A 113507-nucleotide genomic window follows, 5' to 3' on the forward strand; every position below is an offset into this window, starting at 1 on the left:
CCCGGAAGACGTAAAACCCTTCCACTACCAACTCGACCACCTCGGTACCCCGCAGGAACTCACCGCGCCCGACGGCGAAATCGTCTGGTCCGCCCACTACCGCGCCTACGGCCAAATCGCAAAGCTGGACGTCAACACCGTTACCAACCCACTGCGCTTCCAGGGCCAATACTTCGACCCGGAAAGCGGGCTGCACTACAACCGCCATCGCTACTACAATCCGGACATTGGCCGCTATCTGACGCCCGATCCGGTGAAACTGGCGGGTGGGCTGAACGGCTACCAATACGTGCCCAACCCGACGGGGTGGGTGGATCCGTTGGGGTTGAGTACCTGTCCGGGAGGAGATGGATGTAAGCCGACACATCGTGCTGAAGACCCAGCGAGCAAAGCCAAGGTAAACGAGGGCGACGTAGAGCCGCCTAAAGGCTTCGATAGTAAGCTCTCAAGAAATGCAGCGCTGAGAAGAGCTAAAGAGATTGGTGGTATTCCACGAAGCACGCAGCCTATAGCGGTTGAAAGAGATAAGATCCGTGATCAAGATAAATACATATCGGGCAGGACATATGTTTTTAGCCTTAAAGAAGGCCATATGACCAAAATTTATGAGCACTCGCTAGGTCATGTAGAGGGCAATCACGGCCCACACTTCAACACAAAAAACACAGTTGACGAAATAAAAGTACCTTTGAAGATAGGCGATGACTCACATACGTATTTCAAGGAAAAACCATGAAAACAGCATACATAAATGAAGTTGGAGTAAAACCTTGGAATGAAATAGAGCAGATAGATGATGCTCGATTTTCCACATTAACGTTAATCGATCATGACTTCCATGGAGTCTGGAGCTCCTGGTGCAATGTAGCTGAATATTTACTTGAAGAGTGGCCGATCAAACGAGAATGGCGGTCGATAGGATGGGGCGAGTTCTTCTCAAAGACAGAGGAGTACCTACTAAAAAAGAGATTATCTGACCAAATAAAAAATGGAGACGTATTCGAAAAAAACATAAACACAAACATATACTCTATAATAAAAAACCTTCCAACCAATCCAAAAAAAATAATAAATTCCGCTCTGGAAGGCTCAAGCGAAACTATTTTAGTGATGCAAAAATCCGGTGCTGCAATAGAACAGCTTTGGATCGACATGACTATTTTCGAGAAAAGAGCCACTACCGAAAGCACAAGCACCTTCCTTAAAAATCAAACACATACGATACTTTGCAGGTTTTTTGATTCAGAAACACATGCCGCCGCTCAATTTATAAGCATGATTGATGCTCAAGAAAACTTAGTAAGCGCAATCAAAAAAAATGAAATCCGAGAAATCACCCAACAAGATGTCTACAGGTACATACACACCAAATCATAAACGAACACCTGAATCCGCTACAACTACAACAACACTGGCGCGCACATATATTTTTGCATCAAAAAATCCACACCATACTCCCCAAGAACTCATCACATTTTAAAACCAACAAGGCAATCAAATAAACATGAACCACTTCGATACCGAACTTGAAAAATCCCTAAAAACAGACAACATTCATTACGAGCGACTTCCTAAAAAAGATGAGGAAAACCTTATAAATAAAATACAACAAAAAATCACCTTTTCTGGAAGTCAAATCAACTGGAAGATCCTGCAGAACGCAACCGACCTGAGCCATATAGATAAATCCTTAGCATTCAGTGAAATCTCAGAAAAGCTGAATAGTCTTGGGGTTCAGAGGGTGATTTTCCTAGGCGATTCAGCTATTGAATATGCTTACTCAATAGCGATAGCCGACCTAAGGAGAGCACTTGATATCTTTGCAGAGTTCCCTCAGCACACCTACATTTTTCCTGAACAGCTACATTGGATCGCCTGCCTAGCATTTGAAGGTCACATAGATTACGCCGACCTGCCGTACGACGAGGCTTGAAGTCGGCAGCTTCCCATAGGGGGGTAATGGATAACGCGATAGATGTGATCAGATATACCTACGAAAATTTCCAAACTTCAAATAGATCAGTCCATTTTTTCCGAATCGAAAACCACGAAACGGCAAAATTCTCGGAGCGAAAGAACACTATTTATTTAAGGAAAAAAAATGAAATTCTGGAACGACTTTGACGGAAGCATTTTGTTCAACAAGGTGTTCACAACCCCCATACCCATCGGAGAAATCACTTTATTCTCAGTAGACATCAATAACGATCATTCACACATCCACATAGCATTTGACATCTCTGAAATCCCTGACAACCCACCTATTAAATGGGTTACAGCAGGATTCAACACTTGCAGATTAGGGTTGAGCTGCGGTGGCCTTAGCGACGTACTAATAAAAAATATACCCAACACTCAAAAAATGAAGCTTACCATCGAAAAACATGAAAGCTATTTTTTGGTTCGTGCTCAATCATCTAAATCTTTGATCGAACTTAAAACCAAATATTCATCGCTTTGCGGCCCATCGGTCTATACAAATGCCCCTGACTCAGCGTGCTATTAGTAACGATCTGGCTAGCAATCGAAACGAGAGCTGTGTCACACCATTGATCAAATACAAAACAACAAAACACTTATATAAACACGCAGCGCCCTATCACAAAGTTAACAACATGAAAAGTCAAAATCTAGATAACCTAATTCGTGAGTACCAAACTCAAGTAAACAAGGCGACTAATTTACTTGAACAAACATTCGGAACAAAAAACATCCTCCGGCTATGGCGCAGCAAAGAAATCCCGCAACGCGGGAGGATCACTGACAACATCTCCTACGAACTACACGGAATTGGCTGCAGAGTCGATTTTTCCGGAGTATGTATCGATTTCGACTACGGCCCAAACGAAAGGGTGGACGGCTTCGACCCGTGGCGGCTTTATATATACGCATGCGAAGTACCACACCGGTACAAAAAGTACACTAACCAGAACACACTCAAACTTGAATTCAATAATTATGTAGCACAAGGAAAAGCACAAAAAATCACTGATTCAATGTCCAACCTATACTTCCTGAATCCTTGACCCTGCTCGCCCCCTGACCAGCTGTCACCAGGCGAGCATTCGAGTTTACCCAGCGCAAAACTCACTCTTTCGCGGTAAACACTCGCCCTCAACTCCACGCCACCACCAACAACCCCGCCCCCAACACCAAACACAACGGCGAGTAAAAAAACGTATCAAGCCGCGCAAACCGCGACCCGCCGACCTTCTTGAAAAACCCCACCAGCTCCGAATCCCCAATCGCCCGGGCAAACATCACCAGTGCCACCGCACTGATCCCCCATTGCAACGCGTGGTTGGACACCGGCTCGAAATACAGCCCGGCCCGCAAACACACCAACACCGCAATCGCCACCAACCCCACGCCCACCAGCAACGTACCCAGCGCCGACGGCTTGAACGCCGGGCGTGGCCCGCTGGCGAATTCACCCGGCAGCTGCGGAATGGCGGCGGTAACGCCCAATTTGCCACCGGCGGCCCAGTACAAATGCACCAGGCTGATACAGCCAAAAACCCCGACAATCCATCGCGCGACTAAAAAGCTCATGGCTGGATATCCTTGGAAAAGTCCGAAAGAGGATAGACCTCTTGAGATTTTTTGCAGGCAATTCGTCGGCGGCTGATGGTAAAGTGCCGCCCCATGAAACTCGCCCGTACCGACCGCTCGCTCATTGCCTGGATGCTCTATTGCTGCGTCCTGTTCAATGTGTTCGCCTGCAGCATTGGTCATGGGCAAATGGTCGGGATGCAGCTCAACGGTATCGGCGGCCAGTTCTGTACGGTGGACCCGCGCACCCAGGCGCCGGCGCCTTACAAGTCCACCGATGAATCCCTGCCCACGCTCTCGAAAGCCTTCGGTTGCCCGCTGTGCTCCACCGGCGGCATGGGCCCGGCGCTCAACTCCAGCCTCAATGTGGCGGTGCTGCCGCAACCCCATGCGCCGCCGCCAGCCATCGTTGCCAGCGCTGACATTCCTGCCCGCTTCACCTGGCCTGCGGCTAATCCGCGCGCCCCACCCGCCTTCGCCTGATACCTGCGCTTTTTTGATTTGCCCATGCGGCTGCCTCCTTCGGAGTGCGGACGGCTGTGGGTTGTTTTCAAGCCATGTTTTTCAGGATTCAACCATGAAACATTTACCCCTTTTGGCGGGCCTGTTCGGCTGCCTGCCTGTCAGCACCTGGGCGATTGAGCTGGCACCGACCACCATTGATGGCGAGCAAACCGGCGATGCCGGCCTGGCCCTGGATCAGTCCAGCGGCATGGCTTCGCGCCTGGGGCTGAGCGTGCGGGAAACTCCGGCGTCCATCGCCATTGCCAATCGCAACGACATCGAGCGCCGAGGCGCCAAGACGTTTCAGGACGCGGCCAATACCCTGCCCGGGGTCAACGCCAGCGCGCCGCCGGGGTTTGGCGGTTTTATCTCTTATCGGGGTTTTACCAGCAGCCAGATTACCCAGATGTTCAATGGCGTCGCGGTGTCCGGCGGCCTGGCTCGCCCGGTGGATGCGTGGATTTATGATCGGGTCGAATTGGTCGGCGGCCCCTCCTCGCTGATCAACGGCGCCGGTTCCGTCGGTGGTTCGCTGAACTATGTGACCAAGCTGGCCACCCGTGAGGAACAGGCTGCCGAAGGGCAACTGACGTATGGCAGCTACGATACCGCCGGGATGGCCTTCGGTCTGAACCACGCGCTGACCGAGCCGGGCGCTGAGGTCCAGCACTACGCGCGCCTGGACGTGAGCCGCAACACCAACCACACCTATATCAATCGCCAACAGCGCGATGCCTGGAGCGTGGCGTTTTCCCTGCTGAGTGATTTCACCCCGAACCTGTCCCACACCCTGGCCCTGGAATACCAGGACGAACACGAAGACAGCCCCTACTGGGGCACGCCGGTGCTCAACCCGAAGTCGGGCGAGTTGAAGATCGACAAGCACAACCGCTTCAACAACTACAACGTCGCCGACGGTCGTTATGAGCAACGCACAATCTGGGTGCGCTCGATCATCGACTACCGGATCAACGACAGCACCACCCTGAAAAACACGCTCTATCACCTCGACAGCCAGCGCGACTATCGCAACCTGGAAACCTACCAGTACAACGCCGATAACAGCGCGGTGAATCGCTCGACGGCCTATCAGGTGCGGCATCAGGGTGAGCAGAACGGCAACCAGTTCGAGCTGCGCCATGACGACACGTTCTTCGGCTTGAGCACCACCTGGTCGGGCGGCTTTGAGTACAAGGTCAACAGCACCACCAGCAACCCGTTGAACGTATCCGCCAAAAACACAGTGGATCCGAACAATTACGATCCGGGGCATTTCTATGACCTTCCCGGCACCAAACCCGGCTTCGATCCGGACAAGACCAACGCCGTCACCACCAAGGCGCTGTTCGTGGAAAACCGCTTGGGGCTGACCGATAAATTGTCGCTGCTCACCGGCCTGCGCTATGACGCGATTGACCTTGAGGTCACCAACCACCGCGCCATCACCGCCAGCAATCCCCGGCACGTCAAGCGCAGTTGGGAGCCGGTGACCGGACGCATCGGCCTGACGTATCAGTTCATTCCACAAGCCAATGTCTACGTGCAATACAGCACCGCCGCCGAACAGCCGAGCAGCACCACCCAGGTGTTCGACGTGTCCACCGGCAAGCAGTGGGAAGTGGGCAGCAAGTTCGACTACCTGGACGGTCGCGGCTCGGCCACCGTCGCCGCCTACAAGATCGAGCGCAAGGACTTCGCCGTGACCGACCCGCAGGACCCGACCAACAGCATTCCGGTGGGTGCGCAGTCGTCCAAGGGGATCGAGCTGGCCAGTTCGTTGCGGGTCACGCCCAAGCTATTGGTGGAGGGCAACTATGCCTGGGTCGATGCCGAGTATGAGGACTTCAACGAGAAAACCGCCAGCGGTGCGGTGGTGTCGCGCAAGGGCAATACGCCGACCAATGTGCCCAAGCAGGTGGGCAATTTGTGGCTGACCTATGATTTTGCGGAGGATTGGCAAGGGGGTGTGGATGCACGGTATGTGGCGTCGGTGTATGCCGATAACGCCAACACCCTGACGGTGCCGGCGTATACCTTGTTCGGGACGTTTTTGACTTACAAGGTCGATCAACACACCTCCGTGACGGGCCGGGTGCGTAACCTGACGAATGAGGTGTATGCCGAGTTTGCCCATGTGTCGCCGGCGTATTACCTCGGGTCGCCGAGGACGTTCGAGCTGGCGGTGCAGACCAAGTTCTAAGTCCCTGCAAGTTTCAAGGTAAAAATGAGGTCAGTGTGGGAGCGGGCTTGCTCGCGAAAGCGGCGAGTCAGTCAATACAAATGTTGCCTGCAAAACCGCTTTCGCGAGCAAGCCCGCTCCCACATTTTTGATCTCAATCGGGCTGTTATATCGGTGCTATTTCAGGCTGGTCTCGACCTTCTGCGCCACATCCTCAGTCAGCCACGCCTTCCAGATCTCCGGATGATCCTTGAGGAACGCCTGGGCAACTTCACGCGGCTGGCTGTGCTTCTCGCTCATCTCGGCCAGCGCCTTGTTCAACGGTTCGATCGGAAAGTCGACCTTGGTAAAGAACTCGGCAATCTGCGGATGCTCTTTCTGGAACGGTGTAGACACACCAATGCTCAGCTTGGAAGCCAGCGAACGGGTGGGTTTCGGATCGGGATTGTCCGCATCCGTCAGTGTCTTCCACGCCTCGGCATCAAATGGCGGCTCTTCCAGCTGGATCAGCTTGTAGCGCCCCATCAGCGGAGTAGGTGACCAGTAATAGAACAGCACCGGTTTGCCCCGGCGGATCGACGAGGCAATCTCGGCGTCCAGCGCGGCACCCGAACCACTGCGGAAATTCACGTAGCTATCATCAAGCCCATAGGCCTTGAGCTTTTGCTTGTTGACCACTTCCGAGGTCCAGCCAATCGGGCTGTTGAGGAAACGGCCCTTGGCCGGCGCTTCGGGGTCCTTGAACACGTCCTTGTAGCGCGCCAGGTCCTTCACGCTGCGCAGTTCCGGCGCCAGGGGCTTGATGCCCTTGGCGGGGTCGCCCTTGACCACGTACTCCGGCACCCACCAGCCTTCGGTGGCGCCCTTGACGATATCCCCGAGCCCCACCACTTTGCCTTCGGCCTCGGCCTTGACCCACACCGGGCTACGGCCGGCCCATTCTTCGCCGATCACCTGGATGTCGTTTTTCGCCAGGGCCGTTTCCAGGGTAATGGTGGTGCCGGGCAAGGTGTCGGTGGGCAGGTCATAGCCCTTTTCGACAATCACCCGCAGCACCTCGGTGATCAGGCTGCCGCTTTCCCAGTTCAGGTCTGCAAAATGAATCGGCGCCTGGGCGGCCGATACGGGCAGCGACGCCGCCGACAAACTCAGGGTCGTCAGCGAGGCCGCCAACAGCGCTCGAATTCCTTTCATGCTTTGCACCTCATGCCTACAGCAATAGCGAACGGCTTTGCTGTAACACCGCGAAGCCTCTGAATACTTAAGTCAACTCAACTGTAGTAGAGGTTCCGGCGAACATGGCATGTCGCATGCTTTTACGGCGGATTGGTCAACCGCTGCAACTCGCGGCGCACCATGCTGGCGAATTCGGCGGGCTTGAGTTCATACAACTGGCCGGCGACCCAGTTTAACCAGGCGCCCTGCAACTCGGATTTGCGGGCAAACAATTTCGCCGCCCTGGCTTGGGCATCGAGCAGGTACTGCTCGTGGAACTGCGCCCTACCCTGGCTCATTACTCGCTGGCCTTGAAGGTCACGAGCTCACCCTTGCGCCATTTGGCGGCCTTGCCGGTGACGGCCTTCAGGGTTTTGGTCAAGCCTTCTACCAATTGCTCATTGGCAGCAAACACCAACATCACACTGTGGCCTTCCTTGAACACAATGCCCTGGCCGACAGTCGTGGACACAAAGGCGTAATCGCCCAAGCCATACACCGTCAACTTGATATCGCGAAACTTCAGCTCGAACTTGCCGCCTTCGCGACTGGGCAATACAGCCGCCCGGAAATGATCACCGACCTTGAGCTCCAGGCGCGGCTTATCGTCCACCACCAGCGCCGCTTCGGTGTCGATCTCGGCGATGTAGATACCTTCAGGTGTCTGTTCAGTGACGTAGACGAAACGGGATTGAAACTGCTTGACCAACTTTGCGCGCAAATCACCCAGCACGAATAACGCGTGCATATCCAGATTACTGACTGCCAAGGAAACGCCCCCACATCAAAAGGGTGCTGTCCGCCCAAGCGGGCAGCACAAAAAAACGGCCGAAACGGCACGATCACACAACAAATTCATTGATAAAAACTGAAGAAGATCACTCTGCCAAGCCGCAAGACTAGTACAGACGTGCCCGACGCACCTTACGCAGGTCGCCAGGCGTTGCAGGAGATCACAGGTTTAACGACCAGAGAACACTGGCCGACCCACTTCAGATAATAACCCTTTAAAAAATGCAGTTTCCGACATCAAACACAGAAATTAATGCTTCGGATGGAACCGAACGCCAGATGCTGACGACAATACTAAAACAGCACCACGGGTTAAAACCACCCGAAATACTGCAAACGGGTCCGCAAGTTCGATCGACAGGAGCTGATTATGCAACGACCTCAACCGATTGCCACACCCTCGAACACGGGTTCATCTTTTATGGATGACCGCCAATTCTACTCCCTATACACCCACGACGGTGGCCTGCATTCGGCGCTCTACCGTGTGTTGCCTGCCGGAAGAAACTTCTTTCATATCCTTGAAGTGCCCAGCGGACGCATCAAGGGCTTTCGCAGTGGCCATAGCGAGGCGTGCGAACTGGCCAGGCAACTGGAAGCGATCCTCTGCGCCACCCAAGGTTGAATACCTGGGTTGGCGTTTCGTCATCTGGTTGACTTTACTGCGCCGCCAGCGCGTAACAACTGCCATACTGGTCCGTCCATTGAGATTTGTCCCCTTGCGGTTCAGGTTTCATCAGCGCAATTACCTCCAAGGGAAGGCTATACGTGACGGAATTTGATATTGGCGAATTTTTCATCCATGGCGAAGCCAGAGAAGTAGACGGTGAGTTCCAAGCCGTGATTGTGATGCGGGCCAAGGCTCCCCTGACCACCGTGACGACCCACCAGGTAGAAAAGGACCGCTGGTTCAAAACCGTAGACGCCGCCAACACGGCTGCCAAGGATGCTGCCAAAGCCCTTAAGGCCGCCGTCGATTCAGGCGCGCTGACTTCCTGATTACCCGGCGCAAAAATCCGATCGAACTCTGCCCCGCCTCAAACCTCCCATGCATACGATGATCAGCCTGCATGGAGAACGATATGGAAGCGCCGACTTACACCCTCGAAGCCTTGTTTGAACAACTTGGACTGGAATCGTCCCCCGAGGCGATTGACGCCTTTATCGGCGAACACACCCTGCCCAACGATGTAAAGCTGATTGACGCGGATTTCTGGTCACCGCAACAAGCCCAATTCCTTAAGGATGAACTGCGTGAAGACGCCGTTTGGGCGATTGCGGTCGATGAGCTGAACCAGCGCCTGCACCAGCCACGCTAACCTTTCAATGCAGGCTGTCTGACTGCTCCAGGTGCAACAACGCCTCCCAGGCAGCCCTGCACTCTTCGGCTTCATCGCGGCTGGCAAACGCCGTGCCGCGCTGCTCGCCGTTAAGCAACACCACCCAACAGGCCTTTTGCCCCAGCGCGCGCAGGGTGGGTGGTACGCCACTGCCAATCATCACGGCGACATCGACTTTGGTTTGCATGGAACGCCTCCAGAGAATTAGTTAGCTGGCTAACAATGTTCGCCATGCTACGGTTTTCCTCCAGTTGGAAAAAGCTATCCCCGGAATAGCTCCCTTGCATAACCTGCAACAATCCCCCGCTGAATCAGCGCCCCTCGGGTTTGTAGCCCAGGCGCAAGCCACCCCAATGTCGGCCATTGACCGTGATCGGCACCGACAGGTCGTGCATCAATTCACCGGTATCGCGAGTGTAGGTCTGCAACAACACCGCCTGCTGGTGGCTGCCGCAGCGGATTCCGGTACGGTCTTCAAACTTGCGCTTGGTGCGGTTTTGTACCGCGTCTACCTGGGCATCACCGGTCAACGTCTGGGAAAACACCTTGTTGTGGGTCGGCACGTAACCCTGTGGCGTGCAGGCAATCGCGAACACCAGTCCCTCGTGCCGAGGTAATAAGGCTTCCTGGATCGCTGGCAGCACCTGATCGGTATAGCCATCAAAACGCGTGTGGTATTTGCTCGGCCGGGTGTTGGGAATGGGGGTGTAGCTGCGGTCGAACAGGTCATCGAGGCTGATGCGGTTTTGCAGTACGTCGGCTTCAAACTGCGCGGCGATCCGGCTCGCCCCTTCGCGGGCCAGGTCATAGATGCGCTGGTGATAGTCGTCCAGGCCGACCTCGGCCAGGCGCTCGCTGATGGTTTCAGCCTGCCCTTCCATTTGCACGGCGGCGGCAGCCAGCTGTTGGGTCTGCTGATCACTGACGGTCAAATCGCTGCGCATCTGCTCCACTGCATGGAACAGGCTGTCGAGTTGGGCGCGATTGGTGTCTGTGCCTTGGGCGATTACGTTGACCTGCCCTTCCACATTCGCTGCAAGGGTGGCGATGCTCTCCAGTTGCTCCCCGGCGTGCTCTACCTGCTCTACACCGGATTGCAAATCCGCTGACAATTGCCGGATCTGCTCCACCACCTGGGCGGTCCTTTGCTGGATATCCGCCACCATCACCCCGACTTCATCGGTAGCCGTGGCGGTTCGTCCGGCCAGGCCACGCACTTCGTCGGCGACGACCGCAAACCCACGACCATGCTCACCGGCCCGAGCCGCTTCGATCGCCGCGTTCAAGGCCAACAGGTTGGTCTGGCTGGCGATCGACTGAATCACCAGGGTGACGCGCTGGATTTCTTCGCTGCGCTGGCTTAACGCCTCAATCAATTGGCGACTGTCGCTGGCGCGCTGGCTGAGCTGGTGCATGCGGGTGATGGATTGCGCCAGCACTTCACGACCTTCGGTACTGCGTTGATGGGCCTGGCTGGCAGCGCCGAGGGCTTGGCGGCTCAGTTCCGAAGTGACTTTCTCGGTGCCGATCATCACTTCGGCACTGCTGACGATCTGCTGCGCCGCGCCTAATTGTGATTGCAGCCTGGCCGCCAGTTGCTTGACCGAATAGGCCACGCCGGCAGCAGACAATGCGTTATGACTGGTGGTGTAGGACAGGTCGCGGGTCAGCTCGCCGATAGCATCGGTGGCTTCGGACGCGGTAACGCTGGGGGTGCGATGTGTCAGGCGAGGCAGCCAGATCAGCAGCAGGGCGACCGGCAGGCACAGGTAAATCGAGAGTTGGGCGAACGCCAGGCCCAGCAGCAACAGCACCAAGGCGGTACTTTGCAGGAGCGGCGTCAACCAGCCGGGCAACTGACGCGCCACCACTGGTGGTGACACTGCTGCGCCCATGAGAGATCCGTCTCCAGCCATGTTCGTTACCCCGCTGCTCGTCGTTATTGTGACTGCATTAGACGCCACTATGTAGCCATTATCCATGGGCCTTTAGTGGGGGGCTTGCAGCAGATCAATAAACGGGGGTAACACGGGCGAAATCTATGCAGGAGCGAACGTGCTCGCGAAGAACCTGAGAGCACCGTTGGGTATCAGGTTTCCCGCGTTATCGTTAACGACCTTCGCGAGCAAGCTCGCTCCTACACGGGCGGCATCAGGCTTGGCGCTGGTGCTTGTCGATTTGCTCGTGGCGCTCTTGGGCTTCGATGCAGTACTTGGTGGTAGGGCTGATCAGCAGGCGCTTGAGGCCGATAGGCTCGCCGCTGTCATCGCACCAGCCGAAGGAGTCTTCCTTGATACGGCCCAGGGCCTGCTCAAGTTGCGGCAGCATGCGCTGGTCGCGGTCGATGGCATTCACCAGCCAGGTGCGCTCTTCTTCGACAGAAGCGGCGTCAGCCGGGTCAGCCGGGGTGTCCAGGCTTTCGATGGCGATGCGGTTCTGCTCGATGCGCTCGTGGTGTTCCACTTTCATGTCTTGCAACAACTGCTCGAAAAAAGCGTGCTGCTCGGCATTCATGTAGTCATCCGCCGGCATGGCCAGCAACTTTTCCTTTGTCATTGATTTCTCTATAAAAAATACGTGCATTAAGGCGAATAAGGGAGCGTTCCGGCCGACCTCAGCAGGTCTCGGAAAGGCGCCGTCCATTTCAAGCGCCACCCGGCACTCAATTTACGAGGGGCGGCAGTCTAAGGCCGACTTGAGGGCTCAGCAACTGAAATGACAGGCATTTTTTCCAAGATAACCCGCAAAGGCACCAGGACGGGCTCGGCGAACGGTCATCGGAGTGCGTTTATAGCAAGAAATTCAGTGTTGTGGAGCTATATAGAAGACAAACGGTTAACCGTTGGTGGCAAAACGCCTATGTGGGAGCCGGGCTTGCCCGCGATGCAGGCGACTCGGTCTGGAAGATTGACCGAGTTGATGCTATCGCAGGCAAGCCAGCTCCCACATTTGATCTGTGTAAGTTTCAGGACCGTGTTAGCGCTTGAGTTTGCGCTTGTTGCGATACTGGTCGATCACCACCGCCACCACGATGATCAGGCCCTTGATGATGTCCTGGATGTACGCATCCACGCCGACGAAGGTAAACCCGCTGGCCATCACCCCGAGGATCAGCGCGCCGATCACGGTTCCGGTGATGCGCCCTACTCCGCCTGCCAGGCTGGTGCCGCCGATCACCGCTGCGGCAATCGCGTCCAGCTCATAGGACATGCCCATGCCCGCCTGCCCGGTGGCAGCCCGTGCCGAGGCCACTACACCGGCCAGGCCGGCCAGCAAGCCGGCGATGCTGTAGACGATGATCAGGTGGCGCTTGACGTTGATCCCCGAGGTGCGCGCCGCCTGCATGTTGCCGCCGATGGCGTAGGTGTATTTGCCGTATTTGGTGTAGCGCAGGGCAATATGGAAGATCACCGCCACCACCAGGAAGATCACCACCGGCATCGCGCCGTGGCCGATCGCCGTGTAGGAATCCGAGAGCATGCTCACCGGCTGGCCTTCGGTGTAGTAACGCGCCAGGCCACGGGCCGAGACCATCATGCCGAGGGTCGCAATAAACGGTGGAATCCCGGTGACCGCAATAATGCTGCCGTTGATTGCCCCCGCCAGCAGCCCCACACCCAGCCCCATCGCCACCGGTATCCACACCGGCAGGTCAGTCAATGACGGAAACACCGCACGGGAAAAGTCGGAAGTCTGCGCCAGACTGGCGGCGATCATCGCCGACAGGGCCAGTACCGAGCCCGAGGACAAGTCAATCCCGGTGGTGATGATTACCTGGGTCACGCCAATTGCCAGCAGGCCGATGATCGACACTTGCAGGATCATCAAAACCAGGCGCTGGGAGTTCATCAGGAAGCTCTGGTCGCGCACGATCCAGCCGAACAACTCAAACACCAGGCCGATGCCAATCAGCACCAGCAGGATGCTCAGCTCGGTGGGCATGCGTCGACGGTGCTTGACCGGCGCCGCGGCGGGCTTCTTTTCCTCGGGTTTGCTTTCCAGTATCGCGTTCATAACCACTCACCTTTTTTTATCGCATTGCGCCGGCCGCAACGGGCCGGCGCCGTCTGTTCGTTAGTGGACCGCCGTCATACCGGAAGCCAGTTGCATGACTTTTTCCTGGGTCGCGTCGGCGCGGTCCAGGGTGCCCATCAGTTCGCCTTCGTGCATCACCATCACCCGGTCGCTCATGCCCAACACCTCCGGCAGCTCCGAGGAAATCATGATCACGGCCATGCCTTCGCTGGCCAGGTAGGAAATCAGCCGGTAGATCTCGGCCTTGGCCCCCACGTCGATACCGCGGGTGGGTTCGTCGAGGATCAGCAGTCGCGGGTTGGTCATCAGCCAGCGGGCCAACAGGGCTTTTTGCTGGTTGCCACCGGACAAGGTGTCGATGCACTGCTCCAGCGACGGGGTTTTCACCCGCAGCTTGGTGCACATGTCTTCACACAGGGCCCGCAGGGCTTTTTGCTGGATGAAGCCGTTGCCGGAGTAAAGCGGCAGCACGGCCATCTCCATGTTTTCCAGGACCGACAGGCACGGGAACAGACCACTGAGCTTGCGGTCTTCGGTCAGCAGCGCGAAGCCCTTCTCAATGGCCATGTGTGGGTCGGTGATGCGCACGGTCTTGCCGTCCAGCTGGATCTCGCCACCGGAGCTTGGAGTGATGCCAAAAATGGTTTCGGCCACATTGGTACGACCGGAGCCCATCAAACCGGCGATGCCGAGAATCTCCCCGGCGTGCAGGTCAAACGACACGCCCTGGAATACTCCGTCCAGGCGCAGGTCGCGCACCGACAGCAGCAGATCACCGATGGGTTTGTCGCGCACCGGGAACAGCTGGCTCAGCTCACGCCCCACCATCATCGAGATCAGGCTGTCGCTGTCCATGCTGTCGGCCCGTTGCAGGCCGATGTACGCACCATCGCGGAACACCGCCACCTCATCGGCGATGGCGAACACTTCGTTCATTTTATGGGTGATGTAGATGATGCCTTTGCCCTGGGACTTAAGGTCGGCAATGATCGAAAACAGGTGGGCCACTTCCTTGTCGGTAATCGCCGAGGTGGGCTCATCCATGATCAGGATGTCTGAGTCATAGGACACGGCCTTGGCAATCTCGACCATCTGCCGCTCGGCGATGCTCAGGTTGCCGACGTGTTCTTCCGGGTCGAGGTTGATCCGCAGCCGCGCCAGCAGTTCGGCGGTGCAGCGGTGCATTTCCCGGTGGTTGACCATGTGCAGGCCGTTGAGCTGTTCGCGGCCGATCCAGATGTTCTCGGCGATGCTCATGTGCGGCATCAGGTTGAGTTCCTGGTGGATCATCGCGATGCCGGCTTTCTGCGCCGCCAGCGGTGTCTCAAACACAATCGGCTTGCCCCGCAGGCGGATTTCACCAGCGTCGGGCTGATAGATGCCGGCGATGATCTTCATCAGCGTCGACTTGCCCGCGCCGTTCTCTCCCATCAGCGCCAGCACCGAACCGGGGCGCACCCGCAGTTGCACATCGGCCAAGGCCACGACGCCGGGAAAGCCTTTGCTGATGTTGGAGATCTCCAGCAGATAGGGTTCTTCCAGTACCAGGGGCTGGATACCGGGAGGCTGGGAAGCAGTCGCTTGAGCAAACATATCGGGTACTCCGTCAGCAGGGCCGCCGTGGCTGCCCTGCCGGTTTATTGTTGTTATTAAGGGCTACTTGAAGTCTTTGACGTTGTCCGGGGTGATCAGCTTGAACGGGATCACCACGTTCTGCTCGACCGGCTCGTGCCTGGCCATCTTGCGTGCCGCTTCCACCGAGCCCACGGCCTGGCCGTTGGCATCCTGGAACGCCGAGGCGGCCATGTCACCCTTGGTAATCGCGTTCAGGCCGTCCGGCGTGCCATCCACCCCCGCGATCAACACGGTGCCCGGCTTGGTCCCCGCCGATTTCAACGCCATGGACGCACCAATCGCCATCTCATCGTTGTTGGCCAGTACTGCGTTGAATTCGCGGCCCTGGGTCAGCCAGTCGTTGACCAGGGTCATGCCCTTGTCACGCAGCCAGATGCCGGTCTGTTCCTGCTCGATCTTGATGTCCGGGTATTTGGCCAGAACTTCCTTAACACCCTTGGTGCGGTTGGTGGTGGAGTTGTTCGCCAGGTCACCCAACAGGATCACGATCTTGCCCTTGCCGCCGAGCTTTTCGGCGATGTACTGCATTTGCAGGCGACCCGCCTCGACGTCATTGGAGGTCACGGCCACGATGCCTTTGGGCAGATCCGTCTGGTCGGGACGACGGTTGACGTACACCAGCGGAATGCCCGCTGCGAGGGCCGCTTTACTGATATTGGCGGTAGACGCCGTGTCGACCGGGTTGACGATGATGGCGTCGACTTTCTGGCTGATAAAGTTCTCGACCTGGCTCAGTTGCTTGACCACGTCGGCGCGGGCGTCTTCGAACTGCAGCTGCACGCCGTCACCCTTGGGGTAGGACTTGGCTTGCTTGTCCATGTCCTCGCGCAGGTAAGTCAGGAAGGTGTCATCGAACGCCGACATGCTCACGCCCACCTTGATATCGGCCGCCGTGGCGAAACCACTGGCGAGCATCATGGAAAGGGCCAGCGCGGTAAAACGGATCGGGGTCTTCATGAACGGTCTGTCTCCAATTTCTTGTTGGTTTTGTGGACGTTGCGTTTTTCAGAGCGAAGCGGTCGGCAGTCGAACGATCGGCGCCCCGGGAATGCAGCACACCAGGGAACCCTTGCTTTCGACGCACAGGACATTCAGGAGGGAGAAGTAAAACGGCCGGGCGCGGGGCAGACCGCGAGGCTTGAGGGCAGGACGTAAAACTCGCAGTACAGCGTTGAAGATTTTCATCTGACGGTACCTGGTTGTTTTGATCTTGTTTTTGTCGAGTCGCTCGAATCGAGTCCGAACGTACTTTATGCAACCTGGAATGACTTTATTGGAAAATAATTTCCATATCAACCTGTTTTAGAATTTTATTCTATTTTTCATCTGTGCGACTCCACAGCCGCCATTTCCACCACCTGCTGACGCTCGGCGCTCAGGCGCGCCGCGTCCAGTACACGGGTGGTTGCCAAGGCATCCAGGACGTTCACCGGCAACTCGCCCTGACCTTCCACGGCGCTTTGCAACTGACTGTAGAACTGATTCCAGCGGCCCTTTTCCGACGGCACCCGCTCACGATCCGGACCTTGCTCAAACCAGCCCCAGCGTCGGTGTTCTTCGGCGCCCCAGTGCTCGCCTTCGGTTTTCGGGGTCTTGCCGGCCAGCAGCGCGTCTTCCTGACCGTCCAGCCCTTCGACGGTATAACAACCGGCGGTGCCGTTCACCCGAAAACGCGGGGCCTGGCTGTTTTGCAGGGCACTGCCCCACAGGTGCGAAATAACCCCGTTGGTGTGGGTCAGCGATACAAAGAAGCCGTGATCCACGTTGGGCTCATCGGCGGTGTAGTGCAACTGCGCGAACACCCGGTCCACCGGGCCGAACAGCTGCATGGCCTGGTCTACCAGATGGCTGCCCAGGTCCCGCAGGAATCCGCCGCCGCTGGCGTTGCCCACGGAGCCCGGGTTGTAGCGCTCCACGCGGGATTCAAAGCGGGTGACGGTACCCAGGGCACCGGCGTCGATCAGTTTGCGCAGGGTCAGGAAGTCCGAATCCCAGCGGCGATTCTGATAGACGCTAAGCAGCACGCCCTGACGCTCGGCGGCGGTAATCAAGGCCTGGGCCTGTTCGGCATTGCTGGCGAAGGGTTTGTCGCTGACCACGGCCACACCGTGTTCAATGGCCTCCAGCACCAAGGCCGGGCGACCCTTGAGGGTGGTTGAGATCACCAGCACGTCGACACCGGCCTCAACGATCTGCCCAATACTGTCGAAGGCCTTCACTCCGGGGTGATCCGTCGCCAGTTGCTGGCGACGTTCGGGTGACCGTGTCACCACGCCGACAAAGGTCGCCCCCGGCAGGCTGGCTATCAGGGGTGCATGAAATACACGGCCACCTTTGCCGTATCCAACCAGTCCGATTCGCATAAAAATACTCCTTGGTTAATTGTGGCGAGGGAGCTTGCTCCCGCTCGACTGCGTAGCAGTCGCAAGCTTTTGGGGGCGCTTCGCCCCCCAGCGGGAGCAAGCTCCCTCGCCACAGAGCAAGCCACCACGATCTAACAGCAGAGTTCGCGGGTAACCCGCTCCAGCATCATCCGGTTGGATTCATCCGGCCGGTCTTCCCAGGCAAACACCGACACCGTGGCGATGCCGTCGAACTTGATTTCCCGCAGGGTGCCGAAAAACGCCTCCCAGTTCACCTCGCCCTGGCCGATGTCCAGGTGCTGGTGCACGGTGGCGGTGACGCCCGGCGGGTTGACGATGTAGCGCAGGTTGGACGAAGCGCGGTGGTTGTAGGTGTCGGCGATGATCAAGTGGCTGAGTTTGGAGCCTGCGTACTTGAGCATCGAGGCGATATCGCCCTTGCCGTCGTCATAGAAGAACGTGTGCGGCGCGGCGTAGAGGTAGTTGATCCAGTCGCGATCGAGGCCGCGAATGATGTCCACCGACTCGTTGTTACGCTCGCAGAAGTCATACGGATGGGCCTGGATATCCAGCTTGACGCCTTCGCGTTCGAACTCCGGCATCAGCTCGTCCATGGAGCGCATGAACTGGTTTTCGCACACCAGCGGGTTGTCGGACTGGCCGGTGAATTCGGTATTGACCAGCTCGCAGTCCATTTCCACGGCGATCTGGATCGCGCGTTTCCAGTTGCGTACGGCGGCAACCCGCAGGCCTTCGTCGGCGGCGGCCCAGTGGTACATGGGCAGCAGGGATGAGAGTTGCACGCCGGCATCGCTCAAGGCCTTGCGAAACTCCTTGATGCGCGCCCGGTCGACCCGGGCGGCCTTGTAGAACGGCAGGAAGTCTTCCCGGGGTGAGAGTTCGATGTGCTGGTAGCCGAGCTCGGCGGCCTTGTCGACCATTTGGCCGAGAGGCAGATGGCGGTACATGTAGGGGTCTAGGGCGATGCGCATGCTTGAGATCTCCCGAATTTGAGGTAGGAACTCGGTCAAATGTGGGAGCGGGCTTGCTCGCGAAGGCGGTTTTTCAGTCGACATTTGCATTGACTGACCCACCGCATTCGCGAGCAAGCCCGCTCCCACACTGACTGCGTTCCATCAGTGAGGGTTGTGGTTAGCCGTAGAAATGCGGACGCTCTGGCAGCCCCACCTTCACAATCTGCCCACTGTTCTGCGCCTCAATGCACGCATCCGCCGCCACCGCCGCCGCAAAACCATCCCACGCCGACGGCCCACCCACTTGCCCTGCCGTTACGCCATCGATAAACGCCTGCAACTCAACGTCATACGCCGCGATAAACCGGTCTTTCCAATCCATCAGGATCGCGTTGGACAGCTTGGCCCCGCTGCGCATCTGCACCTGGGACGGCTCCGGCAATTTCGCAATACCGGTCTCCCCCACCACTTCGCACTGAATGTCGTAGCCGTACTGGCAGTTCACAAACACTTCCACATCGATGCGCGTGCCCTTGGCGGTTTCCAGCAGCACGATCTGCGGGTCACGCAGATGGGCCAATGCCTTGCTCGATTTACGCGGGAACACCACTTGCACCGACACATAGTCATCGGCCAGCAACCAGCGCAACACATCCAGCTCATGGATCAAGGTGTCGGTGATCGCCATGTCGGTCTTGTAGTTCTCACCCACCGTCGGGTTGCGGTGAGCGCAGTGCAGCATCAACGGCTCGCCGATCTGGCCGCTGTCGATCACGGCTTTCAAGGCGCGATAGCCCTGGTCGTACGGGCGCATGAAACCCACCTGCACCAGGCGCTTGCCGTGGGCCACTTCGGCCTCGACGATCTTGCGGCAGCCTTCGGCAGTCACCGCCAGCGGCTTCTCGCAGAACACCGGTTTGCCGGCGGCAATCGCCGCCAAAACAAATTCTTCGTGGCTCGGGCCCCAGGAGGTCACCAGCACCGCCTCGACTTGCGGCGAGTTGATCAGTGCGTGGCCGTCCGGATACACCTCGGCGGTGAGCTTCAGGTCGGAGACGACCTTGGCAGCCTGCTCAAGGTTGATGTCGGTGACGGCCACCACCTGGCTGTTGAGCAAGGTCTGGCTGCAACGACGAATGTGATCCTGGCCAATGGCGCCAGTACCGATAACACCCAACTTCAAAGACATGAAAACACTCCTCTTGTTATTAGTACTGCCGGGCCTTTGCCAGGCGTTCATTGAGTTGTTTGGCCACCGCGTCGGTGCGCTCGCTGGTGGACACCTGCGCCACACCGACTCGCCACCACGACAGGTATTTGTGGATCATGGTTTTCGGCAGGACCTTGATATCAATCAGCGTCGACACCGTTTGCGTGCGCGCATCGGCCAGCGCCGCCTGCAGCTGCTCCACGGTGTTGACCTTGTAGGTCTTGCAGCCATAGGCCGCCGCGCTCATGGCAAAGTCCACCGGTACAAAACCACCGTCGAGCTTGCCGGTCTCGGGATTGCGGAAGCGAAACTCGGTGCCGAAGCTGTCCATGCCGTGTTCCATCTGCAAATTGTTGATGCAGCCAAAGGTCATGTTGTCCAGCAGCACCACGTTGATCTTGCGCCGCTCCTGGATCGAGGTGGCCAGCTCCGAGTGCAGCATCATGTAGGAGCCGTCGCCCACCAGTGCGTACACCTCGCGCTCCGGCTCGGCCAGCTTGACGCCTAACGCGGCGTTGACCTCGTAACCCATGCACGAATAGCCATATTCGACGTGGTAAGTGTTGACGCCCTTGCTGCGCCAGCTGCGCTGCAAGTCACCGGGCAAGCTACCGGCGGCGGCGACGATGATTGCGTCGTCGGCCAGGGTGTCGTTGAGCACACCGAGTACGCGGCTTTGGGTCAGGCAGGAACCGGTCAGCTCGATAAATTCACGCAGCACCGCCGGGTCCATGTGGTCATTGATTTCCGGGACGAAGTTTTCAGTCTGGTATTCGGCCTGGTAGATGCGATCGACCTCGACGTCCAATTGCGCCTTGGCATCCCGTGGTTGATCGCCCCAGTTGGAACGGTAGTCGCCCAAGGCTTCAGCCAGAGCTTCCAGGCCGACCTTGGCATCCGCCAACAACTGCACGCCATCGAGTTTCAGTGCGTCGCGCGGGCTGATATTGAGGTTGAGAAACTGCACCTCGGGATGCTTGAACAGTGACTTCGACGAGGTGGTGAAATCGGTATAGCGCGTGCCGATACCAATGATCAGGTCGGCCTCCGGTGCCAGCAGGTTCGCCGCCAGGCAGCCGGTTTCACCGAGGCCGCCGAGGTTCAGCGGATGGCTTGAAACCACCGCACTCTTGCCCGCCTGGGTTTCCGCGAAAGGAATGTCGAAGCGCTCGGCAAAGGCTTGCAGCGCGGCATTCGCGCCGGAGTATTTGACCCCGCCGCCACACACGATCAGCGGCTTGCGCTTGCCCTTGAACGCCGCCACGGCATCCCCCAGCATCGCTTCGGTCGCCGGGCGACGGTCGATACGGTGCACGCGTTTTTGCAGGAAGTAATCCGGGTAATCCCAGGCTTCACCCTGCACGTCCTGCGGCAACGCCAGGGTCACGGCGCCGGTTTCCGCCGGGTCGGTGAGCACGCGCATAGCGTGAATCGCCGCCGTCATCAGCTGTTCCGGGCGGTTGATGCGGTCCCAGTATTTGCTGACCGCACGAAACGCGTCGTTGGTGCTGATGCTCAAGTCGTGGAACTGCTCGATCTGTTGCAGTACCGGATCGGGCTGGCGACTGGCGTAGACATCACCGGGCAACAGCAGCAGCGGAATCCGGTTGGCCGTCGCGGTCGCCGCAGCGGTCAACATATTCGCCGCGCCCGGCCCTACCGAAGAGCTGCACGCGTAGATCTTGCGGCGCAGGTGCTGCTTGGCAAAACCAATCGCCGCGTGGGCCATGCCTTGCTCGTTGCGGCCCTGATGCACCACCAGGTCGCCGCTGTCCTGCTCCAGGGCCTGGCCCAGGCCCAGCACATTACCGTGACCGAAAATCGTGAAAATACCGGCGACAAACTTGCTCTGCACACCGTCGACTTCGATGTACTGGTTATCCAGAAACTTCACCAGGGCCTGGGCCATGGTCAATCGGGTTGTGGTCATGGAGTGCCCCTTATCGTTTCTGCAGGTGGGCGATACTCGCCCCCAATGCCTGCTTGATATCTGCCAGGCCGTGCACGCTTTCGGCGAACGGTTCGAACGACAGGTAACCGCTGTAGCCGGTGCTGAGCAGAGTGTCGATCTGCGCGGCATTGCCGAGGATATCGCCCTCGCCCACCAGCACACGGTGACCGTCGCGAATCGAATTCAGCGGTGCGTCGGCATCTTCCACACCGGAGATGTGCACCAGCCCGGTCAGTTCGGGAAAGAACTCATGTTCGCTGGCCAGGTGGTGGTGGAACGTGTCATGCACCACGCGGAACACATCCAGGCCACCGATGGCCTTGATCGCATCCACCGCCACGCGCTTGCGGCGCAGGGAGCATTCTTCGAACCCCAGAGGTTCGACAAAACCGAGAATCCCGTATTCCCGCAGGATCGGCGCCAGTTCGGTCAATGCAGTGCGCAAACCGGCTGCACGCTGGGCTTCGTTGCGCGGGTCGGCACGGTCGTTCAACGGGCACATCACCAACGCCTGCGCACCGCATTCGCGGGCATAGGCGGCCAGCTTGATCGCCTGGGCGCGGCGCTCGTCATTCCATACATCAAACGGGTACAACGCGTTGATCGACAGCACGGTGATGCCGTGTACCGCGCACAGCTCGCGCACGCGGCTGGCGGGGGTGCCGTCTTCAATCTCGATGCCTTTGAGGTCGTTACGGATCTCGATGGCGTCGCATTTCAGGGTCACCGCCAGCTGGATAAAGTCCGGCAGGGAAAGGCTGGGGGCGACCATGCGGTTCAGGGCAAAACGTAGAGGCGACTTCATTATTGTTGTGCTCCACACTCGAAAAAGTTACTTGGCGGTTGGCATGCTGAATTCAGGGCCCTTGGCGATGCTGTCAGGCCAGCGTTGCATCACGCTTTTGTAGCGGCTGTAGAAACGAATGCCTTCTTCACCGTAGGCGTGGTGGTCGCCGAACAGCGAGCGCTTCCAGCCACCAAACGAATGCCAGGCCATCGGCACCGGAATCGGCACGTTGATGCCGACCATGCCGACCTTGATGGTGCGGGCAAAGGCGCGGGCGATGCCGCCGTCGCTGGTGAAACACGACACGCCGTTGCCGAACTCATGGGCGTTGATCAAGGCCACGGCGCTGGCAAAATCCGCCACCCGCACAATGCCCAGCACCGGCCCGAAGATCTCTTGCTGGTAGATGCTCATCTCGGTGGTGACGTTATCGAACAAGGTCGCGCCGACGAAGAAGCCGCCCTCCGCGCCCGGTACCTTGAAGCCACGACCGTCGACGATCAGCTTCGCGCCCTGGGCCACGCCTTGGTCGATAAAACCTTCAACCTTGGCCTTGTGCTCGGCGGTGACCAACGGCCCCATTTCGCTGTCTTTCTGCATGCCGTTGCCGACCTTCAACTGGTCGATACGCGGCAGCAGTTTTTCGATCAACTTGTCACCGACATCACCCACCACCACGGCAATCGAGATTGCCATGCAGCGCTCGCCGGCCGAGCCGTAAGCCGCGCCGATCAAGGCGTCTGCCGCCTGATCCAGGTCGGCGTCCGGCATCACGATCATATGGTTCTTCGCCCCGCCCAGCGCCTGCACACGCTTGCCGCGCTGAGTGGCCTGCTGGTGGATGTACTCGGCAATTGGCGTGGAGCCAACAAACGAAATCGCCTCGATGTCCGGGTGCTGCAACAGGCCGTCGACCGCGCTCTTGTCGCCCTGCACCACGTTGAACACACCGTCGGGCAGCCCGGCTTCGGTCAACAGTCGGGCCATCAGCAAACTGGCGGACGGGTCGCGCTCGGACGGCTTGAGGATGAAGCAGTTACCGGTGGCCAGTGCGATCGGGATCATCCACAGCGGCACCATCACCGGGAAGTTGAACGGGGTAATGCCGGCGCACACGCCCAGTGGCTGGCGCAGGTTCCAGTTGTCGATGCCGCCGCCGATGTTGTCACTGAAATCGGTTTTCAGCAGGTTAGGCGCGCCACAGGCGTACTCGACGATCTCGATGCCGCGAGTGACTTCGCCCTTGGCGTCGGAGAACACTTTGCCGTGTTCCCGACTGATGATTTCCGCCAATTCGTCATGGTGCTGGTCGAGCAATTCCTTGAACTTGAACAGCACCCGCGAACGGCGCAGGGACGATTGCTCGGACCACGCGGGGAAGGCTTTCAGTGCCGACGCGACGGCTTCATCGACGGTCTTCTGGCTGGCCAACCCGACGCGGGCCTGGACTTCGCCGGTGGCCGGGTTGAACACATTGCTGAAGCGCTCACTGGCGCTGTCCTGCACCTGGCCGTTGATGTAATGGCCGATTACCGGGGCGTTGCTCATTGTTCTTGTTCTCCGTCGAAAGTGCTTAAAGATCCAGCAGCCAACTGTGCTGCGGGTCGTTATGGAAGTGCCAGGCGCGCTTGGGGCCGGCCATCACGTTCAGGTAGTAAGACTCGTAGCCATACGGGACGCTGACCGGGTGATACCCCTTGGGCACCACCACCAGATCGCTGTTTTCCACGGCCATGGCCTGGTCGATGCTGCGGTCGTCGGTGTAGACCCGCTGGAACACAAAGCCCTGGGGCGGGTTGATCTGGTGGTAATAGGTTTCTTCGAGAAAGCTCTGGTGCGGCAAGTCGTCGGTGTCGTGCTTGTGGGGCGGGTAGCTCGACGAGTGACCGGAGGGCGTGCGCACTTCCACTACCAGCAGCGAATGAGCGGGCTCGCTGTCGGGCAGGATGTCGCACACATAGCGGGTGTTGGCGCCCTTGCCGCGTACGCTGCGCTTGCATTGTTCGGGGCGAATCAGACGGGGTGCCAGGCCTGCATCGGTGGAGCCGGGAGCGGCGCAGACCGCAATTTGTACGTCGCTCAACGCGGTGACCTGGGCGTCGGTGCCCGGTGGCAAGTAGGCGGCGAAGGGGGATTTGTCTTCGAAGACCGAGTGGCGATCACCGAGGTTTTCCCAGTTGAAGCCTTCGCCCTGGATATTCACCCGGCCGCTGAGCAGTACCAGGCACAGCTCTTTATCACCGGCCGTCACCGGCAGGGTTTCGCCCAGGCTCAGGCGGTAGGCGGAGAAGCCCACATATTCCAGGCGCCCTTCTTCCAGGGCGACCATGGTTTGCCCGCGTTTGCTGCTTTTGACCAACAGGCTCATTGTCCAACCCTCTCATTGAGAAGCGCGCGCAGCGTGTCGTAGCCCTTCTTCGCATAGATGTAGCTCGGCGCCACGGCAGGGTCCTGTTCCGCTTCCACCACCAGCCAGCCTTGGTAGTTGGCGGCGAGCAGCACGTCCAGCAGTGCGGCGAAGTCGATATCACCGTCACCGGGCACGGTGAAGGTGCCGTTGACGATGCAGTCCGGGAAGCTCCACATCTGGTTGCGCGCCAGTTGCACTACCGGTTTGCGCACGTCCTTGAAGTGCACATGGCAGATGCGGTCGATGTGTTTGCGCAGCACCTCGATGGGTTCGCCGCCGCCCATGTAGCAATGGCCCGAGTCGAACAGCAGGCCGACTTCCGGGCCGGTGCGGCGCATCAGTTGGTCGATGTCTTCCGGGGATTCGACGTAGGCGCCCATATGGTGGTGGTACGCCAGGCGCACGCCCTGGGACAGGGTGAAGCGCGCCAGTTCGGTGAGTTTGTCGGCGTACTCCTGCCAGGCCTGTTCGCTGTGGAAACGCGGGCGTTCCATCAGGCGTACCGGCGAACCCTGGATCGAGTCGGCGACTTCGCCGTACACCAACACGTTGGCGCCGTTTTCGCGAAGCAGTTCGACGTGGCTGGCGATGGCCTCGATTTCTTCCGCCACCGAGCGCCGGGCCAGGCGGCTGGAGTACCAGCCGGAGACCAGTGCCAGGTCATACGGGCGCAACACATCGCCAACGCCCTTGGCGTCCTTGGGGAACTTGCCGTTGAGTTCGAAACCTTCGTAGCCGATGTCCTTGCCTTCGCTGAGGGCTGTGCTCAACGGCGTTTCGCCGCCCAGGGCCGGCAGGTCGTCGTTGCTCCAGGAGATCGGGTTGATGCCAATTCGGATAGCGGGCATGGCTGCACCTATTATTGTTTTTCAGATAACGTGAAATCGGGCTTTCTGTAGGAGCGAGCTTGCTCGCGAAAAACCTGAGGACGCCGCGTTCATCCAGAATGCCAGCGTCATCGTTAACGACCTTCGCGAGCAAGCTCGCTCCTACAGTGGAATCAATTAACCGCGGGCGCTGCGCCAGGCATTGATCAGCTGTTCGAATATGCCCTGGGCTTGTTGAATCAACCCCTCATCGTCAATCTCCCCCGCCAGCCAGGCACGGCTTGGCTCCTGGAAGATCGTGCGGCCCACGGCGAAACCGCGGCAGGTCTGGCTCTGGCTGGCTTGCTGGAAGCCATCGGCCAGGCATTCGGCGGAAGCGTTCAGGCCCAGCAGTACCACGCCCCGGCAGTAGGGATCGCGTTCCTGGATCAGTTCGTCGAGCTTTTTCCAGTCTGCGGCCGACTGCGCCTCGATCTTCCACCACGCCGGGTAGATACCCAGGTTGTACAGGCGCTTGAGGCTGCGGTAGAGCACGTCGGGATAGGTGGACGGATGATCCTTGGGCGGCACGATTTCCAGCAGCAACTCATGCCCGCTGACCAGGGACGCTTGATACAGGGCCTTGAGTTGAGCTTCCTGTTCCAGGCGCAGCAGCGGCTCGTCGTCGGGGTGGAATTGCACCAGGCACTTGATGATTTGCTCTTGGGGCCAGGCAATCAGGTTGCTGCCCACCGAGCGGCCGTGTTCAAAGGCCAGCGGTCGTGAGTTCTGGACTTCAACGGGACGGGCGATCCACCAGCCGCGACCGCTGGCGGCGTTCAGCGCGTCCTGGCCGAAGCGTTGATCGGCCAGAATCCCGACGTCAGCCTCGATGCCCTGCTCCGCCAGTTTGCTTTCAACCCGTTCCACGGCCTGGATAAACAGTTGCTTGAGGGCGCTGATGCGCACCGGGTCCTGGCCGCCTTTTTGGGCCAGTTCCACCAACTGCCAGCGATGATCGAAGGCAAACACAAACAGCTGCTTCCAGGCTTTGCGCGGCACGCTGACCCGGTGCAGGCGTTGCAGCACCGCGTCCTGGTCCGGACGGGTAATCGGCACCGGGCTGTTGAACAGGTAATCGAGCTCGGCGCGGGTCGGCATCGCCGGTGCGCAGGCATGGCGCGACACCACCAGGCCGCCGCAGGCATTGGCCAGCTGGGAGCAGCGCTCGTCGCTGGCGTCTTCAAGCCAGCCACTGAGGAAGCCGGACATAAAGGCATCACCGGCGCCCAGGACGTTGAGCACTTCCACCCGTACGCCAGGGTAGATCGCGCCATCTTCGAGGCGGGCCGGGATGTCGCCGTGGATCACCGTGCAGCCCTGCGGGCCAAGCTTGACCACCAGGGTTGCGCAAGTCAGGCCGCGCACCGTGCGCAGTGCAGTGAGCAAATCTTCACTGCCACCGGCAATCAGGAATTCTTCTTCGGTGCCGACGATCAGGTCAAAACGCGGGAGGATTTTCTGCACATGCTGGCTGACATTCTGGTCGGCGACAAAACGGGTTTCACCGTCGGCCTTACCGGCCAGGCCCCAGAGTACCGGGCGGTAGTCGATGTCGAGCACGCGTTTGACGTTGTGTTTCTCGGCGTAGTCCAGGGCCTGGACGCTGGCCTTGTACACGCCGTCGGTGGAGAAGTGAGTGCCGGTGATCAGCAGCGCCTTGCTGGAAGCGATGAACGCTTCGCTGATGTCTTCGGCGCGCAGGGCCATGTCGGCGCAGTTCTCGCGATAGAACACCAGGGGGAAGGTTTCGCGGTCCTTGAGGCCCAGCAGCACCAGGGCGGTGAGGCGTTCCGGGTCGACCTTGATGCCGCTGACATCGCAACCTTCACGGGCCAGGGACTCCAGCAGAAAACGCCCCATATGGTCGTCTCCTACCCGGCTCAACATCGCCGACTTGAGCCCCAGCCGCGCGGTGCCGAACGCGATGTTGGCGGAGGAACCGCCGAGGTACTTGGCGAAGCTTGAGACATCCTCCAGCCGTGCACCCACTTGTTGTGCGTAAAGGTCGACGCCCAGGCGTCCCAGGCAAATCAGATCCAATTGACGCCCACTGGCAAAACGAGTCTGGCCCATGCTGGCTCCTGTTATTTTTATCAGCCTGCGTGTGCCGTCGTGGTGGCGGCATACGCTCTTGGTGCAAGCAGACTAGAACGTCTGGCGACGCCAATCAATATTTATTCTATAAATATTTTTTGTGGAATATATTTTCCAATAAGCCACCATTGGCGTGTTCCAGCCACGGTGCATCGTTTCAGCTGCACCGAGGGCCAGGATGCCGAGGTATTTTTTTGCGCCTACCCTGTAGACTTGCGCACATCGACTTATTGTCTGGGGCGACTCAACGCGCCCTATAAGAACAAGCCAGAAGGATTCCCTATGTCCCAGAGCGCCCCGGAAGACGCACTCGCCAGCCCGCCGCTGAACGCCGAGCGGTTGTTGCAGCTGATCACAGATGAGTACGAGAGCCTGCCGCGCCAGCTCAAGCGCATCGCCAGCTACATGAGCCAGCAGAGCGACCGGATCATGGTCGACCGCATCAGCGACATCGCCCGTGAATGCGAAGTGCACCCGTCGGCCATCGTGCGGTTTTCCCAGCGTTTCGGGTTCAGTGGCTTCAGTGAGATGCAGGCGTTGTTCCGCGAGGCCTACACCCACAAGACCACGCCGGTGCAGAACTACCAGCAGCGCATCCGCAGCATGATCGCCAACAAGTCACAGAAAGCCAGCGGCGGCGACCTGGCGCGTGAGTGCGTGAATGCCACGCTGTCGGGGATCGAACGCCTGGGGCTGGAACTGGATGACGTGGCCTTCGACAAGGCCGTGGACCTGGTGGTGAATGCCGACAATATCTACGTGGTGGGCGTGCGCCGCTCGTTCGCCGTGGCGGATTACCTGGTGTACAACCTGCAGCACACCAACAAGCGGATTCATTTGGTGTCGGGGTTGGGCGGCAGTTACCGCGAGCAGATGCGCAGCGTACGGGCGAATGACCTGGTGATTGCCATCAGCTTTACGCCCTATGGCAAGGAAACCCAGCACTGCCTGCGGATTGCCCAGCACCATCAGGCCAAGACGCTGATTATCACCGACAGCAACCTGTCGCCCCTGGCCAAGCGGGCGAGCACGGTGTTGCTGGTGAATGAAGGCTCGTCGTTTGCGTTCAGGTCACTGAGCGCGACGCTGTGCCTGTGCCAGGCATTGTTTATTGCCGTGGCGTATCGGCTGGAATTGAAGGTCGATGAGATACATGAGCAGGTGGGATTCGACGACTGATGGCGTCCTTTCAGCCACCAAAGATCAAATGTGGGAGCGGGCTTGCTCGCGAATGCGGTGGATCAGTCGATGGAGATGTTGACTGACAGACCGCATTCGCGAGCAAGCTCGCTCCCACATTTTTGACGGCGTTCACTCGGGATTAGCGCAGTGCCCGGCGCAACACCTTGCCCACCGTCGTCTTGGGCAATTCTTGCGTACGAAACTCCACAAACCGCGGCACCTTGTACCCCGTCAGGTATTCCCGGCAATGCGCCAGAATCTGCTCCTGGGTCAAGCTTTGGTCCTTGCGCACCACGATGATTTTCACCCGTTCGCCGGTCACGCCATCCTCAACCCCGATCGCCGCCACTTCCGCCACGCCGGGATGCAGCGCCACTACGTCTTCGATCTCGTTGGGGTACACGTTAAACCCGGACACCAGGATCATGTCCTTCTTGCGATCCACCAGGCGGATGAAGCCCAGCTCATTCATTACCCCGATGTCGCCGGTGGACAACCACCCTTCGGCATCCAGCACCTCGGCGGTTTCCGCCGGGCGCTTCCAGTAACCCTGCATCACCTGCGGCCCGCGTACTTGCAGTTCGCCCTGCTCGCCCAGCTCCGCCAGTTCACCGTCCTCACGAACAAACCGCACCCAAGTCGACGGCAGCGGCACGCCGATGCTGCCGGTGAACTCCATCTCGCGCATGCGTGAGATGTCGATGGGGCTGATGCTCACTACCGGCGAGCACTCGGTGAGGCCGTAGCCTTCGATGATCGGCAAGCCGGTGACTTCCTTCCAGCGCTTGGCCACGGCAGTGTGGGTGGCCATGCCGCCGGCAATCACCATGCGCAAATCGGAAAAGTCCCGGGCGCAGAACTCCTTGTTTTCCAGCAGGCCATTGAACAGCGTGTTCACCCCGGCAATCCCGTTGAAACGCTCCTTGCGCAGGATCATCTGCACCCGTTTCACGTCCCGCGGGTTGGCGATCAGGATGTTGCGCCCGCCCAGGCACATGAACATCAAGCAGTTCACCGTCAGGGAAAAGATGTGGTAGAGCGGCAGCAGCGTGACGTTGGTTTCCTGCTGGTTCTGGTCGAGTTGATCACCGACCCACGCCTTGGCCTGCAACAGGTTGGCGATAATATTGCGATGGCTGAGCATCACGCCCTTGGCATCGCCGGTGGTGCCGCCGGTGTATTGCAGGAAGGCCAGGTCTTCACGATTCATCGGCACCGCGAGATGGGTCTGCCCGCGTCCCTGCTTCAGCACCTGGTTGAAGCGCACCGCCCCCGGCAGGTTGAAGCGCGGAACCTGCTTCTGCACGCTGCGCAGGATGAAGTTCATCGCCGCGCCCTTGAAGGTGCCGAGCAGATCGCCGATGGCGGCAATCACCACACGCTTGACGGTACTGGCCGCGACCACTTTCTCTAAGGTGTGGGCGAAGTTTTCGAAGATCACAAGGGTCTCCGCTCCGCTGTCCTTGAGCAAATGCTGCAGCTCTCGGGCGGTGTAGAGCGGGTTGACGTTGACCACCACGGCGCCCGCGAGGATCGTGCCCAGCAGGCAGATCGGGTATTGCAAGCAGTTGGGCATCATCAGCGCCACCCGATCGCCCTTCTTCACGCCCTGGGCTTGCAGCCACGCGGCAAAGGCGATGCCCTGTACTTCCCAGTCGGCGTAGGTCATCTCGGTGCCGATGCTGACGTAGGCCACGCGCTCGCGAAATTTGTGCAGGTGCTCCAGGAACACCTCGCGCAACGACGGGTATTCCTCGATGCCTGCATCAATGTCTGCCGGTACGCCGGGCAGGTAAGCGTTCAACCAGAGGCGTTCGGTCTGTTCCAGGCTTACAGCGTTCATGGCAGTCTCCTTGTTGTTTTTATGGTGGGAACTACTTTTCGACGATAGCGGTAATGCCCAGCCCGCCCGCCGCGCAGATCGAAATCAAGCCTCGGCCGCCGCCCCGCTGGTGAATAGCCTTGGCCAGTGCCGCGAGCTGCCGGCCACCAGTGGCAGCGAACGGGTGACCGCAGCCGAGGGAGCCGCCGTTGACGTTCATTTTGGCGCGGTCGATGCTGCCCAGCGGCGCGTCGAAGCCCAGGCGGTTGCGGCAGTAATCCGGGTCTTCCCAGGCCTTGAGGGTGCACAGCACCTGGGCGGCGAAGGCTTCATGGATCTCGAACAGGTCGAAGTCGGCAAACGTCAGGCCTTCGCGCTTGAGCATGCGTGGCACGGCGTAGGCCGGGGCCATCAGCAGGCCTTCGGTACCGTCGACGAAATTCACTGCTGCGGTTTCGCCGGTTCTTAAATAGGCCAAAACCGGCAAGCCGCGTTCGGCGGCCCATTCCTCGCTGGCCAGCAACACCACTGAGGCGCCATCGGTCAGGGGCGTGGAGTTACCGGCGGTGAGTGTGCCGTTCTGGCGGTCGTAGGCTGGGGACAGGCCGGCGAGTTTCTCCAGGCTGGTGTCGGCCCGCAGGTTGTTGTCCCGGGCCAGGCCGCGATACGGGCTGATCAAATCATCGAAGAAACCCTGCTTGTACGCCGCGTCCAACCGCTGGTGGCTGGTGAGGGTCAGTTCGTCCTGGGCCAGGCGCTTGATCTGCCAACGCTTGGCCATTTCTTCACAGTGTTCACCCATGGACAGGCCAGTACGCGGCTCGCCATTGCGTGGCAACAGCGGCTTGAAGAACATCGACGGGCGCACGCTCATCAGTGCCTTCAACTTGGCGCCGGTACCCTTGGCGCGGTTGGCTGAAAGCAAGGTCCGGCGCAGGGACTCGTTGATGCCGATGGGCGCATCGGACGTCGTGTCGGAACCACCGGCAATGCCCACTTCGATCTGCCCAAGGGCGATCTTGTTCGCCACCAGTAACGCGGCCTCCAGGCCGGTGCCACAGGCTTGTTGCAGGTCGTACGCCGGGGTTTCCGGAGACAGCGTGGTGGACAGCAGGCTTTCCCGGGCCAGGTTGAAATCCCGGGAATGCTTGATCACCGCACCGGCGGCAAACTCGCCCAGGCGCAGGCCTTGAAGGTTGTAGCGATCCACCAGGCCTTGCAGGGCAGCGACCAGCAAATCCTGGTTGCTGTCATGGGCATACACGGTATTGGAACGAGCGAACGGAATACGGTTGCCGCCGATAATCGCCACGCGGCGGGTCGGGGCCGGGTTGAAGCTGTAGTCACTCATCGAGGGTTCTCATTCCAGATAAACAGCCCACGCATATGGGGTTTGTCACCGGCGAAATTGCGCACTTCAAACTCACGACGCGCGCCGGTTGGCGGGACGTTCCACAAGGCGACCTGGCCGGGCAGGAAGATCGGCAACTTGAAGTCGCAGTGGGCTTCGGCCTGCTCCAACCCACCCGGCGGTTGCTGGGCGGCCAGTGCGCGGCCAAGGGTCCACATGCCGTGGGCGATGGCCCGGCGAAAGCCGAAGAGTTTGGCGCCGATCACCGAGGTATGAATCGGATTGAAATCCCCCGAGACCTTGGCGAAACGCCGCCCGAGGTCGGCCGGCAGCACCCAGCGTTGGGTGCGTAGCAAACCTTCCTCCTGCAACGACAGCACATCGCCCCACGGTTCGCCGACCGGGGCTTTTACGTCACGGCGCAGGTACAGGCTGTCGCTCTCCCACACCAGGGTACCCGCACTGTAGGCGCGGGTGGCGATGCTAAGGGCCTGGCCCTTGGGATGGGCGACCCAGCGCTCGCAATACACCTCCAGCCGCAGGGCCTGGCCCGCGTCCAGGCGTTGATGCTGACGGATGCGATTGGCCAAATGCACCATGCCGCTGGCCGGGTACGGGAAGCTCGGCCGGGTCAGCAGCATCAGGTGCAGCGGGAACGCCAGCACATGGGGATAGGACAGCGGCACGCCTTGCTCACGGCGGAAACCGCAGGCGCGACCGTAGGCCGCAATCCCCTGGGCAGACAGCTCAACGGCCGACCGTACCAAGCGGTCTTTCGGTAACGTCGGCGTACCTTCCACCTTGGGTTTGCGCAGGGCCAATACCCCGTCCAGCAACAGCCGCGAGCGTGATGGCGGCGGGTCAATAATCTGCGTTACATAGTCCATAGGTCAGGCTCCCAACAGGCTTTGGCCGCAGACCCGCACCACCTGGCCATTGACCCCGCCGGAAGCCGGATGCGCCAGCCAGGCAATGGTTTCTGCCACGTCGATGGGTTGCCCGCCCTGAGACATGGAATTCATCCGCCGCCCCGCTTCGCGAATCATCAGCGGGATCTTCGCGGTCATCTGGGTTTCGATAAAACCGGGAGCCACCGCATTCACGGTCACTTGCTGCGCCGCCGCCTGAGGTGCCAGACCTTGCACCAGACCGATCACACCGGCTTTGGACGTGGCGTAGTTGCTTTGCCCGAGGTTGCCCGCAATGCCGGAAATCGACGAGACACACACGATCCGCCCACCGGGGTTCAGGCCCTGGTTTTCCAGCAATGCGGTACTCAGGTGCAGCGGCGCTTCCAGGTTCACCGCCAGTACGCTGCGCCACGCCGCTTCGGTCATCTTGGCGATGGTCTTGTCGCGGGTGATCCCGGCGTTGTGCACCACCACGTCGAATGCGCCGTGTTGGCTTATATGGGCTTGCAGTTGCTGCGCGGCGTCGGTGGCGGTGATGTCCAGCGCCAGTGCGCTGCCACCGACACTGCTGGCCGCCTGTTGCAGGGATTCCTGGGCCTGGGGCACATCCACGCAGACCACCTGCGCGCCGTCACGGGCCAGCACCTGGGCGATTGCCAGGCCAATGCCACGGGACGCGCCGGTGACCAAGGCACGGCGGCCGCTGAGAGGTTTGTCCCAGTTGATGTCGGCTTGGGTGTCGACTGGTTTCTCAAGGCGCACCACCTGCCCCGAGACATAGGCCGAGCGCCGCGACAGGAAGAACCGCAGGCTGCTTTCAAGCGCGCCTTCGGCACCTGGGGCGACGTAGATCAACTGCACGGTGATTGCCCGGCGCAGCTCCTTGGCCAGTGAGCGCACCAGGCCTTCGAGGGCGCGTTGGGCGATGGCCTGGGGCAAGTCCTTGCACAACTCCGGCGCGGTGCCGAGCACCACCACCCGGGCGTGTTGGCCCAGGCGTTTGGCGTTGGCATGGAAGAATGCGTAGAGCTCGTCCAGTTGCTTGAGGTCGGCGATGTCGCTGGCGTCGAACACCGCGCCCTGGACTTTGACTGTAGAAGGCGCCTTGAGGGTCGCTGCGGTGGCGGGCACCGTGTCGGTGGCGCTGAAGATGCGCTGGATCTCAGCAGTCAGGCGCCCTGCCCCGGCGACGATCACCGGGTTGGCCAGGCCTTGTTGGCCGCTGCGATGACGTTGCAGCGCCAGGGGTTGCGGCAGGCCCGCGGTTCGGGCCAGCCAGCGGCCCCAAGGCGAATTGACGAATGAGAGGTAGCTGTCACTCATAAAAGGATCCTGTCGTAATTCTCTGTAGGAGCGAGCTTGCTCGCGAAAAACCGGAGAGCGCCGTTGGGTGTCAGGTTTCCCGCGTTATCGTTAACGACCTTCGCGAGCAAGCTCGCTCCTACAGTGGGTCAGTTGACCGGCGCGTTTTCGCTTTGGTTGGCGCGGCGTTTGGCGGTCGGTTTGGCGGCCTGTTCCAGTGCCTGTTGGCGCTGTTGCAAGGCTTCCAGCAAGCCGAAGTCTTGCGGGAAGTCGTCCACCTGGATCGCGTGATCGCCGTATTCCACATAACGCGCCAGCAAGCTGTCTTCGTCGTCGCTGATCAGGTCCAGCGCCCGTGCCTTGACCCGCCACGGGGTAAACGCAGTACCGGAAATCGGCATCGGTTCGATCAGGCCTTGCTTGATCGCACCCTTAAGCCGCGCCTCAATCAGTTCCACTTGTGGCAACAGACGGAAGCCCAGTTCGCCATACGCAAGCTTGTCGATTTCCGGACGCGGAATGTAGGAATTGCCCAGCAAGCGGTCGCGGGTTTCCCCCGGCACTTGCACCAATTCCGCCACTTGCGCCAGCAGGCGATCCGACGGTTTGCGCAGTGGAATACCAAACGGGAAGGTCAAGCCACGCACCACCACCGCTGCGGCTTTCGACGGATAGTTGTCGAGCACTTCAGCCAGGGCTTCATGGGCCCGCAGCAACGCGTCCTGGGCCGCCCAATGCACCAGCGGCAAATCTGCCTGGGGCCGGCCATCATCTTCAAAGCGCTTGAGCACGCAGGACAGGATGTACAGCTGGGACAGAATGTCTCCCAGCCGCCCGGTGATACTTTCCTTGCGCTTGAGGGCACCGCCCAGCACGCCCATGGAAATGTCCGAGATCAACGCCAGTACCACCGACAACCGATTGGCCTGGCGGTAGTAGGACGCCAGCGCGGGATCGGTTTTGCCGGGCACGGAAATCAACCGCCCGCCCGTCAGCGAATGCACCGCAGCACGTACGGTATTGGCCAGCACAAAGCTCAGATGGCCGAACATCGCGCTGTCGAAATCCACCAGGGCCTTGCGCCGGTCGGTGTTGCGCGCCGCTTCCATCTCACGGAACACATAGGGATGGCAACGAATCAGGCCCTGGCCGTAGATGATCAGGCAGCGGGTCATTATGTTCGCGCCTTCCACCGTTATGGCGATGGGGCTTTGCTGGTAAGCCCGGGCGAGAAAGTTGTTGGGCCCCATGCAGATGCCCTTGCCGGCCACAATGTCCATGCCGTCGTTGACGATGATCCGCGCCCGCTCGGTAACGTGGTATTTGGCGATGGCCGAGATCACCGACGGCTTTTCACCGGCATCCAGCGACGCCACCGAGACCTTGCGCACAGCGTCGCAGGCATACAGATGCCCGGCCATGCGTGCCAGGGGCGCTTGCACGCCTTCGAACTTGCCGATGGGCAGGCCGAATTGTTTGCGCATCGCCGCATAAGCGGTGGTGCCGCGTACGGCCACCTTGCCCAGGCCGACGTTGGCCGACGGCAGCGAAATCGCCCGGCCAGCCGCCAGGCATTCCATCAACATGCGCCAGCCATTGCCGACTTGTTCGCGGCCACCGATTACCCATTCCAGCGGAATAAATACATCCTTGCCGGTGGTTGGGCCGTTCTGGAACACGGCGTTGAGTGGCCAGTGACGCCGGCCGCTGTTCACGCCCGGATGGGAAGTCGGGATCAGCGCACAGGTGATGCCCAGGGAGCCGGGCTGGCCGAGCAAACCGTCTGGGTCTTCGGCACGGAATGCCAGGCCGAGCACGGTGGCGATTGGGCCGAGGGTGATGTAGCGCTTATCCCAGGTCACGCGGAAACCCAGCACTTCCTCACCTTCGTGCAGGCCTTTGCAGACGATGCCCAGGTCTGGAATTGCCCCGGCGTCAGAGCCGGCATACGGGCTGGTCAGGGCGAAACACGGGATGTCTTCGCCACGGGCCAGGCGTGGCAGGTAATAGTTGCGCTGGGCGTCAGTGCCATAGTGCAGCAGCAGTTCTGCCGGGCCCAGGGAGTTGGGCACCATCACCGAAATCGCCGCCGCCGAGCAACGGGTCGAGAGCTTCATCACCACTTGCGAATGCGCATAGTGGGAGAAGCCTTTGCCGCCATATTGCTTGGGAATGATTATGCCGAGGAAGCCGGCATCCTTGGTGTACTGCCAGCCTTCGGGGGACATGTCTTGCCAGACCTGGGTGGTTTCCCAGTCGTTGGACATGTCGCACAGGGTCTCCACTTCGTTGTCGAGGAAGGCCTGTTCTTCAGCGCTGAGGCTCGCCGGTGCGGCTTGCAGCAGGCGCTCCCAGCGCGGTTTGCCGCTGAACAGCTCGGCGTCCCACCACACGGTGCCGGATTCGATGGCAGCGCGCTCGGTGTCGGACATCGCCGGCATGATGCTGCGGAAAAGGCCCAGGGCCTTGCTGGTCAACAGCGCACGGCGCAGGGGTTTGATCGTCAGCAGCAACGCGGGCAATACCACCAGCAACGCCACCACGCTGGCGCCGAAACCGGCCACCACGCTGAACAGGTAACCGACCGCCAGCCAGACCAGGCCGGCACCCAGCCAGAAGGTGGCAGCGGCTTGTCGATACGCCAGGGCAATCGCTGCTGCGAGTCCCGCCAATAACCAGATAACCATGGGGATACCTCTACTCAATTCAGGGTACGGCAAACGCCCGGGCAGATCGGAATGACCTGTGACGTAAAGCCACACTACAAACTTGAAAAGATAAATTCAAATTTTGTTTTGAAATTTTTATTTAATGTTTTAACGAAAAAATAGCGGCTGAACAAAGTCAGCCTTGCAGGTTAAGCGCAAGGAATCGAAATCGGACGACAGCGTGGAGCCGGGCAGCAAGATGCGCTGGCTGCCCTTCTCCACGACTGCCCTCGACAACCTTAGAACTTATAGGTTGCCGACAAGCTGACCACATCCCCTGAGGATTCAGCCTCGCCATCCAACTGCGCCCCACCGAGACGATCAACGTTCTTGGTCTTCAGGTTGACCTTCTGCACGAATTGGTGCGAGTACGCGGCATCCACCGACAGGCCAGGAACCGCCTTGATGTCATAACCGGCACCAAAGGCCAGGAAGTAACGGTCACCGTCCGGGATTCGCGGGTCACGGGTGGAGTTGCGGGTAGGTGTCTGGTCGTAAGCCACACCAGCGCGCAGGGTGAGTTCGTCGGTGGCTTTGTAGTCGCCGCCAATCGAGGTCATCCAGGCGTTTTTGTAGTTGTAGGGAATGGCAACAATGGTGGTGCCTTGGGACTTGAGCGTCAGGTCCTGGAAGGAAGACCATTCAGTCCAGGTGGCACTCACCCCCAACGTCCAGCGGTCGTTGAACTGGTGAACCCAGTCAATCGACGCGGTCGCCGGGATATCCAGTTGGGTACTGGCGTGGGCACCGTCCGGGAACAGCTTGAGACCCGGGTAGGCGATTTCAACCAGGGTTTCGCCGTTTGGACCGATCGGATTGGTCATCGCGTTACGGCCGATGGCATCGGTGTAGATATTGTATTTGCCGGTCATCTTGTTTTTGATCTTGGCGTGATAGTTCAAGCCAAGTGTGTCTTGCAGCGTCGGCTTCCAAACCACGCCACCAAACCAGCCCACAGAGATGTTATCGACTTTCACACGCATCAGGGAATGCCCCAGCCCCGTGGGGAAACCCGAGCCTCCCAGCCCAGGAGAAACATCCGCAGCGGCCAGCAAATCAATGTTCTGGCTAACAAACCCTTGACTGCGCTGGACGATGGCACCACCACCGACCGAGAACTGATCATTCACCTTGAACGACAGGGAGCCGGTCAGACCAATGGTCTCGATTTTGGTATCGACCGCGAAATCCCGCAGTTTTGAATCTTCGTTCCAGGTGGTTTTCATACCCTGCGGTACGACTTGGCTGAGACCAAAGGCGAAACGGTCGCCCATGGGAATCACCAGAAAGCCGGTTGGCAGCCAAGCAGTGAAGCCGCCTTGCCCGCCATTATTATTGTTAAGGGCCGGGTCGCCTGTATTGCCCAGGTCATCCAGTACGGGCGTATTGGTCACCGGGTTGCCCGCGTAGTCATAGGCCTGGCCGCTGTATTTGATCTTGACCCGAGCGTAGTCAACGGTCTGTTGCGCGATGGTTGAATCGATAAAGGCCATGGCTGCCGGGTTGTTGTACGCGGCACTGGGGTCATTTTTGAACAGTGAACCGCCACCAAACGCACGACCCCATCCAGGCGCGCCGTAGGTCGGTGTGGAGAACCCACCCGCCTGGACTTGCCCCGCGGTCATCAAGCCCCCCAACAGGGCCAGTCCCAGTAACGTGTGAGCGTGTTGTTTCTTATTGTTCATGCGGCACTCCTTATTATTATTTACACCCGGCCCCTGCCGGTGGGTCGTATAACCACAGAACGTCTTTCAAAGAACGCCTGTCCTGGAACGGTGTATCGGTATTCAGGGATTGCGGGTGAGCGAACCGGTCAGCGTGGCGTTCAACGACACCAGGGTGCAGTGGCCATTCATGGCTTGACGGGTTGCGCTCAACACGTGGGTCCTGTTCTCCCCGACGGACTCAGACCACAGGTCATCGGGGCTTGAAAGTATCCAACCGGCTCCACCGGTGGTTTCCCCAACCGGTGCCTCACACAAGGCACCGGTCTTTGAACGGGGTGATCAGCCCTTTACGGAGTCGCGCTTACGGGTTAACGGTCAGCGTTGGGGCAACAACACTCAGCGAAACCACGGTGCAGTTGCCGGTCAGCGCCTGATTGGCTGCCGAAAGCGTTTTGGTGCCTGGCGTCCAGGTCACAGCGATGGTGGTTGGGCCGCAGTTGGTGGCCGGGATCGAGGTGATCTTGTAGCCGACGTTGGTGACGCTACCGGTGGTACCCGTTGCAGCCGTCAGTACCCAAGGCAGGTTGGTCAGTGTTGGCAGGCCACACAGACCGCCACCGGTCAGGGATGCACCGTTGATCGAGGCCACGCCACCGCTAACGTTGCCGGTAAAGGTGATGCCGCAGGTCACGGCTGCACCGAAGGACGAAGGCGACTTCACGACGATGGTGCCGGCGCTGGTCGAGAACGGACCATCCGGTGAGATGGAGGCCGCACTTGCCATGGAAGCTGCGCCGAAGCACATTGCGAAAGAAGTTGCACAAACGAGGGTTTTCAAGCTTTTCATTGTTTTTCCTCACATGTTATGGCGAGTCGTTTCGCCAGGGGTAATGGCCATGATCGAGAGGTCACGGTGAATCTGCAGAACTTCCCTTTCCAGCCAAATTTCAATTCAATTACCGCTACAACGCCTAACTGTTACTCAACAACTTTGAAAGTCGGCGGCATCTTGATCGACACCGTTTTAATCGTGCAGTCTTCGCCGATAGGCACATTGGCAGCCTCTAACTTGCCGGTGGCGTTATCCCACGTGCCATCGGCGGTAGAAGGTCCGCATTTACCGCCCAAACCAAAGGCGTGCACATCGACGGCGATCTTCGACATCGAGCCGCTCTTGGTATCTTTCGCCACCAATACCCACGGCAAGTTGATCGCTTCCACCCGGCTGCACTTGAGGCCGCCGTCGAACTCGACTTTATCGACGTTGACCGACGAGCCATCCGCCGCCACCTTGCCGGCGACCTTGATGGTGCAGTCCGCGCTGATCAGCGCGCCCTTGGAAAAGCTGATGGGGCCCTGAGCAGTAAACGCGCTGCCGGCGGGTTCGATACGGGCGGCCTGGGCCTGGTGGTAAACGATCAGGCCCAGGGCGGCCAATACAATGTGCGTGGTGAACTTGGCAGGATTTTGCATGGTGTACGTCCTTCCCTTAATTTTATTTTTGTTCGGGTCAAACAACTTTCTTGCAACTAAGCCGTACTCGAAACCGGTAAAGCCTGGGCGATGAAAACCTGCGCGATACACAGATCCCGAGTACGTCCTACGACTGACCGCTTACGTTAGAAGGGTTTGGTGGTGTTGCTGTACTTCTCCATGTACTTCAAACGTTGTGAAGGTTGAAGATTGGTCAGGGTAATATCCCCGGCATAATGATTAAGGACTCGGTGGTCCATGCGTCGTCGCCACAAGTACGGCACGTAAGCCCAGACAATCATGCTGGCATAGCCGTATGGCAGTTGCGGCGATTCATCAAAGTGACGCAGGGATTGATAACTTCTGGTTGGATTGGCGTGATGGTCGGAGTGCCGCTGCAGTTGGAACAGAAAGATATTGGTCACAATCCGATTGCTGTTCCACGAATGCCGGGGCGAGCAGCGTTCATAACGCCCGTTCGGCAACTTCTGGCGCTTCAGGCCGTAGTGTTCAACGTAGTTCACCACTTCCAGCAGCGAGAAGCCGTAGATGCCCTGGATGATCAGGAACGGAATCACTGCCGCACCGAGCCAGGCGATCATCGCGCCCCACAACACCACGCTGTACATCCAGGCGCTGAGCACGGCGTTCTTCCAGTGCCAGGCCGGCAGGCCGAGTTTGCGCAGGCGTTCACGTTCCAGGTTCCATGCCGAGCGGGCGCTGAACCAGACCGAGCGCGGCAGGAAGGCCCAGAAGCTCTCCCCCAACCGCGAACTGGCCGGATCTTCCGGGGTGGCAACGCGTACGTGGTGGCCACGGTTGTGTTCGGTATAGAAGTGCCCGTAGAAAGTCGGTGCCAGGGTGATCTTGGCCAGGATGACTTCCAGCAGGCGCGGTTTGTGCCCCAGCTCATGGGCGGTGTTGATGGCGATGCCGGTGGCGGCGCCAGTGGACATCGCCATGCCCAGGTAGGTGAACCAGCTGATTTCGCCGTGCAGTTGGGTGCGGGCCGTGATGTATGCGGCAGTTTTAGCCAGCCAGCTCGACGGGTCCAGCGCAGCGGTGGCGTGCAGCAGACCGCCGCTGATGATCCAGTCGATCCCGCCTGCCGCCAGCCACCCGGTGACCAGCACCGAGGCGATGACAAACAGCACGCCGGTGTAGACGATCCAGCGGTAGTAGCTTTGGGATTCGAGGTTGCTGACGGCGGATTCCGGCGGGTTGCTGACATCTTCACCCAGCAGGCCGTCGATCAATGGGATCAGGCCGAAGATCACCAGAACGCCAACCCACCACAGTTGTTGCACACCGGTGGTGATGGCCAGGGTGCCTGAGAGCAAGGGGGTTGCCAGGGGCATGATGCCGAGCCACCACAGGTGGCGCTTGGCGTCGGTCCAGACGTTCGGGGCGGCCAGGGTCTGATTCATGGCAACCTCCGTACGAGGCAGGTAGGCAGGGAGCAAAAATCAACACTGAACAGGTACACGGAGCGATGACTGCTCCGAGAATTCAACCATGCGATAAAAGGCGTTTTTTTCATTATTTTATTCGCTCTTAGGCATTTCAAAAATTATTTCAAATTAGACATTGAAATATTTTTTTAAATAAATAGCGCGGAATCGTTAGGTCGTCAACTAAATTCTTGAACCCTTATGAACGTGACCGGGCAGTCTCTTTTTCAGCCGATTGGTCAGGTGTCTAGGGCAAGCATTGACGGGGTCGAACCGCGAGTTCAGTCGCACAATTATTTACTCACCACGGCAAACGACGGATGCACCACCGTGGCGCTTTCCGGGGGCCGGACACGCTTGGCCACCTGCTCGACCACGGCCGCCACACGCTCTGTAGCGGTAATCGGCAGCATATGCCCACGCCCTTCCACCAACTGCAGCTTCAGGCCCGGCACCAGGCTGGCCAGGGCCTGGCCGTGCTTGCGGAAGTTCAACACCTTGTCTTGCGCGCCATAGATCAGCCCGATGGGCAGCGTCAGTCGCGGGTAGCGCTTGACCATGTCCGGCAGGAACTCGTTGACCAGGTTGATCTCGGTGGAGGCGGCATAGAAGTTGTCGGGGCGCATGCCCAGCAAGCCACCGCCGCGAGTGGCGAAGTCTTCCGGGGCGGGGTCGGGGGCGAACACGCCTTTGACCACCGAGCCTTTGGTCAGCAGGCCGATGGGCAGGGTCAGGGTGTGCGACATAAAGCGTCGCAGCCATCCCGGACGTATCGCCAACGACATAAACACCAGCGGCAGCAAGCGCTGGGGATGGGTGAGCGGCGCCACCAGGATCAATCCGGACACCGCGTGGGGATGGTCCAGCGCCAGGGCCAGGGAAATCGCCCCGCCAAGGGAATGCCCCAGCACCAGCGGTTTATCCAGGTCCAGGGTCTTGATAAAGCTGGCGACTTGCCGGGCCTGGCCAGGCAGGTCGGCGGCCGTCCCGGCACGCCGGGTGGAATAGCCCGAACCCGGACGATCCAGGGTGATCACCCGAAAGTGCTCACGTAACTGGGCAGACAAGGCATACGTCAGGTTGCGACTGCTGCCCATCAGCCCGTGGATCATCACCAACGGCGGGCCCTTGCCCTCGTCTACATAATGAAAGCGCTCGCCGTTGATCTCCAGAAAGCGCCCGTTGATCGGAACAGCGGCTTCTATTCGCCGTGTCATCCGGGCACTGAAGCCCCACAACACTACGCTTAACCCTACAAACACACCCGCAGCGACAACCCACTCGACAGCCATAGCTCGGTCCTCTGCATCCCTGCGTTGCTGGCGGCCCGACCGGTATTGGTCAAGACCTCAGCCATCGTCCACACCCTGGACCTAACTGCGTGCGTAAAAGCCCTCGTCCGTCGGATAAGTCGCACTTGAGGAACTGGGTCGTAGCCTAGACGAAATTTTCAGGTAGATTATTTAAAATCTTTTTTAAAATAATAAATTCAATTTTTCTTTGCAATGGTGTTCTATCTAAAAGCCAAAACAAAAACAAGGAGCACATCCGATGTCGAAACCCGTAAGGCGCCACTGGCCCACGAGGGACAGCCTATGAATGCCCATGACACCGTCGACATCGCCGTCATCGGTTCCGGATTTGCCGGGCTGTGCATGGCGATCAAACTCAAGGAAGCCGGGTTCAACGACTTCTTTATTGCCGAGCAGGCCGATGCCCTCGGCGGCACCTGGCGGGACAACCACTACCCTGGCTGCGCCTGCGACGTGCAATCCCATGTCTATTCGTTTTCCTTTGCACCCAACCCGGACTGGACGCGGCAATTCGCGCCCCAGCCGGAGATCCGCGCCTACCTGGAACAGTGCGCCCAACGCTTCGAGCTGGCGCCGTTCCTGCGCTTTGGCATGGGGCTGGAGAAGGCGGTGTTTGATGAGGCGCAACAGCGCTGGAGCTTGAGTTTCAGCAATGGCCGCCAGGTCAGCGCGCGGGTGCTGGTGTCCGGGATGGGTGGCTTGTCGCGCCCGGCGCTGCCGGACATTCCCGGCCTGGACAGCTTCAAGGGCAAGCGCTTCCACTCCCAGCAGTGGGACCACGACTATTCGTTGAAGGGCAAACGCGTGGCGGTGATCGGCACCGGCGCCAGTGCCATTCAGTTCGTGCCGCAGATCGCGCCGCAGGTGGCCCATCTGGACCTGTTCCAGCGCACCCCGCCGTGGATCATGCCCAAACCCGACCGGCCGATTTCACGCGTCGAGCGCTGGGCCTTCAAGCATCTGCCCTTCACTCAGCGCCTGGTGCGCGGTGCGTACTATTGGGCGCTGGAAGGCCGCGTCGTGGGCTTCGCCCTGCACCCGCGCCTGATGAAAATGGTGCAGAAAATCGCCGTGCGCCACCTGCACAAACAAGTGGCCCGCCCTTCCCTGCGCAAGACCCTGACCCCGGACTACACCATCGGCTGCAAGCGCGTGCTGATCTCCAACGACTACTACCCGGCACTGTCGCGCAGCAATGTGCAGGTGGTGACCGACAACGTGCTGCGCATAGAGGCCGATGGGGTGATCACCGCCGACGGCATCAAGCATCCGGCCGATTGCATCATCTTCGGCACCGGCTTCCAGGCCACCGATCCCCTGCCCCGGGACTGCATCATCGGCCGCCACGGCATCGACCTGATGGACACCTGGCAAGACGGCGCCCACGCGTACCTGGGTACCACAGTGCCGGGCTACCCGAACCTGTTCCTGATTGTCGGCCCCAACACCGGGCTGGGGCATAACTCGATGATTTTGATGATCGAGGCCCAGGTCACCTACATCCTCGATGCCTTGCGCCAAATGCAGCGCCATCGCATCGCCACGGTGGACGTCAAGCCCGTGGTCGAACTCGCCTACAACGCCAGGCTGCAGGACCGACTCAAAGGCACCATCTGGACCACCGGCGGCTGCAAGAGCTGGTACCTGGACCCGCGCACCGGCAAGAACACCACGCTGTGGCCCGGTTCCACCTGGCGTTTCAAGCAGGTCACCCGGCATTTCGCCCTCAAGGACTACGTCGCCAGCCTGGTGCCGGTGCCGTCCACCTCGCGCCCGGCCGCAAATCCCCACCCCACCGCAGAAGGGAGCCTGTCATGAAGTCATTCAACGGCCGCGTGGCGGCCATCACCGGCGCGGCGTCAGGCATGGGCCGCGCGTTGGCCCTGACGCTGGCGCGTGAAGGCTGCCACCTGGCGCTGGCGGATAAAAACAGCCAGGGCCTGGAGCAGACCGTCGCGCTGATCAAGGCCCAGGTGCTTGCGCCAGTGCTGGTGACCTCGCAGGTGCTGGACGTTTCCGACCGCCAGGCGGTGGAGGACTGGGCGGCCCGCTGCGCCGCGGAACATGGCCAGATCAATATGATCTTCAACAACGCGGGCGTCGCGCTGTCCAGCACTGTCGAAGGCGTGGATTACACCGACCTGGAGTGGATCGTCGGGATCAACTTCTGGGGCGTGGTCTACGGCACCAAGGCCTTCTTGCCTTACCTCAAGGCCAGCGGCGACGGCCATGTGATCAACACCTCCAGCGTGTTCGGCCTGTTCGCCCAGCCGGGCATGAGCGGCTACAACGCCACCAAGTTCGCCGTGCGCGGCTTTACCGAATCCTTGCGCCAGGAACTCGACCTGCAAAAAAGCGGGGTCTCGGCCACCTGCGTGCACCCCGGCGGGATCCGCACCGACATCTGCCGCAGTAGCCGAATCGACGCCAACATGACCGGCTTTCTGATCCACAGCGAACAGCAGGCCCGAGCCGACTTTGAAAAGCTGTTCATCACCGACGCCGACCAGGCCGCCAAAGTGATCCTGAACGGCGTACGCAAAAACAAACGCCGCGTGCTGATCGGCCGCGACGCCTACTTCCTGGACCTGCTCGCCCGCTGCCTGCCGGCCGCCTATCAAGCGCTGGTGGTGTTCGCCAGCAAACGCATGGCGCCCAAACATCGCAGTGCGCCCTCGCCCGTCCTTGAAACCAACGAAGAGCACCGTCTCTGAACTGGAGTACCGACCATGCTGCCGATTCGCCGCGACCTCCGTTTTGCCCTGCCGGCCGAACGCATCAAGAACTGGCATGAACAAGGCCCGTTCATCACGCACTTTTTCAACGCGCTGTCGTTGCTGTTTCCACAGGGCGAACTGTTCTTCATGGACAGCGTGCGCCACTATCGCCAGCGCATCGAAGACCCGGAACTGAAGAAGGAAATCCAGGGGTTCATCGGCCAGGAAGCCATGCACAGCCGCGAGCACGTGGCCTATAACGACCTGCTGCAAGCCGCCGGGCTGCCCGCGCATACTCTGGATCGCCGGCTGAAGATGATCCTCGACGCGCAAAAGAAGTACATGCCCGCCTCGTTCAATCTGGCGGTGACCATTGCCCTGGAGCATTACACCGCGATGCTCGCGGAAATCCTCCTCAGCGACCCGTCGCGGTTCGGTGATTCGGTCAAGGGTTATCAGCAGATGTGGTACTGGCATGCCCTGGAAGAAACCGAGCACAAGGCGGTGGCCTTTGATGTGTGGAACAGCGTGATCAAGCCAGGGCCCCTGCGTTATTTACTGCGCACCGGCACCATGCTGACCACCACGCTGCTGTTCTGGGTGGTGATCTTTGATTTCCACCTGCGCCTGCTGTTTGCCGACCGGCGTTCAGGCGGGCATTTGAAGGGCTTCTGGCGGATGCTCAAGTTTCTCTATGGGCCCAAGGGTGTGTTTCCGCGTATGGCGTTGCCCTGGTTGCATTACTTCAAGCCCGGGTTTCATCCCTGGGACCACGACAACCGGGCGCGCCTGGCGGGCATTGACCAATTGGTGGAAGAGATCGAGCAGACCCATAAAAGTTATGGGCCCGCCTGAGTCCGCTTAACGCTGGGTCGGGATACGAATGTCGCCATCCCGGCACTGGCTTTTGACGCTGCGCGGGCAGCCGGCGAATGCCAGGTCCTTGGTCAGGCACACCCGCACTTCGGTCAGCACTGCGCCCTTGCAGATCACTGCAAGGCCGTGGTTGCCCATGGCCGGGTTGCTCTCGCGAAACAGCGCTTCAATGTCCCGCGCAGCGAGGCCGCTGGGGACATTGAAGGGTTCCAGCTGCTGCGGGATCTTGACCACGCCCAGCGCCGCGTCGGTCTTGTCCAGATAGGCTGATGCCTCAAGCCCGCTGCAGGTGCCGTGCTTGGCCCATTCGTGCTTGAGCAGCTTGGGCGACGGGAACAACGTCTTGCCCCGAGCATAGTCGGCATCCGACAAGCGCGACTGCGGCGCACAGGACGCCGGCCAGCCACCCTTCGCGTATTGCGGCCACAGCCCATGCAGCACAAACCCGTAGCCCTTGCCCGAACATTGCTGGTCGTCGGGGTGCGTCAGGCAGAAGGTCGGCGACCAGGACAACGACAGCACGTAAAGATCAAACTCCCCGGCCTGCCCCTGGGCCCGCGGCGCTGCCGTCGCGGCACTTGCCAGTACCCACCACAACACAATCCAGGCTGCTTTGATTTTCATCCGTTCATTCCTTAAAAACAGAAAATTGAAGCACTGCTAGACCGCCAGGTTGGGGTTACGTTGTAGCACCCGGTCCATGACCCGATCGGTCTTCAACGCCTCGATCGCCAGCGCCGGGTGTTTGCTCTCGCCGCGAATATGCGCGTTCATCCCGAGTACGTGATGCCACTGGATATGCGCATGATTGGGCACCTCCAGCGCTTCGCTGGTCTCGCCCTCAAGCCGCAACGGCGCCTCATCGAACACCGAGAACGTGATGCGGCCCTTGCTGCCGATCATCTCCACCAAGTCCTCGCGACGGTCCGCGACAAAGTTCCAGCAGCCCATGCCCAACGCGCCCGAGGCGAACGTCCAGCAGGCGGTGACGGCATCTTCGGCGGCGTAACGCCCGGCCTGGCGCGCGGTAAACCCGGCCACATCGACGATATCCCCGACCAGGTACTGGAACAGGTCAAAACCGTGGCTGGCCAAGTCGGCAAAATACCCGCCGCCGGCAATCAGCGGGTCGGTGCGCCAGTTGGCACTGCTGGCATCGTCTTCAGACGGCGGCTTGCACAAGGTCCAGGTCAGATGGCGCAACTCGCCGATGCGCCCGTCCTGCAGCCAGTCCCGCACCTGCTGGAAGCGCGGCAGGGAACGCCGGTAATAGGAGACAAACAGGTGCAGTCCGGCCTGCTCGAAGGTGCGTTGCATCAACGCGCTTTGCTCGGCATTCAGCGACATCGGTTTTTCGACGCAGCAATGCTTGCCCGCAGCGGCCACCATCAGGCTGTATTCGAGGTGGCTGTCGGGCGGCGTGGCGATGTAGACCGCGTCCACTTCCGGGTCGTCAATCAGCGCCTGGGCGTCGGTGTAGAACCGGGCAATGCCATGGCGTGCCGCATAATCGCGCACGGCTTCCTCGCGGCGCCCCATCACGGCAACCAGCGCCGAACCTGGCGCTTTGTAGAAGGCGGGTCCACTCTTGAGTTCAGTGACACTGCCACAGCCGATCATGCCCCAGCGTACGGTGTTCATCTGCATCTCCTTCAGGTGAGGTTTTTTCGATGGGGCAGTATCGGTGTTTTCCGGCCCCCTCTCCAGCCTGCCGGATAAAGACTGAGCATGACAATTGCATTACACTTTTATGACAATCATCTCACTGCGGGGGCACAGACGATGAAAATAAGGGCTACGGTGATTTGCGAGCACGACGGGCACATCCTGTTCGTGCGTAAAGCCCGATCGAAATGGGCACTGCCCGGCGGCAAGGTCGAGCGCGACGAGCGGCCAGTGGGCGCGGCCGCGCGGGAACTGGAAGAGGAAACCGGGCTGAACGTCGACGGTTTGCTGTTGTTGCAGGAACTGAAGGCCAGCGACACGCTGCACCACGTGTTCGAGGCGTCGGTGGTGAATATCGACGAAGCCCGGCCGCTGAGTGAAATCAAGGAATGCCAGTGGCATCCCTTCACCCAGATGAAAGACCTGGACACCACCCAGGCCACCCAGAAAATCGTCAAATCTTTCCTGCGCCGTCTCTAAGGAGCCGCCAGCTCCGGGCTTTGCCTACTGCGCGACAACGCCTGTTTTACCAAGCCATTGGCTTTCTGCCGTTCGACAAAGGATTTGACGAACGCGGCAGCGGCTGCGTGCGCCACCGGTACCGCGACGGCCTGGCTGATGCTCATGAAGTCATCGTCCAGCAGGCGCCAACGCCCGTCGACCCGGGTTCGCAGGTAATCCCGAACCCCGGCCGCCGCATTCAACCCTTGCTCGATAAACAGGTCCACCGCCCCCGCCGAGGTGGGCGCGCGTACCAGTTCGGCGTGTTGCACCGTGCGGCTCAGGTACAGGTCATACGCGGCGCCCTGGCCGACGGCAATGCGCTGGCCGGGAGCATCGAGTTGCGCAACGCTGCTTAAAGGAGAATTAACCGCCACCAGGTACGTGCCCTTGATGATGACGTAGGGCGCGCTGAAGGCGATTTCCTGCTCGCGCACCGGCTCGATGGCCAGGAACGCCACGCGCCAGATGTCGTCAGCCAGCGCGGCGAAGACCTTGCCTGCGGCTTCAAACGTGACTAATTCAAGCCGCACACCCAACTCATCGGCCAGGGCCGTGGCCAATGCCACCGACACGCCCTGGGGCTCGCCGCCTTCACCGCGCTGGGCCAGCACCGGGTTGCCGAAGTTGATGGCCGCCCTGAGCACGCCCTCGGGGGCCAGTTGTTGCAGTACCTGCGGGTCAATCATTACGCGCTCCTTGAACAGTTCTTTGCACGGTCTTGCGAATCACAAAGGGCAAGACGCCGCCGTGTTCAAGGTAACCAAGCTCTTGCTGCGAGTCGAGGCGCAAGGTCAGCGCGGTGCGCGCTGTTTCACCAGCGGCACGCTCAATCAGCAAAGTAATCGGGTTCTCGCCGACCCGCAGGTGATCCAGGCCAAGGAAGTTCAGGGATTCACTGCCATCAAGGTTCAAGTCCTGCACCGATGCGCCCTCATCGAACACCAGCGGCAACACGCCCATGCCGATCAGGTTGCTGCGATGAATCCGTTCGATACTGCGGGCCACCACCACCTTGATCCCCAGCAGGGTCAGGACCTTCGCCGCCCAGTCGCGGCTGGAGCCGGCGCCGTAATTGATCCCCGCAAACAACACCGTCGGCGTGCCGGCATAGCTCTGCGCGGCGAGGTACAGCGGCAGGTAGTCGCTGTGGTCGGCATTCCAGGCCCAGACGCCCTGGCGCGGGGGCTGATCGCTGGACAGCAGGTTACTCAGGCGCGGGTTGGTAAACGCGCCGCGCACCATCACTTCGTGGTTACTGCGGCGGGTCGAATACTGGTTGAAGTCCGCCAGCGCTTCACCGCGCTCACGCAGCCAGTGCCCGGCCAGGCTGTCGGCGGGAATGCTGCCCGCCGGGGAGATATGGTCAGTGGTGACATTATCCCCCAGCACCACCAAGGCCCGGGCGTTGCTGATGGACAACGACGAAGCCGGCGCCGGCGTTACCCCGGCGAGGTAGTGCGGGCGGCGCAGGTAAGTGGAGTCCGGGTGCCAGGCAAACTGCACACTGCCGTCGGCTTCCAGCGCCTGCCAATGGTGAGTGCCTTGCCACAGCAATTCCTGGCGCTGCCGGAACAGCGCCGGGCGCACCACCTGCGCCACTTGCGCAGCCACCTCGGCTTCGCTGGGCATCAGCTCATGGAGGAACACCGGTTGGCCCTGGGCATCCCTCGCCAGGGGCTGGGCCGACAGGTCAATGTCGATGCTGCCGGCAATCGCATAGGCCACGCACAACGCGGGCGATGCGAGGTAACCGGCGGGGACTTTAGGATTGACCCGGCCTTCGAAATTGCGATTGCCGGAGAGCACCACCACCCCCTTCAAGCCTTGCTGGGCGAAGGTTTCCACATGGCTTTCAAGGCTGCCGGAATTGCCGATGCAGGTCATGCAGCCAAAACCCGCCAGGTCGAAACCCAGCGCGGCAAAATCCTCCAGCAAACCGGCGGCCTCAAGGTAGTCGGCCACCACCCGCGAGCCCGGGGACAGCGACGTCTTGACCCACGGCTTGCGTGTCAGCCCACGGGCGCGGGCGTTGCGGGCGAAGAGCCCGGCCTGCACCATCTGCGCCGGGTTGGCGGTGTTGGTGCAACTGGTAATCGCGGACATGACCACCGCGCCATGGGTGATGGGCACCTGGAACGACGGCTCGAAGAAATCCTGTGGGTCAGCGCTCACGTGTTGATGAAACGAGGCGCCAGCGTCTGCCAGCGACTGGCGCTGATGTGGCTGATGTGGCCCGGCGACGCTTGGTTCCACCTGCGCCAGATCCAGCTCGATCAACTCATCGAACATCGGCTCGGGAACGTCTTCCCGGCGCCATAGCGATTGCGCCGACATGTAGGCCGACACCTTGTTGATCAAGGCTTGCGGGCGCGCACTCAGGTTCAGGTACGCCAGCGTCTCGTCATCAAACGGGAAAAACACCACGGTGGCGCCGTATTCCGGGGCCATGTTCGCCACCGTGCCCCGCGCTGCCCAACTCAGGGACGGCAAGCCCGGCCCGGTGAACTCGACAAACTTGCCGACCATGCTGCGCCGACGCAGCAACTCGGTCACCGTCAACGCCAGGTCAGTGGCCGTCACCCCGTCGCGCAACGCGTTGGTGACACGAATGCCCACCACCTGCGGATAAGGAATCGGCACCGGCTCACCGAGCATCGCCGCCTGCCCTTCCAGCCCGCCGACGCCCCAGCCCAGCACACCGATGGCATTGATCATCGGTGTGTGGCTGTCGGTGGCAACCATGCAGTCCGGATGCAACAGCACGTGGCCGTCACGCGGCGCGCTTTCCCACACCACCTGGGCGATGGACTCCATGTTCATCTGGTGAATGATGCCGGTGCCCGGCGGGATCACCTTGAAGTTGTCGAGGCTGGCCTGGGCCCACTTGATAAAGCGGTAGCGCTCGCTGTTGCGGCGAAAGTCGATGTCCAGGTTGGCGTCTACCGCGCCGGCCTCGGCGTAGTGCTCGACGATCACCGAATGGTCGATGGTCAGCACCGCCGGGATCGACGGGTTCACCGCCCGTGGATCACCGCCCAGCTCGGCCACTACGTCGCGCATCCCGGCGAAATCCGCCAGGGCCGGCAAGCAGGTGGTGTCGTGGAACATCAGCCGATTGGGCTGGAATGGCACCTCGCAATCCGGCCCGTCGCCGATGGCCCTTGCTAACACCTGGGGCAGTGATAACGGGGCACAACGGGCGATGTTTTCCAGGAGGATGCGCAGGGAATACGGCAGCCGCTGCAGTTGTGTCGGGCTTAGCATCTGGTGCAGGTCGATCCAGGCGAAGCGCTGACCGTCGATGTCGAGGTGGTTGAGAAACTCGCTCATAGCTGTTTGAACACCCGCTCGATACGCTCGAGGCCCCAGTCCAGCTCTTGGCGGGTAATGGACAACGGCGGCGCAATGCGCAGCACGTTTTCGTGGGTTTCCTTGGTCAGCAGACCTCCGGCAAGCAGGGCTTCGCAGATCGGCCGGGCATCGCGGTCCAGCTCCACACCCACCCACAAGCCACGCCCGCGTATCTCGCGAATAGCCGGCGAGTTCATTGCCTTCAGGCGCTCCACCAGGTACTGGCCCAGTTGCGCGCTGTTATCGATCAAACCCTCCTCTTCCAGCACCTTCAACGCTTCAAGGCCGATAGCCGCTGCCAACGGGTTGCCGCCGAAGGTCGAGCCGTGGCTGCCGGCGTCAAACAGATCCATGATCGAGTGATCAGCCACGAACGCCGACACCGGCATGATCCCGCCGCCCAGGGCTTTGCCAAGGATCAACGCGTCGGGGCGAATGCCTTCGTGCTGGAAGGCAAACCATTTGCCGGTGCGGCCCAGGCCAGACTGGATCTCATCGAGGATCAACAAGGTGTTGGTCTCGTCGCACAGCTGGCGCAGTTCCCGCAGAAAGCCGGCGGGTGGCACGCGAATGCCGGCCTCGCCCTGGATCGGCTCGATCAGCACCGCGCAGGTGTCGGTGGTAATGGCCTGGCGAAAGCTCTCGATGTCACCGAAGCGGGCCTCGGTGAAGCCGTTGCAGAATGGGCCGAAGTCAGCTTTGTAGTCAGCCTCCGAGGAGAAGCCGACGATGGTCGAAGTGCGGCCGTGGAAGTTGTTGTCGGCCACCACGATGTTTGCCTGATTGGCCGGGACGCCCTTGATTCGGTAGCCCCAGCGTCGGGCCGCCTTGATCGCGGTTTCCACGGCTTCGGCGCCGCTGTTCATCGGCAGGGCCGAGTCGAAGCCAGTGATGCGGCACAGGGTCTTGAGAAAGTTACCCAAGGGCTCGCTGTAGAACGCCCGCGACACCACGCTGATCTTGTCGATCTGCGCCACGGCGGCGGCGCGGATGCGTGGGTGGACGTGGCCGTGACTGACGGCGGAATAGGCCGACATCATGTCCAGGTAACGCTTGCCATCATCACCAATGGCCCATACGCCCTCGCCCTTGACGATCACCACCGGCAAGGGGGAATAGTTGTGGGCGCAGAATTGGTTTTCGAGGGTGATTGCCGGGTTGGGGTGCATGAGGGATGTCCTGCCAAATAAATAGTAAATGAACAACAAAGATCCAATGTGGGAGCGGGCTTGCTCGCGAATACGGTGGGTCAGTCAGCACATGCATTGACTGGCACACCGCATTCGCGAGCAAGCCCGCTCCCACATTTTGCCCCTATTCCATAGCGGGCAAATCAGGCGCTGAGTAGCTTGCCGCTGCGAATCGGTGTGGCACCGGATACGCGCCCCAGCGGATCGCCGGGTTTGACGAAGCGCACGTCGCGGCGCATGTACAGCACGCCCGTGTTATGGCTGACAACAGTCGTGGTCTGCCCACTGTGGGGATCAACAATATCGAACAACGCCTGCCCCGCCTCGATCCGGCTGCCCACCGCCGCGCGGTGCACCAGCACCCCGGCACTCGGCGCGTAGAACTGTTCGCTGCCGGCCAGCGGCGTCGCGGGGTTACGCAGGGCCGGCAATGGCCGTGGCGTACCTTCAATGGCGCCCAAATGCGTCAGGTAATCAATAATTGCCGTGGCGTCATGTTCAGCCAATTCATAAGACACATCGCGCTGGCCGCGATGCTCGACGGTCACCGCCACGCTGCTGTCCGGAATCGGAAACCGATCACCAAACCGCTCGCGCAGGTTGACCCACAGCAGGTACAGCGCCTCATCGAACGAATTGGCCTGGGAATCGGTGGCCAGCAACGAGGCTTCAGAGCCGATGTAACGCGCCAGCGGCTCCACGGTCGCCCACACCGCTTCGCCGGTGTACACATGCATCGCCGCTTCGCGGGAGCAGTGCAGGTCCAGCACGATATCGGCGTCGTGGGCCAGCAGCATCAGGGTGCGTTGCAGCGACTGGAATTCGTCCAGCGGCCGGGAGTCCTGCAGGCACTCGCCCCAGGCCTGGCGGATCAGTTGGCGGTTGGCGTCGATGTCCGGCCCCAGCAGGTGCTCGATCTTGTCGGCGATCGCCTGGTACGGCACCGGGAAGCCCCGATTGTAGTTGCGCCCGCTGGCCAGTTCGAAACGCCCGCTTGGCGCGCCCATGATGTATTGGCTGAGCCCAGCCGGGTTGGCCACGGCCACCAGCACGATTTCTGCATTCAGGCGGTTGGCATTTTCCAGTTCCGCCAGTTGCCGACGCAGTTGCGCGGCAACCAGCAGTGCCGGGGTTTCGTCGGCATGCAGCGCCGCCTGGATATAGATTTTTCGCCCTGCACCCACTGCACCGTAATGCTCACTGTCCACGTGCCTGTGGGTACCTTGTGTCGCTTGCAGCAAGGGGTGTGATTTAAGTTTCATAAACCGGGAATCTCGATATTCGAGTGATGAACGCTGAAGAAATATTAACGAGCCGGCGTGATCGTCTGTAAGGGCGGCCCACACTATCTTGATCTGGTAATCCGATCAGTGCGGGAGCGGGCTTGCTCGCGAAAACGGAGTGCCAGTCGCCGAATGCATTGACTGATCCACCACCTTCGCGAGCAAGCCCACTCCCACAAGAGCCTGTTACCAGAGCGCCAGGGTGTAACCCAACATCACGCGGTTTTCGTTAACGTCGTTGAAGTAGTTACCTTTGCTCATTGCGTTGCGCCAGCGCATCGACACGCCCTTGAACGGCCCGTTCTGCACCACGTAGCCCAGGTCCAGGTCGCGCTCCCACTCGCGGCCTTCGCGGTTGAAGCCGAGCACCTCGGCCGAATCACCCTTGGCGTACTTGATGCCAAACAGCAGGCCCGGCAGGCCGAGGTCGGCGAAGTTGTAGTCGTAGCGGGCGTGCCAGGCGCGCTCCTTGGTCTGGGTGAAGTTGCTGAACTGGTACTCGGTGAACAGGTAGCTGATGGAGCCATCCAGGTAGGTAAACGGCGTGGTGCCGTATTGCTGCTGGAAGCCGCCGCCGATGCTGTGGCCGCCGTACTGATAGGTCAGGCGGCTACTCAAGGCGCTGTTGTCGACCTTGCCTGCCAGGCCCGCACCGTCCTTGTCGGACTTGAAGTAGCGCACGTCGGTTTTCAGAGTGCCCGGCCCCAGGCCGAAGTTGTTCTTGAAGCCCACGTATTGCTGCTGGTAGATGCTGTCCAGCGCCGCGAAGTGGTAGCTGAGCAAGGTGTTTGGGGTCAGCGAATAGTCGCCACCGGCAAAGCGAAACTGGTCGCTCAGCGCGGTGCTCTTGTAGACCTTGCTCACCGTGGTCAGCTTCATGTCTTCGTAGTTGGTGGAGTCACGGTCCTTGGCCTGGTCGATCTGCCCGAGGGTGATTTTCAGGTTGCTGATGTCGTTGGACACCAGCTGGGTGCCGCTGAAGGACTGCGGGAACAAACGGCTGGTGTTGGGTTGCAGGATCGGAAGGTCCGGTACCAGGTAGCCCACACGCAGCTCGCTTTTGGCGAAGCGGGCCTTGGCGGTCACCCCAAGCTTGGAGTACTCGTCGGAGACGTTTTTGTCGCTGTCACGCTGCAGCAAACCGGTGCCGGACAGCCCCGGGCTGGAGTCGAGTTTCACCCCCAGCATGCCGGTCAGGTCCAGGCCAAAGCCCACGGTGCCTTCGGTGAAACCGGACTTGATGCCGAGAATAAAACCTTGGGCCCACTCGGCGCGCATCGACTGGGAGGCCGCTTCCCGGTAGTCACGGTTGAAGTAGTAGTTCTTCAGTTCCAGCGTACCGCTGCTGTCCTTGATGAAGTCCGCATGGGCCAGTGACGGGACCAGCCCGCTGCTGACGACGCCGACGCCGGTGATCAGTTGAGTCAGGGATTTTTTCATTTTTTTAGCTCCTGGCAGTGTGGTGGGGGTTGGTGTTTTTATTGTTCTTCGGGCATGGCTTCGCCGTTCGCGCAAATCAGCGATATGCGCGGCGGGTGATGCCTGTCCTGGGTTACAGCGCTAGCGGTACGGGGCCCTGGCGGATGCGGTAGCCACCGTTTTCAAGTTTCTCCAAAGGGCTGGCAGCGGCCAGCAGCTTGCGGGTGTAAGGGTGTTGCGGGCTGTCGAAGATCTGGTCGCGGGCGCCCATTTCCACCACCCGGCCCTCGCTCATCACGGCTACCCGGTGGGCGATGCGTTCCACCGCTGCCAGGTCGTGGGAGATAAACAGGCAGGCAAAGCCGTACTGCGCCTGCAGGCGTTCGAACAGCTCAAGAATCTGCTTCTGGATGGTCATGTCCAACGCCGAGATCGGCTCATCGGCAATCACCAGTCGCGGGTGCCGCACCAGCGCCCGGCCGATGGCCACGCGTTGACGCTGGCCACCGGACAACTGGTGCGGAAAGCGCTCGACAAACTGCTCCGCCAAGCCGATGTCCACCAGGGTTTTCGCCACCCGCTCACGACGCTGCGCGGGCGTCATACCGGGCACATGGCGCAGGGGTTCGGCGAGGATGTCACCGATCTTCATCCGCGGGTCGAGGGACGAATACGGGTCCTGGAAAATCATTTGGCATTGCAGGCGATGGTCGCGGTTGCCGGCCTTGAGAATGTCCACACCCTCAAACTCGATGGCGCCGGAACACGGGCTGTTCAGCCCGACAATCGCCCGGCCCAGAGTGGTCTTACCCGAGCCGCTGCCGCCCACCAACGCCAGGGTTTCCCCCGGTGCGATGGACAGGTTGGCCGAATGCACCACGCGCTTGAACTGGCTGCGGCCCCAGAGTCTGCGGGGCCCCGGGTGCTCAATGCACACGTCCTTGACCGTCAGCAACGGCCGGTCGGCCTTGGGCAATGGCGCCAGGGTGCCGCGCCGAGGCAGGGCTTCCAGCAGTTGCCGGGTGTACTCGGCCTTGGGCGCCAGCAGGATCTGTTCGATAGTGCCCTGCTCCACCGCGCGGCCTTCGCGCATCACCACCACTTTGTCGGCGTAGCGAGCCACCAGTGACAGGTCGTGGCTGATAAACAGGATCGCCGTGCCCTGCTCGCGGGTCAGGTCGAGCATCAGCTTCAACACGTCCAGTTGCGCCAGGCAATCCAGGGCCGTGGTGGGCTCGTCGGCAATCAGCAAGGCCGGGCGCAGCAGCATCACCGAGGCGAGCATGATGCGTTGGCGCATGCCGCCGGAGAACTCGTGGGGAAACGCCGCCAGGCATCGTTCGGCGTCCTTGATGCCGATATGCCCGAGCATTTCCAAGCTGCGCTCACGGATCTGCGCGTCCGTCAGCTTGGTGTGCAGGCGCAACCCTTCGGCCATTTGCTCGCCGATGCTCATGGACGGGTTGAGGGACACCATGGGTTCCTGGAACACCATGCCGATCTTCGCCCCACGCAACTGGCGCAGTTGCTCAGGCGCAAGGCTGCCAAGGTCATGGCCCTGGAAGCGCACCTGGCCGCTGCATTGCTCAAGCGGCGGTGGCAGCAGGCCGATGGCGGCGCGGGCGGCCATGGTCTTGCCGCTGCCGGACTCGCCCACCAGCGCCACGATTTCGCCGGGGGCGATGGTGAAGCTCAGGTCGTTGACCGCCAGCGGGCCGTTGGCCCCCACGCGGATTTTCAGCCGGTCGACTGCCAGAAGGATGTCAGTCATGGTCATTTACTCATCCGTGGGTCGAGACGATCGCGCAAGGCATCGCCACACAGGTTGAACGCCAGCAACGCCATGGCGATGCAGACACCGGGAAACAGCCCCAGCCAACTGGCCGTGGCGATATACGGCCGGCTGGCGGCGAGCATGTTGCCCCAGGTGGCAGCCGGCGGCGGTACGCCCAGGCCGAGGAAACTCAGGGAGCTTTCCGCCAGGATCGCCCAGCCGAACATGCTGGTAGCCAGCACGCACACCGGCGCCACGCAGTTCGGCGCGATGTGCCGCAGCATGGTGTACAGCTCGGAGTTGCCGATCACCCGCGAGGCTTCGACAAACTCCTTCTCCCGCAATGACAGCACCGTGCCGCGCACCACCCGCACCACCGATGGCGTGTAGGCCAGGCTCAAGGCGAAGACGATGCCGTACAGGCTCGGGCCGATGATTGCCATCAAGCCCAAGGCCAGCAGGATTCCGGGAAACGCCAGCAAGGCATCGTTGACCATCATCAGGCCACGGTCGACCCAACCCCGCAGGAACCCGGCCAGCAGGCCAAGCACCGTGCCGGCAGTAATCGCCAGCGTCACCGTCAACACACTCACCCACAGGCTGGTGTGCGCGCCAATCATCAAGCGGCTCAGCACGTCGCGGCCGTATTCGTCGGTGCCCAGCCAGTGCGCGGCGGTGGGCGCCTGCAAGCGCGCCAACAGGTTCAGGGCCAATGGGTCATGGGGCGTCCAGACCAGGCCCAGCAAGGCCATGATCAACAACAAGGCCAGCAGCAGCGCGCCGATCAACGCGTTCAGCGGCGGAACACGCCAGGCCCTGGGGACACGCGCCGGTGCCGGCAACAGCACCTCGGGTGCGGCAGGTAGAGGCTTATTCATAACTTAACCCTGGGGTCGAAGAGCGGGTACAGCAGGTCCACCAACAGGTTGACCAGCACATAGACAAAGGTCACCAGCAGCAGGCAGCCTTGCAGCACCGGGTAGTCCCGGGCGTAGATAGCGTCGACCATCAGCCGGCCGATGCCTGGCAGGGTGAACACCGTTTCGAGCACCGCGATACCGCTGAGCAGGTTGCCGAGGATCAGGCCGATCAGGGTCAGGGTCGGCGCAAACGAGTTGCGCAGTGCATGGCGCCATAACACCGCCCGCTCCGACAACCCCTTGGCCCGGGCGTGGGTGATGTATTCCAGGCGCAGCACTTCAATTGCACTGGCGCGGGCCATGCGTGTGATCGCACCGAGTTCCACCAACGTCAGAGTGACGATCGGCAGCACGATAAAACTCAAGGCTTGCCACGGCGATTGGCCGAACGACACGTAACCCACCACCGGCAGCCAGCCGAGCTTGATGCCGAACGCGTAGAGCAACAGCAATCCCAGCCAGAAGCTCGGGATCGACAGCAACAAAGTGGCGGTAGATACCACGCCAAAGTCCAGGGAACTGTTCTGTTTCCACGCCGAGAGCAAGCCCGCCGGGACCGCAATCAACGCCGCGAGCAACACCGATACCAGTACGATCCCGGCACTCACCTGGAAGCGGTCAAGAATCAGCGGCAACACCGCTTCGTTGGTGGTGATGGAATGCCCGAGGTCACCGCTGAGCACTGCCTTGAGCCAGATCACAAACTGCAGCGGCAGCGGCTGGTCCAGGCCCAGGGACGCGCGGGCGACCTCCAGGCTGTGGGCATCGGCCATGTCGCCGAGCATCAGCAGCGCCGGGTCACCGGGCACCAGGCGGATGATCGCGAACACCATCAGCGAGATCAGCAGCAAGGTCGGGATCGACATCGCCAGCCGTTGGAAGATGAAACGCAACATCCTCAGTTACTCCCGGTCGCAGGCACGCTGACGGTCCACAAGCGCGGCTTGGACACCGGCCAGGTGCGCAGGCCTTTCACGTAATCACGGCTGGCTGCAATCGCATTGCCGTTGTACATCGGGATCATCGGCACGTCCTTGAGCATCTGCTGATGCAGTTGGTCGAACAAGGCCTGGCGCTTGGTGATATCGCCTTCACGCTGGGCTTCACGCAGCCATTCCTGAGCTTGGGGGTTGTCCCAGACCTTGCGCGCTTCCTTGTCCTTGTTGCCGGTCATCGAGTCGAAACTCAGGGCCGGGTCGAGGCGTTCGGAGTACGGGAAAGCCATCATCTGGTAGTTACCGGTCTGGTAGCGCTCCAACTGAGTGCCCCACTCCAGGGTTTCCAGTTCCAGGTTGAGGCCGCTGGCCTTGGCCATGGCTTGCACGAACACGCCCATGTCGAAGATCGCGGCGTAACGTTTGTTGACGATCAGCTTGATCGGCTGGCCTTTATAGCCGGCTTCCCGCAGCAGCTGTGCGGTCTTGGCCGGGTCGAAATCGAAGCCCTGATTCTCGACGGCCTGATGGTAGTGGCTACCGCTGGCGACCATCGAGTTGTTGGCCTGGGAACGGCCACCGGTCAGGGCGGCGACGATTTGTGCGGAGTCCAGCGAGTGGGCGATGGCCTGGCGCAGGCGCACATCTTTCAGTAAGGGGTCGCGGGTCTGGAACAGCAATGCGTTGACCGACATGGTGCCGCTGGAGGTGACCTTGATGCCCGGGTTGGCGGCCAGTTCGGTAGCGTCCAGGGGCGTAACGTCAATCAGCAGGTCGACGTTCTTCGACAGCAACGCCGCCTTGGCCGCCGCCGGGTCGGGGATCACCAGCAGGCGTACACGGTCGAGGGTCGTGGTTTTATTGCCGGTGTAGCCATCCGGTTCTTTCTCGTCACGCGGGGTGTAGTCGGCGTTGCGCAGCAGGTCGATGTATTGACCGGGTTTCCATTCGCCCAAGCGGAACGGGCCGGTGCCGATGGGCGCTTTCCATTGGCCATCGACCACCGAGTCGGGGTGCAGTATGCCGCTGCCACCGCACTCCGGCAACGCGGTGCTGGTGAGGAACAGGCCGTTAGGCTTGTCCAGAGTGAACACCACGGTGAGTGGATCCGGGGCGCTCATGTCGACAATCTTGGCGCCGCCATGGCCGTCGAATTCCGGGGCGCAGCGCCATTGGGTTTTCGGGTCCAGGTAGTGCTTCCAGGTCCATAACACTTCGGCAGAGGTCAACGGCGCACCGTTCTGGAACTTGACTCCGCTGCGCAGATGGAAGGTGTAGCGCAGGCCATCGTCGGACACCTGCACGTCCTTGGCCAGCAGCGGGCCGACGGTGGCATCCTCACGGAAGGCCACCAGTCCTTCGGTAATGTGCAGGATGACGGCGTCGGAGTTGGTGTCACGGTTGACGCCTGGCTCGGTGCTGCGAATGTCAGCGTTCAACGCGACTCTCAACAGATTCTCGGCGTGGGCAGTGCCCATCAGCGCGGCGGACAAGGCGCCAGCCAGGATTAAAGTCTTGTTCATGATAAATGCACCTTGAATGATCCTTACGCTTGGGTTCGGACGCTGGCAGGACCCAAAAAGAGGCACGGCCGAACACCTGAATAGTTGTTGTTGTTTTAGTCGCTGATAACGGTGTGCGAATGTTCCTGGACCGATCTTATTCGCCACCCAATGAGCTTGAGAAGAACGCTCCGAGTGATCGGGCTCGGTTTATCCGATCATCAACCGTCCATGTGCCGCCCTGGGCTTACCGTACCGAGAAACCAGGGCCTGTAGCGGGAAAAAATGCGATTTCAATGATCAGAAATAATGATCGCGATCGCTCATACCGATCTGTGCGCACCTATAGTCATCAGATAAGCTGGCTGGCATTCAATGGTTTAAATGCAGCACTGACTGAGCCGACTGTCATGACCCTCACCCATCTTCGTGCGTTCTGCTCCGTGGTTGAAAAAGGCAGCTTCCGTTCTGCCGCACGCCAGCTGGATGTGGCGCAAAGCACCCTGACCCAATCGATCCAGACCCTGGAAAAGGAACTCGGGGTGGTGCTGCTGCAACGCTCCAACCAGGGCATCAACCTGACCCCCGCCGGCGAGGTGTTCCTGGCCCGTGCCCGCTCCATCACCCTCGACTGCGAACGCGCCCTGCTCGACCTGCAACCCTGGAAAGGCGAACCCGAAGGCCATATTGCCCTGGGCGTGACCTCCGAACCCTTGGCCGAATTGCTGCTGCCCGTGCTGAGCAACTTCACCCAGCGCTTCCCGCGCATGCAGGTACACGTAGCCAGCGGAACCACCAAGGGCCTGGTGGAAAAAGTCCGCGATGGCCGCCTGGATTTCGTGCTGTGCCCGCTGGCGCCGAACGTTGCTGATATCGACCTGGCCATCGACCGACTCTACAGCTCCAACGCCGGCATTATTGCGCGCAAGGGCCACCCGCAAGCCCAGGCAAAATCCGTGCAAGCCCTTACCGACTGCCAGTGGATCAGCGTGCGGCCGGCCGGCGTGGTGGGCGGTGCGGAAAACCGCTTGATCGAACTGTTCCGCACCCAAGGCCTGGCGCCGCCGAAGATCGCGATCACCACCGATTCGTTGCTGGAAACCCTGCACATCGTCTCGGAAACCGATTACCTGACCATCGAGCCGCGCATGCTGCCGGGGATGAAGCTGTTTTCCAGCGCCCTGACCACTATCGCCATCGAAGAACCGCTGGCGACGCGCGATGTGTGCCTGATCAGCCGCCGTTCATCACCGCTCACCAGCGTCAGCCAGGAGCTGACCAGCATGCTGATTTCCTATTCGCGGCTGGTGCACCGCAGCCGTTGACTCCCCTCTCCCCCACGAGCCTGTTTATGCCCATGTCCTACGATGGTTTGTCCCGCGCCAGCGCCAGCAGCGTCGGCGTTGACCCCGAGCACCTGATTGCCTTTCTCGATGAAGTGAAAGCCGCCGGCCTCGACCTGCAAGGCCTGATGCTGCACCGCCATGGCCACGTGGTCGCCGAAGGCTGGAGCTGGCCGGTGGACCCGAACGAGCCGCGGGTACTGCACTCGGTGGCCAAAAGCTTCACGGCGTGTGCCATTGGCCTGGCGCTGGATGAAGGCTTGTTGAAGCTGGATGACCGGCTGGTGGAGTTCTTTCCCGAGTTTCTGCCGGCGGATGCCGACCCGCGCCTGGCAGACATGACCGTGGAGCACCTGCTGAGCATGCGCACCGGCCACGCCGCCAACACCTCGGGCGCAGTATGGCGCGGCATCGAGACCAGCTGGATTGCCGAGTTCTTCAAAATCCCGCTGGCCTATGCGCCGGGTACCACCTACGTCTATACGAGTGCGGCCAGCTACATGCTGTCGGCGCTGATCAACAAGGTCACCGGGCAAACCTTGCACGCGTACCTCAAGCCCCGGCTGTTTGTGCCGCTGGACATCCACAATGAAAGCTGGGACATCGGCCCCGATGGCGTGAACCCCGGCGGCAATGGCTTGAAGGCACCGACCTCGGCGATGCTCAAGCTCGGTGTGCTGCATGCACAAGGTGGCGTGTGGCATGGCAAGCAGGTTCTACCGGCGGCCTGGGTTGCAGCGGCCACCCAACCACAAGGCGGGCCGAACAGCCGCTACGGTTATCACTGGATGATGAAACCGGCACACGCCTTCAGCGCGGTCGGGGTGTTTGTGCAGATGGCGATGGTGTTCCGCGAGTACGGTGCAACGCTGGTGGTGATCGGCGGGATGAAGAATTCGGCGGAGCTGATTCCGTTTGTCGAGCGGCATTTTCCGGCGGCGTTTGGCGATGATTGCACGATCAAAGCCGAAGCGGATGCACGGTTGGAGCAACGTCTGGCGAGCATGGCACAGCGGCCTGAGTTGCTTTCAGCGTGTGCAGGGCCGAGAGATTTCACGGGCGTGTATCAGGTAGAGCCCAACGGGCTGGATGTGCAGCAATTGGCGTTCGCCGTCGAAGGCAATGTACTGCGCTTCCAACTGACTGACAGCAAGGCGACTCATGCCCTAGAGGTGGGGATTGATCACTGGATCGCCGGCACCACCAACATGCCGGGCCGGGCGTTGCACCACGGTTATGAATTCAAGGATGCGCAGATCGTTGCCGGCGCGCGCTGGCTGGATACCAGGACGCTGGAGATGACCTGGATCTACCCGCAGACGGCGTTTCGCGACCGGGTAGTGTGCGAGTTTGACGGTGACCGCGTGAGTGTGGCGCGTACGGTCAACGTCAACAGTGCCGGGAAGGAACAGGAAGTCTTAGTCGGGAACAGCCGGTAATGCACGCTTGTGAGCGGTCTTGAGGTAAGCGTTCTCCACAATCGTCCTCACCCGCTCACTCACCGCCTCACCCATCAGATAGCTGTCAATCTCGTCATAGCTGCAGCCATAGGCCAGCTCATCCAGCTTGCCCGGGGCCAGCTCTTCCAGGTCGGCGGTCGGCGCTTTCGTCACCAAGTGCGGTGGCCCGCCGAGGGCGCCGGCCAGCAGGCGCACCTGGGTCTTGGTCAGGGCGGACAGCGGTGCCAGGTCGCAGGCGCCGTCACCGAACTTGGTAAAAAAACCCATCAACGCCTCTGCGCCGTGGTCGGTGCCCACCACCAGGCCGTTATACAAATTCGCCACGGCGTACTGCGCCATCATCCGCGCCCGGGCCTTGACGTTGCCCTTGATAAAGTCGATGCGTTCGGCGCTGGCTTGCGCGGCAGACAGGCTGCCCATCAGCCCGTCGACGCAGGCGGCGATGTTCAGCGTCTCGATCTGGTCCGGCGCGATAAAGTCCAGGGAGGCCTGGGCGTCGCGTTCGTCCGTCTGGGTTTTATAGGGCAGGCGCATGGCGATAAACCGCGCCTCGTAGTCCTCGTTGCGCAGTTGCTCCGCCGCCAGTTGGCACAGGCGCCCGGCGGTCAGTGAGTCGACGCCGCCGCTGATGCCCAGCACCAACGCGTGGCAGCCGGACCGGCGCAACGTGCGCTTGATGAAGTCGATACGCCGTTGCAGCTCAGCGCCCTCGCCACCCTTGCCGAGCAGCCGGTTGATATTCAGTGCGTGTGCGATACGTGCCTGTGTGTGCATGTCACACCCCCAATTGCGGATTGACGTTGCTGACGTTGAACACCTGCGCCGCGTACTGCAGGAACGAGGCGTCTTCGCAGACGTTCTTGATCGGGTCATCGGAGAACTTCACCACCGGCTCGCCATGCACCCGCACCAGTTTCATCACGATGCTCAGCGGTTCTACGCCGTCCACATCGCAGGCCAGGCTGGTGCCCATGCCGAAGCCGAATTTGGCCTTGCCCCGCACGTGCCGCAGGATCGGCAGGCATTTTTCGAAGTTCAGGCCGTCGGAGAACATCAGGTCCTTGGTCATCGGGTCGATGCCCAGCTCCTTGTAGCGGGCCAGCACCTTGTCGGCCCACACGATCGGGTCACCGGAGTCCTGGCGCAAACCGTCGTACAGCTTGGCGAAGTACAGGTCGAAATCCTTGAGGAAAAAGTCGGTGCTGATGCAGTCGGTCAGGGCGATGCCCAACCGGCCACGGTATTCGCGCACCCAGTTTTCCAGCGCCGCGTTCTGGCTTTCCCGCAGCCGGCCCAGTTGCTGGTGCACCATCAGCCATTGGTGAGCCATGGTGCCGATCAGCGGCAAGTCGAATTCGTAGGCCAGGTGCGCGTTGCTGGTGCCGATGAACTGGCCGGGAAAGTCACGGCGCATGATGTCGACCACTTCGCGCTGGGCCTTGAACGACAGCCGGCGGCGGGTGGAAAAGTCCGAGACGCGCAGGTCGGCCAGTTCGTCGCGGGTGAGGTTTTTCTCCAGCCAGTCGAACTTCTGATAAAGCTTGCGGGTGACGTCTTCGAGGGTCACGTCGGGGTATTTGTCGCGGTTGCGCAGCTCGCTGACCAGGGCCAATACCGGCTGTTCGAACATGATGCAGTGCAGCATCGGGCCAACCACGCGAATGTTCAGTTGGCCGTCGATTTCACTGACGTGGATATACCGCAGGTTGAAGCGGAACAGGCCCAGGAAACGCTCGAAATCCGGGGTCAGGTACTCACGGCGCTGGTTGAACAGAAAGCGCAGCTCGCCTTCGCGCATGCTGAGGCCGGCGAGTTTTTCCAGCTCGACCCGCAGCTCGGGAATCAGGTGCCCGAGTTTCTCTTTGGAGCGGACGATGAACTGGTATTCCACATCGACATTCGGGTGCTGGTGCAGCACGGCCTGCATCATGGTGAAGGTGTAGTAGTCGGTGTCCAGCAAACCCTGGATCACACTGTTTTCGTAGTCGTATGCACTTTCCATGAGGTACTCCTTAACGCGCGGCCATCGCGGCCAGTTCTTCCCGATTGCGGGTAATCACAACACCGACTTGTTGCAGATGGTTGACCGCCTGCACGCCGCCGTCCTCGCTGATGCCACGGCACGCCGGCAGGTGCAGGATCACTTCGAAGCCGGCCTTGAGCAGTTGCAAGGCGGTGGTCTTGACGCAGTAATCCAGGGCCAGGCCGCCGACGATCACCCGCTGGACGCCTTGGGCATTGAGGTATTCGATGACGCCGGTGGAGAGTTTATCGTGGAGGTCGTGGTAGCAGGCGCCGTAGGGGTGCAGGTCGGGCTCGACGCCTTTCCAGATGAAGTAGTCGTAGTCATAGGGCGGGGGCAGTTCGTCCAGCAAGGTGAAGCCCTCGGTGCCCGGTACGCAGTGGGCGACCCAGGTGACGTCGGCATGCGCCAGCCCGGTGGGTTGCAGCATCTCGCTGTGGTGTTGCACCACCCAGGGCGCGTGCGGGGTGTGGGCGTCCTTGCTGCCGACACGGCGCCCGGCGAGGCTGGCCATGTAATTGAGCTCGGCGCCAATCTCGTCACCGCCGGCGACCGGCAATTCATTGGGGCACAGTGGCGTGAAGCTCTTCTGGGCGTCGACGTCGAATGAGGCGATAGCGTTCTTAGAGACGGTCATGTGCGTGTTCTCCTGTGGCCTGGATACAAAAGTACACGTCATGTACTTTCATGGCAAGAAACATTTAATTACCTATGCTGGATCGAGTACACGACATCGCCGTTTGATCCGTTAGACTGTGCCCTACCGCTGCCAACAGGACCCGACATGCCAGACCACGCCCCCACCCTTAGCGCTTACCTGCACACCGTCGACTTGTGCGTGCTGTTCTATTGCCGTGCCTCCGGGGAGTTGAAGATCTTGCTCAACCAGCGCGAAGCCGAGCCCTTCGCCGGGCACTGGGCGTTACCGGGCGTGGTAGTGAATGGCGGCGTGCAAGATCTGAGCCTTCAGGATGCCGTGGAGCGGTTGCGGGCCAGTGACAAAGTCGGACTGGCGCTGGCCTGGTATGAGCAAGTGGGGACGGTGGGCGATGCGTTTCGCGATCCGCGGTGCTGGTCGTCGTCAACCTATTACCTGGCGATTGTGGCTGACGAGGTGACGCTGGCTGGGCATCAGCGGTGGTTCTCGCTGGATGCGGTGGCGGCAGGCGCGGTCAAGTTGCCGTTCGATCACAACGCGATTGTGGCGGCGGTACAGGAAAGGCTGTTTTCCAAGTCGCTGTACAGCAGCTTGCCGTTGATGTTTTTAGGCAATGAGTTCAGTGCACCGGAGGCGACCACGATCTTTTCGCTGGTGCTGGCGCGGCCGGTGCTGAAGACCAGTATTCGCCAGCGGTTGCTGAAGTTGACTGACGCCGGCTTTTTGCGGGAGACGGGGCGCAAGAAGCATGGCGAGGGCGGACGGCCGCAGGCGACAGTGGAGAACCTGAAGCCTGGGGCGGTGTACTTCTTTGATCGCAGTTTTGCCGAATAAGACCAAGCACCCTTCCCTGGGCAATGCAGATCAAACTGTGGGAGCGGGCTTGCTCGCGAATGCGGAGTGTCAGTCGCCGGATAGGTTGACTGATACACCGCTTTCGCGAGCAAGCCCGCTCCCACATTTTTTGATCTGCGGTGGTTCAAGGAGATGCGTCCGACTCAATTCATCCAGTTGCCGCCGTCGACGTTGTAGGTCTGGGCAACCACGTAGTCGGCCTCTTTGGACGCGAGGAAAACCGCCATCCCGGTCAAATCCTCCGCCGTGCCCATCCGCCCAAACGGCACCTCTGCCCCCACGCGCTTTTTCTTCTCGCCCAGCGGCAGCCCTTCGTGTTTGGCAAACATCGCGTCCACCCCGTCCCAATGCTCACCGTCCACCACGCCCGGTGCGATGGCGTTCACATTGATCCCTTGCTTGATCAGATTCAGCCCCGCCGACTGCGTGAGGCTGATCACCGCCGCCTTGGTCGCGCAGTACACCGCCACCAGCGCTTCACCCCGGCGCCCGGCCTGGCTGGCCATGTTGATGATCTTGCCGCCATGCCCCTGTTTGATCATCTGCCTGGCCGCCGCCTGCAAGGTGAACAACGTACCGGCGACGTTGATTGAGAACAGCCGGTCGAAGCTGTCGCGGGTGATCTCAGTGATGGGTGCCAGGTCGAACAAGGCGGCGTTGTTGATCAGGATGTCGAGCTTGCCGGCCTGCGCTACCACGGCGGCGATCGCGGCGTCGATGGACGCCTGGTCGGTGACGTCCATCGCCACCGCATAGGCCTTCGGGCCCAGCTCCGTGGCGGTGGCCCGGGCCCGTTCCAGGTTGATATCGGCGATGGCGACGGTGGCGCCTTCGTTGATGTAGGCCTGGGCAAACGCCCGGCCAATGCCTCGGGCGCTGCCGGTGACCAGCGCGCTTTTACCTTCCAGTCGTTTCATGAATGCAGTGTCCCTAAGGTGGTTATTTCGGGTAGCCGGCGCGTTTCATTTCGCGCATCGTGGTGGACTGCGCCTCGGCCAGTGCCTTGTCGACGGTCATGCCGCCGGTGAGCGCCGCCGAAAACAGCTTGCCCACCGAGGTGCCGATGGCCTGGAACTCGGGGATCGTCACGTATTGGATGCCCACGTACGGCACGGGTTTGGCCGACGGGTGCGCCGGGTCGGCGTGTTGCATCATCTGCAAGGTCACCTTGGCAAAAGGCGCAGCGGCCAGGTACGCCGCGTTGTAGGTGGACTGGCGCGTGCCCGGCGGTACGTTGGTGATGCCCTCCTTGTCCGCCACCAGCTGGATGTATTCCTTGGAAGTGGCCCAGGTGATGAAGGCTTTGGCGGCGTCCTTGTGCTTGGAGGTGGCCGGGATCGCCAGGGACCAGGCGTACAGCCACGACGAGCCCTTGTCGGTGACCTCGGTCGGCGCGGCAGCAAAGCCCACGCTGTCGGCGACTTTGCTTTGGGTTTTGTCGGTGGTGAAGGAGCCGGCGACGCTGGCGTCGACCCAGATCGCGCATTTACCGCTGTTGAACAGCGCCAGGGTTTCATTGAAACCGTTGCTGGAAACCCCCGGCGGGCCGTAGTTCTTCAGGGTGCTGACGTAGAAGTTTGCCGCCGCGGTCCATTCCGGGCTCGTCAGCTCGGGTTTCCATTGCTCGTCAAACCAGCGCGCACCAAAGGCGTTGGCCATGGTGCTCAGCAGCGCGACGTTTTCACCCCAGCCAGCCTTGCCCCGCAGGCACATGCCGTATTGGTCCTTGGCGGGCTGGTGTAGCTTGGCGGCAAACTCGCCCAATTGGGTCCAGGTTGGATGTTCCGGCATCGTCAGGCCGGCCTGCTTGAACAGGTCGGTGCGGTAATAAGTGACGGTGCTTTCACCATAGAACGGCAAGGCGTAGAGGGTGTTGTTCACCGACAGGCCCTGGCGCACTGCAGGGAAGATGTCTTCCACGTCATAATCGGCGGGCAGCGGCGTGATCGGTTCCAGCCAGTGCTTGGCGCCCCACAACGGGGTTTCATAGGTGCCGATGGTCAGCACGTCGAATTGGCCGCCCTGAGTCGCGATGTCGGTGGTGAGGCGCTGGCGCAGCACATTTTCTTCGAGCACTACCCAGTTGAGCTTGACCTCGGGGTGCTGCTGTTCGAACACCTTGGACAGGCGTTGCATGCGGATCATGTCACTGTTGTTGACCGTGGCGATGGTCACGGTTTCGGCAGCATGGGCGGCCATCGCGAGTGTGAGGCCGGAGAGCAGGAACAGCGCTTTCGGAATCTTGAACATGGCGGTTTCCACTTATTGTTTTTGTTGTTGACGGCCCGATTACAGCAGCTTGCCCAGGGCCGGACAAACGACTGGCGGATGCCCGGCTGATACTTTTTTAACCGCATCGCGAAGATCAAAAAAGTATCAGCGGCGGGCAAAACCCGGGGTAGCGGCTACTTGGACAAAGGGCGTATTTTGGTGCCATTCCAAAAAGCCCAGAAGGGCCAAGCCCATGCCCGCAAGCCGATCCGCCCTTTTCGAGCAACGCCCCGCCGAGCTGGAAGTGATTCTGGCCGAGCCCGAGCATGGCTTTCGCTGGTACGAACATGACTATCCGTTCGAACTCGCTCGCTGGAACCATCACCCCGAATTCGAAATCCACCTGATCCGCCAGGGCAGCGGCAAGCTGGTGGCGGGCGACTATATCGGCGCATTTGGCGCCGGCCATGTGGCGCTGATCGGCCCCGACCTGCCCCACGACTGGATCGGCGACCTCGCCCCGGGCGAGTACCTGACGGGGCGCGATGTGGTGTTGCAGTTCGACGGTGCCGCGCTGCTGGCCCTGCGCACCACGCTGCCTGAGCTGGGCGACCTGCAAGGCCTGTTTGACCGGGCCCGGCGCGGCCTGGAGTTCACCGGCGAGACGGCACTGAAGGCCGCACAACTGCTGGAATCCATCGGCCCTGCCCAAGGGCTGGCGCGCCTGATTCTGTTCATCCAGCTGCTGCACACCTTGATGCAGGCGCCGTCCGGGGAAGCCCATCGCCTGGCCAGTGCCTGTTACACGCCAAGCCTGGACGCCCGTAGTTCGGAGCGCATTCACAAGGCTTTCGACTACCTGATGACGGAGTTGACCGGCGACCTGCGACTGTCGGTGATCGCCCAGCGCCTGGACATGAGCGAGCCGGGCTTCTCGCGGTTCTTCAAGCGTGTCACCGGCCACGGCTTTATCGACCTGATGCGCAAGTTCCGGGTGCAGCGCGCCTGTCGCTTGTTGCTGCAAAGCGAAATGTCAGTGGCCGATATCTGCTTTGAAGTGGGCTACGCCAACCTCTCCAACTTCAACCGGCACTTTCGCATCGAGATGAACCAGACACCCAGCGAGTATCGAAGGGAAACGGCGATGTACCTGTTCAACCGCAACGGTGATCAGGCGCTGCCGTTTACCAAGGCGCATTGAGCCAGACGCGCCACTTCCAGTTCCCTATCGGCCCGGTGCCGCTGGTCGTCCTCCAGAAACCACGCCGCCGACAAACCGGCGTGCGCCACCACCCATTGCAACAGGCGCTGGCGCTCAAGGCCCGCGGCCCCGGCGATGATCTCGATCTGGCGTGCAAATCGCGCCGGATCGGTGCAAGTGGGCAAATCCGGATTGCAGATCAGGTTCGCGTAGTCATAGCCGCGCTCGCCGGTCACCCGCTTGGGATCAATCGCCAGCCAGCCCCGGGGGCCGAAATCGAGGATGTTGTCGTGGTGCACATCACCGTGCAGCACCACCGGGTCCTGAGGTGAAGCCAGCAGGCTGCGGGCCGTGGCGGCACACTCGCGTATCCGCCCGCCTTTACCCTCAGCGGCGAGCCACAGGGAGCGGAACCAGAGCTCCAATGAGTGCAAGCCCGCCGGTGGCGACGGGCGCGGCGCATGCAACAACGCCACGGTGGCGCAGGCAATGCGGCTGGCTCCATCGTCCTGGCCGTTGAGGGCCATGTGCATCAGCGAACCCGGGCCGGTTGCGCGCTCCATCAGCACCGCATCGCCGTCATGCAAAAACACTCGCGCAGCGCCCTCGCCGGCCCACCAGGTCATCAACTCGCCGCCGAGCTTTTCCTCAGGCTCGCGGGCGATCTTGAGCATCGCCGGCTGCCCGTCCCAGCGCACCGGCAGCAGGTCGCTGCCGGGGGTGATGATGGCGTCACCCTCGGGTGTCAGGTTCCAGCGTTTCAAATAGTGATCGAACATCGGACGACTCCCAGTGCGAGGTCCTGCAGGATGCCACACACGTCTTCATCCGGTCCGTTACGTTTCTGACCAAAAGGCCGACTAAATCGCACTTTTCTCAATTCCTTCATGCAATTGACACAAATTGGTACAACCTGTGCAAACGTTTGCGGAACGAACTTGGCCACCAGGTTCACCTCAACCCGAAGAATCGGGCCACAACCGCGTAAGAACAGGGATTTTCAATGCAACCCACTTCCAGACGGCCCGCGTCGGCCACCCCTTTTGCTGTTTCCCTGCTACTGGCTGCCGTTACGGGAGTACTCAGTGCACCCATTTTGGCGCAGGAAAAACCCTCCGATGACTCAGCACAGGGCGAAACCCTGGCCCCCGAAGCCAGCCCTTCCAAAAAAGGCGTGTATCTGTCGGACTGGTTCAACCAGGACCTGACGGTAATCGGCAGCAAAGACATCAGCTTCGGCCCCAAACCCGCCGATGACGTGTACCTGGAGTACGAATACTTCGGCCGCAAGGGCCCGTTCGAACTGTATGGCTACGTCGACATCCCGAAGATCTTCGGCATCGGCAACAGCAATGACAAAGGCGCGTGGGACCACGGCTCCCCAGTGTTCATGGAGCACGAGCCGCGTATCTCCATTGACTACCTGGCGGGCCGCAGCCTGGCCATCGGGCCGTTCAAAGAGTGGTACGTGGCGTTTGACTGGATCTACGACCACGGCAGCAACAAGGCCAACCGCGCCAACACCTTGTACAGCGGCCTCGGCACCGACATCGAGACCCACTCGCGGGTCAACCTGTCGGCCAACTTCTACGGCCGTTACCAGTGGGAAAACTACGGCGCCAGCAACGAGTATTCGTGGGACGGCTACCGTGCGCAGATGAAATACATCGTGCCCATCGGCAGCTTCGACAATGGTGCGTCGCTGACCTATATCGGCTTCACCAACTACGATTTCGGCTCGGACCTGCACAAAGACAACCCTGCGCGCACCGCCAACTCCCTGGTTGCAACAAACGTGCTGTTGTATTCGTTCACTCACCTGCGTTTCACCCTGGTAGGCCGTTACTTCCACAATGGCGGCAACTGGGAAGACGGCAGCGAGCTGAACTTTGGCGACGGTACTTTCCGCGCCCGCTCCAACGGCTGGGGTTACTACGCCGGTGTGGGCTATCAATTCTGAGTGTGAACAAGGAGCAGTAGATGAAGACCTTTACCCGCCTTTCTATCGCCATCGGCCTGGCCGCCGGGGCGCTGTTGCCGCAGGTCGTGCTGGCTGATGCAGTGGCCCCGATCAAGCCCAAGGTGATGCTGATCACCATGTTCGCCCCTGAGGCGCAGAACTGGATCGACCGCCTGGAGCTCAAGCAGGAAGTACGCGTGCCGGGCTTGTCGGCCGAGTATCCGGTGATTCGCTGCAACACCCAGGACGTGTGCCTGCTGGTCACCGGCATGGGCCAGACCAACGCCGCCGCCTCGACCCTGGCACTGGCGTTGTCGCCCAAGTTCGACCTGCGCCAAAGCTACTTCCTGATTGCCGGGATTGCCGGGATCAACCCGCACCACGGCACCATCGGCACCGCCGCGTGGGCGCATTACCTGGTGGAGTTCGGCACCCAATGGGAGCTGGATTCACGGGACGCGCCGAAGGACTGGCCGACCGGCTACATCGGCATCAATACCAAGGGGCCGAACGAGAAGCCGCCACTGGACTACAAGACCGAGGTGTTCGAGCTCAATCCCAAGTTGCAAGCCAAGGCGTTTGCGCTGTCGCAGAAAGTCGAACTCAGTGAAAGCAAGGAGTCCACGGCCTGGCGCAAACACTATCCCTACGCGCCGGCCAATCAGCCGCCGCAGGTCACCCAGTGCGACACCCTGGCCGGCAATACCTGGTTCTCCGGGACTCGCCTGAGTGAGCGCGCCGAGGTCTGGACCAAGTTGCTGACGGACAATAAAGGTGTGTACTGCACCACCCAGCAGGAAGACAACTCCACCTATGAAGCGTTGCTGCGGGCCAGCCGTGAAGGGTTGGTGGACATCAAGCGCCTGGCGGTGGTGCGGGCCGGTTCCGACTTTGATCGGCCGTATCCGGGCTACAGTGAAGTGGACAACCTGTTGAAGTACGCAGACCAGGGCGGTTTCGTGCCGGCGCTGGAGAACCTGTACCGCACCGGAAATCCGCTGGTACAGGCGATTCTGAAGAACTGGTCGGCGTGGGAAAAAGGCGTTCCCGAAGCCTGAATAAAGATCAAATGTGGGAGCGGGCTTGCTCGCGAATACGGTGTGTCAGCCAATACATTCGGCACTGTTCCACCGCATTCGCGAGCAAGCCCGCTCCCACACAAGCCCGCGCCCACAATGAGCGGGTCAGGGCAGGAAGATCATCTTGTCTGCACTGCCCCGGTTCACTTCCTCAAAGCACTGCACACCTTCAGCCAGCGACACTTCCCGCAAACCGGTCGGCAGCGGCAGCAAATCCTCATCGAAGAACCGCCCGAACTGCTCCAGCATCACCGCGCACTGTTCGCAGTTGTAGAGCAACGAATTGATCCCCACCACCGAACCACCCTTGCGGTACAACGCCAGGGCCGGCAGTTGCACGTGCCCGTCCACCGGCGCGGCAATGATTGCGATACGGCCAAAAGGTGCGAGTGCCGCCACCGCTGCCGGCAACCAGAAGCCGGTGGTGTCAAAGATCACATCGGCGCCGGTATCGAACAGCGCAGTAACCTGCCCTCCCAGCGCTTCCGGCTGGCCCAGTAACAAGCCCTCGAAACCCTGCTCACGCAAGGCCTCGACCTGTTCCGGCCGACGCACCGCCCCAAGCACCTGGGCCCCGCGAATTTTCGCCAGGGCCAAAGCCGCACTGCCCACAGCACCATTGGCACCAATCACCAACAAGCGAGTGCCTTTGCCGACACCGCTGCGCTCAAGGGCATCCCACGCCGTGGTGTACGGTACGCCGAGGCTGGCGGCCTGGGCAAAGCTCAAATGGCTGGGCTTGTGCGCCACGCCCTTGGCCGACACGGTGAGGTACTGGGCGTGGGAACCGTCAGCGAAAAAGCCCAGGTCGCGACCGGTGCCCCAGACTTCCTGGCCGACCAGTTCCTGCGGACCTTCCACCACCACCCCGGCGAAGTCCCGCCCGGGAATGCGTGGCAAGGTGGTGTAGGGAAAACGCCCGAGCACGTTCTTCACATCGCTGGGGTTCAACCCGGCGGCCTTAATCTGCACCAGGACTTCACCGGCCGCCGGCACCGGCGTGGCGACGTCGACGTAAGCAAGGGCGGCGAGATCGCCGGTGGCGGAAAATTGCAGTGCTTTCATGGCCAATATCCATCGAGGTTAAAAAGGGTTTCAGGACAACCAGGCGCTGACCATCTGCCGGCCCATGGGCCAGAGCTTCTCTCCCATCAACATGCCCATCAGCCCGACCAGGGCGATGGCAGGAGGCGCGGGCGAGCGAAAGTCCAGGGCACCGTAAATCACGCCGACCGACAGGCCGATGGCCAGGGAAATCAGGTAATTCATGGAACACTCCGCAGCAAGGGTTGATGCGGGCAGTGTAGGGAAGCCAAATCCGAAGCATCGGCCAACTGCTTCAGGATTTCGGCCAAGCCTCAGACGGGATACTGCGACGGCGCCATCCCCAGTTCGCGGCGAAACATGTCGCTGAAACTGCTCGGCGAATACCCCAGGGAACGGGCGATAGCGCTGACCGGCTGGCCCTGGATCAACTCGGCCACGGCGGTGGCCAACTGCACCTGGCGGCGCCACTCGGCAAAGCCCATACCCAGGCTGTTCTGAAACAGCCTGGCCAACGTACGCACGCTGGCACCGGCCGCTTCGGCATGCTGTTCAAAAGGAATATCCAGGGAGGGTGACGCCATTACCGCCTGACAGGCACTCGTCAGGCGTCGATCGGCGCCCACGGGCAAGGCGATACGGATCGGCGAGCGTCGGGCCCGCTGCAGTTCCAGCAGGGCCAGGCCAACCACGGCCTCGTAGTAGGCCTGGTCACCCTGGTCGCCCTGCTCCACCAGCGCCACGATCAGTTCGCGAAGCAGCCCGCCGACCTCGATCACTTGCACTTGGCTGTCCAGGGTCGCCGCCAGCGCCGGGCGCAGGTAGATGTTGCGCATCTGCAAGTCCGACACCACGCGTATCCCGTGCTCGACACCCGGCGGCAGCCAAACCGCGCGCTGGGGCGGCACCACCAACGCTTCCTGGGGTGTCTCGACCCACATCACGCCGCTCATGGCATAGAGCAACTGGCCCCAATCATGTTGATGGGGCTCGATGTACAACCCGCGCGGGTAAGTGCGCGCCAAAGGTTGCACGGGGACGGCGTGATCACTGAGGTCGGGCGGCGCGGCGAGGGCCATGGAGGGCACATCATTCAGGGCGGAGAGCCATGATAAGACCTGCGGCGGATAATCCGAGTGAATTTTTACCGCGTCAGGAGGGTCACTTAAAGACACAGGGAGGGTTAACGGGTCCATGACTAACGCAAAACTTTTCGTGATCGACTACACGCTGCATGGCCAGCCCAAGTCGTTCATCATCCGTCTGGAAAAACTCGACAACGCCGAAGCCTGGCATTGGGCAAGTTGCGATGCCGGCGTAGGCCGTATCGGGCGCTTTGCCCGGGAGCAGGTGAAGAAGACGAGCCAGCCCCAGGCCGAGAAATTCGGTATCGAAAACGTGCAGTGGCGCCGCTCGGATGCGCGCTCCACTGCCTGAAAACTACCTGAAAACTGTAGGAGCGAGCGTGCTCGCGAAGGTCGTTAACGATAACGCGGGGCATTTGGTGCCCCGCGCCGCTCTCGGTTTTTTCGCGAGCAAGCTCGCTCCTACAGGTACAGGTCGTTCGCGTTAGCCGTGGGCGGACTTGGCGCATTCGCATCCGGTCGCCGATGCACAAGGCTCACCATGGGCATGATGCTCGGCGCAGCCTTGGCAGCAGTACCCCTTGCCATCCTTCATCACTGCGGTTTTCCCCAACTGGCAGTTGCAGTGAGGGCAGGCGCATGTTTTCTCTTGCATGGTCAGACTCCTTTTTCGTGGTCGTCCAGGTGTGGCGAACGCCGGCACCTCAAGCAGTGACTATAGGCAATGATTCAAGGTTCAAAGGCCCTTCAGTCAGCCCGACGAGCGTTGCTGCGATACATGAACACCAGGGCCAGCGCCAGGCAGAGCATCGCCACGATCCGGCTGCCGGACAGTTCGATCGCCGGGTTGCCGAGCCAGCCAAAGTTGTCGATCAGCATGCCCATGCCCAACTGCCCCACAATCACCGCCACCGTCGCCACCGCCGTGCCCACAATCGGTACCGCGCCGACCATCACCATCATGTACACCACCCCGAACAACGCGCCGGTCAGTTGCCATTTCGGCACGTCCAGCAGGCTGACGGCGTGGGCTGGCTCGAAGAACAGAATCAGCAAGCCCGTACTGATCGCGCCCACCACAAAGGTCAGCAGACTGCTGCGCAATACGCCCACCGCCTGCCCGAGACGGCCGTTGATGGCGGCCTGCACACTCAATACCGCACCGGCGGCCACGACCAACACCAACAATAGAATCAGGTTCATCGACTTAACCTCGCGCAATCAGAACAAGTGCCACCACAATCAACGCCAGTGCAATCCAGCGCTCAACATTGACCCGCTTGCGGGCGGTGCCGAACCAGCCGAAATGGTCGATCAACACGCTTTTGCCTACCTGGCCCGACAAGATCGCAATCATGGTCATCGCGATGCCGATATGTGGCGTAGCCAGGGTCAACACCACCACGTACATCGGCCCCAGGAAGCCGCCGATCAGTTGCCAGCGCGGCAGGTCGGTCAACGCCGGGCCCTTTTGCGGGCCGCTGAACAGCAACAGCAAAAACAGGATCGCCGAGCCGACGCCGAAGATACTCAAGGTCGCCCACAAGTGGCCGACCTGCACACCCAGCGGGCCCAGCAAGCCGGCCTCCACCGACAAGCCCATGCCGGCGAAAATCACCAGCGGCAATAGCAACAACCGAAGAAACGTCTTGGGCCTGGCCTGAGCCACACCCGCCACTGAAGAAGCCTGCATACATCACCTGCGCGTTAGGGAGAGGAACAATGGCGCGCATTATCCGGTGGCACTGCTGTGCGATAAATGGGAGCATGCCGACAACACCTTTGCGTAATTCGCACAGCAAGGAGTCATGATGCAGGGCTTGAACGAACTGAGTTTCAAGGCGCTTCGCCTGTTTGTCGCGGTACTGGATTACGGCAGCTTCTCCGAAGTCGCACGCCGTGAAGGGCTGGCGCCCTCCTCCATTTCCCGGCAAATCCAGTTGATGGAGCAGGCCTTGGGCCAACAGTTGCTGTACCGCCATACGCGCGCGGTCAGCCCTACCGAAGCAGGCCGCCTGCTGGGGCATCATGCGCGGTTGATGCTGGAGCAACTGGAAGTCGCCGGTCAGGCATTGCAGGAACAGGAAAACGAACCCAGTGGCCTGGTGCGTATCAATGCGCCGATGGTGTTTGGCCAGCGCCATCTGTCGCCGTGGCTCGGGGAGTTGTGCCGGCGGTATCCGAAGCTGCAACTGGATATCCAGCAAACCGACACCTACGTCGACCCGTTGCAAGACGGCACCGACCTGCTGTTTCGCATTGGCGTGCTGAACGATTCCGGCATGCAGGCGCGAATCTTCGCGCCCCAGCGCTTTCGCCTGGCTGCCAGCCCTGGCTACCTGGAGCGCTTCGGAACCCCCCGGCATCCAGACGAACTGGTGAACCACCAATGCCTGGCCTACAAGGGCGTCACCGGCCAACAACGCTGGTTCTTCCGCCGCGACCAGGACGACTGGACGTCCTACAGCGTCAAGGGCCCGATCACCGGTAACCACGCCGACACCCTGACCCACGCCGCCGAGCAGGGCCTGGGGCTGGTGGTGTTTCCATCCTGGTTGATCGGCGAAGGGCTGCGTGCCGGCACGCTGCAGGCGGTGCTGACCGACTATGAAGTGGCGACGACCCTGGAGCCGCAACAGATTGCGGCGCTGTGGCCGGGCAGTCGGCGGCTGTCGTTGAAGGTGCGGACGGTGATCGACTACTTCGTCGAGTGTTTTGGGGCCGTGCCGTACTGGGACCGTTGAGTAACCGTGGGAAACTATTCGGCCCGCACTGTCGGGAAAAGTCTCCCCTTAAGTAAGTCCGATCTGATTTTCCAAAACATGGGTCAAAAACCTCTTGCACTCGGGCAGACTTCGACGAATTCCTTCAGGAGAGACGTCATGGATGCCAGTCATTACCCGTTCGGAAACCTACAATCGTCCCTGCAAAAATCACCTTCCACCAGCAGTCGGTTGATCTTTGCCTGCTTACGAAATTTTGGCTATATTTGGCCAAAACCTCGGGAAGACCAAATGATTACCGTACCGTTGGGTGAAGCAAAAAATAATTTATCAAAACTGGTCGATGATGCCGCCGCCGGCCAAATCATCACCATAGCCAAGCATGGGCGCGCGATGGCTCGCCTTGTTCCTGTCGGGAAACCGACAGGCCGGCGAATCGGCGCAATGAAGGGCAAACTGGTGGTGCCGGATGACTTTGATGCGCCATTGCCAGACGACATGCTGGATGCGTTTGAGGGAAACCACCCATGAGAATACTGCTGGATACCCACATCCTGCTTTGGGCCCTGAGCGATGATCCAAAACTGTCAGCGAAGGCCAGAAAGCTGATCGAGAACGCGGCTGAAATTTACGTCAGTGCCGCCACATTCTGGGAGCTGGCGATAAAGGTCGGGCTCGGGAAGCTCAACGTCAACCTGGACGAAATTCGCGAATACTGCCTGGAAAGCGGCTACGTGGAACTGCCCATAACCCCGGAGCACGCCATCGCGGTCAAGGACCTTGAACACCATCACAGGGACCCGTTTGATAGGCTCATCATTGCGACGGCTATCATTGAGCCGATGAAGTTAGTGACCTCCGACCCAATAGTGGCGAAATACACATCATTGGCCGTCTTGACGTAAATCACTTCGCTCAAAACAACCACTGCCCGATCAGCCACGCATTCGCCCCGCTGATCACCACAAACAAACTCCAAGCCAACAGCCGCGTTGGCAAACTGTTCACGAATGGCCCCATCAGGCGCTTGTCCCCCGTCATGCGAATCAGCGGGTACAACGCAAATGGCAACTGCAGGCTCAATACCACCTGGCTGAGGATCAACAGCTTGCCGATGGCATCGTCGCCCATCAGCCACACACCGAGGAACGCCGGGATCAGCGCCAGGCCACGGGTAATCAGGCGTCGCTGCCAGCAGGGAATGCGCAGGTTGAGATAGCCTTCCATGATCACTTGCCCGGCAATGGTGCCGGTGAACGTGGAGCTCTGGCCGGAAGCCAACAGCGCAATACCAAACAGCACACTGGCGAAGGCACCGCCCACCAGCGGGTCGAGCAGGTGGTAGGCGTCCTGGATTTCCACCACGTCGGTGTGGCCTGTCTGATGGAAAGCCGCAGCGGCCAGTACCAGGATCGCCGCATTCACCAGCAGCGCCAGCGCCAGTGAGCCAATGGTGTCGATACGCGCCAGCTTGACCGCGTCCTGGCGGCTGGCCAGGTCCTTGCCGAACAGCCGGGTTTGCACGATGGAGCTGTGCAGGTACAGGTTATGGGGCATCACCGTGGCGCCCAATATGCCGATGGCCAGGTACAACGGTGCGGCGTCACTGATGGCCGACAGCGACGGGGTGAAACCACGGAACACGTCGGGCCAATAAGGCTTGATCAGCACCAGCTCGATAAAGAAACACACGCCGATGGTTGCCACCAGCGCCAGCATGATCGCTTCCAGTCGGCGGAAGCCGCGATTTTGCAGGGCCAGGATCAGCAACGTATCGAAGGCAGTGATGACAATCCCGGTGGTCAGCGACACCCCCAGCAAAAGGTGAAACGCCAGGGCGCAGCCGAGGACTTCGGCGAGGTCGGTGGCGATGATCGAGATTTCCGCGAGGATCCACTGCACGAACGACGAGCGCCGGCTGTAACGCTCGCGGCTCAGTTGCGCGAGGTCTTTGCCGGTGGCGATGCCCAGCCGCGAGCACAGGCACTGCACCGCCATCCCCGCCAGGCTGGCCAGCAGCACCACGAACAACAGGTTGTAGCCGTAGCGCGACCCGGCCTCGATGGCCGTGGCCCAGTTGCCCGGGTCCATGTAGCCGATGGAGATCAGCAAGCCTGGCCCGGCGAACTTCAGCACGCGCTTGAAAAACGACGCACGGGGATCAACGACGATGGAGCCGGCGACTTCCGGCGGGCAGAACGGTGCAGTAGCGATTTTTGGCAGGCTGAATTTCACGCGGGGTACCAGGCTTTCACACAAGACGTGAACGCAGCTTATCAGTCAGACGCGACGGTACGCATCACCGTCTCCCGGGGCAGATCAAATGCCTCTACCACCTGGACCACCAGATCCATCTCCTGGTTCAGTGCCTCACGCTCCAGACGCTCGCGAATCACCCCGATCACCAGCACCGCCAGGGTGGTGATGGAATACGCCGGCCCGGAAAACGCCCGCACGCCGCTCACCAGCAGCATCGCCGCCGCCAGCGCCTGCCCTACCACGGGAATGGCGGTGGCCGCGCCCCGGCGCAGGATAAACCCGGTCAACCCGGCCAGCGCAGTGCCGCTCAGGGCGGTGGTGGCTGAACGCCCGACATCGAAACGATTGAAAAAACCCTGCTCCTTTTGTGCCGCGGCCTTCAGTTCCGCCTCGAACACTTGGCGATCGGCCTGGCTGAGTTTGTCCTTGTATTGCTCGATCAGTCGCTCGGCGATTTGCAGTTCCAGATCCGCCAGAGCCACTTTCTCGATCGGCTCATCAAACTTGATACCCACCCGTTGCGCGACGTCCTGGGCGATTTCGCGATAGCTCACGCCATGACCCCGGGCCAGGTTCATAAAGGTGTCGCCGCCCATACGCTGCAGCTCGATGGCCAGCTTCAAGGGTTCGCGCACTGTGGCGTCGATCGAGGCACTGCGCTTTTGCGCCATCAGTTCGGCGAAGAACTTCAGCTCCTCCGGCCGCGCCTGCACCAGCAGCGGGAACAGGTCCACATCCTCTTCGGCAAAGCGCACTTCAGGGCTGCGCTGATCAGCGCGGATCATGCCCCGGCGCTCCTGCAGCAGGTCGGTGTACTGCACCACCGTCTTCAACTGCGGCCAGTAAGCGGCATGGTCAAAAGTGGCCAGGTGCACATTGGCGACCTTGGCCTTTAGCGCGGGTGTCAGCGGGATGGCATAACGGCCGATGCAACGCTCGGTGTCGGGCTTGAGCGCCAGCGCCCAATCCTTGCTCGAATGGCAGTTGATCACCCGCCCCTTGAGCGGCGCCGACACCAGGTCCCACGGGCTGGACGTGCAAATCGCGCCGCCCATCAGCAACAGGTTGTTCAGCGGTAATTCACGCGCTACTTCGGGGCTCGCCAGGAGGCTCTTGACCAGGAGCCGCGCGCCCAGGGAATGGCCGATCAGGTTGATCTGCCGTACCTTGATCGACTCGCCGTGCAGGTAGTTGGCCAACTCGGGCAGCAGACTTTTGGCGACCTCATCCACCCGCGCCTCGACGCTTTTGTAGTGGTCGAGGAAATAGGCAATCGCCTTGCCCACCCCGATAGTCGCCGCACCCAGGCTGCCACCGCCGAGCATCGAAGTAATCACATCCTTGAACGGTGCAAACAGGTTTTCCAGGAAGTGCCCCGCCGGCCAGAACAGCATCAGGTTGGTCGAGCCTTCGATGGTTGCCAGTTGCTGCGAGAAATTGCCCAGTTGCTGTTGGCTGAAGAACGCCGAATACCCATGGACATAGAGATTGAGCACATCCCCCTGGGGCTCGCCACACAACACAAACGTGGGCTTGCGGGTGCGGTGCATTTCATCCCACTGGTGTTGCATGCGGCGGTGACTCCTGGTGACGACGGAGGGCGATAGTATCAAAGCACTGCCGGGGTAAATGTGAAAAACTGCCCGCCCGGGCAGCAAGCGCCCTCAATGCACCATGGAGTGGTTCCTTTGAAACGCTACGTTTTCTATTCTCTGCTGGCCCTTCTGGCCGGATGCAGCACCGGCCCCTATTTGCACCCCGAATCCAGCGTTGGCCAAAACGCCGTGCTCTATCGCACCTGCCCGGGCCCAGAGGCGGCTATCAGCTTCGCTCCACTCTCTGCGGAACTCAAAGGCGTGCACGTATTGGTGTATGTCGCCTCGCCTAAGGCGACGGACGGCTCAACCAGCACCGAATTGCGGCTGTTCGGCCGGCTGTACCCCTCGGCCAGGAAAGCTGACACGTCTTTGTGGGTCAGCGCGGCGTCGCCACTGGTCACCGTGCAACTGGCGTCGGGCAAAACCTATCAGCTCAGCATCAAACCCCTTGAAGCCGGCTTTGATCCCCGGGTGCGTTACAGCAGCGAGGAGCCGGGTACGCGTTTGGGCCAAGGCGATATGGACGATTTCACCCTGACATTTCCCGATATCTTCGTGAACGGTGAAAAAGTCCCCATGGCGCCCATCCACTTCAAAAAACGTGAAGAGCGCTACGCACCGGTCTTTAACTGCTAGGTGCAGATTGTGCACAGCCATGGACAGTGATGACAAAAACCAGGGATTTTGTTCACCGATTCAGTCCACTACAGTCACCGGGTAGTCAATTGAAGCCGAGGAACACCATGAGCAAGCCCGAATTCTTCATCACGCCCGGTTACGGCGACATTGCACGCGAAACCCTGCATTACGCCCAAGCGGTAAAAGTGGGTAACCGCGTCGAAACCTCAGGCCAGGGCGGCTGGGATGACCAGTTTCAGATTCCCGAGTCCCTCACCGACGAGATCGCCCTGGCCTTTCACAACCTGGATCGCACCCTGGCAGAAGCGGGTGCCGGCTGGGAGCATGTGATCCACGTCAACTCCTACCACGTGGGCGGTTTTCCTCCCGAGGTGAACGAGCAGATGGTCAAGTGGTACCGCCATTACATGCCCAATCACGCGCCGATCTGGACCGAACTGGGGGTGGAAGCCCTGGGACTGCCAGCGATGCGTATTGAAATCCGCGTGACGGCGATTATTGCCTGACGCCGAACCGCTCGATCACCCAGTCGATAAACACCTTCAGCCGCGCGTTCTGATGTCGATTGGGTGGGTAGATGATGTGCAACGGCGTGGCGGGTCGAGTCCAGTCCGCCAGCACCGGGACGAGTTGGCCAGTCTCGACGTAGTAGTCAACGATTGCCTTGAAATGCTGCCCGACGCCCAGGCCAGCGAGCAGCATTTCCTTGAGGCCATTGCCTTCGTTAGTCGAAAAGGCGCACTGGCCTACCTCGTATCGAGTCGTGCCTTGCTCGAAAATCAACGGTTCCGGCTTGCCCGATCCGGCAAAAAAATAGCCGGCCTTGAGGTGGTTTTTTTCGAGGTCTTCGGGAGACTCGGGCGTACCCATGCGTTCCAGGTAGCCCGGCGCAGCGCAAGTGACATATTCCAGGTCCGCAACCTTGCGGCCGATCATGGCCATGTCATCCAGCTTGCCAACCCGCAGCACGCAATCCACACCCTCCCCCACGATATTCACGGCGCGGTCGCTGATGCCCAGGGCGATGGTGATGTCGGGATACTCGCGATGAAAATCCACCAGCGCAGGAATCAACAGGCAATTGGCAAAGGACGCCGGCGCATCCACCTTCAGGTGACCACTGGGCTTGAGCTTCTGCCCGCGCAGGGCATTGTCCAGTTCATCCAGCTCGGCCACCAGGCACAGCGCGTGGTTGTAGTACTCCAACCCTTCCGGCGTCGCCGACAGCGCACGGGTGGTGCGGTGCATCAGCTTGACGCCAAGGTGCTTCTCCAGGTCGGTGATGAGTTTGCTGACGGTGGAGCGCGGCAGCGCCAGCTGGTCGGAGGCGCGGCTGAAGGAGCCGGTTTCGACGACGCGGACGAAGGCACGCATGGCGAGGAGTTGGTTCATGGTGATGGCCAATAGGGCGAGAATTCCAAGTATTGTCTATAAAGCTGCACAATGGCGACAGGTATTCCAGATAACAAAAAGCCCGGCACATGGCCGGGCGTTGACGGAAAAAATGACTCAGTTGGCAAAGTTTTCGATCTTTACCTGGCCATCAGGAAACGTGGCGACAATCTCCAGCTCCCCTCCCATGGCGCGAATGTAGTTACGCAGCGTGCTGATATACATGTCGGTGCGACGCTCCATTTTGGACACTGCCGCCTGGTTGATATTCAGCGCCTTGGCCAACGTGTCCTGGCTCATCTGTTGCGCCTTGCGCAGTTCATGCAGAGGCATTTCTTTCAGGTGCTGCTGGAGGATGCGCTCTGCATCGGCCCGAGCTTGCGGTGTCATGCCAGCTTGAAGCTCACTAAATTTTTTAGCCATGGTGACGGCCCTCTTTACGCAGTGTTTCCAAATGTTCGTCATACAACGTCTCAGCCAGCGGGACGTATTCGTCATACCAGCGGCCTCGTCCTGTTTTGTCCCCGCCTATCAGCAATAAGGCACACCGGCGTGGATCAAATGCGTACAGCACCCGGATACCGAGGATTGCTCCTTCGTATCCAGATCGCCCCACCAGCCTCCAAACTCGTCCGTATATTCAACGTCCCAACTCATGCAAATATGCCATCCATGGAATATAAACTCAAGTGCATAACTGTAGAAGCCTGAGGGGCACACAGCCTCCCGTTTTCCCCGGGAAAGTGTTTGTAGATTATTCCCGCACGATTATCCGCCCCAAAAAAAACCGCCCTTTCGGGCGGTTGAAGAGACTCGGCCTTGATCAGAAACCGAGGGAGAAACTGAGGGTCATCGCATGGTCCTTGTCGTTGCGCGAGACCTGGCCGGAGTACCCCAGGCCCAGCTTGCCGTTGGGGCTGATCTGATAGTCGATGCCGGCTTCCAGCACGGCGCTGTCCTTGGCAATCGGCACGCCTTGGGTGCTGAATGAAGTTCCACCACCGTTGATAAAGCTCAGGTCGGCATCCGGCTTGGTATCACCGAAGGCATGACGCCAGCCGATGCTGCCCCGCGGGGTGATTTTCGAGCCGTTGCCCAGGGTGATGGTCTGGCCGGCACGCAGGCCCAGGGTGGAGAAGGTGACGTCTTGATCGGCATCACCGCGCAGGGCTGCCGAACCGCCCTTCTCCTTGATGGTGTCACTGTCGTAGTTGACGTAGGCCAAGCCAGCGAACGGTTCCAGTGCGACGCTGCCGGTTTGAATGGTGTAGCCGACTTCACCGAAGACTTGCGCGCTGCGAGCCTTGTAATCGGCCTTCAGGCGTTGACCGACACCCCCCACCGCCACATCGCGCTTGCTCTCGATGTCGTGCCAGCTGTAGGCCACGCCCATCCGTGCGGCGAAGGCTTCCTGCTGATACGCGGTGTAGGCCATCAGGTGATAGCTGTCGACGTCGGCGCTGGAGTTGCGGTGCTTGGCGTCGAGGTCGCTGCGGGTGTAGCCGGCGGCAACACCGGCGCGCCAGGCGTCATCCAGTTGTTTGTCGGTACCCAGCAGGAAGCCACTGAGGTTGCGGTCCAGGCTGGCGGTATTGCTGTCGCCGCCCATATGCCCCCAGGTGCCCAGCACACGTGCCCAGCCGACCATTTCGCCATGGCAACCTGCGCTGCTCAACTGGTTTTCGCTCGGTGCCAGGCTGCTGCGTGGATCGTCCTGGCGGTAGCAACCAGGTTGGCGCAGGCGCTCATTGACCGCGTCACGGATGTAACGCGAGTCTTCGAGCAAGGCGCTGGCGGTACTGGCGTGGATTTCCCCCGACAGGTTGTCGAACGCGGCGCGAGCCCCGGCGACGCTGCCGCTAAGCAATGCGTTTTGCACGGCCTCACCGCCCACCGCTGCGCCACTGCCCAGTGCTGCGGCTACCGCCCGCTGATTGCCGGTGGCCGCCACGCTGGCGTAGCTGACGTTATTGCGGCTGACCGCCAGCGCAACCTGGTTCGGGCTGTAGCTGAGCGCGGTATTGAGGAACGCCAGGTTCTCAAGGTTGGTAGCGGCAAACGTACCGGTGACCCCGCCACTGGCGGTCAACAAGGTGTAGCTGGTGGGCCCGGCATACGGTGCCAGGTTGACCACATTCAGCGTGCCCGCCAGGTCCGCCGTGCCGCCAACCGCCAGGGCGCCGGCGGCGGACGGGGTGATGACCAGGTTCAGCGCGCCATCGGCGGCGTTGGTGAAGTTGCCGGCGACGCTCAGCTTGCCACTGTCAGGCGTCACCGAACCGTGGTTGACCAGCGAGCCGACACTGCCATTGCCCGTCAGCCCGGCACCATTGGCCACGGTAACCTGCCCGCCGAATACGGCATTGGGATTGGCCGCGTTGCCGACTTGCAACACACCCTGATCCACCGCCACCGTGCCGCTGAACGGCTGGTTGCCGGTCAGCAGCAGCGTACCCGCGCCCTGCTTGACCAGCGCACCGGTACCGCTCAGCACTCCGTTGAATTGCCCGCTGCTCAGTTGCGTGAACAGTAAGCGCGCGTTGTTGCGGATATTGCCCCGCAGGCTGGTGGTGTTACCGGCCAAGGTCCCGCCACTGACGGTGGTGCCGCCGGTGTAGGTATTGGCCCCCGTCAGTACCAGGGTGCCCGCGTCCAGTTTGTTGATACCGCCTGTGCCCACCAGCGGCGCATCGATCTGCGTGGTCACGCCAGCGTTAACCCGCGCTGCAGCCAAGCTGCCGTCCGGCGCATTGGTCGGGCTCAGAGTGCCGCCTGCGCCGGCCACCAGCGAGTAGCCCGGATCAAGGAATTGCAGGCCGGTAAAGCCTTGATTGCCGAGCACAGTCACCGTCCCGCCCTGCCCGCCAAACACTGCGAACTGGTTAGTCGACGCCTGGCCCTGGGTGCCGTTCGGATCGGTCCAGTTGGTGCCTGGGCCCCACGTCCCGCTGCCGCCGGTGATCGTGCCGTCAGGGTTGGTGGTGCCGCCGTTCCAGAACTGGACTTGCCCCGGGGTGGTTTGCACCAGCAGGTTGACCTGATTGGCCAGCGCGGTTTGCAAGGTCAGTGCGCCCGGAAGGATGCCCGAAGGCAGCGTGCCGTAAGCCAGGCCATTGTCGGTCAGGCTGCCGCCGTAGCGGAACAGTTGGTAAACCCCGGTGCCGAAGCCTCCGGCGTCGGTGACGTTCAGCGTGCCGTCCAGGGTCAGGTTGCCGGCCACATTCACCACCGAGGTAGAAGCGCCCGGCGCGCCGAGGCTGAAGTCCAGGTTGGTTCCCGAGGACAGGTTGAGGCCGCCCACCGACAACGGGTTGCCGCCGGTGCCTGCGGTCAGGGTCGAGCCGTTCGCCAGGGTGACGGTGCCCGCCAGTTGTCCCGAACCGCCCAGGGAGGCGCCACTGTCCACCAGCACATTGGCGCTGTTCAACGTGCCATTGACCAACAGGCCGCCGGCGTTGACGTTGGTATCGCCGGTAAAGGTGTTGTTGCCACTGAGCAGCAGGTCGCCGGTACCATTTTTGTTCAGCACGCCGGCGCCGGTGAGGTTGCCGGTGTAGGTGCCATCCGCCGCCTGTTCGAAGGTCAGGGTCGCATTGTTGGCGATCGCGCCCTGCAGGCTGCTGGTGTCACCCGAGGTGATGCCGCCGTTCAATGTGGTGCCGCCGCTGTAGGTGTTGGCACCCGTCAGCAGCAGTGAGCCATTGCCGTTTTTCACCAGGCTGCCGGTGCCACTGATGACGCCACCGAGGGTGGTGTCTTGCGTGCCCGCGAGGCCCAGTTGTGCACCGAGGTTGATCCCGTTGTTGAGCTGCAACGCCGCCGTGCTGTCGAGCACTGAATTGCCGGTAACACCCAGGGCGCCACTGCCGAGGGCATTGTTATTGCCGAGGATCAGCATGCCTGCCGCCAACTGCGTCCCGCCGCTGTAGGTGTTGTTGCCATTGAGGGTCAGGCTGGCCGCACCGTTCTTGACCAGGCTACCGCTGCCGCTGACCACACCGCCCAGGGTCAAGGCGTTGGACCCGGCGACATTCAAGGCGCCATTGAGTACCACCGCGTTAGCCAGGCTGACCGCCGTGTTGCTGTCCAGCGCTGTTCCGTTGGCCGTCGTCAATACGCCGGTGCCGAGTGCGCTGTCATTGCCCACCACCAGCTTGCCGCCGTTGAGAGCAGTGCCGCCGGTATAGCCATTGGTGCCATTGAGTACCAGGGTGCCGGTGTCGTATTTGCCCAGCGTGCCGGCGCCGTTGATGGCCACGCCGATGGTGGCAGTGTTGTTAGGGTCGACACGAATCGCCGAATTCCCCGTGCCGCCATTGACCAGGTTCAACGCGCCCGCCGTGCCGTCCACCAGGCTGTAGCCGTCGGTGGCGAACTGCAGGCCGGTGATGCTTTGCGTTCCATTGACCGTGACCGTGCCCGCTGTGCCCTGGAACACCGCGAAACTGTTGCCCCAGGCCTGGTTGACGGTACCGTCCACACTGGTCCAGTTGGTGGTGCCAGTGCCCCAGTTGCCGCTGCCGCCGTTAATGGTGCCGTCGCCCACCAGTTGGCTGCCATCCCAGAACTGCACGGTGGTGTTGGGCGCCGTCACCAGCAGGTTGACCTGATTGCCGACTGCCGTCTGCACTTGCAGATCCCCGGGCGTCACGCTGCCGGGCACCGCGCCGACCACCAGACCGTTATCGGTCAGGCCGCCGGTGTAGTTGATGATGCGATACACACCACTGCCAAAGCCGCCGATATCGCTGACGTTGAGGTTACCGTCGAGGGTCAGGTTACCGCCGACATTGATCAGCGGATTACCGCCACCGACGACCGGTGTACCCAACCCGACATCCAGGTTGGAGTTGCCCGACAACACCAGCGAGCCCACCGACAAGGTACTGCCGGTCGAGCCTGTCAGGTGCCCGCCATCGGCCACGGTGACGGCGCCGCCAAGGCTGCCGGTGCCCGTGAGCGTCGCACCGCTGTTGACCGCGACATTGCCGCTGGCCAGGGAGCCGCTGACGTTCAGGGTGCCACCGTTGACGCTGGTGTCGCCGGCCAGGGTGTTGATGCCACTGAGGGTCAAGGTGCCGGTGCCAAGTTTGTTCAGTTGCCCGGCACCGTCGAGTACCCCGTCAAAGGTACCGCTCTGGTTGCCGCCGCCCAGGCTGAGGGTATTGCCTGCGCCGATCAGTGCCGTGCCGTTGCCGGTCAGGCTGCCAAGGCTCGCAGAAGCGCCGAGGTTGAGCTGGGTACCGGCGCCGAGGGTCAAGCCGGCGTTGTTGCCGAGCGCCGTGGCACTGGTGGTGGTCAGGCTACCGCCGAGTACATTGAAGTTGCCGCTGAAAGTGTTGTTGCCGCCGAGGGTCAAGTCGGCTGCGCCATTTTTGGTCAGGGTGCCAGCGCCATCCAGCACGCCGCCCAGGGTCAGGTTATTGGTGCCGGCCAGATTCAGGTTGTCGTTGACCGTGACGTTGTTGGCCAGCACCAGCGCCGAGCTGTTGTCCAGCATCGAAGGCCCCGCCACCGTCAAGGTGCCTGAGCCGAGCGCCGCTGCACCGCCGAGGGTCAGGGTGCCGGCGTTCAGTGTGGTACCGCCGGTGTAGGTGTTCGTGCCATTGAGCGTCAGGTTGGCGCTGCCGTTTTTACTCACGCCGCCTGCGCCGTTGATCACGCCGCCGAGGGTCAGGTCATTGCTGCCGGTGACGCCCAGGTTGGCATTCAGAACGATGTTATTGCCCAGGCTCAATGCCGTGTTGCTGTCCAGGTTCGAGGCGCCTGCCACCGTCAGGTTACCCAGGCCCAGCGCCGAAGCGTTCCCCGCCGTGAGCGTCCCGGCGGTCAAGTTAATCCCGCCGAGGAAGCCGTTGGTGCCATTCAGGATCAGGTTGGCCGCGCCGTTTTTGGTCAGGCTGCCGGCGCCGTTGAGGGCGCCACCCAGGGTCAGGTCGGCCGTGCCGCCGATCCCGAGGTTACCGGCCAGGTTGATCGCGTTGTTCACGCTCACTGCAGTGGCCGCATCCAGCGTGGTGCCGTTGGCGGCATTGAGTGTGGCGCTGCCCAGTGCCGAATTCGACGCCAGGATCAGCCCGCCGGCATTCAGCGCAACCGGGCCGAGGAAGGCGTTATTGCCTCCCAGGGTGAGGTTGGCCGCGCCGTTTTTGATCAAGCCTCCGACGCCGCCAATCACGCCATTAAGAGTCAGTGCATTGCTGCCGCCGACCGTCAGGTTGCCGAGCAGGCTCACCCCGTTGCCCAGGGTCACGGCCGTGTTGCTGTCCAGCGTGGTGCCGGACGAAGTGCTCAGTTGTCCGCTGCCAAGGGCCGTGTTGCTGCCCACCACCAATGTCCCGCCCTGAAGCTCGGTGCCACCGGTGTAGCTGTTGGCGCCATTAAGCACGAGGGTGCCGCTGTCGAGTTTGGCCAGGGTGCCGCTGCCGTCGATGCCCACGCCGATGGTCGCGGTGGAACCCGGATCGACACGAATCGCGGTGTTGCCGCCGGTGCCGTTCACCGCCGTCAATTGCCCCGCCGCGCCGGTCACCAGGTTGTAGCCATCGGTGACGAATTGCAGCCCGGTGAACGATTGCCCGCCCACTATCGTGACGGTGCCCGCCGCACCCTGGAACACGCCGAAGTCAGCGGCCCATGGCTGGTTGACCAGGCCGTTGACCGAGGTCCAGTTGGTGCCGCCAGCCGTCCAGTTGCCGGTGCCGCCGTCCACCACGCCATTGGCGATGGTCTGGCTGCCGTCCCAGAAGCGGATATTGGCATTCGGCGCCGCCACCAGCACGTTTACCTGATTGCCCACCGAGGTCTGAACCACCAGGTCGCCGAGGCCGAAGCCCACCGGCACGCCGGTGACATTCAGGCCCAGGTCGGTCAGCGCGCCGGTGTAGTTGATCAAGCGATACACCCCGACGCCAAACCCGCCGGCATCGGTGACGTTCAGGTTGCCATCGAGGGTCAGGTTGCCGCCGACGTTGAGCAACGAGGTGGTAGACGGTGCGCCAAGCGCCACGTCCAGGTTGCCGCTGCCGGCCATCACCAGCGAACCGGCCGACAGCGTATTGCCGCTGCTCAGGGCCAGGTGGCCGCCGTTGTTGACGTTCAGCGCACCCAGTACCGAGCCGGTGCCGGTGAAGGTCGCGCCTGTGTTGACGTTGACGTTGGCGCTACCCAACGACCCGCTGAGGTCCAAGGTGCCGCCGTTGACGTTGGTGTCACCGGTGAGGCCATTGATGCCGGTCAGGTTAAGGGTACCGGTGCCGACCTTGGCCAGGACGCCGGTGCCGCTCAGGCCACCGTCGAAGGTGCTGCTGGCGTTGAGACCGCCCACCGACAACGTGTTGCTCCCGCTGACTTGCACGTCACCGCTGCCGGCGAGGGTCGCCAGGCTGGCATCGCTGCCCATGATCATCGACGCACCGGCACTGACAGTGGCACCGGACGTATTGCCCAGCGCACCTGCGCTGGCGGTGGTGACACTGCCGGACAGGACATTCAAGGCGCCGGTAAAGGTGTTGGTACCGCTGAGCGTCAGGTCCGCCAGACCATTTTTGTTCAGGGCGCCAGCGCCGCTGATCACGCCGCCCAGCGCCAGGTTGTTATTGCCGGCCACATTCAAATCAGCGTTGAGGGTTATCCCATTGCCCAAGGTCAGCGCCGCACTGTTGTCCAGTGTCGAGGTGCCACCCACGGTCAGGTTGCCGCTGCCCAGCGCCGCGCCATTGCCCAGCGTCAGGGTACCGGCGTTGAGGGTGCTGCCGCCGCTGTAGGTGTTGATGCCGTTGAGGGTCAGGTTGGCCGCGCCGTTCTTGATCAACTGACCGGTGCCCCCGATAAGGCCGCCCAGTGTCAGGCCTTGAGTGCCGCCGACGGTGAGGTCGGCATTGAGGGCAATTGCGTTGGTCAGCGCCACTGCGGCATTACTGTCCAGGGTCGCTGCGCCGCCCACCGTCAAATCGCCGGTGCCGAGGGCCGCATTACTGCCGACGGTCAAGGTACCGGCATTCAGCGAGGTGCCATCGATAAACGTGTTGGTACCGTTGAGAATCAGGTTGGCCGCACCGTTTTTCACCAGGTTGCCGTTGCCGCTGATCACGCCGCCCAAGGTCAGGTCTGCGTTACCGCCAATCGTCAGCGGGCCGGTCATGCCGATCTGGTTATTCAGGCTGACGGCAGTGCTGGCGTCCAGGCTAGTGTTGGCGGCCGTGGTCAATACGCCGCTGCCCAAGGCGTTGTTGGCACCGAGGATAATCTTGCCGGTGTTGAGCGTCGTGTTGCCCAGGTAGTTATTGCTGCCGTTGAGGGTCAGGTCGGCCGCGCCGTTCTTGATCAAGCCTCCGATGCCGTTGACGTTGCCGCCGAGGGTCAGCGCGTTGCTGCCAGCGAGGGTCAGACTGCCACCGAGGTTGATGGAATTGCCCAGAGAGGCGGCGGTGCTGGCGTCCAGCGTGGTGCCGTTGGACGCGTTCAGCGTGCCAGAGCCCAACGCGGTATTGGAGCCGACAATCAAGGTCCCGGCATTCAGCGCGGTGGTGCCGGTGTAGGTGTTGCTGCCGTTGAGGGTCAGGATTGAGGCACCGGTCTTGATCAGGCCACCCGCGCCGGCGATAACGCCTGCGAGGGTTAAAGGATTGGCCCCGCCGGCGGTCAGGTTGGCATTGAGGTTGATCGCATTACCCAACGTCAGCGCGCCAGTGCTGTTGAGGGTGCTGGCACCGCCCACGGTCAATGCGCCGGTGCCCAGTGCTGCGCCATTACCAAGGGTCAGGCTGCCGGCGTTCAGCGTCGTGCCACCCAGATAGGTGTTGACGCCGTTGAGGGTCAGGTTGGCCGCGCCGTTCTTGATCAGTTGGTTGCTGCCGCTGAGCACGCCACCCAGGGTCAGGGCGTTGCTGCCCGCCACGCTGAGGTCGGCGTTCACTGCGACGTTGTTGGCCAGCGTCACGTTGGCACTGCTGTCCAGCGAGGCCGCGCCCGCGACGGTCAGGTTACCGGCGCCCAAGGCTGCGTTATTACCGGCGGTCAGCGTGCCCGCGTTAAGCGTTACGCCGTTGAGGAACGTGTTGGCACCGTTGAGGACCAGGTTGGCCGCGCCATTTTTGGTCAGGCCGCCGCTGCCGGAGACGACGCCACCAAGGGTCAGGCCAGCGCTCCCGCCAAGGTTCAGGTTGCCGGTTATGCCGATGTCGTTGGTCAGGGCAACGGTGGTGCTCGCGTCCAGCGTGGTGCCGTCCGCCGTGTTCAAAATGCCGCCCGCCCCCAGGGCCGTATTGGAGCCGACGATCAGCGAACCGGCGTTAAGGGTGGTGTTGCCGGTGTAGGTATTGGCGCCACCAAGGGTCAACGCTGCCACACCGTTCTTGATCAGCCCGCCCGTGCCACTGACCACACCACTCAGGCCCAGCGCCTGCGTGCCGCCGATGGTCAAATCGGCCGCCAGGGTCACCGCGTTGGCCAGGGTTACCGCCGTGGTGGCATCGAGGGTGGTGCCTGCCGCCGTGCTCAGGATGCCGGTGCCCAGTGCAGTGTTGCTGCCCACCAACAGCGTGCCGGCGTTGAGCTGGGTGTTCCCGGCTTGAGTGTTGTTGCCGGTCAGCGTCAGGGTGGCCGCGCCATTCTTGATCAGCCCGGCGGGGCCCGATATCACACCGCCGAGGGTCAGCGCATTAGTGCCAAGCAAGGTCAAATTGCCGTTGACCGCAACGTTATTGGCCAGCGTCGCCGCCCCGGTGTTGCCCAGGCTGGCGGCGGCATTTACGTTCAAGGATCCGGAACCCAGGGAGCTGCCGCTGCCGACGATCAAGGTGCCGGCATTCAAGTCGGTGCTCCCGGTGTAGCCGGCGTTGGCCGCGCTAAGTGTCAGGCTGCCACTGCCATTCTTGGAGATCCCGCCGGCGCCGCTGACGTTACCGGCCAGCGTGAGGCTGCCGACGCCGCTGGTGCCGACGGCACTGTTAAGCACAAGTGCGTTGTTCAGTGTGATGGTGCCGGGCGCCTGGAGCACCGTCGAACCACCGATGGTCACGGTGCCGGCACTGAAGGCCAGGTTATTGCCCAGTTGTACGGAACCGCCATTGAGGGTGGTGTTGCCCAGGTAACTGTTGGCGCCATTGATGACCAACTGCCCGGTGCCGTTCTTGGTCAGGCCGCCCGAGCCCGAGACCACGTTACCCAGGGTGATGGCGTTGGTACCTTGCAGGGTCAAGCCGCTCGCCCCGAGGTTGATCAGGTTGCTCAGACTCAAACCGCCGGTGCTCGCCTGCAGGGCGCCACCATTGGAGGTCAGTACGCCGCTACCGAATGCCTGGTTGTTGTTGAATTGCGCGATACCGCCGTTGAGGGTGGTGCTGCCACTCACCAGCGGCCCTTGCAGGGTCCAGGTACCGCTGTTGACCGTCAGGTTGTTGAAGTTGACGTAGCTGGCACTCGACGCCACACCAACACCGCTGGTACCGCCGCCGATGCCAATGGGGTTTTGCAGGATCAGCGAGTTGACGCCACCTGCGCCTCCGTCAACCTGGCCGGTAGGAGCAAAGGTCAGGTTGACACCAATCAGGCCACCCAACGAAAGCCCTATACCGCCACCAGCGGAGATAGTCGAACCGGTGATGGCGGTGAAGGTGTTGGTACTGCCCGCCCCCATGGAGACGCCGCCGGAAATCGTACCGGAGTTGACGAAGGTATTACCCGTGGAGGAACTTTCAAAGGCCATCCGCCCGTTGATTGTGCCGGCGTTGATCACGTTGACTTGCGAGCCCCCGCGAATCGCGACCACTGGCGCATCCGCGGCAAACAGCGACAGGTTGAGCAATGCGGTGGAACCGATGGTGCCATTGTTCACAATATTGGTGCTGCCGCCGGCGCCGTTTTGCAGGTTCAGCGCCATACCATTGAGACTGGCAAGATTGACACCCAGCAGGTCCGCAGTACCTCGGATGATCCCGGTGGCGGCGTTCGTGACGTTCACCACACTCGCCCCCGCGTTACCCAGCACCACGCCGCCACTCAAGGCAGTGACCAGCCCGAGCAATGCCGGGTCGATAAGGCCCGCGTTGTTCAAGGTGATGTTATTGCCCGTCAGGTTCAGCACCTGGCCAGCCAGCGTCGCGTTCAGTTGGGCAGCGGAGCCCACGTTGACGGTCAGGTCATTCACTGCACTGGAGAACGTGTTCAAGAACAACGGCAGCGAAGGCACGCCACTGCACGTGACCGTGCCACCCGCCGCGGGACTTGCCGGCGTACAGGCCGCCATCACCTGCGGGCTCGCCAGGCCTAGAGCCAGGCCGGCAATACCGAGGCGAATAGCAAGATTAAGAGGAGAAATACGAGGTATGGCGGCAGTAGCAAGTCTTCTTTCCACGTGAAACTCCTTGTGGTCAAAGCCTTTCATCCATGAATGCGTAGAAGCCCAAAATTAGATCCAAACACGCATCGACGTCGAAACACCTGACCGTGATAACAACTGATCCTGTTCGTCACAACGTTAGCCGCGTGCATAAAACTCATTGAAATAAATGGTATTAATACTTTCGCGAGTGCCGCGCAGGACCCGGACGACATCCAATGAACGCGGAGCTGAACGCTCTGAGCCGCGCAAAAATTCAGATTTCACAATGTAAAAAAGCGCTCTAATAACGCGCTGTGTTACCCCTGTAGGAGCGAGCTTGCTCGCGAAAAGCGCTAAGGCACCGCGTGTATTCACGCCAGTCAGCGTCATCGTTAATGACTTTCGCGTTCAAGCTCGCTCCTACAGTAAAACCTGTTGATTCAGCAAAACGATCCTGGAGTCCCCAATGCCCCATGAAGGCAACCTGTTACAAGCGGCGGTTGTATTCCTGTTCGCCGCCGTACTGACCGTGCCCTTGGCCAAGCGCCTGCAACTGGGCGCCGTGTTGGGTTACTTGCTGGCCGGCGTGATCATCGGCCCTTCGGTGCTGGGCCTGGTGGGCAACCCGCAAAGCGTCAGCCAGTTTTCCGAACTTGGGGTGGTGTTGCTGCTGTTCATCATCGGCCTGGAGTTGTCACCGAAGCGTTTGTGGGTGATGCGCAAGGCGGTGTTTGGCGTCGGCCTGGCGCAGGTATTGCTGACGGGCACGGTGATCGGCGTGGTAGCGCTGTTTGCGTTTGGCCAGTCATGGAACAGTGCGATTGTGCTGGGCCTTGGCCTGGCACTCTCCTCCACCGCGTTTGGCCTGCAAAGCCTGGCCGAGCGCAAGGAGCTTAATCAGCCCCACGGGCGCCTGGCCTTTGCGATCCTGTTGTTCCAGGACATCGCGGCCATCCCGCTGATCGCCATGGTGCCGCTGCTCGCCGGCAGCGATCACCCCGCCACCACCTCCCAAGGCTTGCAGCACGGACTGGAAGTACTGGGCAGCATCGCCGTGGTGATTATCGGCGGACGCTATCTGCTGCGGCCGGTGTTTCGCATCGTGGCCAAGACCGGCCTGCGGGAAGTGTCCACCGCTACCGCGTTGCTGGTGGTAATTGGCACGGCATGGCTGATGGAGTTGGTGGGCGTGTCCATGGCCCTCGGCGCCTTCCTCGCCGGGCTGCTGCTGGCAGACTCCGAATACCGACACGAACTCGAATCGCAGATCGAACCGTTCAAGGGCCTGCTGCTGGGCCTGTTTTTTATCAGCGTGGGCATGGGCGCCAATATCAGCCTGTTGTTCAGTGCGCCGGTGATCGTGCTCGGCCTGACCTTGCTGCTGATCGCCATCAAGTTGCCGTTACTGTTTTGCGTAGGCCGTCTGGCCGGTGACCTGAACCGTGAAAGCGCGCTGCGCCTGGGTGTGGTGCTGGCAGCCGGCGGTGAATTTGCCTTCGTGGTGTTCAAGATCGGCCGCGACCAGGGCCTGTTCGAACCGCACCTCTACGACATCCTGGTGCTGACCATTACCCTATCGATGGCCGTGACCCCGTTGCTGCTGTTGCTCTGCCCGAAACTGTTCAAGCCCAAGGTCAAGCCGGTGGAAGTGCCCGAGGAATACCGCGCCATCGAAAGCGATGCCCCCCGGGTGGTGATCGCCGGGATGGGCCGTATGGGACAGATCGTGGCGCGGATCCTGCGGGCGCAAAACATCTCGTTTATCGCCCTCGACACCTCGGTGGAAACCATCGAGCTGACCCGCAGTTTCGGCGGCATGCCGGTGTTCTACGGCGACCCCCAGCGCCCGGAAATCCTCCACGCGGCGAAAGTCGACCAGGCTGAATTCTTTGTGATCGCCATGGACGACCCCGAAATCAACATCAAGACCGCCGAGCTGGTGCGCAGCCTCTACCCGCACATGAAGATCATCGCCCGCGCCCGTAACCGCCAACACGTGCATCGCCTGGTGGACCTCGACGCATCACCGGTGCGCGAAACATTTTACTCCAGCCTGGAAATGAGCCGTCGCACCCTCGTGGGCCTTGGCCTGACCCAAGCCCAGGCCGATGCGCGCATTAACCGTTTCAAAAACCACGACCTGCAACTGCTGGCCGCCCAGCACGCGGTGTATGACGACGCGGCCAAGGTGATGCAGTCGGCCCAGGAAGCCCGGACGGAATTGGCGCGGCTGTTTGAGATGGACCGACTCGAGGAAGAGTCCGACAAGGTGTAAGGATGGAGATGAACGATCTAGCGAAAATTCTGACAGAATACGGCGCAATTTCGTTCATCCCTGGAGAGCTTCATGGCCACCCTCAGCAAGACCGCAGCCCTCTTGGCCCTCGCACTGGCCGCCGGCTTCGGCGCCAGCCAAGTCCTCGCCGCCAGCAAGCCTGCGGCGCAGAAAACCGCCACCCAGACCATCTCTACCCTGGACGGCAAGTTCAGCTTCAACCTGCCCAAGTCCTACCTGGCCGACCCGTTGCCGGCCGGTGATGCCGAACACGGCACGGCGGGCGCCAGCGGCACGATGTACAGCGACCAGGCCACCAAAAGCGTGATTTTTGTGGTCGAGAAACCGAGTGTCGCCGGCCTGATCAAGGACAACGACCCGCAGTTCCTCGACGGCGCCGTGGCGGACTTCGTCAAGGAACAAAGCGCGGCCCTGCCGGACTTCAAGAAAGGCGCCGAGAAGAAACTCACCGTCAAGGGCCTGGCCCTGCGCCAGGTCGACAGCACCGCAACCATGGGCGGAGGCAAGACGCTGAGCTCCACCTTCCTGACGGGCTCCGGCAGCCACCAGTTGGTGGTGCAGGCGATTTCCCGGGCGGATGATGAAGCCGGTCATGCACTGTTGGTGAAGCAGATTATTGGCGGTAAGTAACCCGATTTACCTGACAATGAAAATCCAATGTGGGAGCGGGCTTGCTCGCGAATGCGGTGGGTCAGTTAATACATGTGCTGACTGAAACACCGCTTTCGCGAGCAAGCCCGCTCCCACATTTTGACCGCGTTCACATCGCTGGACTCAGTGCAGGCTCTTCTCCAGCCACTGCTTCAAGTCCAGTAACTCCGCTTCACCGACGGTATGAATCATCCCCGGGTAGCCGTGGAATTCCGGGGTGAGGCCAATCCCCTGCAACACCTCGTTGGCCCGCGTTGCCGAGTAGTAAGGCAGCGCCTGGTCCAGCGTCCCGTGCCCAATGAAAATCGCCAGCTTGCCCAGTCGCGCGTCCGGCTTGAGTTCGGCCTTGAGTACCGGCAGCAGGCTGCCGCTCAACGCCGCAATCCCGCGCAGGGTTTCGGGATGCCTTAACCCGACCTCGTACGACATGATCGCGCCCTGGCTGAACCCCACCAGAAACACCCGCTCACTTTGGGTGTGGTACTTGGTGGTGGCCTTTGCGACGAAGTCTTCGATCAGCTTGGCGCTGCTCTGCAAATCGGCGGTCTCGCCATCAAAATCGCCATCGCCCGGCTTCTTGCGAAACCAGCGATAACCACCGCCCTCCACCGGCATCGGTGCCCGTGCAGACAGGTAGGTCCAGGTCGACGGCAAGCGGTCCTTGAGCCCGAACAAGTCGGCCTCGTCACTGCCATAACCATGCAGGAAGATCACCAGCGGCTCGTTGCGTGCATCGCTTTGGGTCTGTTCCAGGTAAGGCAGGGGCAAGTCCGTGAGCAATTCGTCTTCGGCATGGGCAGCGCTGGCGAACAGCGCCACTGTCAGGGCGATCAGTTTGAGCATGGGCATCAACCTTCAGGGTTTGCGCAACAAATAGGTATCCATGATCCAGCCATTGGCCTGGCGCGCCGCCTTGCGCACGCGTTCAATCTCTTCGGCCACCTCGGCCACCTTGCCGCTGATCAGGATTTCGTCCGGTGTGCCCAGGTAGGCGCCCCAGTAAATATCCAGGTCCTGGTCGGCCACGGTGCGGTAGGAATCTTCGGCGTCGAGCATGACAACCAGGGTGTCGGCATCACTCGCCTGCCCCGCTGCCAAGCGACGCCCGGTGGTGATTTCGATGGAGCGGCCAATGCGGTTCAACGGCACTTTATGCTGGGCCGCCAAGGCCTGGACGCTGGTGATCCCGGGGATCACTTCAAACTCGAACTCGCAGCTGCCGCTGGCCAGAATCGCCTGCAGGATACGGATGGTGCTGTCGTACAGCGCCGGGTCGCCCCAAGCCAGGAATGCACCGACTTCGCCGTCGGCCATTTCTTCATTGATCATCCGCTCGAAGGTCTGTTGCTTGTCGCGGTTCAAATCCTTTACGGCGGTGGTGTAGTCGATGTCGCCACGCACCCGCTCAGGGCAATCGGCCTCGACAAAGCGGTAGGCGTGGTCGGTGATGTAGGTCTCGCAGATTTCCCGGCGCAGGTCGATCAGCTTGTCCTTGCTCTGGCCCTTGTCCATCAGGAAAAACACGTCGGTGCGGTTGAGCGCCTTGACCGCCTGCATCGTGATGTAGTCGGGGTTGCCGGCGCCAATGCCGATGATCAGGATGCGTTTCATGGGAAAGTCTTCATGGGTGTTCTCGGTGCGGGGAGCGGATTTTGCCATGTTCGGGGCGTCAGGCGTGAGTTTCCAGGCGCAGGCGCCAACGGCCGTTGAACCGCAGCTCGGTGGATGAGAGCGGCTCCACGTCGATCAGGTTGAACATCGAGGGCGGCAATTGCATGACGTGCAGCAGCGCCGCGCGGATAACGAAGGGATGGGTGACGGCCAGCACATGCCCCGGCGTTTGCTCAAGGGACTGCAACCACTGCCCTACCCGCTCACACAACTGCACCACCGATTCGCCGCCGTGGGGCGCGCAGGTGCTGTCGTTCAACCAGGCCTGGAGCGCTTCGGGCTCGGCCTGTTGAACCTCATCGATCGCCAACCCTTGCCAGCGGCCGAAATCACAATCGCGCAGGGCTGTTTCAACTGAAGCCTCGGCGGCAAACAGGGTCGCCGTCTGCCGGGTTCGCGTCTCTGGGCCACACAGTACAAGGGGCGCACGCTTGAAACGCTGCGCCTGGGACAACGCCGCCTGCTGCCAGTCCATCTCCACCGACTCATCCAGCGCAAAGCGTGCACATTTCTGGGCACGGGTGCTGGCGTGGGAAATCAGGGTCAACCGGGTGGCCTGCATGACAAATCGCTCTGGCGAAGATAGTTCAATATCTTACAACGATCCGCACACAGGAAGCCGGTAGCCGCCGACAGATCGGCGGCGACCGGCATTCACACCCCTGGCCGCGCCAGGTAGAACACCTCATAGCCGTTGCCCGGGCGGTTCACATCCAGCGCCTTGCCCGACAAGGTAATCCGCACCAGCTTCCACGCCTGCACATCCAGCGCCAGAAACACCGCAAAGTTATCGCTGGTGTCTGCAATCTGCTGATTGCGGGCTTTTTCGGTGGCGAGGATTTGCCCACGGTCCGCGCTTGGCTCCAGCGCCCACTCTTCCCGGTACAGGCTCAAAGCGGTTTGCGCCGGACCTCGCTGCACATCCAGCGGTAACCAGGACTCAATGTGCGGCCGGCCAAAACTGTCGAGGACCTTCTGAAAACGCTCGCCGAGTAAAAAGTCTGCGGCCTGCAAAGGATCCGACCACAGGTAAACCGACGAATACAGGTTGCCCACGCCCGGCCCCTGCCCCCGTTCCTGAGCGATAAACGCCTTGAACAGCAAACCCTCGGTGTGATCCCACTGCGGCCCCAACCGGGCGGCGCGCTCGCGGATGACACCCATGTCGTAATCAGCTGGCAAGCGGTGTGAATACTGTTTGGCAAACATCATGGCGCTCCTGTTCAGATGAGTGGACAGCTTGTGCCGGGCCCATGATTTCAGCAAGATATCACCAGATATAGGTGTGATAAGGAACTGAAATGACCGACACCCTCAAGCCGCTGGATATCGACACCGTGCACGCCTTTGTACTGGTGGCCGACTTCGCCAGTTTCACCCGTGCAGCCCAGGCCCTTGACACGTCACAGGCGGCCATCAGCCTCAAGCTCAAGCGCCTGGAAGAGCGCCTCGGTTACCGCCTGCTGGTGCGCACGCCACGGCATGTGCGGCTGTCGCCCCAGGGCGAACAGTTCATCGTTGCCGCCCGCGCGTTGCTCAATGCCCACGAACGGGCATTGGGTGACATGGGCAACAGCGCACCACGAAGGCTGGTGATCGGCATCAGCGACCATGTGGCCGGGCCCGACCTGCCGCTGTGGCTCAGCCGCCTGGCAGCGTACGACCCACTGGTGATTCTGGAGGTGCGGATTGCCTCGTCCCGGGACTTGGTGGCTGCGTTCGACCGCAATGAACTGGACGCGGTGATCGTGCGCAACGAGGGCGACCGCCAGGACGGCGAAGTATTGGTGGTTGAACGCTTTGGCTGGTTCGCCGCACCGACCTGGCAGCACACGCCCGGCACGCCGTTGCGCATGGCAACCATGGCCTCGCCCTGCGGCGTGCGACAGTTGGCGGTGCGGGCGTTGGATGAAGCGCGGATTGACTGGACCGAAGTGTTTGTCGGCGGCGGCGTGATGGCCGTCGGTGCGGCCGTCAGCGCCGGCCTGGGCGTTGCAGCGCTGGCTCGGCGGGTTGCTCCGGCGGGCGCTGTGGACGTGAGTGAACAGTACGGACTACCGGCGTTGCCCGTCAGTGAAATCGTGCTGCACAGCCGGATCAGCGATGGCCGCTCCCGTGAGACATTGCGGGCCTTGAGTGCAACCTTCAGAGGGGTTCTGGAGCGTTAGGTTGCATCTGCGCATAGCGCCCGCGCACAAACCGCTCCAGCTCGTCTCCCGGCAGCGCCTTGCTGAAATACCAGCCCTGGATAATCAACTCCGAGCCCGACTGCAAAAACGCCAGTTGCTCGGCGGTTTCCACGCCCTCGACCACCACCCCGAGGTTCAACGCCTCACAGAACCTCAACATCCCGGTCAGCACCTGAGCGCCCTTTGGATCATGTTGGGCCACCACGAAACTGCGATCGATCTTGATGAAATCCACCGGAAACTGATGCAGATAACTCAGCGCCGAAAACCCGGTGCCGAAATCGTCGAGGTACACCTTGGCGCCGATCGCCTGCAGCTTCTCGATCATCTGCCGGGCGCCCTGGATATCCCCCACCAATGCATCCTCGGTGATCTCCACCGACACCTGCCCATGGGCCTGGGCCAGTATCTCCACCAGCCGGTCACCATAGGCCGGGGTGGTGAGCGTGGCGCTGGAGATATTGATTGTCATCGGTAACCTGAAACCGACCTTCCGCCACTTCTGGTACTGGCGCACAGCCTGGGACGCCACCCACACATCCACATCGGGCATCAACCTGGCATTGGCCAGCCATTGCAGGAACTCCCAGGGCGAATGCACCGTGCCCTCGGCATCCCGTGCGCGCATCAACGCTTCACAACCGGTGCATAGCCCGGTCCGGGTAGAAATCTGCGGTTGGAATTCAAGGTAAAACTCATAGTCGCTGATCTGCTGGATATGGCTCAACTCGCTGACCTGGCGCGCCTGGGCCTTGTGGGAAGCCATTACCGGATCCAGCTCCAGCAAGCGGCCCTTTTCTTCCAGGCCGCGAAAGGTCATGTCCAGCGACTTCAAATACACCGTGCCGCCTTCCGTGGCCTGGCGATTGATCGCCCGCACATAGGGTGCATAAATCAGCATGCCAACCCCCAGCAACACCACCTGCAGCAACACCGCCGCGAGGTCGCCATGGGTGCTCAAATAGGCGTTGAGCAACACCGGCGCGGTAAACGGCACACTCACCACCGCAGGCGAGACCCAGCCAATCTGCACCACCATCAGCGCCAGCATCGCGTTGAACGCCGGCACCACCAGAAAAGGAATGAACAGACGCGGATTGAGAATGATCGGCAAGCCAAACAACAACACTTCACTGACATTGAACAGCGACAGCGGCAAGCTGGCCATCGCCACCAATCGCATCGACCGGCTCTTGGAAAACAGCAGGATCGCGAGCAGCAGGCACAACGCGCCACCCGAGCCGCCGATAAACGCGAAGCTGCCCAGCAAGCCGCCGTTCAGTAGATATTTGACCGGTTCGCCTGCCGCCAGCGCCGCGTTATTGAGCGCGACAGCCTGATCCAGTACGTCAAACAACGGCTGCATGGCGTAGACACCATGGATCCCAAAAAACCACAGCAGCGAATTCATCAGGGTTACAAACAAGCCGCTGCCATAGGGCGTTTCCAGCGCATCGAGCACCTGCGGCCCCTGAAGCTGCGCCACCTGCGGAATCTGCAACAGCAACGACAGCAGGAGCACCAGCCCGAGCGCGGTGATCGCACCCGGCACCACCATATTGATGGTGCCCTTGAGGTTGTGCCCCACCAGGTCTTCGTTGATCAACCGGGTCCAGCGACGCCGATGCAGCCAGGCGATGGCGGGCACGTTGATCAACGGCGAGGCGATGGCGATGAACAACACGAAGGTCGCTGAGGCACGGGGGAAATCCCGCAGCACAAACGTGGCGATCACCACATGGGCCAGGCACAGGAACGCCACCGGTAGCTGCGGCAGGCGGTGCTGAATCGCAAGCATGTAACCGATGGAGGCGGCCACCAGCAGCGGGATCACCGAGCTGATCTGGCTGTGCAGCCCCGCGAGCAAGGCCACCACCTGAGGGTCGAAACCCAGCACACGAGCGCATTCAGACAGGATCAGGAACCCGGCCGACACCAGCAGACATGGCAGGATCCACAACAATCCCTCACGAATGGCCCGCAACGACTCGGTGCTGGCCAAGGCCGTCAGCCGTTGGGTGAAGAAAAGCTTGAACAGCGTTTGCGCCATCACCTGTCCCTCTGCACATAGCACTCGATCCCTGATGCCAAAGTCGCAAAGACACATGTGCCGTTGCCTTTATCGACGAGGTAACGCTACACGCCCTGATACCGCGAACGAAAGGCTTTTGCTGCCATCGGCGCAATTATTCAGATTCGCGCCGTCGCGCTGATGCTTGTCGATTGCCCCGGGTTGGCCCATCCTTCGGCGCACTTGTTGTCGTAAAAAGCGACGTTCCCTCATGGCCTGCGCACTGCTGGGTCTGACCAGCCGTCTCTCTTACCGTGGAGTAAACCTTTGTCCCAACCCGGCGAAAACCACCAGCTAGCCCTGGACAGATTCCTGAGCGAACACCCTGCCCTGGCCGAAGAACTGAATACGTTGAACCCCCTGGCGGCGCAGGCTAAAGGGGAAACCATGGAGCAGTACCGCGCCGAACGCCTGCATGAAGCCTTCGAGGCAGAAGCCGAGCAACAGGGCTTGTTTGCCTGGGAGCTGACGCTGAAATTGACGGCGCATTCCCCTGCGAAGTTCGAGGCCCAGCGCCTTGAGGTGCACAAGGAAGTGGCGCAGATGGCGGGCTTGAGTTGGGCCGAATATTGTCAGTTGCATGACTTGCCCGAGTAGAACCAGCGGCTAAAACACTGGCGGGGATCGCTGAGCGCTGCATGCAATTCTTCAGGGGTGATCACCCTGCGCTCTGGGTCGATCGCCAAAGCCGTGCGTAACGCTCGCCAGCAATGGCGAGGTAATTGCCCGGGACGGACCGGTCTGTCACTGGAGTGGCGCCGTCCTTGGGCCAATTCGTACAGTACACAAGCCACTGCATACAGATCGGCACTGGCCGACAGTGCTGCGCCGGCCAGCAACTCCGGCGCGGCGTACGCTGGCGTCCAAGCGTTGAAACGACTGCGACTCAAGCCTGGCGGCCCCGCCGAGGCCTGTCCGCAAGCCTGACCCAGACCGAAATCAAACAAACGCAGCCCGCCCTCTCCTACCATCACATTGCCGGGTTTCACATCCCCGTGCAGCACGCCCTGCTGATGGCTATGACGCAACGCATCGAGCAATTGCACGGCGATGCCTTGCCACTCTTGCCACGGCAAGCCACCGGGGCGCTCCAGCAGCAGCCGATCCAGGGTCATGCCCTGAAGCAGTTCCATGGTGAAAAAAGCGATCTGACAGGGAGCGTCTACTTCAAACGAAAACACCCGTACCACCTGCTCATGCCGAAGGCTGCGCGTCAGGGCAAACTCGCTGTAGAGCAGCACGTGGGCGTCTGCACATTCACGAATGGCTTCACCCAGCACCTTGATCGCCACACTGGAACGCGACTCACCAAACTGTTCGTGCAGCAGATCCCGGGCGCGATAGACCACGCCCATGCCGCCAGCGCCCAGAACTCGTTCGATAAGGTATCGCCCGGCCAGCAACGCAGGTATCCCGTCGCGCTGCGGGTTGCCCTGCGCCCGGGCGAAAGCAAAGTGGGTCAACGGGCGACTGGGCATAACCTCAAGCCCAGGCTTATCGTTCATGACTGCACCACCACAGCGGTCAGGTTGTCGCGGGCGGCACCGCGCAATACGCCGGCGAACAGTTGGTCCAGAATCCGCTGTGGGTTTCCCAGGCTCAACGCCTGCCCCAACTCACCATGGCTAAGCGCCTGATACAGGCCATCACTGCACAGCAGAAAGACATCTCCTGACAGAGTCCCGAGTTCCAATACCTGCGGACTCAATGGTTCCCGCGAGCCGATGGCGCGGGTCAGCGCCCGCGCATCGGGGTGCGCCTTGGCCCGCTCCAGGCTCACCCGCTGGTCAATCAACTGCTCCAACAGCGAATGGTCCCGCGACAGCTGGTACAACGTCTGCGCTCGCCACAGATAACAACGACTGTCACCCGCCCAGACACAGGCAGCGCGATCGCCCTGAAGCAGCAAAGCCACGACCGTGCTCCCCATGGTGCGATCACCACCCTGGGCGGTGACCGTCAACTCTTCACCCAGCCGCCGATTGAGCCATTGCAGGCAACGGCGGGTCGCCTCGACCCGTTCGTCGAGGCTCCCCTGGCCGGGCAATAACGCCAGGCTATCGACCACCAGTTGGCTGGCGACATCCCCTGCCTGATGCCCGCCCATCCCGTCTGCCACGGCCCAGCAGCCCTGCCGAGGACAATCGAGAAAAGCATCCTCGTTGCGCGACCGGAGCTTGCCACGGTCCGTACGGCCAGCACTGCGCCAGCGATCCTGACCTCGGATCACAGTTGCTCCGGAAGGCGAAAGGTACGCCACTGCGCGATCTGAAACGGATTGGGCGCGCGCCGGCTGGTCAGCAGGTAGTTGGCGCGCAAGCCTGCCAGGTCCGCCTTGAGAATCAGGGCATCCTGCCCGCTGGAGGGTTCGCTCTGCATCAGGTCGAACAAGCGGAACAGCGACCAGGCCCCGGTATTTTTTTCGAGCCCCAACGCCCGCTCGCTACCCCGCTCCAGCACCAGGCTGCTGCGACCATTTTCAGCCTCGGCTGGCCACTGCATCGCCATCGGGACAATCGGCCCGTGCCGGTACTCCATCTGCTGGCCGCCCAAACGCAAGACCGCGCGACTTACCGAAGGGTCCAAACTGTAGGGCGCGACGGTGAAACGAACCTGCAAGCCACCCGGTTCATCCGCAAAAAAACCGCGCCTGATCACCTGCGCCTTCGCTTGCTGGTCGAGGAACGCCCGGGACATCGGCAAGCTGCGCCCATCCAGGCTGCGCAGCCTGTAGCGACCGGCATCGGCGCTGACAAAAGGCTTTAGATAGCTGTCAAAAAATCGCGCCATTATCCCCCCTGGCTTGAAGAACTCCTGAAAATCATCAAGGGAGACGTCGCTGCTGGCGTGGGCATTGAACGGATAACGTTGCTTGATCGCCTTGGCGTAAAAACCATATACCTCACTCTGATAACGCTGGTTCACATGGCGATAAGCTTGGTCGAGCAGGCGGCTCCAATGCTCGTCGGCCAGTCTTTCAAACCAACCCGCCAGCGGCAACGGCAAACGGGCGGCAACGTTACGCAGATGACTCAGTGCATCCTGCTGGCCTTGGGTCCGACGCTTTGCCATGTCGAAGGCGACCGGCTCGGGCGAGCCTTCGCGATTCAAGGTCGCCAATTGCAGGTGCAAGTCATTGAGTGCCTGCAGCGCCTGGGTCAACTCGGTGCCCGGGTTCTCGTGGCTGTCCAGCAACTGGTGCAAGGGCTCGAAGCGGCGTTGCATGGCGCGCCGTGCCATGTCGGGCAATGTGTCGGCCAATCCGCTCCGGACGTCGACGTCGACGGCTGCGGTCTGCGCAACCTGCAACAGCTCTACCCCAGGGACGGGCAGTTTGGCAGCCAACTTATCCAGGCGCTCGTTGACCGATGGCAAGCGCGTGTTTTCACGAACCTGTTGTAACAGCTGCAACAACGGCGACTGGGCTGACGTCAGGCTGGCGAGTTGCTCGGCGCCTTGCCTGGAATTGTCAATCTCGCGCAGGCGAATCCGTCCAATCGCCTCGCTCCAAGCCTCGGCATACTCGCTGAAGTAGCGTTGCTCAAGTTCCACCATCAACCGCCGCAAGTCCATCGCACTCAGGTCGGCCCCCTCCCCCAGCACCCAGTTGTCCTGGACGATGGTGTTCACCAGACGCGCGCCCTGCGACTCGAAATACCGCAGGTACTTGCGTGTATAAAATCCCGGAATGGGCTGGTCGCCACCGTCAAACACCAGCCCGTGTGCAAGGCGCAACGGTTCAAGGCCGCGGGCTTGTTCACGCAGCACGCGGTACACCACATCGACCAGCGATTCGCCCCGCAACACGTGGCGCGCGTGGGCCACCAATTCGCTGTCGAGCGGGTGTACGAACGGCTGCTCAAGCAAGTGCGCGAAGTGTTCATTCAAACGACTCTGCACGGAGGGCTCACCGGCAAAACGCACAGACCAATGCCCCGCCACCCGCTCGCGCAGCCAGCCGACATCCCGACGCTCCCGCAGGTTGAGCATCAGGTACGCCCGGAGGTTGTCCAACAGCCGCTCGCGATCTTCCAGGCTGCCGCGAACCTGCTCTTGCAACATCTCGCCGACCTGAGACAGCAGCAGTTGATCCAAGGCGTGCTCATAGGCCTGTTCCAGCACGGGGCGGCTGATAGTGCCTTGGTACAACCCAGCCCGTTCAACCAGTCTGGCTTCGCCTTGAGCAGGGAAAACCCGCGTGGCCGCCAGGCGGCTATCGAGCAGCGGCAGAAGCGCCAGGGTAGCGTCCGATCCGGGCTGCACGGGCGCGGGCCGTCGCACCAGATCCTGAAGTTGCTCCAGGCGTTGATGATTGAAAGAGTAGCTATGGGTCCAAAGCAGGCCCGCCGCCCCGACGACCACTAACGCGCTCAGGCCCAGCAAACCCTGGCGCCAGCAAATGCGACGTCGCTCCTGGCTATGGAGGCCCGCCAGATCGGCTTGCGCCAGAATCACCCGGCTGAACAAGCCCTGGATAAAGTGCGGGCGAAGCTCAAGTGGTTGCGGGCCACCGTCCGCACTGGTCAAGTAGAAACCACGAAAGCCGTTGCTGTGCTGATAACGCGGGCCGCAGAACGCAACGTCGATGTACAGGCTCAGACGCTCGCCAATTCGAGCCGCCTGATGAGGAAAGTCGAGCATCCGACCGCGCAGGTCGCTGTTGCGCTCCTGATGGAGTCGCTGCACAAGCTCACCACTCAGGCGCTGAAGCAGCGCTTCAAACGCCTGGCGTACCTGGCCAGTATCAATCCCGTCCTTGCCGGGCGCGATAGATTCACCAAGCACCGCATCACTGCCCTCTCCCAGTGGACGATCGAAGAACTCCCCAAACCCCGACAGCCGGTCGGCCTGAGTCACCACCAGGTAGATCGGCACATCCACATGCAACGTCTGCCGGATCTCCAGCAGCCGACTCTGGACTGCCCGCGCATCATTCTCCAGATCACGTTCACTGCCATGGAGCAATGTATCCATCGACAGCGCCACCACCACACCATTGAGCGGGCCGGTGCGGCGCCGCGCCTTGAGCAGGCCCAGCAGCATCGACCAACCCGCGCCATCCACCTGGCTGTCAGGCTGGCTGACGTAGCGGCCAGCAGTGTCGAGTAACACCCCGTCTTCGGCGAAGTGCCATTCACAGTCACGTGTGCCACCGCCTTCCGCCGTCACCCTTGGCTCGCCCCGATTCTGGAGCAACTGCAACCCACTGGCCGCCAACATCCGGGACTTGCCACTGCCCTCCTTGCCGATCAGCAAATACCACGGCAACGCATCGCGCCCACGCGGGCTGCGCTCGCCATAAATGCTGGAGTTTTTCAGGGTGTACAGAGCGTCCTTGAAGCGAGCGCGCAGTTGCCGCTGCTCGTTTTCCACCAGACCTTTGTGCGGGAACGACTGAACATTATCGACCTTTCCTTGCCGGGCAATGCTGCGCCAATTGGCGTACACCATCGCCAGGCCCCACAACAAGAACAGCCCGCTGATCGTCAGCAAGCGCGCCGCCGTCGTTTGCCAGAATCGATAATCATCGACGGCCAGCAATGGCCCGAAAAACCACACGGCCACCGCGATCGCGAGCACCAGCAACAGGCTCCAGACCCAAATCCTGCCCAGCACGGTGCCCGCGCTCCTGAAGAATGCGTTCATGTGTTGCTCCCTGCGTTAGAGGGGCGCTCGGGTAATATCCGGCGCCACAAGTTGATACGGTTGCAGCGCGGTCTCGCGCTGCTGGCCCAGTACCCAGGTAAACCCCGCATGCAGGGTCAACAGGCTGGAGACGACAAACACCGCAATCCAGGTGACCGGCACGACCCTCAGCCGTTTTTGGGGCTGCTGTTCCGCCTTGGGCGGCGGTGCGCAGGCAGGCCGGGAGTCGCCCCGCACATGCCGGATCTGCCGATACAGCGCGTCCCGAACCTGCTCTAGCTGCAACAACCCACGCTCCATGACCCGGTATTTGCCCTCGAACCCGAGTGACAGGCACAGGTACATCAGTTCCAGCATCGCCAGGTGCTTGATGGGGTCCCTCGACATACGCTCAAGCAGTTGAAAAAATTTCTCGCCGCCGAAGGTTTCGTTGTGAAAGCTGCTCAGCAGGCTCATCTTCGACCAATCGCTCTGGCTGCCCCATGAGGTGGTGACCACGGCTTCGTCGATCACGCTGCACAGCACATACCGCGCCGCCATCACCTCACTGCTCTGCGCACCGTCATGCCGGGCGCGCGTCTCGAACAACCTGACCGCGGATGACAGCCGTTCGTTGAGCGCGCGCAGGCTTTCCTGAGCGGTGCTGCGCTTGAGCTGGACCACCTCGGACAACAGTGCCGACGCAGGCGCAACCAAACTGTTCAGGCCAACATTGAAGTGCTCCAAGCCCTGCAAGCGGGCGGCGTAAATCATCCGGTCTTCCAGTTGTTCGAAGCGCGGCGGCGATGCGAAGTCGGTTATCGGACCCTGCGCCGGCCCACGTCCCTGTCGATCAAGCAGGATGGTTTTTTCATCCTGCGGATATTCCCTGTCCATGGTCTCAGTTCCTGATAGCCCAGAATTTCAGTTCCAGTTCGGCAAAGTCGCCGCTGACGTGTAAGGCAAAACCTCCCGACTGCTTCAACTGCTCGACGTCCCGGGCACTGAGTTCGAGCATGAAATAGGTTTTTGCGGCATGAAACGGTATCTGTCGGGGAGCCACCGGCAGCGGCTTGACCTTGATGCCCGCCAAATGCAGGTTGACCAATTCGCGAATTCGCTCCACAGGCCCAACCTTGAGGTGCGCCGGAAGCCGGTGGCGCAGCTCATCGGCCTCACAATGGGCACTGGCGGCCAGAACGAAGGTCGCCGAACCCAACAGATTGAGATCGCTTACCGGGCACACCAACACCCCGTACTGGCGGGGCTGCAGCGCCAGCTCAATGGCATGCTGCTCAAGCACCATCGACAGCAGGCCGCGAATCGGCTCCATCAAGCCGCGAAAGCTGGCGCCCTGGTCGCTGTGCCGGTAATGCCCCTCGAAGTGCGCACGCTTGCTGTCGCTGGCAAACGTCGCGAGCTCACCCAGGATCGACAGCAATGTTCGATACAGCGCCTCAGGGCTGACCTGGCTCAGGCCCAGGTAGTGACGCAAGACCAGTTCGGTGCGATTGATCAATTGCAGCATCAGGAAGTCACCGACCTCCGCGCCGGCGGCGGTGCCGTTGACGCGAATCCGTTCGGCGATGGCATCCCCCCGGCAAGCGAGCAGGCTGATCACCTCCTTGAGGCAAGACAGCAGGTAACTCGAGCCATGCAGGTGAATGAAGGTCGGGATAAAATCGGCATCCAGGCTCACACCCTCTTCGGTGCAGTTGAGCACCTGGGCAACCTTGAGCTTCACGTAATGCTGGTCGCTGTGCTGCTCTCCCAGCAGCAGACGAAAATCCAGCTGCCCGCACTGTATCTGACGAAGGGAATCCTCCCCGGCGTTGGAGTCGCTGACGTCTACCGCAAGGGTCTTGTAGCGCGCCACTACATCGACCTGCTCCGGGCGACGGGCTTCAACGCAGTGACTCGTGGCCAACGGCAAGGCCAGGTATATCGCCTGTTTTCCGGTATTCACTGGAACCTCCAGCACCAGCGACTCCATTGACCCACCCAGTTCGAACAGGCTGCCGTCCGGCAATATTCCACTGGCCTGATTCACCACGACCTTGCCCATGTTCAAGTATTGCAGATCGATTTCCAGGGCCAGGAAGCCCCAGCCGTGGGCGCACAACAACTGGGTGCGGCGTTTGAGTTGCTGATCGTGGTAACGATCGTTTTGCTGAAAATGCTGAGGGCGCAGCAACATGCCTTCCTGCCAGATGACTTTTTGGCTGTGCATGTCAGTCGCCCGCCTTGGCTGGTTGCGGGTTCACCAGCCGAATACCGGCCTGATCAAGGACCAGTTCGGCGCGCGTCAATCGCTGCGCGGTCACCGGCAACACATAGCGCCATTGCGAGTGGGGCAAATCACGATACGCCGCCAGCACGCCGACATAGCGACTGCCTGGTTCTAGACTGAGTTTGAGTGTGGAGTGATCGCCAGGGCGCAGCTCCAGTTCTTCGAGGTTCACCAGGTCTTTGGGCAAGGCTTGCTCTGCATGGCCGTAAAGGCTGAAAAAGTCTGCATTCTCAAAAGCCACGGGGTGTCGCAGTTCCATCAGGTGCACCACGATCGGCGATGGGCGACCATGGAGATCGGGGTTGACCTGCTCGCTGGCCGTCAGTGTCAGGTCCACCTTGGTCAGCTTCGAAAAGGGCGACAGGGCACAACCACCCAGCAAACCCATCACAGCGCACAACAATGCAACGACGACTCGGGACATGAAGATCATCCTGGATAACGGTGAAGGGTTGAGATCAGACGAATCTGCTCTTCATAGGCCTTGATGAAGTCGCTGCCCAGCAGGCCCTCGCTCAAGTGCTCGTCCTCGATCAGCGCCTGGTAGTGCCGCTGATACGCGCGCCAGTAGGTGCCACACCGAGGAATCAACGGGGGCTTCGGTTGGCGCTCGAAACACAGGCGCAAATGACTGG

100 protein-coding genes and 2 pseudogenes (1 of these 102 running past the window's edge) are annotated in these 113507 nt (G+C 61.0%); 31 read left to right on the forward strand and 71 right to left on the reverse strand.

What is annotated here, in order from left to right:
• From AU074_RS33540 to AU074_RS34910, 5 genes are all read left to right on the forward strand, one after another.
• Positions 1-736 (forward strand): RHS repeat domain-containing protein (locus AU074_RS33540; protein ID WP_143503621.1); only part of this gene is annotated, 736 nt, incomplete at its 5' end.
• A complete protein-coding gene (locus AU074_RS20145) occupies positions 733-1377 on the forward strand; it encodes a hypothetical protein (RefSeq protein ID WP_076016211.1) in 645 nt (214 codons plus the stop codon). The genes AU074_RS33540 and AU074_RS20145, both read left to right, overlap by 4 nt.
• A gap of 127 nt (positions 1378-1504) precedes the next feature.
• Entirely contained in the window at positions 1505-1933 is a 429-nt protein-coding gene (locus AU074_RS20150) for a hypothetical protein (RefSeq protein ID WP_076016212.1), read from the forward strand.
• A 168-nt stretch (positions 1934-2101) separates the two neighbouring features.
• Positions 2102-2506, forward strand: coding sequence for an Imm50 family immunity protein (locus AU074_RS20155; protein ID WP_076016213.1), 405 nt, complete (start codon positions 2102-2104; stop codon positions 2504-2506).
• 109 nt (positions 2507-2615) lie between these two features.
• Positions 2616-3026: a hypothetical protein gene (locus AU074_RS34910; protein WP_076016214.1), complete on the forward strand. Its 411-nt coding sequence runs from the start codon at positions 2616-2618 to the stop codon at positions 3024-3026.
• Positions 3027-3114: 88 nt separating this feature from the next.
• Here the strand turns inward: AU074_RS34910 and AU074_RS20165 are convergent, their stop codons facing one another.
• Positions 3115-3552 (reverse strand): DUF3995 domain-containing protein, encoded by a 438-nt coding sequence (locus AU074_RS20165; protein ID WP_076016215.1) that lies wholly within the window; start codon positions 3550-3552, stop codon positions 3115-3117.
• A gap of 93 nt (positions 3553-3645) precedes the next feature.
• Between AU074_RS20165 and AU074_RS20170 the strand changes: the two genes are divergently transcribed.
• Both AU074_RS20170 and AU074_RS20175 read left to right on the forward strand, forming a co-directional pair.
• Positions 3646-4035: a DUF2946 domain-containing protein gene (locus AU074_RS20170; RefSeq protein ID WP_003214719.1), complete on the forward strand. Its 390-nt coding sequence runs from the start codon at positions 3646-3648 to the stop codon at positions 4033-4035.
• 94 nt (positions 4036-4129) lie between these two features.
• Positions 4130-6256: a TonB-dependent siderophore receptor gene (locus AU074_RS20175; protein WP_076016216.1), complete on the forward strand. Its 2127-nt coding sequence runs from the start codon at positions 4130-4132 to the stop codon at positions 6254-6256.
• Positions 6257-6412: 156 nt separating this feature from the next.
• On the opposite strand, the gene AU074_RS20180 is transcribed toward AU074_RS20175, so the two are convergent.
• The 3 genes from AU074_RS20180 to AU074_RS20190 form a co-directional block, all read right to left on the reverse strand.
• Positions 6413-7429, reverse strand: a complete 1017-nt coding sequence (locus tag AU074_RS20180) for an ABC transporter substrate-binding protein (RefSeq protein WP_076016217.1) — start codon at positions 7427-7429, stop codon at positions 6413-6415.
• A gap of 122 nt (positions 7430-7551) precedes the next feature.
• Positions 7552-7749 carry a hypothetical protein gene (locus tag AU074_RS20185; protein WP_076016218.1) on the reverse strand — a complete coding sequence of 66 codons (198 nt, stop codon included), beginning with the start codon at positions 7747-7749 and terminating at the stop codon, positions 7552-7554.
• Complete coding sequence (locus tag AU074_RS20190) at positions 7749-8198, reverse strand: hypothetical protein (protein ID WP_173860397.1); 450 nt, start codon at positions 8196-8198, stop codon at positions 7749-7751. The genes AU074_RS20185 and AU074_RS20190 overlap by 1 nt, the downstream gene beginning before the upstream one ends.
• A gap of 465 nt (positions 8199-8663) precedes the next feature.
• On the opposite strand from AU074_RS20190, the gene AU074_RS20195 reads away from it, so the two are divergent.
• From AU074_RS20195 to AU074_RS20205, 3 genes are all read left to right on the forward strand, one after another.
• A complete protein-coding gene (locus AU074_RS20195) occupies positions 8664-8867 on the forward strand; it encodes a hypothetical protein (RefSeq protein ID WP_083676703.1) in 204 nt (67 codons plus the stop codon).
• A 143-nt stretch (positions 8868-9010) separates the two neighbouring features.
• Positions 9011-9241: a hypothetical protein gene (locus AU074_RS20200; protein WP_076016221.1), complete on the forward strand. Its 231-nt coding sequence runs from the start codon at positions 9011-9013 to the stop codon at positions 9239-9241.
• A gap of 83 nt (positions 9242-9324) precedes the next feature.
• The gene (locus AU074_RS20205; protein WP_076016222.1) at positions 9325-9561 is read left to right on the forward strand and encodes a DUF2789 domain-containing protein; all 237 of its coding nucleotides are present in this window, start codon (positions 9325-9327) and stop codon (positions 9559-9561) included.
• A 4-nt stretch (positions 9562-9565) separates the two neighbouring features.
• Here AU074_RS20205 and AU074_RS20210 read toward each other — a convergent pair whose 3' ends face one another.
• From AU074_RS20210 to iolC, 15 genes are all read right to left on the reverse strand, one after another.
• Positions 9566-9769, reverse strand: a complete 204-nt coding sequence (locus tag AU074_RS20210) for a hypothetical protein (protein WP_003214710.1) — start codon at positions 9767-9769, stop codon at positions 9566-9568.
• A 124-nt stretch (positions 9770-9893) separates the two neighbouring features.
• Positions 9894-11564 (reverse strand): methyl-accepting chemotaxis protein, encoded by a 1671-nt coding sequence (locus AU074_RS20215; RefSeq protein WP_371916635.1) that lies wholly within the window; start codon positions 11562-11564, stop codon positions 9894-9896.
• A gap of 169 nt (positions 11565-11733) precedes the next feature.
• The gene (locus tag AU074_RS20220) at positions 11734-12138 is read right to left on the reverse strand and encodes a TraR/DksA C4-type zinc finger protein (RefSeq protein ID WP_010173153.1); all 405 of its coding nucleotides are present in this window, start codon (positions 12136-12138) and stop codon (positions 11734-11736) included.
• Between the two features lie 420 nt (positions 12139-12558).
• A complete protein-coding gene (locus AU074_RS20225) occupies positions 12559-13596 on the reverse strand; it encodes an ABC transporter permease (protein WP_003214704.1) in 1038 nt (345 codons plus the stop codon).
• Between the two features lie 60 nt (positions 13597-13656).
• A complete protein-coding gene (locus AU074_RS20230) occupies positions 13657-15210 on the reverse strand; it encodes a sugar ABC transporter ATP-binding protein (RefSeq protein WP_076016224.1) in 1554 nt (517 codons plus the stop codon).
• Positions 15211-15273: 63 nt separating this feature from the next.
• Positions 15274-16209: a sugar ABC transporter substrate-binding protein gene (locus AU074_RS20235; protein ID WP_010173158.1), complete on the reverse strand. Its 936-nt coding sequence runs from the start codon at positions 16207-16209 to the stop codon at positions 15274-15276.
• A 365-nt stretch (positions 16210-16574) separates the two neighbouring features.
• Positions 16575-17615, reverse strand: a complete 1041-nt coding sequence (locus tag AU074_RS20245; protein WP_076016226.1) for a Gfo/Idh/MocA family oxidoreductase — start codon at positions 17613-17615, stop codon at positions 16575-16577.
• A gap of 131 nt (positions 17616-17746) precedes the next feature.
• Complete coding sequence (locus AU074_RS20250) at positions 17747-18607, reverse strand: sugar phosphate isomerase/epimerase family protein (protein WP_063029368.1); 861 nt, start codon at positions 18605-18607, stop codon at positions 17747-17749.
• Positions 18608-18767: 160 nt separating this feature from the next.
• Entirely contained in the window at positions 18768-19778 is a 1011-nt protein-coding gene (locus tag AU074_RS20255; RefSeq protein ID WP_076016227.1) for a Gfo/Idh/MocA family protein, read from the reverse strand.
• Positions 19779-19797: 19 nt separating this feature from the next.
• Complete coding sequence (gene iolD / locus AU074_RS20260; RefSeq protein WP_076016228.1) at positions 19798-21729, reverse strand: 3D-(3,5/4)-trihydroxycyclohexane-1,2-dione acylhydrolase (decyclizing); 1932 nt, start codon at positions 21727-21729, stop codon at positions 19798-19800.
• A gap of 10 nt (positions 21730-21739) precedes the next feature.
• Entirely contained in the window at positions 21740-22555 is an 816-nt protein-coding gene (locus AU074_RS20265; protein ID WP_076016229.1) for a TIM barrel protein, read from the reverse strand.
• A 27-nt stretch (positions 22556-22582) separates the two neighbouring features.
• Complete coding sequence (locus AU074_RS20270) at positions 22583-24085, reverse strand: CoA-acylating methylmalonate-semialdehyde dehydrogenase (protein WP_076016230.1); 1503 nt, start codon at positions 24083-24085, stop codon at positions 22583-22585.
• A 25-nt stretch (positions 24086-24110) separates the two neighbouring features.
• Positions 24111-24905 carry a 5-deoxy-glucuronate isomerase gene (iolB, locus tag AU074_RS20275; protein ID WP_076016231.1) on the reverse strand — a complete coding sequence of 265 codons (795 nt, stop codon included), beginning with the start codon at positions 24903-24905 and terminating at the stop codon, positions 24111-24113.
• Complete coding sequence (gene iolE, locus AU074_RS20280) at positions 24902-25795, reverse strand: myo-inosose-2 dehydratase (protein ID WP_076016232.1); 894 nt, start codon at positions 25793-25795, stop codon at positions 24902-24904. The genes iolB and iolE overlap by 4 nt, the downstream gene beginning before the upstream one ends.
• Before the next feature lie 156 nt (positions 25796-25951).
• Positions 25952-27889 carry a 5-dehydro-2-deoxygluconokinase gene (gene iolC, locus AU074_RS20285; protein WP_076016233.1) on the reverse strand — a complete coding sequence of 646 codons (1938 nt, stop codon included), beginning with the start codon at positions 27887-27889 and terminating at the stop codon, positions 25952-25954.
• 303 nt (positions 27890-28192) lie between these two features.
• On the opposite strand from iolC, the gene AU074_RS20290 reads away from it, so the two are divergent.
• Positions 28193-29089: a MurR/RpiR family transcriptional regulator gene (locus AU074_RS20290; protein WP_076016234.1), complete on the forward strand. Its 897-nt coding sequence runs from the start codon at positions 28193-28195 to the stop codon at positions 29087-29089.
• A 142-nt stretch (positions 29090-29231) separates the two neighbouring features.
• On the opposite strand, the gene AU074_RS20295 is transcribed toward AU074_RS20290, so the two are convergent.
• The 11 genes and pseudogenes from AU074_RS20295 to AU074_RS20340 all read right to left on the reverse strand — a co-directional run bounded on the left by AU074_RS20295 (position 29232) and on the right by AU074_RS20340 (position 43069).
• Positions 29232-30935, reverse strand: a complete 1704-nt coding sequence (locus AU074_RS20295) for an AMP-binding protein (RefSeq protein WP_076016235.1) — start codon at positions 30933-30935, stop codon at positions 29232-29234.
• 31 nt (positions 30936-30966) lie between these two features.
• Positions 30967-32265 carry an acetyl-CoA C-acetyltransferase gene (locus tag AU074_RS20300; protein ID WP_076016236.1) on the reverse strand — a complete coding sequence of 433 codons (1299 nt, stop codon included), beginning with the start codon at positions 32263-32265 and terminating at the stop codon, positions 30967-30969.
• On the reverse strand, positions 32262-33152 hold the full coding sequence (locus AU074_RS20305) for a MaoC/PaaZ C-terminal domain-containing protein (protein ID WP_076016237.1): 891 nt from the start codon (positions 33150-33152) through the stop codon (positions 32262-32264). Before AU074_RS20305 ends, AU074_RS20300 begins: the two co-directional genes overlap by 4 nt.
• Before the next feature lie 3 nt (positions 33153-33155).
• Positions 33156-34499: a 3-oxoacyl-ACP reductase gene (locus AU074_RS20310; RefSeq protein ID WP_076016238.1), complete on the reverse strand. Its 1344-nt coding sequence runs from the start codon at positions 34497-34499 to the stop codon at positions 33156-33158.
• A gap of 23 nt (positions 34500-34522) precedes the next feature.
• A pseudogene (locus tag AU074_RS34915) lies at positions 34523-34609 on the reverse strand (outer membrane lipoprotein carrier protein LolA); the annotation flags it as partial.
• An 18-nt stretch (positions 34610-34627) separates the two neighbouring features.
• The gene (locus AU074_RS20315) at positions 34628-37165 is read right to left on the reverse strand and encodes an acyl-CoA dehydrogenase (RefSeq protein ID WP_076016239.1); all 2538 of its coding nucleotides are present in this window, start codon (positions 37163-37165) and stop codon (positions 34628-34630) included.
• Between the two features lie 260 nt (positions 37166-37425).
• Positions 37426-38871, reverse strand: coding sequence for an outer membrane protein transport protein (locus tag AU074_RS20320; protein WP_076016240.1), 1446 nt, complete (start codon positions 38869-38871; stop codon positions 37426-37428).
• Between the two features lie 343 nt (positions 38872-39214).
• Positions 39215-39700 (reverse strand): alkane oxidation protein activator PraB, encoded by a 486-nt coding sequence (gene praB, locus AU074_RS20325; RefSeq protein WP_076016241.1) that lies wholly within the window; start codon positions 39698-39700, stop codon positions 39215-39217.
• A gap of 131 nt (positions 39701-39831) precedes the next feature.
• On the reverse strand, positions 39832-40326 hold the full coding sequence (gene praA, locus AU074_RS20330; RefSeq protein WP_017479886.1) for an alkane oxidation protein activator PraA: 495 nt from the start codon (positions 40324-40326) through the stop codon (positions 39832-39834).
• A gap of 146 nt (positions 40327-40472) precedes the next feature.
• Complete coding sequence (locus AU074_RS20335; RefSeq protein WP_076016242.1) at positions 40473-41753, reverse strand: alkane 1-monooxygenase; 1281 nt, start codon at positions 41751-41753, stop codon at positions 40473-40475.
• Between the two features lie 317 nt (positions 41754-42070).
• Positions 42071-43069: an alpha/beta fold hydrolase gene (locus AU074_RS20340; protein ID WP_076016243.1), complete on the reverse strand. Its 999-nt coding sequence runs from the start codon at positions 43067-43069 to the stop codon at positions 42071-42073.
• A 303-nt stretch (positions 43070-43372) separates the two neighbouring features.
• Between AU074_RS20340 and AU074_RS20345 the strand changes: the two genes are divergently transcribed.
• From AU074_RS20345 to AU074_RS20355, 3 genes are read left to right on the forward strand one after another with little or no spacing between them, the layout of a single operon-like run.
• Positions 43373-44908, forward strand: a complete 1536-nt coding sequence (locus AU074_RS20345) for an NAD(P)/FAD-dependent oxidoreductase (RefSeq protein ID WP_076016244.1) — start codon at positions 43373-43375, stop codon at positions 44906-44908.
• Positions 44905-45804: an SDR family oxidoreductase gene (locus tag AU074_RS20350; RefSeq protein WP_076016245.1), complete on the forward strand. Its 900-nt coding sequence runs from the start codon at positions 44905-44907 to the stop codon at positions 45802-45804. The genes AU074_RS20345 and AU074_RS20350 overlap by 4 nt, the downstream gene beginning before the upstream one ends.
• Before the next feature lie 15 nt (positions 45805-45819).
• Positions 45820-46662 carry a metal-dependent hydrolase gene (locus AU074_RS20355; RefSeq protein ID WP_076016246.1) on the forward strand — a complete coding sequence of 281 codons (843 nt, stop codon included), beginning with the start codon at positions 45820-45822 and terminating at the stop codon, positions 46660-46662.
• A 6-nt stretch (positions 46663-46668) separates the two neighbouring features.
• Here AU074_RS20355 and AU074_RS20360 read toward each other — a convergent pair whose 3' ends face one another.
• A complete protein-coding gene (locus AU074_RS20360; RefSeq protein WP_076016247.1) occupies positions 46669-47307 on the reverse strand; it encodes a ribonuclease T2 in 639 nt (212 codons plus the stop codon).
• 36 nt (positions 47308-47343) lie between these two features.
• Positions 47344-48324: a Gfo/Idh/MocA family protein gene (locus tag AU074_RS20365; RefSeq protein ID WP_076016248.1), complete on the reverse strand. Its 981-nt coding sequence runs from the start codon at positions 48322-48324 to the stop codon at positions 47344-47346.
• Between the two features lie 141 nt (positions 48325-48465).
• On the opposite strand from AU074_RS20365, the gene AU074_RS20370 reads away from it, so the two are divergent.
• A complete protein-coding gene (locus AU074_RS20370; RefSeq protein WP_076016249.1) occupies positions 48466-48828 on the forward strand; it encodes an NUDIX hydrolase in 363 nt (120 codons plus the stop codon).
• Here AU074_RS20370 and AU074_RS20375 read toward each other — a convergent pair.
• The 9 genes from AU074_RS20375 to AU074_RS20415 form a co-directional block, all read right to left on the reverse strand.
• Positions 48825-49538 carry a transporter substrate-binding domain-containing protein gene (locus AU074_RS20375; protein ID WP_076016250.1) on the reverse strand — a complete coding sequence of 238 codons (714 nt, stop codon included), beginning with the start codon at positions 49536-49538 and terminating at the stop codon, positions 48825-48827. The genes AU074_RS20370 and AU074_RS20375 overlap by 4 nt on opposite strands.
• Positions 49531-52182 carry an aconitate hydratase AcnA gene (gene acnA, locus AU074_RS20380; protein WP_076016251.1) on the reverse strand — a complete coding sequence of 884 codons (2652 nt, stop codon included), beginning with the start codon at positions 52180-52182 and terminating at the stop codon, positions 49531-49533. Before acnA ends, AU074_RS20375 begins: the two co-directional genes overlap by 8 nt.
• Positions 52179-53372 (reverse strand): ornithine--oxo-acid transaminase, encoded by a 1194-nt coding sequence (gene rocD / locus AU074_RS20385; RefSeq protein ID WP_076016252.1) that lies wholly within the window; start codon positions 53370-53372, stop codon positions 52179-52181. The genes acnA and rocD overlap by 4 nt, the downstream gene beginning before the upstream one ends.
• Before the next feature lie 164 nt (positions 53373-53536).
• Positions 53537-54655, reverse strand: coding sequence for a succinylglutamate desuccinylase/aspartoacylase family protein (locus AU074_RS20390; RefSeq protein WP_076016253.1), 1119 nt, complete (start codon positions 54653-54655; stop codon positions 53537-53539).
• A gap of 207 nt (positions 54656-54862) precedes the next feature.
• Positions 54863-56116 (reverse strand): OprD family porin, encoded by a 1254-nt coding sequence (locus tag AU074_RS20395; RefSeq protein WP_076016254.1) that lies wholly within the window; start codon positions 56114-56116, stop codon positions 54863-54865.
• A gap of 112 nt (positions 56117-56228) precedes the next feature.
• Positions 56229-57872 carry an ABC transporter ATP-binding protein gene (locus AU074_RS20400; protein ID WP_076016255.1) on the reverse strand — a complete coding sequence of 548 codons (1644 nt, stop codon included), beginning with the start codon at positions 57870-57872 and terminating at the stop codon, positions 56229-56231.
• Positions 57869-58747: an ABC transporter permease gene (locus AU074_RS20405; RefSeq protein ID WP_076016256.1), complete on the reverse strand. Its 879-nt coding sequence runs from the start codon at positions 58745-58747 to the stop codon at positions 57869-57871. The genes AU074_RS20400 and AU074_RS20405 overlap by 4 nt, the downstream gene beginning before the upstream one ends.
• Entirely contained in the window at positions 58744-59685 is a 942-nt protein-coding gene (locus tag AU074_RS20410) for an ABC transporter permease (RefSeq protein WP_003208135.1), read from the reverse strand. Before AU074_RS20410 ends, AU074_RS20405 begins: the two co-directional genes overlap by 4 nt.
• Before the next feature lie 2 nt (positions 59686-59687).
• Complete coding sequence (locus AU074_RS20415) at positions 59688-61247, reverse strand: ABC transporter substrate-binding protein (RefSeq protein ID WP_076016257.1); 1560 nt, start codon at positions 61245-61247, stop codon at positions 59688-59690.
• Between the two features lie 389 nt (positions 61248-61636).
• Here AU074_RS20415 and AU074_RS20420 point away from each other — a divergent pair, with 389 nt between their 5' ends.
• Together AU074_RS20420 and AU074_RS20425 are read left to right on the forward strand one after the other, a co-directional pair.
• Positions 61637-62551: a LysR substrate-binding domain-containing protein gene (locus tag AU074_RS20420; RefSeq protein WP_076016258.1), complete on the forward strand. Its 915-nt coding sequence runs from the start codon at positions 61637-61639 to the stop codon at positions 62549-62551.
• Between the two features lie 26 nt (positions 62552-62577).
• Complete coding sequence (locus tag AU074_RS20425; protein ID WP_076016259.1) at positions 62578-64008, forward strand: serine hydrolase; 1431 nt, start codon at positions 62578-62580, stop codon at positions 64006-64008.
• On the opposite strand, the gene nadE is transcribed toward AU074_RS20425, so the two are convergent.
• From nadE to AU074_RS20440, 3 genes are read right to left on the reverse strand one after another with little or no spacing between them, the layout of a single operon-like run.
• Positions 63988-64803, reverse strand: coding sequence for an ammonia-dependent NAD(+) synthetase (gene nadE / locus AU074_RS20430; protein ID WP_076016260.1), 816 nt, complete (start codon positions 64801-64803; stop codon positions 63988-63990). The two genes, AU074_RS20425 and nadE, sit on opposite strands and share 21 nt — an antisense overlap.
• A gap of 1 nt (position 64804) precedes the next feature.
• Entirely contained in the window at positions 64805-66031 is a 1227-nt protein-coding gene (gene pncB / locus AU074_RS20435; protein WP_076016261.1) for a nicotinate phosphoribosyltransferase, read from the reverse strand.
• 10 nt (positions 66032-66041) lie between these two features.
• Positions 66042-66689 (reverse strand): nicotinamidase, encoded by a 648-nt coding sequence (locus AU074_RS20440; RefSeq protein WP_076016262.1) that lies wholly within the window; start codon positions 66687-66689, stop codon positions 66042-66044.
• 147 nt (positions 66690-66836) lie between these two features.
• On the opposite strand from AU074_RS20440, the gene AU074_RS20445 reads away from it, so the two are divergent.
• A complete protein-coding gene (locus AU074_RS20445) occupies positions 66837-67544 on the forward strand; it encodes an NUDIX hydrolase (protein WP_076016263.1) in 708 nt (235 codons plus the stop codon).
• Between the two features lie 164 nt (positions 67545-67708).
• On the opposite strand, the gene AU074_RS20450 is transcribed toward AU074_RS20445, so the two are convergent.
• Positions 67709-68482 carry an L-iditol 2-dehydrogenase gene (locus AU074_RS20450; protein ID WP_076016264.1) on the reverse strand — a complete coding sequence of 258 codons (774 nt, stop codon included), beginning with the start codon at positions 68480-68482 and terminating at the stop codon, positions 67709-67711.
• A gap of 22 nt (positions 68483-68504) precedes the next feature.
• Positions 68505-69815, reverse strand: coding sequence for a sugar ABC transporter substrate-binding protein (locus tag AU074_RS20455; RefSeq protein WP_076016265.1), 1311 nt, complete (start codon positions 69813-69815; stop codon positions 68505-68507).
• A 214-nt stretch (positions 69816-70029) separates the two neighbouring features.
• On the opposite strand from AU074_RS20455, the gene AU074_RS20460 reads away from it, so the two are divergent.
• Complete coding sequence (locus AU074_RS20460; protein ID WP_076016266.1) at positions 70030-70977, forward strand: AraC family transcriptional regulator; 948 nt, start codon at positions 70030-70032, stop codon at positions 70975-70977.
• Here AU074_RS20460 and AU074_RS20465 read toward each other — a convergent pair.
• Positions 70947-71756, reverse strand: a complete 810-nt coding sequence (locus AU074_RS20465) for an aminoglycoside phosphotransferase family protein (RefSeq protein ID WP_076016267.1) — start codon at positions 71754-71756, stop codon at positions 70947-70949. The two genes, AU074_RS20460 and AU074_RS20465, sit on opposite strands and share 31 nt — an antisense overlap.
• A 224-nt stretch (positions 71757-71980) precedes the next feature.
• Here AU074_RS20465 and AU074_RS20470 point away from each other — a divergent pair, with 224 nt between their 5' ends.
• Together AU074_RS20470 and AU074_RS20475 are read left to right on the forward strand one after the other, a co-directional pair.
• On the forward strand, positions 71981-72937 hold the full coding sequence (locus AU074_RS20470; protein WP_076016268.1) for a nucleoside-specific channel-forming protein Tsx: 957 nt from the start codon (positions 71981-71983) through the stop codon (positions 72935-72937).
• 20 nt (positions 72938-72957) lie between these two features.
• Positions 72958-73995, forward strand: a complete 1038-nt coding sequence (locus AU074_RS20475) for a purine nucleoside permease (protein ID WP_076016269.1) — start codon at positions 72958-72960, stop codon at positions 73993-73995.
• A gap of 126 nt (positions 73996-74121) precedes the next feature.
• On the opposite strand, the gene AU074_RS20480 is transcribed toward AU074_RS20475, so the two are convergent.
• From AU074_RS20480 to AU074_RS20490, 3 genes are all read right to left on the reverse strand, one after another.
• Positions 74122-75081, reverse strand: coding sequence for a zinc-binding alcohol dehydrogenase family protein (locus AU074_RS20480; RefSeq protein WP_076016270.1), 960 nt, complete (start codon positions 75079-75081; stop codon positions 74122-74124).
• Between the two features lie 30 nt (positions 75082-75111).
• On the reverse strand, positions 75112-75285 hold the full coding sequence (locus tag AU074_RS20485) for a DUF1427 family protein (protein WP_076016271.1): 174 nt from the start codon (positions 75283-75285) through the stop codon (positions 75112-75114).
• Between the two features lie 89 nt (positions 75286-75374).
• A complete protein-coding gene (locus AU074_RS20490) occupies positions 75375-76139 on the reverse strand; it encodes a helix-turn-helix domain-containing protein (protein WP_076016272.1) in 765 nt (254 codons plus the stop codon).
• Positions 76140-76254: 115 nt separating this feature from the next.
• On the opposite strand from AU074_RS20490, the gene AU074_RS20495 reads away from it, so the two are divergent.
• Positions 76255-76497, forward strand: a complete 243-nt coding sequence (locus AU074_RS20495; protein WP_076016273.1) for a DUF6555 family protein — start codon at positions 76255-76257, stop codon at positions 76495-76497.
• A 132-nt stretch (positions 76498-76629) separates the two neighbouring features.
• Here the strand turns inward: AU074_RS20495 and AU074_RS20500 are convergent, their stop codons facing one another.
• From AU074_RS20500 to AU074_RS20510, 3 genes are all read right to left on the reverse strand, one after another.
• Positions 76630-76800, reverse strand: a complete 171-nt coding sequence (locus AU074_RS20500; protein ID WP_076016274.1) for a metallothionein — start codon at positions 76798-76800, stop codon at positions 76630-76632.
• Positions 76801-76892: 92 nt separating this feature from the next.
• Positions 76893-77348, reverse strand: coding sequence for a DMT family transporter (locus AU074_RS20505; protein ID WP_003208100.1), 456 nt, complete (start codon positions 77346-77348; stop codon positions 76893-76895).
• A gap of 4 nt (positions 77349-77352) precedes the next feature.
• Entirely contained in the window at positions 77353-77838 is a 486-nt protein-coding gene (locus AU074_RS20510; protein WP_076016275.1) for a DMT family transporter, read from the reverse strand.
• Positions 77839-77956: 118 nt separating this feature from the next.
• Here AU074_RS20510 and AU074_RS20515 point away from each other — a divergent pair, with 118 nt between their 5' ends.
• From AU074_RS20515 to AU074_RS20525, 3 genes are all read left to right on the forward strand, one after another.
• A complete protein-coding gene (locus AU074_RS20515; protein ID WP_076016276.1) occupies positions 77957-78889 on the forward strand; it encodes a LysR family transcriptional regulator in 933 nt (310 codons plus the stop codon).
• A 138-nt stretch (positions 78890-79027) separates the two neighbouring features.
• Entirely contained in the window at positions 79028-79399 is a 372-nt protein-coding gene (locus tag AU074_RS34595) for a type II toxin-antitoxin system Phd/YefM family antitoxin (protein ID WP_256576938.1), read from the forward strand.
• Complete coding sequence (locus AU074_RS20525) at positions 79396-79773, forward strand: type II toxin-antitoxin system VapC family toxin (RefSeq protein ID WP_076016277.1); 378 nt, start codon at positions 79396-79398, stop codon at positions 79771-79773. The genes AU074_RS34595 and AU074_RS20525 overlap by 4 nt, the downstream gene beginning before the upstream one ends.
• 10 nt (positions 79774-79783) lie before the next feature.
• Here AU074_RS20525 and AU074_RS20530 read toward each other — a convergent pair whose 3' ends face one another.
• The gene (locus AU074_RS20530; protein WP_076016278.1) at positions 79784-81103 is read right to left on the reverse strand and encodes an Nramp family divalent metal transporter; all 1320 of its coding nucleotides are present in this window, start codon (positions 81101-81103) and stop codon (positions 79784-79786) included.
• 41 nt (positions 81104-81144) lie between these two features.
• Positions 81145-82698, reverse strand: a complete 1554-nt coding sequence (locus tag AU074_RS20535; protein WP_076016279.1) for a DUF726 domain-containing protein — start codon at positions 82696-82698, stop codon at positions 81145-81147.
• Between the two features lie 108 nt (positions 82699-82806).
• On the opposite strand from AU074_RS20535, the gene AU074_RS20540 reads away from it, so the two are divergent.
• Both AU074_RS20540 and AU074_RS20545 read left to right on the forward strand, forming a co-directional pair.
• On the forward strand, positions 82807-83361 hold the full coding sequence (locus AU074_RS20540) for a hypothetical protein (protein WP_256576940.1): 555 nt from the start codon (positions 82807-82809) through the stop codon (positions 83359-83361).
• A 107-nt stretch (positions 83362-83468) separates the two neighbouring features.
• Positions 83469-83870, forward strand: a complete 402-nt coding sequence (locus AU074_RS20545) for a RidA family protein (protein WP_076016281.1) — start codon at positions 83469-83471, stop codon at positions 83868-83870.
• Here AU074_RS20545 and AU074_RS20550 read toward each other — a convergent pair.
• The 4 genes and pseudogenes from AU074_RS20550 to AU074_RS20565 all read right to left on the reverse strand — a co-directional run bounded on the left by AU074_RS20550 (position 83860) and on the right by AU074_RS20565 (position 96112).
• On the reverse strand, positions 83860-84756 hold the full coding sequence (locus AU074_RS20550; protein WP_076016434.1) for a LysR family transcriptional regulator: 897 nt from the start codon (positions 84754-84756) through the stop codon (positions 83860-83862). The two genes, AU074_RS20545 and AU074_RS20550, sit on opposite strands and share 11 nt — an antisense overlap.
• Before the next feature lie 117 nt (positions 84757-84873).
• The gene (locus AU074_RS20555; protein WP_076016282.1) at positions 84874-85179 is read right to left on the reverse strand and encodes an XRE family transcriptional regulator; all 306 of its coding nucleotides are present in this window, start codon (positions 85177-85179) and stop codon (positions 84874-84876) included.
• Positions 85172-85413, reverse strand: a pseudogene (locus tag AU074_RS20560) (type II toxin-antitoxin system RelE/ParE family toxin). Before AU074_RS20560 ends, AU074_RS20555 begins: the two are co-directional and overlap by 8 nt.
• 166 nt (positions 85414-85579) lie before the next feature.
• On the reverse strand, positions 85580-96112 hold the full coding sequence (locus AU074_RS20565) for an autotransporter-associated beta strand repeat-containing protein (protein WP_076016435.1): 10533 nt from the start codon (positions 96110-96112) through the stop codon (positions 85580-85582).
• Between the two features lie 433 nt (positions 96113-96545).
• Between AU074_RS20565 and AU074_RS20570 the strand changes: the two genes are divergently transcribed.
• Positions 96546-98354: a monovalent cation:proton antiporter-2 (CPA2) family protein gene (locus AU074_RS20570; protein ID WP_076016283.1), complete on the forward strand. Its 1809-nt coding sequence runs from the start codon at positions 96546-96548 to the stop codon at positions 98352-98354.
• Between the two features lie 72 nt (positions 98355-98426).
• The gene (locus AU074_RS20575) at positions 98427-99005 is read left to right on the forward strand and encodes a hypothetical protein (RefSeq protein WP_003208079.1); all 579 of its coding nucleotides are present in this window, start codon (positions 98427-98429) and stop codon (positions 99003-99005) included.
• A 144-nt stretch (positions 99006-99149) separates the two neighbouring features.
• Here AU074_RS20575 and AU074_RS20580 read toward each other — a convergent pair whose 3' ends face one another.
• The 4 genes from AU074_RS20580 to AU074_RS20595 form a co-directional block, all read right to left on the reverse strand.
• Positions 99150-99869 (reverse strand): alpha/beta hydrolase, encoded by a 720-nt coding sequence (locus AU074_RS20580; protein WP_076016284.1) that lies wholly within the window; start codon positions 99867-99869, stop codon positions 99150-99152.
• Between the two features lie 12 nt (positions 99870-99881).
• On the reverse strand, positions 99882-100637 hold the full coding sequence (cobF, locus tag AU074_RS20585; RefSeq protein ID WP_003208076.1) for a precorrin-6A synthase (deacetylating): 756 nt from the start codon (positions 100635-100637) through the stop codon (positions 99882-99884).
• Positions 100638-100695: 58 nt separating this feature from the next.
• Positions 100696-101259: a histidine phosphatase family protein gene (locus tag AU074_RS20590; protein ID WP_076016285.1), complete on the reverse strand. Its 564-nt coding sequence runs from the start codon at positions 101257-101259 to the stop codon at positions 100696-100698.
• A 92-nt stretch (positions 101260-101351) separates the two neighbouring features.
• The gene (locus tag AU074_RS20595) at positions 101352-101906 is read right to left on the reverse strand and encodes a DUF4865 family protein (protein WP_076016286.1); all 555 of its coding nucleotides are present in this window, start codon (positions 101904-101906) and stop codon (positions 101352-101354) included.
• A 92-nt stretch (positions 101907-101998) separates the two neighbouring features.
• On the opposite strand from AU074_RS20595, the gene AU074_RS20600 reads away from it, so the two are divergent.
• A complete protein-coding gene (locus tag AU074_RS20600) occupies positions 101999-102865 on the forward strand; it encodes a LysR family transcriptional regulator (protein WP_076016287.1) in 867 nt (288 codons plus the stop codon).
• Here AU074_RS20600 and AU074_RS20605 read toward each other — a convergent pair.
• On the reverse strand, positions 102843-104936 hold the full coding sequence (locus AU074_RS20605; RefSeq protein ID WP_076016288.1) for an EAL domain-containing protein: 2094 nt from the start codon (positions 104934-104936) through the stop codon (positions 102843-102845). The two genes, AU074_RS20600 and AU074_RS20605, sit on opposite strands and share 23 nt — an antisense overlap.
• A 288-nt stretch (positions 104937-105224) precedes the next feature.
• Here AU074_RS20605 and AU074_RS20610 point away from each other — a divergent pair, with 288 nt between their 5' ends.
• Positions 105225-105554 (forward strand): DUF6388 family protein, encoded by a 330-nt coding sequence (locus AU074_RS20610; protein WP_076016289.1) that lies wholly within the window; start codon positions 105225-105227, stop codon positions 105552-105554.
• Here AU074_RS20610 and AU074_RS20615 read toward each other — a convergent pair.
• The 7 genes in view from AU074_RS20615 to tagH are tightly spaced (at most 15 nt apart) and all read right to left on the reverse strand, a layout consistent with a single transcriptional unit that may run on beyond the window.
• The gene (locus AU074_RS20615; protein ID WP_083676701.1) at positions 105530-106462 is read right to left on the reverse strand and encodes a serine/threonine-protein kinase; all 933 of its coding nucleotides are present in this window, start codon (positions 106460-106462) and stop codon (positions 105530-105532) included. The genes AU074_RS20610 and AU074_RS20615 overlap by 25 nt on opposite strands.
• Entirely contained in the window at positions 106459-107184 is a 726-nt protein-coding gene (locus AU074_RS20620; RefSeq protein ID WP_076016437.1) for a PP2C family serine/threonine-protein phosphatase, read from the reverse strand. The genes AU074_RS20615 and AU074_RS20620 overlap by 4 nt, the downstream gene beginning before the upstream one ends.
• Positions 107184-110603 carry a type VI secretion system membrane subunit TssM gene (gene tssM / locus AU074_RS20625; protein WP_076016290.1) on the reverse strand — a complete coding sequence of 1140 codons (3420 nt, stop codon included), beginning with the start codon at positions 110601-110603 and terminating at the stop codon, positions 107184-107186. The genes AU074_RS20620 and tssM overlap by 1 nt, the downstream gene beginning before the upstream one ends.
• Positions 110604-110618: 15 nt before the next feature.
• Positions 110619-111479, reverse strand: a complete 861-nt coding sequence (icmH, locus tag AU074_RS20630) for a type IVB secretion system protein IcmH/DotU (protein WP_076016291.1) — start codon at positions 111477-111479, stop codon at positions 110619-110621.
• Between the two features lie 4 nt (positions 111480-111483).
• Complete coding sequence (gene tssK, locus AU074_RS20635) at positions 111484-112812, reverse strand: type VI secretion system baseplate subunit TssK (protein ID WP_076016292.1); 1329 nt, start codon at positions 112810-112812, stop codon at positions 111484-111486.
• A gap of 1 nt (position 112813) precedes the next feature.
• Positions 112814-113296: a type VI secretion system lipoprotein TssJ gene (gene tssJ / locus AU074_RS20640; protein ID WP_076016293.1), complete on the reverse strand. Its 483-nt coding sequence runs from the start codon at positions 113294-113296 to the stop codon at positions 112814-112816.
• Between the two features lie 5 nt (positions 113297-113301).
• On the reverse strand, positions 113302-113507 hold the 3' portion of the coding sequence (gene tagH / locus AU074_RS20645; protein ID WP_076016294.1) for a type VI secretion system-associated FHA domain protein TagH. 973 nt of this gene lie beyond the right edge of the window; 206 of the gene's 1179 nt are visible here — the last part of the coding sequence; its start codon lies off the right edge, out of view; it ends in the stop codon at positions 113302-113304.

Source organism: Pseudomonas sp. ATCC PTA-122608, assembly GCF_001952855.1.
Taxonomy (GTDB): domain Bacteria; phylum Pseudomonadota; class Gammaproteobacteria; order Pseudomonadales; family Pseudomonadaceae; genus Aquipseudomonas.

What these genes read in the sequence shown, in the direction of transcription:
- AU074_RS20375 (WP_076016250.1), bottom strand. Translation starts at nt 49,538, where the DNA reads ATGATTGACCCGCAGGTACTGCAACAACTGGCCCCCGAGGGCGTGCTC.
- AU074_RS20215 (WP_371916635.1), bottom strand. Translation starts at nt 11,564, where the DNA reads ATGGATAATGGCTACATAGTGGCGTCTAATGCAGTCACAATAACGACG.
- AU074_RS20195 (WP_083676703.1), top strand. Translation starts at nt 8,664, where the DNA reads ATGGATGACCGCCAATTCTACTCCCTATACACCCACGACGGTGGCCTG.
- AU074_RS20515 (WP_076016276.1), top strand. Translation starts at nt 77,957, where the DNA reads ATGCAGGGCTTGAACGAACTGAGTTTCAAGGCGCTTCGCCTGTTTGTC.
- AU074_RS20450 (WP_076016264.1), bottom strand. Translation starts at nt 68,482, where the DNA reads ATGAAACGACTGGAAGGTAAAAGCGCGCTGGTCACCGGCAGCGCCCGA.
- AU074_RS20345 (WP_076016244.1), top strand. Translation starts at nt 43,373, where the DNA reads ATGAATGCCCATGACACCGTCGACATCGCCGTCATCGGTTCCGGATTT.
- praA (WP_017479886.1), bottom strand. Translation starts at nt 40,326, where the DNA reads ATGCAAAATCCTGCCAAGTTCACCACGCACATTGTATTGGCCGCCCTG.
- AU074_RS20480 (WP_076016270.1), bottom strand. Translation starts at nt 75,081, where the DNA reads ATGAAAGCACTGCAATTTTCCGCCACCGGCGATCTCGCCGCCCTTGCT.
- AU074_RS20170 (WP_003214719.1), top strand. Translation starts at nt 3,646, where the DNA reads ATGAAACTCGCCCGTACCGACCGCTCGCTCATTGCCTGGATGCTCTAT.
- tssK (WP_076016292.1), bottom strand. Translation starts at nt 112,812, where the DNA reads ATGCACAGCCAAAAAGTCATCTGGCAGGAAGGCATGTTGCTGCGCCCT.
- AU074_RS20350 (WP_076016245.1), top strand. Translation starts at nt 44,905, where the DNA reads ATGAAGTCATTCAACGGCCGCGTGGCGGCCATCACCGGCGCGGCGTCA.
- AU074_RS20615 (WP_083676701.1), bottom strand. Translation starts at nt 106,462, where the DNA reads ATGAACGATAAGCCTGGGCTTGAGGTTATGCCCAGTCGCCCGTTGACC.
- AU074_RS20575 (WP_003208079.1), top strand. Translation starts at nt 98,427, where the DNA reads ATGGCCACCCTCAGCAAGACCGCAGCCCTCTTGGCCCTCGCACTGGCC.
- AU074_RS20455 (WP_076016265.1), bottom strand. Translation starts at nt 69,815, where the DNA reads ATGTTCAAGATTCCGAAAGCGCTGTTCCTGCTCTCCGGCCTCACACTC.
- AU074_RS20490 (WP_076016272.1), bottom strand. Translation starts at nt 76,139, where the DNA reads ATGGCCCTCGCCGCGCCGCCCGACCTCAGTGATCACGCCGTCCCCGTG.
- AU074_RS20605 (WP_076016288.1), bottom strand. Translation starts at nt 104,936, where the DNA reads ATGGCGCAAACGCTGTTCAAGCTTTTCTTCACCCAACGGCTGACGGCC.
- AU074_RS20355 (WP_076016246.1), top strand. Translation starts at nt 45,820, where the DNA reads ATGCTGCCGATTCGCCGCGACCTCCGTTTTGCCCTGCCGGCCGAACGC.
- tssM (WP_076016290.1), bottom strand. Translation starts at nt 110,603, where the DNA reads ATGAACGCATTCTTCAGGAGCGCGGGCACCGTGCTGGGCAGGATTTGG.
- iolD (WP_076016228.1), bottom strand. Translation starts at nt 21,729, where the DNA reads ATGACCACAACCCGATTGACCATGGCCCAGGCCCTGGTGAAGTTTCTG.
- AU074_RS20305 (WP_076016237.1), bottom strand. Translation starts at nt 33,152, where the DNA reads ATGGACTATGTAACGCAGATTATTGACCCGCCGCCATCACGCTCGCGG.
- AU074_RS20545 (WP_076016281.1), top strand. Translation starts at nt 83,469, where the DNA reads ATGAGCAAGCCCGAATTCTTCATCACGCCCGGTTACGGCGACATTGCA.
- AU074_RS20370 (WP_076016249.1), top strand. Translation starts at nt 48,466, where the DNA reads ATGAAAATAAGGGCTACGGTGATTTGCGAGCACGACGGGCACATCCTG.
- AU074_RS20360 (WP_076016247.1), bottom strand. Translation starts at nt 47,307, where the DNA reads ATGAAAATCAAAGCAGCCTGGATTGTGTTGTGGTGGGTACTGGCAAGT.
- AU074_RS20440 (WP_076016262.1), bottom strand. Translation starts at nt 66,689, where the DNA reads ATGACCGTCTCTAAGAACGCTATCGCCTCATTCGACGTCGACGCCCAG.
- AU074_RS20320 (WP_076016240.1), bottom strand. Translation starts at nt 38,871, where the DNA reads ATGAACAATAAGAAACAACACGCTCACACGTTACTGGGACTGGCCCTG.
- AU074_RS20410 (WP_003208135.1), bottom strand. Translation starts at nt 59,685, where the DNA reads ATGTTGCGTTTCATCTTCCAACGGCTGGCGATGTCGATCCCGACCTTG.
- AU074_RS20270 (WP_076016230.1), bottom strand. Translation starts at nt 24,085, where the DNA reads ATGAGCAACGCCCCGGTAATCGGCCATTACATCAACGGCCAGGTGCAG.
- AU074_RS20335 (WP_076016242.1), bottom strand. Translation starts at nt 41,753, where the DNA reads ATGAATCAGACCCTGGCCGCCCCGAACGTCTGGACCGACGCCAAGCGC.
- AU074_RS20405 (WP_076016256.1), bottom strand. Translation starts at nt 58,747, where the DNA reads ATGAATAAGCCTCTACCTGCCGCACCCGAGGTGCTGTTGCCGGCACCG.
- AU074_RS20255 (WP_076016227.1), bottom strand. Translation starts at nt 19,778, where the DNA reads ATGTCTTTGAAGTTGGGTGTTATCGGTACTGGCGCCATTGGCCAGGAT.
- AU074_RS20475 (WP_076016269.1), top strand. Translation starts at nt 72,958, where the DNA reads ATGAAGACCTTTACCCGCCTTTCTATCGCCATCGGCCTGGCCGCCGGG.
- AU074_RS34595 (WP_256576938.1), top strand. Translation starts at nt 79,028, where the DNA reads ATGGATGCCAGTCATTACCCGTTCGGAAACCTACAATCGTCCCTGCAA.
- AU074_RS20185 (WP_076016218.1), bottom strand. Translation starts at nt 7,749, where the DNA reads ATGAGCCAGGGTAGGGCGCAGTTCCACGAGCAGTACCTGCTCGATGCC.
- AU074_RS20445 (WP_076016263.1), top strand. Translation starts at nt 66,837, where the DNA reads ATGCCAGACCACGCCCCCACCCTTAGCGCTTACCTGCACACCGTCGAC.
- tssJ (WP_076016293.1), bottom strand. Translation starts at nt 113,296, where the DNA reads ATGTCCCGAGTCGTCGTTGCATTGTTGTGCGCTGTGATGGGTTTGCTG.
- AU074_RS20425 (WP_076016259.1), top strand. Translation starts at nt 62,578, where the DNA reads ATGCCCATGTCCTACGATGGTTTGTCCCGCGCCAGCGCCAGCAGCGTC.
- AU074_RS20190 (WP_173860397.1), bottom strand. Translation starts at nt 8,198, where the DNA reads ATGCACGCGTTATTCGTGCTGGGTGATTTGCGCGCAAAGTTGGTCAAG.
- AU074_RS20420 (WP_076016258.1), top strand. Translation starts at nt 61,637, where the DNA reads ATGACCCTCACCCATCTTCGTGCGTTCTGCTCCGTGGTTGAAAAAGGC.
- AU074_RS20150 (WP_076016212.1), top strand. Translation starts at nt 1,505, where the DNA reads ATGAACCACTTCGATACCGAACTTGAAAAATCCCTAAAAACAGACAAC.
- icmH (WP_076016291.1), bottom strand. Translation starts at nt 111,479, where the DNA reads ATGGACAGGGAATATCCGCAGGATGAAAAAACCATCCTGCTTGATCGA.
- AU074_RS20510 (WP_076016275.1), bottom strand. Translation starts at nt 77,838, where the DNA reads ATGCAGGCTTCTTCAGTGGCGGGTGTGGCTCAGGCCAGGCCCAAGACG.
- AU074_RS20250 (WP_063029368.1), bottom strand. Translation starts at nt 18,607, where the DNA reads ATGCGCATCGCCCTAGACCCCTACATGTACCGCCATCTGCCTCTCGGC.
- AU074_RS34910 (WP_076016214.1), top strand. Translation starts at nt 2,616, where the DNA reads ATGAAAAGTCAAAATCTAGATAACCTAATTCGTGAGTACCAAACTCAA.
- AU074_RS20595 (WP_076016286.1), bottom strand. Translation starts at nt 101,906, where the DNA reads ATGTTTGCCAAACAGTATTCACACCGCTTGCCAGCTGATTACGACATG.
- AU074_RS20175 (WP_076016216.1), top strand. Translation starts at nt 4,130, where the DNA reads ATGAAACATTTACCCCTTTTGGCGGGCCTGTTCGGCTGCCTGCCTGTC.
- AU074_RS20590 (WP_076016285.1), bottom strand. Translation starts at nt 101,259, where the DNA reads ATGCAGGCCACCCGGTTGACCCTGATTTCCCACGCCAGCACCCGTGCC.
- AU074_RS20225 (WP_003214704.1), bottom strand. Translation starts at nt 13,596, where the DNA reads ATGAACGCGATACTGGAAAGCAAACCCGAGGAAAAGAAGCCCGCCGCG.
- AU074_RS20525 (WP_076016277.1), top strand. Translation starts at nt 79,396, where the DNA reads ATGAGAATACTGCTGGATACCCACATCCTGCTTTGGGCCCTGAGCGAT.
- AU074_RS20300 (WP_076016236.1), bottom strand. Translation starts at nt 32,265, where the DNA reads ATGAGTGACTACAGCTTCAACCCGGCCCCGACCCGCCGCGTGGCGATT.
- AU074_RS20315 (WP_076016239.1), bottom strand. Translation starts at nt 37,165, where the DNA reads ATGGTTATCTGGTTATTGGCGGGACTCGCAGCAGCGATTGCCCTGGCG.
- AU074_RS20365 (WP_076016248.1), bottom strand. Translation starts at nt 48,324, where the DNA reads ATGAACACCGTACGCTGGGGCATGATCGGCTGTGGCAGTGTCACTGAA.
- AU074_RS20485 (WP_076016271.1), bottom strand. Translation starts at nt 75,285, where the DNA reads ATGAATTACCTGATTTCCCTGGCCATCGGCCTGTCGGTCGGCGTGATT.
- AU074_RS20265 (WP_076016229.1), bottom strand. Translation starts at nt 22,555, where the DNA reads ATGAAGTCGCCTCTACGTTTTGCCCTGAACCGCATGGTCGCCCCCAGC.
- AU074_RS20310 (WP_076016238.1), bottom strand. Translation starts at nt 34,499, where the DNA reads ATGAGTGACAGCTACCTCTCATTCGTCAATTCGCCTTGGGGCCGCTGG.
- AU074_RS20500 (WP_076016274.1), bottom strand. Translation starts at nt 76,800, where the DNA reads ATGCAAGAGAAAACATGCGCCTGCCCTCACTGCAACTGCCAGTTGGGG.
- AU074_RS20295 (WP_076016235.1), bottom strand. Translation starts at nt 30,935, where the DNA reads ATGAACGCTGTAAGCCTGGAACAGACCGAACGCCTCTGGTTGAACGCT.
- AU074_RS20145 (WP_076016211.1), top strand. Translation starts at nt 733, where the DNA reads ATGAAAACAGCATACATAAATGAAGTTGGAGTAAAACCTTGGAATGAA.
- AU074_RS20555 (WP_076016282.1), bottom strand. Translation starts at nt 85,179, where the DNA reads ATGGCTAAAAAATTTAGTGAGCTTCAAGCTGGCATGACACCGCAAGCT.
- AU074_RS20570 (WP_076016283.1), top strand. Translation starts at nt 96,546, where the DNA reads ATGCCCCATGAAGGCAACCTGTTACAAGCGGCGGTTGTATTCCTGTTC.
- AU074_RS20205 (WP_076016222.1), top strand. Translation starts at nt 9,325, where the DNA reads ATGGAAGCGCCGACTTACACCCTCGAAGCCTTGTTTGAACAACTTGGA.
- AU074_RS20470 (WP_076016268.1), top strand. Translation starts at nt 71,981, where the DNA reads ATGCAACCCACTTCCAGACGGCCCGCGTCGGCCACCCCTTTTGCTGTT.
- AU074_RS20230 (WP_076016224.1), bottom strand. Translation starts at nt 15,210, where the DNA reads ATGTTTGCTCAAGCGACTGCTTCCCAGCCTCCCGGTATCCAGCCCCTG.
- AU074_RS20460 (WP_076016266.1), top strand. Translation starts at nt 70,030, where the DNA reads ATGCCCGCAAGCCGATCCGCCCTTTTCGAGCAACGCCCCGCCGAGCTG.
- AU074_RS20505 (WP_003208100.1), bottom strand. Translation starts at nt 77,348, where the DNA reads ATGAACCTGATTCTATTGTTGGTGTTGGTCGTGGCCGCCGGTGCGGTA.
- AU074_RS20210 (WP_003214710.1), bottom strand. Translation starts at nt 9,769, where the DNA reads ATGCAAACCAAAGTCGATGTCGCCGTGATGATTGGCAGTGGCGTACCA.
- AU074_RS20290 (WP_076016234.1), top strand. Translation starts at nt 28,193, where the DNA reads ATGTCCCAGAGCGCCCCGGAAGACGCACTCGCCAGCCCGCCGCTGAAC.
- AU074_RS20535 (WP_076016279.1), bottom strand. Translation starts at nt 82,698, where the DNA reads ATGCAACACCAGTGGGATGAAATGCACCGCACCCGCAAGCCCACGTTT.
- iolC (WP_076016233.1), bottom strand. Translation starts at nt 27,889, where the DNA reads ATGGGCCAGACTCGTTTTGCCAGTGGGCGTCAATTGGATCTGATTTGC.
- AU074_RS20465 (WP_076016267.1), bottom strand. Translation starts at nt 71,756, where the DNA reads ATGTTCGATCACTATTTGAAACGCTGGAACCTGACACCCGAGGGTGAC.
- pncB (WP_076016261.1), bottom strand. Translation starts at nt 66,031, where the DNA reads ATGGAAAGTGCATACGACTACGAAAACAGTGTGATCCAGGGTTTGCTG.
- iolB (WP_076016231.1), bottom strand. Translation starts at nt 24,905, where the DNA reads ATGAGCCTGTTGGTCAAAAGCAGCAAACGCGGGCAAACCATGGTCGCC.
- praB (WP_076016241.1), bottom strand. Translation starts at nt 39,700, where the DNA reads ATGAAAAGCTTGAAAACCCTCGTTTGTGCAACTTCTTTCGCAATGTGC.
- AU074_RS20165 (WP_076016215.1), bottom strand. Translation starts at nt 3,552, where the DNA reads ATGAGCTTTTTAGTCGCGCGATGGATTGTCGGGGTTTTTGGCTGTATC.
- AU074_RS20495 (WP_076016273.1), top strand. Translation starts at nt 76,255, where the DNA reads ATGACTAACGCAAAACTTTTCGTGATCGACTACACGCTGCATGGCCAG.
- AU074_RS20245 (WP_076016226.1), bottom strand. Translation starts at nt 17,615, where the DNA reads ATGCGAATCGGACTGGTTGGATACGGCAAAGGTGGCCGTGTATTTCAT.
- iolE (WP_076016232.1), bottom strand. Translation starts at nt 25,795, where the DNA reads ATGCCCGCTATCCGAATTGGCATCAACCCGATCTCCTGGAGCAACGAC.
- AU074_RS20600 (WP_076016287.1), top strand. Translation starts at nt 101,999, where the DNA reads ATGACCGACACCCTCAAGCCGCTGGATATCGACACCGTGCACGCCTTT.
- AU074_RS20340 (WP_076016243.1), bottom strand. Translation starts at nt 43,069, where the DNA reads ATGGCTGTCGAGTGGGTTGTCGCTGCGGGTGTGTTTGTAGGGTTAAGC.
- AU074_RS20155 (WP_076016213.1), top strand. Translation starts at nt 2,102, where the DNA reads ATGAAATTCTGGAACGACTTTGACGGAAGCATTTTGTTCAACAAGGTG.
- AU074_RS20390 (WP_076016253.1), bottom strand. Translation starts at nt 54,655, where the DNA reads ATGAAACTTAAATCACACCCCTTGCTGCAAGCGACACAAGGTACCCAC.
- AU074_RS20395 (WP_076016254.1), bottom strand. Translation starts at nt 56,116, where the DNA reads ATGAAAAAATCCCTGACTCAACTGATCACCGGCGTCGGCGTCGTCAGC.
- cobF (WP_003208076.1), bottom strand. Translation starts at nt 100,637, where the DNA reads ATGAAACGCATCCTGATCATCGGCATTGGCGCCGGCAACCCCGACTAC.
- AU074_RS20180 (WP_076016217.1), bottom strand. Translation starts at nt 7,429, where the DNA reads ATGAAAGGAATTCGAGCGCTGTTGGCGGCCTCGCTGACGACCCTGAGT.
- rocD (WP_076016252.1), bottom strand. Translation starts at nt 53,372, where the DNA reads ATGCACCCCAACCCGGCAATCACCCTCGAAAACCAATTCTGCGCCCAC.
- AU074_RS20220 (WP_010173153.1), bottom strand. Translation starts at nt 12,138, where the DNA reads ATGACAAAGGAAAAGTTGCTGGCCATGCCGGCGGATGACTACATGAAT.
- AU074_RS20580 (WP_076016284.1), bottom strand. Translation starts at nt 99,869, where the DNA reads ATGCTCAAACTGATCGCCCTGACAGTGGCGCTGTTCGCCAGCGCTGCC.
- AU074_RS20550 (WP_076016434.1), bottom strand. Translation starts at nt 84,756, where the DNA reads ATGAACCAACTCCTCGCCATGCGTGCCTTCGTCCGCGTCGTCGAAACC.
- acnA (WP_076016251.1), bottom strand. Translation starts at nt 52,182, where the DNA reads ATGAGCGAGTTTCTCAACCACCTCGACATCGACGGTCAGCGCTTCGCC.
- AU074_RS20415 (WP_076016257.1), bottom strand. Translation starts at nt 61,247, where the DNA reads ATGAACAAGACTTTAATCCTGGCTGGCGCCTTGTCCGCCGCGCTGATG.
- nadE (WP_076016260.1), bottom strand. Translation starts at nt 64,803, where the DNA reads ATGCACACACAGGCACGTATCGCACACGCACTGAATATCAACCGGCTG.
- AU074_RS20400 (WP_076016255.1), bottom strand. Translation starts at nt 57,872, where the DNA reads ATGACCATGACTGACATCCTTCTGGCAGTCGACCGGCTGAAAATCCGC.
- AU074_RS20235 (WP_010173158.1), bottom strand. Translation starts at nt 16,209, where the DNA reads ATGAAGACCCCGATCCGTTTTACCGCGCTGGCCCTTTCCATGATGCTC.